Source organism: Pantoea sp. X-Soil-OKNW-556, assembly GCF_059730695.1.
Genome location: NZ_AP035992.1, coordinates 115343 through 230685 on the forward strand (window position 1 = coordinate 115343; position 115343 = coordinate 230685).

The 115343-nt window shown below is 52.3% G+C and carries 110 protein-coding genes and 1 pseudogene (1 of these 111 cut by a window edge); 36 read left to right on the plus strand and 75 right to left on the minus strand.

Going from position 1 to position 115343, the window contains the following annotated elements:
* Positions 1-37: 37 nt before the first annotated feature.
* Positions 38-1657 carry a phosphoenolpyruvate carboxykinase (ATP) gene (gene pckA / locus AC6I8T_RS24190; protein WP_497834602.1) on the minus strand — a complete coding sequence of 540 codons (1620 nt, stop codon included), beginning with the start codon at positions 1655-1657 and terminating at the stop codon, positions 38-40.
* 217 nt (positions 1658-1874) lie between these two features.
* Here pckA and AC6I8T_RS24195 point away from each other — a divergent pair, with 217 nt between their 5' ends.
* Positions 1875-2768, plus strand: a complete 894-nt coding sequence (locus AC6I8T_RS24195) for a LysR substrate-binding domain-containing protein (protein WP_021185381.1) — start codon at positions 1875-1877, stop codon at positions 2766-2768.
* On the opposite strand, the gene AC6I8T_RS24200 is transcribed toward AC6I8T_RS24195, so the two are convergent.
* From AC6I8T_RS24200 to AC6I8T_RS24220, 5 genes are all read right to left on the minus strand, one after another.
* On the minus strand, positions 2765-3523 hold the full coding sequence (locus AC6I8T_RS24200; protein ID WP_497834603.1) for a Fic/DOC family protein: 759 nt from the start codon (positions 3521-3523) through the stop codon (positions 2765-2767). The two genes, AC6I8T_RS24195 and AC6I8T_RS24200, sit on opposite strands and share 4 nt — an antisense overlap.
* Positions 3520-3783 (minus strand): hypothetical protein, encoded by a 264-nt coding sequence (locus AC6I8T_RS24205; RefSeq protein ID WP_497834604.1) that lies wholly within the window; start codon positions 3781-3783, stop codon positions 3520-3522. Before AC6I8T_RS24205 ends, AC6I8T_RS24200 begins: the two co-directional genes overlap by 4 nt.
* Before the next feature lie 128 nt (positions 3784-3911).
* The gene (locus AC6I8T_RS24210) at positions 3912-4787 is read right to left on the minus strand and encodes an MBL fold metallo-hydrolase (RefSeq protein WP_497834605.1); all 876 of its coding nucleotides are present in this window, start codon (positions 4785-4787) and stop codon (positions 3912-3914) included.
* A 26-nt stretch (positions 4788-4813) separates the two neighbouring features.
* The gene (locus AC6I8T_RS24215; RefSeq protein ID WP_497834606.1) at positions 4814-5803 is read right to left on the minus strand and encodes a zinc-dependent alcohol dehydrogenase family protein; all 990 of its coding nucleotides are present in this window, start codon (positions 5801-5803) and stop codon (positions 4814-4816) included.
* A gap of 85 nt (positions 5804-5888) precedes the next feature.
* The gene (locus tag AC6I8T_RS24220; RefSeq protein WP_497834607.1) at positions 5889-6806 is read right to left on the minus strand and encodes a LysR family transcriptional regulator; all 918 of its coding nucleotides are present in this window, start codon (positions 6804-6806) and stop codon (positions 5889-5891) included.
* A 131-nt stretch (positions 6807-6937) separates the two neighbouring features.
* Between AC6I8T_RS24220 and AC6I8T_RS24225 the strand changes: the two genes are divergently transcribed.
* Complete coding sequence (locus AC6I8T_RS24225; protein WP_036627057.1) at positions 6938-7150, plus strand: hypothetical protein; 213 nt, start codon at positions 6938-6940, stop codon at positions 7148-7150.
* A 60-nt stretch (positions 7151-7210) separates the two neighbouring features.
* Positions 7211-7417: a hypothetical protein gene (locus AC6I8T_RS24230; protein WP_021185387.1), complete on the plus strand. Its 207-nt coding sequence runs from the start codon at positions 7211-7213 to the stop codon at positions 7415-7417.
* Positions 7418-7463: 46 nt separating this feature from the next.
* On the opposite strand, the gene AC6I8T_RS24235 is transcribed toward AC6I8T_RS24230, so the two are convergent.
* The 4 genes from AC6I8T_RS24235 to AC6I8T_RS24250 form a co-directional block, all read right to left on the minus strand.
* Positions 7464-9392, minus strand: coding sequence for a hypothetical protein (locus tag AC6I8T_RS24235; protein WP_497834608.1), 1929 nt, complete (start codon positions 9390-9392; stop codon positions 7464-7466).
* 83 nt (positions 9393-9475) lie between these two features.
* Positions 9476-11407 carry a hypothetical protein gene (locus tag AC6I8T_RS24240; protein WP_497834609.1) on the minus strand — a complete coding sequence of 644 codons (1932 nt, stop codon included), beginning with the start codon at positions 11405-11407 and terminating at the stop codon, positions 9476-9478.
* Positions 11408-11630: 223 nt separating this feature from the next.
* The gene (locus AC6I8T_RS24245) at positions 11631-14831 is read right to left on the minus strand and encodes a hypothetical protein (RefSeq protein ID WP_497834610.1); all 3201 of its coding nucleotides are present in this window, start codon (positions 14829-14831) and stop codon (positions 11631-11633) included.
* 234 nt (positions 14832-15065) lie between these two features.
* A complete protein-coding gene (locus AC6I8T_RS24250; protein ID WP_036627069.1) occupies positions 15066-15218 on the minus strand; it encodes a Hok/Gef family protein in 153 nt (50 codons plus the stop codon).
* A 513-nt stretch (positions 15219-15731) separates the two neighbouring features.
* Between AC6I8T_RS24250 and AC6I8T_RS24255 the strand changes: the two genes are divergently transcribed.
* Together AC6I8T_RS24255 and AC6I8T_RS24260 are read left to right on the plus strand one after the other, a co-directional pair.
* Positions 15732-17345 (plus strand): dipeptide ABC transporter ATP-binding protein, encoded by a 1614-nt coding sequence (locus AC6I8T_RS24255; RefSeq protein ID WP_497834611.1) that lies wholly within the window; start codon positions 15732-15734, stop codon positions 17343-17345.
* A gap of 126 nt (positions 17346-17471) precedes the next feature.
* Positions 17472-18644, plus strand: a complete 1173-nt coding sequence (locus AC6I8T_RS24260; protein ID WP_497834612.1) for an RHS repeat-associated core domain-containing protein — start codon at positions 17472-17474, stop codon at positions 18642-18644.
* A 10-nt stretch (positions 18645-18654) separates the two neighbouring features.
* On the opposite strand, the gene AC6I8T_RS24265 is transcribed toward AC6I8T_RS24260, so the two are convergent.
* From AC6I8T_RS24265 to AC6I8T_RS24295, 7 genes are read right to left on the minus strand one after another with little or no spacing between them, the layout of a single operon-like run.
* A complete protein-coding gene (locus tag AC6I8T_RS24265) occupies positions 18655-19464 on the minus strand; it encodes a sulfurtransferase (protein WP_497834613.1) in 810 nt (269 codons plus the stop codon).
* Positions 19454-20425, minus strand: a complete 972-nt coding sequence (locus AC6I8T_RS24270) for an ornithine cyclodeaminase (RefSeq protein ID WP_497834614.1) — start codon at positions 20423-20425, stop codon at positions 19454-19456. Before AC6I8T_RS24270 ends, AC6I8T_RS24265 begins: the two co-directional genes overlap by 11 nt.
* A complete protein-coding gene (locus AC6I8T_RS24275) occupies positions 20426-21424 on the minus strand; it encodes a 1-aminocyclopropane-1-carboxylate deaminase/D-cysteine desulfhydrase (RefSeq protein ID WP_208726820.1) in 999 nt (332 codons plus the stop codon).
* Complete coding sequence (locus AC6I8T_RS24280; protein WP_497834615.1) at positions 21408-22835, minus strand: M20 family metallopeptidase; 1428 nt, start codon at positions 22833-22835, stop codon at positions 21408-21410. The genes AC6I8T_RS24275 and AC6I8T_RS24280 overlap by 17 nt, the downstream gene beginning before the upstream one ends.
* Entirely contained in the window at positions 22832-23746 is a 915-nt protein-coding gene (locus tag AC6I8T_RS24285; RefSeq protein ID WP_208726822.1) for an ABC transporter permease, read from the minus strand. The genes AC6I8T_RS24280 and AC6I8T_RS24285 overlap by 4 nt, the downstream gene beginning before the upstream one ends.
* A gap of 1 nt (position 23747) precedes the next feature.
* The gene (locus AC6I8T_RS24290; RefSeq protein WP_021185401.1) at positions 23748-24596 is read right to left on the minus strand and encodes an ABC transporter permease; all 849 of its coding nucleotides are present in this window, start codon (positions 24594-24596) and stop codon (positions 23748-23750) included.
* Positions 24593-26086, minus strand: coding sequence for an ABC transporter substrate-binding protein (locus AC6I8T_RS24295; protein WP_497834616.1), 1494 nt, complete (start codon positions 26084-26086; stop codon positions 24593-24595). The genes AC6I8T_RS24290 and AC6I8T_RS24295 overlap by 4 nt, the downstream gene beginning before the upstream one ends.
* A gap of 165 nt (positions 26087-26251) precedes the next feature.
* Here AC6I8T_RS24295 and AC6I8T_RS24300 point away from each other — a divergent pair, with 165 nt between their 5' ends.
* Positions 26252-26908: a GntR family transcriptional regulator gene (locus AC6I8T_RS24300; protein WP_497834617.1), complete on the plus strand. Its 657-nt coding sequence runs from the start codon at positions 26252-26254 to the stop codon at positions 26906-26908.
* A gap of 42 nt (positions 26909-26950) precedes the next feature.
* Here the strand turns inward: AC6I8T_RS24300 and AC6I8T_RS24305 are convergent, their stop codons facing one another.
* The 4 genes from AC6I8T_RS24305 to AC6I8T_RS24320 form a co-directional block, all read right to left on the minus strand.
* A complete protein-coding gene (locus AC6I8T_RS24305) occupies positions 26951-27214 on the minus strand; it encodes a Txe/YoeB family addiction module toxin (protein ID WP_497834618.1) in 264 nt (87 codons plus the stop codon).
* Complete coding sequence (locus AC6I8T_RS24310) at positions 27211-27456, minus strand: type II toxin-antitoxin system Phd/YefM family antitoxin (protein WP_208726827.1); 246 nt, start codon at positions 27454-27456, stop codon at positions 27211-27213. The genes AC6I8T_RS24305 and AC6I8T_RS24310 overlap by 4 nt, the downstream gene beginning before the upstream one ends.
* Before the next feature lie 69 nt (positions 27457-27525).
* The gene (locus AC6I8T_RS24315) at positions 27526-28821 is read right to left on the minus strand and encodes a glycoside hydrolase family 10-like protein (RefSeq protein WP_036627086.1); all 1296 of its coding nucleotides are present in this window, start codon (positions 28819-28821) and stop codon (positions 27526-27528) included.
* A gap of 212 nt (positions 28822-29033) precedes the next feature.
* Positions 29034-29567: a hypothetical protein gene (locus AC6I8T_RS24320; RefSeq protein WP_497834619.1), complete on the minus strand. Its 534-nt coding sequence runs from the start codon at positions 29565-29567 to the stop codon at positions 29034-29036.
* A gap of 339 nt (positions 29568-29906) precedes the next feature.
* Between AC6I8T_RS24320 and AC6I8T_RS24325 the strand changes: the two genes are divergently transcribed.
* Positions 29907-30215 carry a hypothetical protein gene (locus tag AC6I8T_RS24325; protein ID WP_021185406.1) on the plus strand — a complete coding sequence of 103 codons (309 nt, stop codon included), beginning with the start codon at positions 29907-29909 and terminating at the stop codon, positions 30213-30215.
* Here AC6I8T_RS24325 and AC6I8T_RS24330 read toward each other — a convergent pair.
* Both AC6I8T_RS24330 and AC6I8T_RS24335 read right to left on the minus strand, forming a co-directional pair.
* The gene (locus AC6I8T_RS24330; protein ID WP_497834620.1) at positions 30212-30871 is read right to left on the minus strand and encodes a DUF1345 domain-containing protein; all 660 of its coding nucleotides are present in this window, start codon (positions 30869-30871) and stop codon (positions 30212-30214) included. The genes AC6I8T_RS24325 and AC6I8T_RS24330 overlap by 4 nt on opposite strands.
* An 80-nt stretch (positions 30872-30951) precedes the next feature.
* Complete coding sequence (locus tag AC6I8T_RS24335; RefSeq protein WP_497831742.1) at positions 30952-32238, minus strand: methyl-accepting chemotaxis protein; 1287 nt, start codon at positions 32236-32238, stop codon at positions 30952-30954.
* A gap of 357 nt (positions 32239-32595) precedes the next feature.
* Between AC6I8T_RS24335 and AC6I8T_RS24340 the strand changes: the two genes are divergently transcribed.
* The 5 genes and pseudogenes from AC6I8T_RS24340 (at position 32596) to AC6I8T_RS24360 (ending at position 37953) form a co-directional block, all read left to right on the plus strand.
* Positions 32596-33141 (plus strand): hypothetical protein, encoded by a 546-nt coding sequence (locus AC6I8T_RS24340; RefSeq protein ID WP_497834621.1) that lies wholly within the window; start codon positions 32596-32598, stop codon positions 33139-33141.
* A gap of 201 nt (positions 33142-33342) precedes the next feature.
* Positions 33343-33636 carry a hypothetical protein gene (locus tag AC6I8T_RS24345; RefSeq protein WP_497834622.1) on the plus strand — a complete coding sequence of 98 codons (294 nt, stop codon included), beginning with the start codon at positions 33343-33345 and terminating at the stop codon, positions 33634-33636.
* A 328-nt stretch (positions 33637-33964) separates the two neighbouring features.
* Positions 33965-35362, plus strand: a complete 1398-nt coding sequence (locus AC6I8T_RS24350) for an ISNCY family transposase (protein ID WP_208725606.1) — start codon at positions 33965-33967, stop codon at positions 35360-35362.
* 199 nt (positions 35363-35561) lie between these two features.
* A pseudogene (locus AC6I8T_RS24355) lies at positions 35562-36270 on the plus strand (ISNCY family transposase); the annotation flags it as partial.
* Positions 36271-36780: 510 nt separating this feature from the next.
* Positions 36781-37953: a hypothetical protein gene (locus AC6I8T_RS24360; RefSeq protein WP_497834623.1), complete on the plus strand. Its 1173-nt coding sequence runs from the start codon at positions 36781-36783 to the stop codon at positions 37951-37953.
* Here AC6I8T_RS24360 and AC6I8T_RS24365 read toward each other — a convergent pair.
* Genes AC6I8T_RS24365 through AC6I8T_RS24395 form a run of 7 tightly spaced genes read right to left on the minus strand, consistent with a single transcriptional unit; the run spans position 37894 to position 44854 of the window.
* Positions 37894-38649, minus strand: a complete 756-nt coding sequence (locus AC6I8T_RS24365) for an SDR family NAD(P)-dependent oxidoreductase (protein ID WP_497834624.1) — start codon at positions 38647-38649, stop codon at positions 37894-37896. The genes AC6I8T_RS24360 and AC6I8T_RS24365 overlap by 60 nt on opposite strands.
* A complete protein-coding gene (locus tag AC6I8T_RS24370) occupies positions 38646-39611 on the minus strand; it encodes a zinc-dependent alcohol dehydrogenase (RefSeq protein ID WP_497834625.1) in 966 nt (321 codons plus the stop codon). Before AC6I8T_RS24370 ends, AC6I8T_RS24365 begins: the two co-directional genes overlap by 4 nt.
* A gap of 9 nt (positions 39612-39620) precedes the next feature.
* Positions 39621-40907, minus strand: a complete 1287-nt coding sequence (locus AC6I8T_RS24375; protein WP_497834626.1) for a hypothetical protein — start codon at positions 40905-40907, stop codon at positions 39621-39623.
* Positions 40897-42225, minus strand: coding sequence for a histidinol dehydrogenase (hisD, locus tag AC6I8T_RS24380; RefSeq protein ID WP_497834627.1), 1329 nt, complete (start codon positions 42223-42225; stop codon positions 40897-40899). The genes AC6I8T_RS24375 and hisD overlap by 11 nt, the downstream gene beginning before the upstream one ends.
* A gap of 15 nt (positions 42226-42240) precedes the next feature.
* Positions 42241-43002: an ABC transporter ATP-binding protein gene (locus AC6I8T_RS24385; protein WP_021185415.1), complete on the minus strand. Its 762-nt coding sequence runs from the start codon at positions 43000-43002 to the stop codon at positions 42241-42243.
* Positions 43002-43847 (minus strand): ABC transporter permease, encoded by an 846-nt coding sequence (locus AC6I8T_RS24390; RefSeq protein WP_208726837.1) that lies wholly within the window; start codon positions 43845-43847, stop codon positions 43002-43004. The genes AC6I8T_RS24385 and AC6I8T_RS24390 overlap by 1 nt, the downstream gene beginning before the upstream one ends.
* Before the next feature lie 17 nt (positions 43848-43864).
* A complete protein-coding gene (locus tag AC6I8T_RS24395) occupies positions 43865-44854 on the minus strand; it encodes an ABC transporter substrate-binding protein (protein WP_497834628.1) in 990 nt (329 codons plus the stop codon).
* A 623-nt stretch (positions 44855-45477) separates the two neighbouring features.
* Here AC6I8T_RS24395 and AC6I8T_RS24400 point away from each other — a divergent pair.
* Positions 45478-45582: a Hok/Gef family protein gene (locus tag AC6I8T_RS24400; RefSeq protein ID WP_497834629.1), complete on the plus strand. Its 105-nt coding sequence runs from the start codon at positions 45478-45480 to the stop codon at positions 45580-45582.
* Positions 45583-45984: 402 nt separating this feature from the next.
* Entirely contained in the window at positions 45985-46137 is a 153-nt protein-coding gene (locus AC6I8T_RS24405) for a Hok/Gef family protein (protein ID WP_497831752.1), read from the plus strand.
* Positions 46138-46276: 139 nt separating this feature from the next.
* Here AC6I8T_RS24405 and AC6I8T_RS24410 read toward each other — a convergent pair whose 3' ends face one another.
* Positions 46277-47011 carry a FadR/GntR family transcriptional regulator gene (locus AC6I8T_RS24410; protein WP_021185419.1) on the minus strand — a complete coding sequence of 245 codons (735 nt, stop codon included), beginning with the start codon at positions 47009-47011 and terminating at the stop codon, positions 46277-46279.
* A gap of 270 nt (positions 47012-47281) precedes the next feature.
* On the opposite strand from AC6I8T_RS24410, the gene AC6I8T_RS24415 reads away from it, so the two are divergent.
* From AC6I8T_RS24415 to AC6I8T_RS24445, 7 genes are read left to right on the plus strand one after another with little or no spacing between them, the layout of a single operon-like run.
* A complete protein-coding gene (locus tag AC6I8T_RS24415) occupies positions 47282-47809 on the plus strand; it encodes a RidA family protein (protein WP_497834630.1) in 528 nt (175 codons plus the stop codon).
* The gene (locus AC6I8T_RS24420) at positions 47793-48455 is read left to right on the plus strand and encodes an amino acid ABC transporter permease (RefSeq protein WP_497834631.1); all 663 of its coding nucleotides are present in this window, start codon (positions 47793-47795) and stop codon (positions 48453-48455) included. The genes AC6I8T_RS24415 and AC6I8T_RS24420 overlap by 17 nt, the downstream gene beginning before the upstream one ends.
* Positions 48456-48457: 2 nt before the next feature.
* On the plus strand, positions 48458-49114 hold the full coding sequence (locus AC6I8T_RS24425) for an amino acid ABC transporter permease (protein WP_021185422.1): 657 nt from the start codon (positions 48458-48460) through the stop codon (positions 49112-49114).
* Positions 49095-49823 (plus strand): amino acid ABC transporter ATP-binding protein, encoded by a 729-nt coding sequence (locus tag AC6I8T_RS24430; RefSeq protein ID WP_021185423.1) that lies wholly within the window; start codon positions 49095-49097, stop codon positions 49821-49823. Before AC6I8T_RS24425 ends, AC6I8T_RS24430 begins: the two co-directional genes overlap by 20 nt.
* Positions 49824-49841: 18 nt before the next feature.
* Positions 49842-50627, plus strand: a complete 786-nt coding sequence (locus AC6I8T_RS24435; RefSeq protein ID WP_497834632.1) for a transporter substrate-binding domain-containing protein — start codon at positions 49842-49844, stop codon at positions 50625-50627.
* A gap of 2 nt (positions 50628-50629) precedes the next feature.
* Positions 50630-51511: a succinylglutamate desuccinylase/aspartoacylase family protein gene (locus AC6I8T_RS24440; RefSeq protein ID WP_497834633.1), complete on the plus strand. Its 882-nt coding sequence runs from the start codon at positions 50630-50632 to the stop codon at positions 51509-51511.
* The gene (locus tag AC6I8T_RS24445; protein ID WP_497834634.1) at positions 51495-52436 is read left to right on the plus strand and encodes a threonine ammonia-lyase; all 942 of its coding nucleotides are present in this window, start codon (positions 51495-51497) and stop codon (positions 52434-52436) included. Before AC6I8T_RS24440 ends, AC6I8T_RS24445 begins: the two co-directional genes overlap by 17 nt.
* 164 nt (positions 52437-52600) lie before the next feature.
* Here the strand turns inward: AC6I8T_RS24445 and AC6I8T_RS24450 are convergent, their stop codons facing one another.
* Complete coding sequence (locus AC6I8T_RS24450; RefSeq protein WP_497834635.1) at positions 52601-52747, minus strand: Hok/Gef family protein; 147 nt, start codon at positions 52745-52747, stop codon at positions 52601-52603.
* A gap of 426 nt (positions 52748-53173) precedes the next feature.
* Here AC6I8T_RS24450 and AC6I8T_RS24455 point away from each other — a divergent pair, with 426 nt between their 5' ends.
* Together AC6I8T_RS24455 and AC6I8T_RS24460 are read left to right on the plus strand one after the other, a co-directional pair.
* Complete coding sequence (locus AC6I8T_RS24455) at positions 53174-53488, plus strand: helix-turn-helix domain-containing protein (protein WP_208726844.1); 315 nt, start codon at positions 53174-53176, stop codon at positions 53486-53488.
* The gene (locus AC6I8T_RS24460; protein WP_497834636.1) at positions 53485-54753 is read left to right on the plus strand and encodes a type II toxin-antitoxin system HipA family toxin; all 1269 of its coding nucleotides are present in this window, start codon (positions 53485-53487) and stop codon (positions 54751-54753) included. The genes AC6I8T_RS24455 and AC6I8T_RS24460 overlap by 4 nt, the downstream gene beginning before the upstream one ends.
* A 49-nt stretch (positions 54754-54802) precedes the next feature.
* Here AC6I8T_RS24460 and AC6I8T_RS24465 read toward each other — a convergent pair whose 3' ends face one another.
* Complete coding sequence (locus tag AC6I8T_RS24465; protein ID WP_208726846.1) at positions 54803-55450, minus strand: SDR family NAD(P)-dependent oxidoreductase; 648 nt, start codon at positions 55448-55450, stop codon at positions 54803-54805.
* 254 nt (positions 55451-55704) lie between these two features.
* On the opposite strand from AC6I8T_RS24465, the gene ompC reads away from it, so the two are divergent.
* A complete protein-coding gene (ompC, locus tag AC6I8T_RS24470; protein ID WP_021185429.1) occupies positions 55705-56832 on the plus strand; it encodes a porin OmpC in 1128 nt (375 codons plus the stop codon).
* 62 nt (positions 56833-56894) lie between these two features.
* Here ompC and AC6I8T_RS24475 read toward each other — a convergent pair whose 3' ends face one another.
* The 13 genes from AC6I8T_RS24475 to AC6I8T_RS24535 all read right to left on the minus strand — a co-directional run bounded on the left by AC6I8T_RS24475 (position 56895) and on the right by AC6I8T_RS24535 (position 69629).
* On the minus strand, positions 56895-57659 hold the full coding sequence (locus AC6I8T_RS24475) for an N-acetylmuramoyl-L-alanine amidase (protein ID WP_497834637.1): 765 nt from the start codon (positions 57657-57659) through the stop codon (positions 56895-56897).
* Positions 57660-57714: 55 nt separating this feature from the next.
* Positions 57715-58038, minus strand: coding sequence for a hypothetical protein (locus tag AC6I8T_RS24480; RefSeq protein WP_497834638.1), 324 nt, complete (start codon positions 58036-58038; stop codon positions 57715-57717).
* A gap of 208 nt (positions 58039-58246) precedes the next feature.
* Positions 58247-58462, minus strand: a complete 216-nt coding sequence (locus AC6I8T_RS24485; protein WP_208726847.1) for a YdgH/BhsA/McbA-like domain containing protein — start codon at positions 58460-58462, stop codon at positions 58247-58249.
* 111 nt (positions 58463-58573) lie between these two features.
* Positions 58574-59347, minus strand: coding sequence for a Fe(3+) dicitrate ABC transporter ATP-binding protein FecE (fecE, locus tag AC6I8T_RS24490; RefSeq protein ID WP_497834639.1), 774 nt, complete (start codon positions 59345-59347; stop codon positions 58574-58576).
* Positions 59348-60304, minus strand: a complete 957-nt coding sequence (fecD, locus tag AC6I8T_RS24495; RefSeq protein WP_497834640.1) for a Fe(3+) dicitrate ABC transporter permease subunit FecD — start codon at positions 60302-60304, stop codon at positions 59348-59350. It abuts the gene before it with no gap.
* On the minus strand, positions 60304-61269 hold the full coding sequence (fecC, locus tag AC6I8T_RS24500; protein WP_497834641.1) for an iron-dicitrate ABC transporter permease FecC: 966 nt from the start codon (positions 61267-61269) through the stop codon (positions 60304-60306). Before fecC ends, fecD begins: the two co-directional genes overlap by 1 nt.
* Positions 61266-62132 carry a Fe(3+) dicitrate ABC transporter substrate-binding protein gene (locus AC6I8T_RS24505; RefSeq protein WP_497834642.1) on the minus strand — a complete coding sequence of 289 codons (867 nt, stop codon included), beginning with the start codon at positions 62130-62132 and terminating at the stop codon, positions 61266-61268. The genes fecC and AC6I8T_RS24505 overlap by 4 nt, the downstream gene beginning before the upstream one ends.
* Positions 62133-62146: 14 nt before the next feature.
* Positions 62147-64450 carry a TonB-dependent Fe(3+) dicitrate receptor FecA gene (fecA, locus tag AC6I8T_RS24510; RefSeq protein WP_497834643.1) on the minus strand — a complete coding sequence of 768 codons (2304 nt, stop codon included), beginning with the start codon at positions 64448-64450 and terminating at the stop codon, positions 62147-62149.
* Positions 64451-64538: 88 nt separating this feature from the next.
* On the minus strand, positions 64539-65492 hold the full coding sequence (gene fecR, locus AC6I8T_RS24515; RefSeq protein WP_497834644.1) for a ferric citrate uptake sigma factor regulator FecR: 954 nt from the start codon (positions 65490-65492) through the stop codon (positions 64539-64541).
* Position 65493: 1 nt separating this feature from the next.
* Positions 65494-66015, minus strand: a complete 522-nt coding sequence (gene fecI, locus AC6I8T_RS24520) for a ferric citrate uptake sigma factor FecI (RefSeq protein ID WP_497834645.1) — start codon at positions 66013-66015, stop codon at positions 65494-65496.
* 168 nt (positions 66016-66183) lie between these two features.
* Positions 66184-67314 (minus strand): hypothetical protein, encoded by a 1131-nt coding sequence (locus AC6I8T_RS24525; RefSeq protein WP_497834646.1) that lies wholly within the window; start codon positions 67312-67314, stop codon positions 66184-66186.
* A 392-nt stretch (positions 67315-67706) separates the two neighbouring features.
* Complete coding sequence (locus tag AC6I8T_RS24530; RefSeq protein ID WP_497834647.1) at positions 67707-68423, minus strand: helix-turn-helix transcriptional regulator; 717 nt, start codon at positions 68421-68423, stop codon at positions 67707-67709.
* 126 nt (positions 68424-68549) lie between these two features.
* Positions 68550-69629: a LacI family DNA-binding transcriptional regulator gene (locus AC6I8T_RS24535; RefSeq protein WP_497834648.1), complete on the minus strand. Its 1080-nt coding sequence runs from the start codon at positions 69627-69629 to the stop codon at positions 68550-68552.
* Between the two features lie 198 nt (positions 69630-69827).
* On the opposite strand from AC6I8T_RS24535, the gene AC6I8T_RS24540 reads away from it, so the two are divergent.
* Genes AC6I8T_RS24540 through AC6I8T_RS24555 form a run of 4 tightly spaced genes read left to right on the plus strand, consistent with a single transcriptional unit; the run spans position 69828 to position 73343 of the window.
* Entirely contained in the window at positions 69828-70640 is an 813-nt protein-coding gene (locus AC6I8T_RS24540) for an ABC transporter substrate-binding protein (protein ID WP_021185442.1), read from the plus strand.
* 57 nt (positions 70641-70697) lie between these two features.
* On the plus strand, positions 70698-71501 hold the full coding sequence (locus AC6I8T_RS24545; RefSeq protein ID WP_208726859.1) for an amino acid ABC transporter permease: 804 nt from the start codon (positions 70698-70700) through the stop codon (positions 71499-71501).
* Positions 71494-72237: an amino acid ABC transporter ATP-binding protein gene (locus AC6I8T_RS24550; protein ID WP_497834649.1), complete on the plus strand. Its 744-nt coding sequence runs from the start codon at positions 71494-71496 to the stop codon at positions 72235-72237. Before AC6I8T_RS24545 ends, AC6I8T_RS24550 begins: the two co-directional genes overlap by 8 nt.
* Positions 72238-72251: 14 nt before the next feature.
* Positions 72252-73343 (plus strand): NAD(P)/FAD-dependent oxidoreductase, encoded by a 1092-nt coding sequence (locus AC6I8T_RS24555; RefSeq protein WP_497834650.1) that lies wholly within the window; start codon positions 72252-72254, stop codon positions 73341-73343.
* A gap of 52 nt (positions 73344-73395) precedes the next feature.
* On the opposite strand, the gene AC6I8T_RS24560 is transcribed toward AC6I8T_RS24555, so the two are convergent.
* Complete coding sequence (locus AC6I8T_RS24560; RefSeq protein WP_497834651.1) at positions 73396-74664, minus strand: hypothetical protein; 1269 nt, start codon at positions 74662-74664, stop codon at positions 73396-73398.
* A gap of 170 nt (positions 74665-74834) precedes the next feature.
* Here AC6I8T_RS24560 and AC6I8T_RS24565 point away from each other — a divergent pair, with 170 nt between their 5' ends.
* The 3 genes from AC6I8T_RS24565 to AC6I8T_RS24575 all read left to right on the plus strand — a co-directional run bounded on the left by AC6I8T_RS24565 (position 74835) and on the right by AC6I8T_RS24575 (position 76362).
* Positions 74835-75428 (plus strand): cupin, encoded by a 594-nt coding sequence (locus AC6I8T_RS24565; RefSeq protein WP_497834652.1) that lies wholly within the window; start codon positions 74835-74837, stop codon positions 75426-75428.
* A gap of 110 nt (positions 75429-75538) precedes the next feature.
* The gene (locus AC6I8T_RS24570; RefSeq protein WP_497834653.1) at positions 75539-75829 is read left to right on the plus strand and encodes a type II toxin-antitoxin system TacA family antitoxin; all 291 of its coding nucleotides are present in this window, start codon (positions 75539-75541) and stop codon (positions 75827-75829) included.
* Positions 75817-76362, plus strand: a complete 546-nt coding sequence (locus tag AC6I8T_RS24575; RefSeq protein WP_497834654.1) for a GNAT family N-acetyltransferase — start codon at positions 75817-75819, stop codon at positions 76360-76362. Before AC6I8T_RS24570 ends, AC6I8T_RS24575 begins: the two co-directional genes overlap by 13 nt.
* Here the strand turns inward: AC6I8T_RS24575 and AC6I8T_RS24580 are convergent.
* The 4 genes from AC6I8T_RS24580 to AC6I8T_RS24595 form a co-directional block, all read right to left on the minus strand.
* Entirely contained in the window at positions 76359-79535 is a 3177-nt protein-coding gene (locus AC6I8T_RS24580; RefSeq protein WP_497834655.1) for a CusA/CzcA family heavy metal efflux RND transporter, read from the minus strand. The genes AC6I8T_RS24575 and AC6I8T_RS24580 overlap by 4 nt on opposite strands.
* Positions 79528-80763, minus strand: coding sequence for an efflux RND transporter periplasmic adaptor subunit (locus AC6I8T_RS24585; protein ID WP_497834656.1), 1236 nt, complete (start codon positions 80761-80763; stop codon positions 79528-79530). The genes AC6I8T_RS24580 and AC6I8T_RS24585 overlap by 8 nt, the downstream gene beginning before the upstream one ends.
* A 75-nt stretch (positions 80764-80838) precedes the next feature.
* Positions 80839-81117 (minus strand): copper-binding protein, encoded by a 279-nt coding sequence (locus AC6I8T_RS24590; protein ID WP_235056606.1) that lies wholly within the window; start codon positions 81115-81117, stop codon positions 80839-80841.
* A 77-nt stretch (positions 81118-81194) separates the two neighbouring features.
* On the minus strand, positions 81195-82577 hold the full coding sequence (locus tag AC6I8T_RS24595; RefSeq protein ID WP_497834657.1) for a Cu(I)/Ag(I) efflux RND transporter outer membrane protein: 1383 nt from the start codon (positions 82575-82577) through the stop codon (positions 81195-81197).
* Between the two features lie 183 nt (positions 82578-82760).
* Between AC6I8T_RS24595 and AC6I8T_RS24600 the strand changes: the two genes are divergently transcribed.
* The 4 genes from AC6I8T_RS24600 (at position 82761) to AC6I8T_RS24615 (ending at position 86598) form a co-directional block, all read left to right on the plus strand.
* On the plus strand, positions 82761-83444 hold the full coding sequence (locus AC6I8T_RS24600) for a copper/silver response regulator transcription factor (protein ID WP_021185311.1): 684 nt from the start codon (positions 82761-82763) through the stop codon (positions 83442-83444).
* Positions 83434-84873, plus strand: coding sequence for a Cu(+)/Ag(+) sensor histidine kinase (locus AC6I8T_RS24605; RefSeq protein WP_497834658.1), 1440 nt, complete (start codon positions 83434-83436; stop codon positions 84871-84873). The genes AC6I8T_RS24600 and AC6I8T_RS24605 overlap by 11 nt, the downstream gene beginning before the upstream one ends.
* Before the next feature lie 368 nt (positions 84874-85241).
* Positions 85242-85643: an H-NS family histone-like protein gene (locus AC6I8T_RS24610; protein WP_497834659.1), complete on the plus strand. Its 402-nt coding sequence runs from the start codon at positions 85242-85244 to the stop codon at positions 85641-85643.
* Between the two features lie 178 nt (positions 85644-85821).
* Positions 85822-86598, plus strand: a complete 777-nt coding sequence (locus AC6I8T_RS24615; protein ID WP_497834660.1) for a TraX family protein — start codon at positions 85822-85824, stop codon at positions 86596-86598.
* On the opposite strand, the gene AC6I8T_RS24620 is transcribed toward AC6I8T_RS24615, so the two are convergent.
* Genes AC6I8T_RS24620 through AC6I8T_RS24640 form a run of 5 tightly spaced genes read right to left on the minus strand, consistent with a single transcriptional unit; the run spans position 86595 to position 91608 of the window.
* On the minus strand, positions 86595-87485 hold the full coding sequence (locus AC6I8T_RS24620) for a metallophosphoesterase (RefSeq protein WP_497834661.1): 891 nt from the start codon (positions 87483-87485) through the stop codon (positions 86595-86597). The two genes, AC6I8T_RS24615 and AC6I8T_RS24620, sit on opposite strands and share 4 nt — an antisense overlap.
* A gap of 12 nt (positions 87486-87497) precedes the next feature.
* Positions 87498-88292, minus strand: coding sequence for a carbohydrate ABC transporter permease (locus AC6I8T_RS24625; RefSeq protein WP_497833323.1), 795 nt, complete (start codon positions 88290-88292; stop codon positions 87498-87500).
* Positions 88289-89200, minus strand: a complete 912-nt coding sequence (locus AC6I8T_RS24630) for a carbohydrate ABC transporter permease (RefSeq protein ID WP_208726647.1) — start codon at positions 89198-89200, stop codon at positions 88289-88291. Before AC6I8T_RS24630 ends, AC6I8T_RS24625 begins: the two co-directional genes overlap by 4 nt.
* The gene (locus AC6I8T_RS24635) at positions 89200-90477 is read right to left on the minus strand and encodes an ABC transporter substrate-binding protein (RefSeq protein ID WP_497834662.1); all 1278 of its coding nucleotides are present in this window, start codon (positions 90475-90477) and stop codon (positions 89200-89202) included. The genes AC6I8T_RS24630 and AC6I8T_RS24635 overlap by 1 nt, the downstream gene beginning before the upstream one ends.
* A gap of 27 nt (positions 90478-90504) precedes the next feature.
* Positions 90505-91608 (minus strand): ABC transporter ATP-binding protein, encoded by a 1104-nt coding sequence (locus AC6I8T_RS24640; protein WP_497834663.1) that lies wholly within the window; start codon positions 91606-91608, stop codon positions 90505-90507.
* A gap of 351 nt (positions 91609-91959) precedes the next feature.
* Here AC6I8T_RS24640 and AC6I8T_RS24645 point away from each other — a divergent pair, with 351 nt between their 5' ends.
* Positions 91960-92220: a hypothetical protein gene (locus AC6I8T_RS24645; protein ID WP_021185320.1), complete on the plus strand. Its 261-nt coding sequence runs from the start codon at positions 91960-91962 to the stop codon at positions 92218-92220.
* A gap of 95 nt (positions 92221-92315) precedes the next feature.
* Here AC6I8T_RS24645 and AC6I8T_RS24650 read toward each other — a convergent pair whose 3' ends face one another.
* The 19 genes from AC6I8T_RS24650 to AC6I8T_RS24740 all read right to left on the minus strand — a co-directional run.
* Complete coding sequence (locus tag AC6I8T_RS24650; protein WP_497834664.1) at positions 92316-92762, minus strand: hypothetical protein; 447 nt, start codon at positions 92760-92762, stop codon at positions 92316-92318.
* A 116-nt stretch (positions 92763-92878) separates the two neighbouring features.
* Positions 92879-95221: a Fe(2+) transporter permease subunit FeoB gene (feoB, locus tag AC6I8T_RS24655; RefSeq protein ID WP_497834665.1), complete on the minus strand. Its 2343-nt coding sequence runs from the start codon at positions 95219-95221 to the stop codon at positions 92879-92881.
* Positions 95218-95445: a ferrous iron transporter A gene (feoA, locus tag AC6I8T_RS24660; RefSeq protein ID WP_021185324.1), complete on the minus strand. Its 228-nt coding sequence runs from the start codon at positions 95443-95445 to the stop codon at positions 95218-95220. Before feoA ends, feoB begins: the two co-directional genes overlap by 4 nt.
* 322 nt (positions 95446-95767) lie before the next feature.
* Positions 95768-97000 carry an RHS repeat domain-containing protein gene (locus tag AC6I8T_RS24665; RefSeq protein ID WP_497834666.1) on the minus strand — a complete coding sequence of 411 codons (1233 nt, stop codon included), beginning with the start codon at positions 96998-97000 and terminating at the stop codon, positions 95768-95770.
* Between the two features lie 100 nt (positions 97001-97100).
* Positions 97101-98318, minus strand: coding sequence for an RHS repeat-associated core domain-containing protein (locus AC6I8T_RS24670; protein WP_497834667.1), 1218 nt, complete (start codon positions 98316-98318; stop codon positions 97101-97103).
* Between the two features lie 164 nt (positions 98319-98482).
* Complete coding sequence (locus tag AC6I8T_RS24675) at positions 98483-100453, minus strand: hypothetical protein (RefSeq protein ID WP_497834668.1); 1971 nt, start codon at positions 100451-100453, stop codon at positions 98483-98485.
* Positions 100454-100490: 37 nt separating this feature from the next.
* Positions 100491-102116, minus strand: a complete 1626-nt coding sequence (locus AC6I8T_RS24680; RefSeq protein ID WP_497834669.1) for a hypothetical protein — start codon at positions 102114-102116, stop codon at positions 100491-100493.
* 87 nt (positions 102117-102203) lie between these two features.
* Positions 102204-103163, minus strand: coding sequence for an Rpn family recombination-promoting nuclease/putative transposase (locus AC6I8T_RS24685; protein WP_497834670.1), 960 nt, complete (start codon positions 103161-103163; stop codon positions 102204-102206).
* A gap of 142 nt (positions 103164-103305) precedes the next feature.
* Positions 103306-103779 carry a hypothetical protein gene (locus tag AC6I8T_RS24690; protein WP_497831579.1) on the minus strand — a complete coding sequence of 158 codons (474 nt, stop codon included), beginning with the start codon at positions 103777-103779 and terminating at the stop codon, positions 103306-103308.
* 94 nt (positions 103780-103873) lie between these two features.
* The gene (locus AC6I8T_RS24695) at positions 103874-106471 is read right to left on the minus strand and encodes a hypothetical protein (RefSeq protein WP_497834671.1); all 2598 of its coding nucleotides are present in this window, start codon (positions 106469-106471) and stop codon (positions 103874-103876) included.
* A gap of 13 nt (positions 106472-106484) precedes the next feature.
* Entirely contained in the window at positions 106485-108260 is a 1776-nt protein-coding gene (locus AC6I8T_RS24700; RefSeq protein WP_497834672.1) for a hypothetical protein, read from the minus strand.
* Positions 108261-108271: 11 nt separating this feature from the next.
* Entirely contained in the window at positions 108272-108700 is a 429-nt protein-coding gene (locus tag AC6I8T_RS24705) for a tetratricopeptide repeat protein (RefSeq protein ID WP_497834673.1), read from the minus strand.
* Between the two features lie 48 nt (positions 108701-108748).
* Positions 108749-109300 carry a hypothetical protein gene (locus AC6I8T_RS24710; protein WP_497834674.1) on the minus strand — a complete coding sequence of 184 codons (552 nt, stop codon included), beginning with the start codon at positions 109298-109300 and terminating at the stop codon, positions 108749-108751.
* 58 nt (positions 109301-109358) lie between these two features.
* A complete protein-coding gene (locus AC6I8T_RS24715; RefSeq protein WP_497834675.1) occupies positions 109359-111218 on the minus strand; it encodes a hypothetical protein in 1860 nt (619 codons plus the stop codon).
* A gap of 37 nt (positions 111219-111255) precedes the next feature.
* Positions 111256-112596 carry a hypothetical protein gene (locus tag AC6I8T_RS24720; RefSeq protein ID WP_497834676.1) on the minus strand — a complete coding sequence of 447 codons (1341 nt, stop codon included), beginning with the start codon at positions 112594-112596 and terminating at the stop codon, positions 111256-111258.
* Positions 112597-112622: 26 nt separating this feature from the next.
* On the minus strand, positions 112623-113708 hold the full coding sequence (locus AC6I8T_RS24725) for an EscU/YscU/HrcU family type III secretion system export apparatus switch protein (protein WP_497834677.1): 1086 nt from the start codon (positions 113706-113708) through the stop codon (positions 112623-112625).
* The gene (sctT, locus tag AC6I8T_RS24730; RefSeq protein WP_497834678.1) at positions 113705-114460 is read right to left on the minus strand and encodes a type III secretion system export apparatus subunit SctT; all 756 of its coding nucleotides are present in this window, start codon (positions 114458-114460) and stop codon (positions 113705-113707) included. Before sctT ends, AC6I8T_RS24725 begins: the two co-directional genes overlap by 4 nt.
* An 11-nt stretch (positions 114461-114471) precedes the next feature.
* A complete protein-coding gene (gene sctS, locus AC6I8T_RS24735; protein ID WP_497834679.1) occupies positions 114472-114729 on the minus strand; it encodes a type III secretion system export apparatus subunit SctS in 258 nt (85 codons plus the stop codon).
* A protein-coding gene (locus tag AC6I8T_RS24740) for an EscR/YscR/HrcR family type III secretion system export apparatus protein (RefSeq protein WP_497834741.1) crosses the window boundary here: on the minus strand, positions 114729-115343 show its 3' portion. 48 nt of this gene lie beyond the right edge of the window; the window shows 615 of its 663 coding nt (coding positions 49-663); its start codon lies off the right edge, out of view; the stop codon is at positions 114729-114731. Before AC6I8T_RS24740 ends, sctS begins: the two co-directional genes overlap by 1 nt.

The window sequence follows — 115343 nt, forward strand, 5'->3', positions numbered from 1 at the left end:
ACCCGCCAGTGCTTGCGTCCTGGCGGGTATCGTTCAACTACTCGACGCTCGGTCCCGCCAGTGCAATACGGGCACCTTCCGGGGTTTGCGCATATTGACTGAAGTTAGCAACAAACAGGCTCGCGAGTTTGTCTGCTGCATCGTGCCATTGTTCCGCGCTTGCCCAGCCGTTGCGTGGGTCAAGCTGGTGAGACTCCACCTCTGGCACAGTATCCGGGATCAGCAGGCCAAATACCGGCAGCGTGTTATCACCGAGAACGATACTGTCGTCCAGAATGCCACGAATAATATTGCGGGTATCTCGCAGAGAAAGTCGTTTACCTTCGCCATTCCAGCCGGTGTTGACCAACCAGGCTTCAGCACCGCTTTCCGCCATTTTCTCCGCCAGCACTTCCGCGTATTGCGTCGGATGCAACATCAGGAAGGCGGCACCATAGCAGGCAGAAAAGGTTGGGGTAGGTTGGGTAATACCACGTTCCGTCCCGGCCAGTTTAGAGGTAAAGCCAGACAGGAAGTGGTATTTCATCTGATCGGTCGTCAGTCGTGATACGGGCGGTAACACACCAAAACCGTCTGCCGCGAGGAAAATCACTTTGGATGGATTGCCCGCACGGGAAACCGGTTTAACGATGTTTTCAATATGTGCCAGCGGGTATGAAACACGGGTGTTCTCGGTTTTGCTGCCGTCGGCATAATCGACTGAACCATCTTCACGCACCACCACGTTTTCCAGTAGCGCATCGCGGCGAATAGCACGGTAAATCTCTGGCTCTGCCGCTTCACTCAGATTGATGGTTTTGGCATAGCAGCCGCCTTCAAAGTTAAAGACTCCTTCGTTATCCCAGCCATGCTCATCATCACCAATCAGCTCACGCAGCGGATCGGTGGAGAGGGTGGTCTTACCGGTGCCGGAAAGACCGAAGAACAACGCCACATCGCCCGCTTCGCCACGGTTGGCGGAACAATGCATAGAGGCGATACCGCGTTGCGGCAGAAAATAGTTCATCACCGAGAACAGGCCTTTCTTCATTTCGCCGCCGTACCAGGTGCCGCCAATCAGCTGCATCTTTTCGGTCAGGTTAAATGCGACGAAATTTTCAGAGTTGAGACCCTGTGTCTGCCAGTTCGGATTGGTGCATTTTGACCCATTCATCACAATAAAATCAGGTTCAAAATTTTCCAGTTCTTCCGCTAATGGCGGGATAAACATGTTTTTCACAAAGTGAGCCTGCCAGGCTACCTCGGTAATAAAGCGCACCGCCAGTCTTGAGTCATTGCTGGCACCACACCAGGCGTCCACCACGTAAAGTTGCTTGCCAGATAACTGGTTTGATACCAGATGACGCAGCTCAGCCCACACCGACGGGGAAAGTGGCTTGTTATCATTACGGCCAGTACCCGCATCAGACCACCAAACGGTATCTCTGGTTAGCTCATCACGGACAATATATTTGTCCTTCGGCGAGCGGCCGGTAAATTCACCGGTATCGACCGCGACCGCCCCGGAAGCAGTCATGATGCCGCGTTCATAGCCGTTAAGCGTTGCCGAGGTTTCATGTGCGATAAGCAGGTCATAATCGGGGTTGTAGATCACTTCGCTTACGCGGGTGATCCCTAAATCTGACAGGGCTGTTTTAATCTTCTCAGAGCTGGACATGTTATACCTGACTGATTGCTGGCTGAATAATGGGCTGCATAGCACTGCGGCCGATAGTTTGTTTGATAGTTAACTGAGCTGTTAATGAAATGGCGCAGTTCAGTTATGCAACTGTTCAGGATACTAGCACCAACATTCAGATGCATTGATTGCATAATTTCTATATGCCATGCATAATTTGCATGGCGACAAATAAGATTTTGTGAGAATCAGCGCGATGGTCAGTAATCTGGAAGTGAAGTGGTTTTATGATGTTATCGCTCTGGAAGAGACACGGAGCTTCACGTTAGCCGCTGAGAAGCGCAACATTTCCCAGTCTTCATTCAGCCGTCGTATTCAGTCGCTGGAATCAGCGATTGGCTTCGCCATTTTCGATCGCAGCGTTAATCCATTGCAGCTAACTCGCCAGGGTAAAAGTTTTGTCGGCTACGCGCGCAATATGCTGGATGATATGGATTACCAACTGAATCGGATCAAAGGACTGGACAATTTCCGTCAGAGTATCAAATTCGACGCCGCTCCCTCACTGTCGGTATTGTTGCTTCCGACGTTAATTGCCGGTTTTGCCGACAGCGCTGAAAGGATTCACTATGTTGAATCCATCAACGTGGATGAGGCGGTATATAACCTCAAAGAAGGGAAAAGCGACTTTATTCTCACCTTCTACAACGAAGAGTTTATGAATTACCCCTTTATCCACCACAAAATATTCGACTCATTTTTGCATCTGGTTTCACCCTGTGATGTCGACGGCAGACCGTTGTTTCGGCTCAACGACGGCGGGTTGCCATTGATGAAATATGCCAACGACAGCTATATGGGCCGTCAGGTGAATCAGGTGATCGATAAAATCCCTGACAATACCTTTACCCTCAGCTTCGTCTCCTCGATGAGTGAGTTGCTTAAACGTATGATTGTAAACGGACATGGGGTGGGGTGGTTGCCGCAATATTCGATTCAGCGTGAACTGCGTGAGGGCAAGCTGATGATTCTGGATGGCACCTTGTCGTTACCGATCTCGGCCTATGTGTATCGGTCGGGCGCGAGGCTGAATCTGGCAGCGGAACGTTTTTGGCAACATATTAAATCGCAGAATATCCGGGTAAATTAATCATTGTCGTATTTTTTTACACGATATGAGAAATATGACTCCTTTTCATATATTCGTTGTACTTCAGGATCATCCAGACTTTCATACGTCACATCATCCTTATCGAGGCCGTCTAATCCCTTTATTCCGCCAATCATTTTAGGCCAATCACTTCGGCTTGAAATTTCAACGATTAATGGATTCAGATATTTATCAAGATGGCCTTTGGCAGGCTCCGCTATTTCTTCACTAAGCGCACTTAGATATTCATCTTTGTTAGTCTTCCCCCAATCGATTGAGAAACCAGCCCGATATGAAAGTTCCATAAAAACAAGAAGTAATGTTCGCCCATTGCCATCGAGAAAGGGATGTGCGAAAGCTAATGCCCCCATCACTTCCCCTGGCTTATTTTTAAAACCATCTTGATTTGAAGCCAGGCGTAAAGCGTAATCAATTGCAGGTCGGATATAATGGGGGGGCTCGAAAGTGGTATGACGAGGATTTTCTGGCGAACCTTTAAAAACTGCCAGATGGGGAACTAATGCATTTCTATCTTTACCTGCCCAAGGGTAAAAACCAGAAAACAGGATCTCATGAACCTTCATTACGTCATCATAATCAATGACTTCGAGACTGGCCAGGTAATCCAGCGCATCCTCAATACTTGATTCAAAAGCCAGATGTTCTGATTCCTTAACTTCATTTGGATTTTTCAATCCTAACGAGTTCCGTAAGTAACCAGCAGTGTTGAAATCACCAAAAGGGTCGAATGTCATGCATTCAGATTCTTACCAGCATCTCTTTTTTCTCTGAGATAATCTGCCTGGATGGAAAGAATCTCCGATTTTGTGAGGACGCCTTTACGTTTTAAATTCACAAGCATCTGTTCCACAGTGTCCAGTTCGACGGTATCACCAGCAAGACGTGTTATCGCTACAGCCATTCTGCTGGTATCGTCGCGACCAGCAGAAACATGGTGAGCTGCTGCAAGGTTACGTACTTTATTTTCTACAGTTAAGTAAGCTGTTTTAGGCATGAGCAAGACCCTCTGGTATCTTGATAATTTTAACATGCCCCAGCTGGGCTGTCTTTAAAATTGGGCCATTTCGCCAATCCTTATGGAGATGTGATTGTAGCGGCGCGATGTAACGCGCCACCCACTCTTCACATCACCGGTGACCAGAGGTCATAGTTGAGTGCGAAGCTATTGCCCTCGCGTACCACCTTACCGGTAGTTGGCAAGTTAAAATGCATTCCGCTAACGGCAAGGTTGTCACTGGCGGCGCGATCCAGCAGTTGGCTGCGAACCTGCGCGGCAGCAGCGGGATCGCTGTCAAACGCGATGGTGACCTCAGGTTGTGTTACCTGGATATGCGGGAAATGCACAATATCACCCCAAATCAACAATGATGCTTTCTCATCGCCGAGCAGATAGCCGCTGTGTCCTGGTGTATGCCCAAACAGCGGTACGGTCTGAATGCCCGGTAAAATCGCTTCCTCGCGGAAAGGCACCAACTGTTGGTCGTAAGCGCTAAACGCATTACGCGCCAGCTCAAAATAGGGACGAAACCCATCCGGGGCGCTGGCCGCAATGGTTTCATCACGCCAGAACGCTAACTCCTTTTCATGCACAAACAGCTGCTGCACATTCCGAAATAGCGGCGTCTGCAAAGGCGCCGCGAGCCCGCCAATATGATCAGGATGTGCATGGGTCAGCAAAATGGTGTCAATCTGGAGTGGGTCGATCCCTGCTGCCGCCAGCGCCACCGGCAATCTGCCGCCCCAGCCTTTAATTCCGCCAGCACCGCTGTCGATCAGGATGGTACGCTGCGCGGTCTGAACCACATACACGTTGATGTTGATGCGCGGGGCGATCGGTGCACCGCGTCGCTGGAGTAACGCCTCGGCTTTTGAGCCATCAATGCCTGATAGCAACTCAAAGGAAACATCGAGATAGCCATCACTCAGCATGGTGACGAGCATATCGCCGACTTGTTTACGATTAATTGCCGGTGCCTGCCAGTTCGGTTGCATATTCATTCGGTACTCCCTGATTTCAGTGTTTTTCAGATAGTCACAACAATCTTGCCCACCTGGCCGTTCGCTTCCATATAGCGATGGGCTTCTGCAATCTCATCGAGACTGAAGGTTTTATCGATCAACGGTTGTAGCTTGCCGCTACGTAACCCCTCAAGCACGAAGGATTTTGCACGCGCCAGTCTTTCTGCATCAGTCGTGATTTCAAACAATTCATAGCCGCGCAGCGTGAGGTGTTTACCGAGAATATCAAATACCGGGACAACCATATCGCGACTGTCGAGTGCCCCATACTGGAAAAACATCCCCTGGGGTGCCATCACCTGAGTCAGTTTTGCCACATCCGGGCCACCGACAGGATCGAAAACGATGTGCGCCCCCTGTCCTGCGGTGGCCTGCTGGAGTTCCGCTACCATATCCTGCTCGGCGGTAGCGATCACCGCCGCCGCACCTGCCTTTAGCAACATCTCTCGTTTATCGCTGGTACGGGTCAGGGCGATCGGTTTCGCTCCGAGCATGTTGCAAATCTGGATTGCTGCCAGCCCGACGCTGCTGGATGCCGCACGAATAATGACGTTCTGGCCCGCCTGCACATTACCGAATTCCACCAGCGCACCATAGGCCGTGACATACATCATCCAACTGGCTGCTGCGGTGGCAAAAGTGAGATTCTCCGGGTGTTTTACCAGGGCGTGAACCGGGGCATTGACGACCTCGCCATACATACCATATTCGTTGAACATGAAAGAAGGTATGACGCTGACCGCATCACCTGGGTGAAATTCCGTGACGTTGTCACCAGTAGTCGTAACCACACCTGCGGCTTCATAGCCAAGGCGGGCCGGGAACACCGGATCAATAACGTACTGACCGTTGCGATACATGATCTCGGCGCGGTTCAGCCCAATCGCATGAACACGAATTTGCACCTCATCAGCAGTGGGAGCGGGGACCTGCTCATTAACGATTTCCAGCACCTCCGGTCCCCCGGTGCGGTTAAACCTGACAACTTTAGACATTTTCAGACCTCGTATTTAAGTGGCGTAGCCAATTACTCTACGGGGTGACTGACGTGGCAAAAATGGTTGTTCGGGAACTTCAGTGTTATTGGTTTGGTAACAATCCGCGTTGTTGGGTGAACAGTTCACTGAACCAGTCGATAAAGACGCGCACTTTGGGGGCAAGATGGCGTTTGTCCGGGTACATAATCGACACCGGTTTAGCAACGGAAGGATAATGCGGCAGTACGACCTTTAACGCCCCTGATGCGATATGCGGAGCCAGCGCGATACAACTGGCCTGGATGACTCCCAACCCCGCCAGCGCGCACGACAGCAAAATATCCGAGTTGTCTACCAACAGGTTGCTGGTGGGGCGATACGCGACTTCTTCACCCTCAACGATAAATCTCCACGCCATGACTTCGCGGCTATTTTCGCTGAAGAAATTCACCGCCTGATGTTGTGCCAGATCATCAAGCGTGTGCGGATCGCCGTGCTGTTGCAGGTAAGCCGGTGCGGCACAGGTCACCATCTTGATCTCACCCAGTCGTCTGGCGATAAAACTGGAATCCTGTAGTTCGCCAAGGCGAATCACACAATCGACGCCTTCGGCGATCAAGTCACTCCTTTTGTCTGACGATCCCAGTACCACCTCAATCTCAGGGTAGCGGCTGATGAAGTTCGGCAGATGGGGGATGAGCAGCGTGTGGGCCAGCGCGAGCGGGACATCCAGCCGGAGTCGACCATGAGGTGGTTGAGTGGCAGAGAAACTGGACATCATATCGTCCACATCGGTCAGCAGCAGCCTGGCGCGCTGATAGAACGCATCACCTTCGTCGGTGACGTTGAGTTTACGGGTGGTACGATGTAACAGCTTTACCCCTAGTTCAGCTTCCAACTGCTGAATCGCTTTACTCACCGCAGGCCGGTGTAATTGCAGGACATCGGCCGCTTTGGTGAAGCTGCCCAGCTCCACAACCTGGGTAAAGATCTGGATAAATTCGATCATATTGGCACGCATGATTTAGCCTGGTCCTTGTGCGCTCAGCATTTGTCGCAATCTGGTGTTCACTTTGCCTCACTTCACGTTTTTGTCAGCCAGGCGTTGGGTAAATTCTGGGTGAACCAGAATCTCTGATAAGGGTATGTAAAATGAAAAAAGTAACATTTAGCGCCCGTCCAAATCCAGCAGGGGTAACTAAAGCGATCCTTTCCGTGATGGCGGCAGAAGGTTGGGAATTACTCGATGCGCAACATGCAGCTGAACCAGGTGAGATTGGTCAGTTAGATGATGTGACGGCTGAAAGGCTGAGAAAAGCCATTGAGGATGCGGCGGGGGATAAAGTGAGAATCGAGGAAGAGTAAACTGATGCGGCTTTCTGTTATTCAGCGAAAGTCGCATCAACCTTCAAGGAGAACGAAACAATGGCAACCGTCACATGGGACATCACGTCCAATAAATTTCCTGTAGTGGTGATAAAAAAAGTGCGAGAAATTCTCGGCTGGGATATGGCAGTCACTAAGCATGCTGTAGATAGTGGCAAAATTGAGAACATTGACGAGGCGAAAGCGCACCAAATTGCCGATGTGCTTAAAGAAGAAGGGATAACAGATATAAAAATCTCTGATTGATCTCCGTCTCCTCTCCCTGACGACAGGTCAGGGAGAGGGCTGATCACTACGGCTTCACGCGATATTGCACGGTATAATCCGCATTGGCCGGTACCCACAGCATATTGCGGTAATAGCTGGCAGGGAAGCTCAGTTCATCACCATGCAACCTTTCACCGGCAGCAATCGGCAGATTCAACAGGTTAGCCTGCTGATTGATAAACCGCGCCAGATCGGCCGGCCATAAATACTGGCTGCCCCGTGTGACTTTAAACACCGGCAGTGGACGTTTGCTCCCATCCGGTTGCGTTACCGTCACGTCAATTTCGGTTCCGGGTGCCAAATCACGCTCTGCCGTAATACCGGGTTGTGCTGCATTCAGTTTCCACGCAGAGACGATCTCCGGCTGGGGTGTGACCTGTTGCTCCAGGTTAAAGCCTTCGTCTTTATAGCGGTTAAAAACCCAAATCTTATTACGATATACACTTGCCAGTGGGCGAATCACGCCATTCTCATCTTTTTCGCCAATGCGTAACAAATCGCTGTTTTTATTCACATGTTCCGCAAGGGCTAATGGCCAGTGATATTGATTCAGCATGGTGGTATTGGCGTTATCAATCGTGATTTCTCCTGTCTCACGAGGAGGGCAGTGATCACAGGCTTTTCCGGTTCCCCAGCCAAATGTGGTTGTTGACCCAGGTAAAGTGTATCCAGAGAGTGTTTTACCGGTGTCAGAATAATCCATCATAGAGGAGAGATCGTAATGGAATACTTTTCCTTCGACCCCAATAGATAATACGCGGTCTTGTACGGAAATATCAGCGTCTTCCAGCCGGTTATAATCATGGTGAAAGGAAAACAGTACATGGTTTAGCGCCCCGTTGGGCGGCAACAAAAATACGCGTAGCTCATTTGCCAAAAATGGTTGGTCCAGCACGTATGCCCAGCTGCTGGCCGCATCAAAGAGGATTTTTTTAATACCCGCATCCAGGCGAATCTGTTTAATCGTCTTACCTTCAGATTTAGTCACCCAATTCAGGGTGCCATTCTCATCCCAGGCATAGAAAATATCCCGTCCGGGTGGCAGGGCCAGGTCCTGAGCCGCACTCATCTCTTTCACCCATGCCAGCTCAAATGGCGAAGTACTGTTAAAAAGATTTAGTTTGAATAGTTTGTTCTTCGCCACACCAAAGACAGTTTTACCGTCATCCGAGGTGAGCGTAAGCGTTTTTTGCAAGGTTCCATCTGCCAGCGCAGGCGGCAATACAGCCTCACTGATAATGGTACCGCTGGTTAAGTCCACCACGTAGAAATGCGTGTCGCTTTGCAGATAGAGTTGGCGCTCATCACTGCTGATCACCTGAGCCAGCACGATACTGTCAAAGCGGATTTCATGCCAGTTCTTGCTGCTGCCATCAAGGGACGTTTGCGTCAGCCAGGAACGGTTACCATCCTTTCTGATGCCATATACCGCGTTATTTTTTTCAGAAACGCGTAAAGGCGTGGTAAATCCGCATTGGGTGATAGATTTATTCTGGCATTCGGTTCTTAACAATAACTCCGGTTGTTCACCTTGTGGAGAAAGTCGATAAATTTCCAGATCTTCATAAGTACCATCTGGAGCTGAAATCGAAGGTTGCTTGCCGTATTGATTCGCCAGGTACATATTGTTATCGAAACCTAACGTGGATGAACGGGACTGGATATGATGGCGATATCCTTCTGCGCTTGCCAGCGTTACTTTCTCTACCGGATTGTGACGCGAAGTTTTATACAGGCGATCACTGACCTCATTAAGGATGTAATTTGTTCCTTGTGGCGTGACAAAAATTCTGGAGATTCGGTCCTTGTCAGAAGTGAATATCTCCCATTTGTCTTTATAATGCGGTGGTTCAGCGGTGACGAAAGCCCATGCGTTTGAACCAAGGGTGAGGGAAGAAAGCAATAAAGTGTTGTAAAGCAAACTTGTTGGTGTGTGGAAAATCCTGGTTTTCATAATAAATAACATCCATTATTTATAGTTTATGCGAGGAAATATTTGTTTCAGCTGAAAAGTCGAACGGCGGAATCAAATAAGGGTTACGGTTTTATGCTATATTGCAGCGTATAACTCTCATTAGCTGGAACCCACAACATATTGCGATAATGGCTGGAGGGAAATGTCAACTCATCGCCACTCAGCCTTTCACCTGCGGCGATGGGCAGATCAAGTTGACTCGCCTGGCGATTGATAAATCGGGCGAGATCGGCGGGCCAGAAGTATTTGCTACTGCGCGAAACTGTAAACTCAGGCAGCGGGCGTTTGCTGCCGTTGGGCAGGGTCACGCTAAGTTCAATTTTGCTGCCGGGGGCCAGATTACGCTCCGCCGTGATACCGGGCTGTAGAGGATTCAGTTTCCATGAGGAGACTATTTCAGGTTGTGGTGTAACCTTGTTAGCCAGAATATATCGGTATTGCTTATAGAAATCTAATATCCATATTTTGTTGCGATACTCGCTCGCCATTGGTCGAATAATACCGTCCTCGTCCATTTCCCCAATGCGAATGAGATCACTATTTTTATTGACATTTTCTGCCAGGATCAATGGCCAGTGGTATTGATTCAGCAAGGTCGTATTGGCGTTATCAATAGTCACGGTGCCTGTTTCTTGTGGACACCACTGGCTACAATCTTCGCCGATCTCCCAACTAAACCTGGTGGTGGTGCCAGGTAAAGCATACCCTGCCAGATTGTTACCCCCGTCTGTATAATCCATCACACCACTTAAATCGAAATAATAGACTTTGCTTTCGACAGCGATGGATAAAATATTATTTTTTAAATTAATGTCTGAATCCATCAATGAGGCATAATCTGCACTGAATCTGAATACAGCATCGTGAATTGCCCCACTGGGTGATAACAGTGAAACGGTCAGTTGGGCACCAGGCAGTTTACGATACATCACATACGCCCAACCGCTCACAGGATCGAATTGCATTTTCCTGATTGTGTCACTCATGTCGCGTTTTTTTAAGGTATTCCCTTCTGTTTTGGTTACCCAGCGTAATTCACCTTTTGTATCCCAGGCATAAATTACATCCCGCTTTGGCGGCAGGGCGATGTCCTGAACTTCGGCTATTTCTTTGACCCACGCCAGTTCAAATGGGGATGTATCATTAAAAAGATTCAGCCTGAATAATTGGTTGCCCGTCGCGCCAAATGCCGTGCTCCCGTTGTCGCTCCTAAGAGAAAGGGGTGTTGCTGGCGGGGTTTCTGCCAGTGAGGGGGGCAATTCACCCTGAGCGGTAATGGTTCCGCTATCCAGATCAACAATATAGAAATGTGAATTGCTTTGCAGATAGAGTTGGTGGTCATCTGTACTGATGATCTGGCCCGTCACGACACTGTCAAATCGGATTTCGGGCCAACTTTTGTTACCGCCATCCAGTGCGGTTTGCGCGAGCCAGGAGTGATTTCCATCCCTTCTGATACTATAAATGGCGCCGTTCTTCTCCGACACCAGCAACGGAACGGTAAATTGGCAATCGCTTAATCCCGGATTCTGACAGTCGGACTGGCGTAATAACTCCAGTTGATCTCCCGCTGGTGTCAGGCGGAAAATCTCCAGCGACTTCATCTGTTCCGGCGCATCCTGAGAATAAGGGGCATAGGTCGAGTTTGGCAGATAGAGTTTATCATCGTAACCCAATGTCGCTTTATCGGCTCTGAGGGTTCTTTTGGATCCCGTCTCATCAGGAACCGTTATCTCTTGCACTGGTGAATTGCGTGAGACTTTATAAATAACTTTACTGTAATGATTGAGAATATAATCAACCCCGGTACGGGTGCTAAATTGGCGGGAAATTCGTTCATGATCAGATGTGGTAATTTCCCACTTCTCTTTATAAGGAAGCAGATTGCCTTCTATTACCGCTTGAGCTTCACCAAAACAGGTAAGTGAGGCTAACGCTAAGGTGCTGTAGATAAAGCCGGAAGAGAGTGGTGAGCGAAGCATCCTGGATTTCATATTGAATCCCTTTTTAAAAGGTAGATATGTGAGGCGCTGATGTTGTCGTGGAGATAAATATGATCTTTTTTTCGGAAAGGATTTTACCTCTGAGCGTTGCGTGTCAGCTTGATATTAGAGTGATTTATCGCTGAAATCAGCTTTATCAGAGTAGCGCTGCACGTTATCACGACTGTGCAAAACAGCGCGATAAATCGCGCTGTGACAGCAAAGCCCGGGGGAATTAAGGCGACTCTCCAAACAGTTGTATATACTTTTCACGGGATAAATTTCTTCTGACGGTTTCCAGATGCTGCCGTAAGAGATCCATGTCCATATTCGCCAACCATACTCTGGGCTTACACGCTAATTCATCAGCGACCATATGATGGAGCGTTTCTACCAGGAATGTTGTAAGACCATATTCCGCCAGCCCCTGACTGATGCTGATAAATAACGAGTCACTATTGGCAGGGACGTGACTATTTTGCCTATCCTGGCGGTTCAGTTCCCACCAGGGGGCGGTAAAATTCCCGATATGCATATCCTGGTTTGCTACCAGAGAAATCACCTTGTCATTAGCTGTGGGGGCAGTGTTCGGTTTGCGCAGTTTCATATTATTTTCTACACCGTATCGCCGGTCTGTAATGTCCAACACCACATCATTTGGAAATTCAACGCTGGCAACCAGCATGCGGAGCACCCATTCAACGTGTTGCTTATGAATGCCTCCTGGCTGGCGCAGTGTCCCTTCTGCCAGCAGGATCACATCATTTTCCGAAGGAAACCAGGGTGTTTCATCGATCACCATGTCTGGCTCGAGCTGTGGCAACTCCATCGGATCAGCGCCGACATAGAGTTGGGCGAGGTCGGAGGGGAGTGAGGGCAAATCATTAAGCCAGTCATCCCGGCGCGATGCTGAAGCACGTATGGAGGGTGGCGTCATGCAAATATCCTCGGGATAAGGTGTCACCAATGCGGGTAGCGATGATATGGCAGAGGAGGGCATCTGGAGGTGCTGCATGGGTTCGGGAGCGTGAACAATAATCTGCGGCGATGTCATGTGAATATCCCTGGGGTCAGGTGTTGCCAACGCAGGCGGTGGTGATAGGGCTTCCGGTTGCGGCTGGGCAAATGGTATCAGGAGAGGAGGATCGGTCATCGCCGGCGGTGGGGTAAAACCAACGTAGCCCACAGGGACAAGCGATGGCTGTTCAAAACCTGATGGTTCATACCATTCCTCCATACGGACTGTAACGGGAGCTGCCACGAAAGCAGTTGGTGTAGTGGGCGAGGTTGCGTGGCTTTGCGCAGCAGATAAACGTCTGTTAACCGCAATGGTCGTCGATCTTCTGGAGGTCGTGGCGGTGTTGATGACAGAACTGACAACCGTACTGGCTGATGTAGCGCGTCGCTTTTTGGCGCGTCTTACGACCGCTTTCGTCAACTTCGGCGCGAATTTATTGCCAAACAGCGCAGCAAAATCGTCACGGTCATTTTTGTCTGTGCGCATTGAAGTAACGCGATAACCGGTTACACGGGAAATTTCTGCGGCAGAGAGATCGGGACGGACTAAATGGAGATACAGCGAGTACTGGTAATCATCCCGACCATCGCGTGGGACGTTTTTTTCTGCCTCACGGGCTTCACGGGTCCATTCGAGATAGTCCTGCTCTGAGGAGATTGTCCAGGTGTCCAACTGCGTAATGGTACTTAATTGTTCGAGGGTTATGTCGTAGTCCTGATGACGTATGTGTAAAGCCCAATCCAGTGGATGCCGACCCTCCTGCGGATAAAGTATTTTCAGTGCTTCGGTATCATCGGTAAGCTTTTTAAATTGCCACAGGCCTCTGATGGTGGATAAGCTCACGCGGCTAAGCAGTGAGATATCAGTAAGCGTCAAATCCGGCATAGTTGGATCGAGGTTATAAGTCTGGAACAGGCGGATGGCGAACTCTTTCTCTGTTTCAGGTTTCTCACCATTGGGGCCGTGTTCGCGTCGCCGTTTTTCTTTTTGAAAGGCCTTCACACCCACCTCTGATAACTTCCAGAACAGGGGATGCTGCGCCAACTCTGTCTGAGTTACACCGGTCAGGGCGATCAGGTCGCGCGAGTTAAGGGAACGGTTTTCCCTCTTGTACTTCATCGCCTCTTCCAACGGCGTTATGCACTCGCTCACATCGGTCCTGTTTATAGCCAGAAGCGCTCTATTGCTCAGTATCTTGATAATCCCCCAGTTTTGTAGGGTGCGTTGAGTCCGATCCAGAATTCGGCATTTTTGTTGGTTGGAAAGGTTTAGGTGTCGGGAACGTTTATCAAACTCCAGTGCATACGCACGGGAAGATTCGAACGTGTTCTCAGGAAGCAGTGCATTCTTTATCGCGATCGCTTCAGCAGGGACAGTCGCGAAGCGCCCGGTGTAGCGTAACGTATCGGAAGCATATCCGGTGGTTTTTTGGATGACTCGGTAAGGTAAGCCCAGATCCAGCAAGCGATGCACCCATTGCTCTTCGAGTTCACCGTCTTTTTGTTTCAGCGCCTCCTCAATGCTTTCCTTACGACGAGAGAGTTTAGCCATTTGTGGCGGGGAATCATGGTGTTCGGGGTCTTTGCGTTTGATGGGGGGCGGAGCGATTGACTGCACAGCGAAGGTTGATGTGCCCGGTTCAGCAGCAACTGGCGGGTCTGCATCGGATGTGTCGCCGGTAACCCTGCCAATCAACTCGCCCAGCTTCACTTGCCGAATATATTCTTTGAGTTCCTGCTGGCTGTTGTGTGGCGCCTGCCTTAGCAGCACGGTTGCAAATGCATCTACTGTTGCGTCGGATAGTGCCTGGCCAGACATATTTGCGCCAAGCAAGTTCATGGCATGTTTCAGTAGGTTGTCCTGCAACAGACGAAAATGCGGAAAAGTGGCTTTGGCGATGTTCTCCAGAGTAACGACCATCTGCTCTTCCGCATCTTTCTTTGCCTGCATCTCTGGCGTCAACACAGCTGCCGGACGTCCCGTTCGCCTTATCCGTCTTGTAGGGATTGGCGACCAGGCATTGTTGATTCGATTTTCAATCACATCACGTTGGGTTCGCGTGATATTGGGCATATCATTGCGACGTGTGGGGGCCGTTGTATCCTTAAAAATCTGTTCCAGAAGGGCACCTGTACGGGGGAGAACCAGATGTTGCGTTCTTAGTATTGAGCCAGTCAGCTGAGGAGGTTGCGCAGAGGCAGCTAATGAGTGTGCCAGCGCAAAGTTTTGCGCGGGAGGTTGCACGTTAACGGTGGTGGGTTTAATGGATTGTGTGCCAGCAAAAGATGATGAGAGCGTGGCCTGAGTCATATGAAGGTTTGCGATGTGGAACGTTCCCGGTGTTATTTCTGTCCGATCATCCCGGCGTGCAACTGTATTTGGAGAAGGAAGGCTAACCGTGCCGTTGGCTGGATACATATAAGTCCCTTTATCGTGTTTTTGCTAACAATATTAAGTTAACAACTTAGTATGATGATGGGTTTCGCGGTTTTGCATCTTTATCACATCATGGGCAAAACACGGGGAATTATAGGTCAGTACCCGTCCGTTAAGGTATTGCGGCACCAGGGGAATGATGCGGAAAGAAGGGTGCCTGAGAGCCTGTGCTTTGCAACAACCGGAACGGCGGGGCGAACCCCGCCGCGATTGCTCTTACTTCCTGGATTCGTAAGCCAGTGAGACAGCAACCTCCATAACGCCGGTTCGGAATCGCACCTCACAGAGTTCCTTCCGGACGACCAACAAGACAGCCGTGGCCGTCACAAGGATAAGGGCGGTGATAATGATCACCGTCTGCTGTTTCATTGATACTCCTCCTTGTCTTTCGACAGGTAAGAGGCTACCTTTATGTTGCGAGCATGAAGGAGGCCTCAGGTTGATGGATATTAACCTGGGGCTTTTCTCTTTCTGCCGTCAGCGAAAGCAATGCTTAAGACAGAAAGTCTCAAGCACCCGCCGCGAGTCTACTTATTCCCTGTCACAGCTGCAATTAACAGAATGCGCGAAATTTCGACGATTTTTTACAAGAACTTATATTTTTTATCATTTAAATCAATATGATGAAAAAATATAAAATAATATAATTTATTTTGTCGAGAGAAGTTATTTGTGGGCAATTTCTCTGTATAAACCATCAGAAATGATTGTTACATCACAATTCGGTGATTAACCTCACAATAATGCCGATTTACTCGTTTTTATTCTTTTTTTCTGTCACGCGCTTATATTCATGACTTTGGGGTCATAACCTAACGTTCTTGTTAGCTTTTCTCTCAGGATATATCCTGTATTTTTCCGCTTTTACGGACCGATAGCCTTATGAATGCAACGACGCGCCTCCTGTCTGTGGAACACCTCAATCTGGCAACGGAAGACCAACGTCTGCTGGTGGACGATGTTTCGTTCCATCTCGATCAGCGGGAAATTGTGGCACTGGTAGGGGAGTCAGGCTCCGGTAAGACACTCACCTCGCTGGCATTGATGAATTTGCTACCGCCGGGCGTGCAACAAACCTCGGGTATCATCCGTTTTCAGGGAGAGGAACTGGATGCGAGGCGCACCGCCACATTACGCGGTTGCCGCATCGCGACGGTGTTTCAGGAACCCATGACCAGCATGAACCCTACGCTGCGTATTGGTGAGCAAATTGCCGAAGTACTGGTACGTCATCGGCAATTCAGCTGGAAACAGGCACAGCACGAAGCGGTGGCATTGCTGGATCGCGTCGGTATCGTCAACCCGGCACAGCGCGCGCGCCAGTATATCCACCAACTTTCAGGTGGCATGCGCCAGCGTGTGATGATTGCCAGCGCCATCAGTGGGCAACCGGATGTGTTGATCGCCGATGAGCCGACCACCGCGCTGGATGTCACCATTCAGGTACAAATCCTGTCATTGTTGCAGGAGTTGCAGCAGGAGATGGGGATGGGCATGTTGTTGATCACCCACGATCTCTCGGTGGTGGCGCGTTATGCGCATCGGGTATGCGTGATGCAACAAGGGAAGTTGGTTGAACAGGGGGATGTACTTAGCACCCTCGGGACGCCTGCGCATCCCTATACCCAAAAACTGATCAATGCTTCTTTATCACATCTCCCCCCCACTCCTCCGGTGCGGGAGCGTCAGACACCGTTGCTGACACTGCGCGACATCTGTAAAAGCTATTCAACGCCGGGACGCCTGCCGCTGATGCCGGGCAAGCGCCAGACGGTGCTGCATCCCACCAACCTGGAGATTCAGCCCGGAGAAATTGTTGGTCTGATTGGTGAATCTGGCTCAGGCAAAACCACCCTGGGCAGTGCAGCAATCGGCCTGATCGCCGCCGACAGCGGCGAGGTGTTATTTGAAGGGAAACCGTTGAAAGGTCGCCAGTTGAATAGCCTGCGTCGCCACAGCCAGATTATCTTCCAGGATCCCTACGCCAGTCTGAACCCGAAGATTACCGTGGGAGAACAGATTGCCGAGCCGTTACGTGTCTGGCAGCTACGGCACGGGGCGGCGATCAACGCGCGTGTTAATGAATTGCTGACGCTGGTGGGTTTAAAACCGGAACATGCAGATCGTTTACCCAGCGCCTTTTCGGGTGGACAGCGTCAGCGTATTGCGATTGCCCGTGCGTTGGCGATGGAACCCAAACTGCTGGTGGCGGATGAGGCGGTCGCCGCATTGGATCTGTCGGTGCGTGGGCAAATTCTGTCTTTGTTCAGCGAGTTGCGTGACAAACTTGGCTTGTCTGTGTTGTTTATCAGCCACGATCTCAGCGCGGTTCAGCAATTGTGCGATCGTGTCATTGTGATGTATCACGGCAGGATTGTGGAATCCGGCGCGACCGAGCAGGTGGTAAGGCAGCCTCAGCAGGAGTACACACGCCAGCTTCTGGCCGCCGCGCCGAATGTGCAACAGGCGCTTACGCAACGTGCCCTTTGTCCGTAGCGGCGCGATTTATCGCGCTATTTCGTGCACAAATCCGGAAAAACCTGCGCAATAAATCGCACCGTGACGGGTTTTTATAGATTGCCGGTGACATAGATTTTCCCTTTTTAATACAGGAGATAATGTATGTCACAATCCCATGAGTTTTACCGTTACGCTGCTCCCGGCGAGCGCCAGCTTAAGTACCATCACGGCACCCGGCAGCAGGTGCGTTACCTGCCTGGCGTGGAGCTGCGCAGCGGCGCGCAACAGCGTCTGCGGGTGGTCGTTGTCGGGAATAGCCATATCTATCAGACTGTCAGTGAGAAAATTGTGCATTTTAACCTCGCTGACAGGCTCGCGAGTCTGAGCGGCATAGTGGATGAAGAGGGCATGCTGGTCAGCCGCGAAACCTGGTATCCGTTTGGCGGCACCGCCAGTTGGTTAACCGGTGCGCAGGCTGGCGCGGCGCTTAAATTCCAGCGTTATGCAGGTAAAGAACGCGATGCCACCGGGTTGATTTTTTATAACTGGCGCTATTATGTGCCGTGGGCAATACGCTGGCTGAACAGCGATCCGGCAGGCACTGTGGACGGGTTGAATCTGTTTTGCATGGTGGGAAACAATCCCGTTACGCTGCGAGATCTGGATGGCAGGATGGCTAATGAAGAGCCACTGGATCTAAGGATCAATAAAGCGAAAGACCTTCCTCAGCAGTCTGTACCGGATGGCGTTCACCCGCCCATAGCCGTGCTCAATCTCACCTCTGACAGTTTACATCCACCGCCGCCTGCGCCTGTTGCGGCTTTGGTGACACTTGAGCCACCAAAGCCTGGTCCTTCATGCGATCCTGTGCCCACGCCGACGCAAAAAGCATTCGTAATACGGTGTCCAACCTGTAGCCAGGTTTTTAAATCCCCATACTTATATACAAAACATAAAAATCAGGAAAACAACACGCCCCTGATTTGCAGCCAATGCGGGATACACCTTTACCATGCTCGAGATATGGACAGCCATATGCACATACATAGCGAAGACAAACCCTACATTTGTCAGAACGATGGTTGCAGACGGGCCTATAAGAGAAGTTTTGAACTGGCTGTGCATATAAAAACGCATGATCCTGAAAAGACGTACATTTGCGAACTGTGCAATAAAATATATAAAAATGCAGCAACGTTAGCTTGTCACAGGTCGAGAATTCATAATAATAAAAATCGTTTTCATTGTGACCTTTGTCCGGCTTCATTTACGACAGAATATAAGCTGGCGACGCACAAATTAATTGCTCATCAGGACAGTTCGTTATTGAAATAAGCGCGTTGAATTACAAAATGGGCAGTTCATCATGTTCTGCCCATTCATGCCAGGAACCCACATAAATCGCCACTTGCGGATAACCCGCCAGTTTTAATGCCGCCAGCACGGTGGCGGCGCGTGCGCCGCGATGGCAGTAGACCTGCAACTGTGCACCCCGTGCCAAACCTGCCGCTTCAGCTCGCTGGGCGATTTCCGCAGCGGTACGAAAGCGGCCATTTTCCAGCACATCTTCCCAGAACAACAGGCGGGAATGAGGGATACGCCCGGCGCGATGGCAGCAATCGTGCACGAAGCTGCCATCAAATTCTGACGGACGCCGCGCGTCAACGTTGATCACCGTTTTGCCATCAGCGTTGATGACCTGATGACGGCTGCTGACCCAGCGGCTGTCCCAACTTACGACAGCGTGTTCTGAATTTTGTGTGACGGTGTAACTTAATCCCTTGCCGGGTTCCAGGTCGTCACCTGTCTCCCGCCAGGCATCCAATCCACCATCGAGAATCAATGCATCGTCCCGACCCAATAGCCATGCGAACCAGGCACCGCGCGGCGATCGCATCCCCACCTGCTGTTCAAAAAACACCGGTGTTGCGGCCGGATAGCGATCAAACAACGGTTGCAGCGCGGCGGCAGCGTCGGCTGCCATCGCCGCCAACCCGGCAGGGGTGCTGTCGGCGATAAAATAATCGTAAACGTTGCAGTGCTGCGCACCGGGCAACGTATTGGCCTGCCATTCGGCCACGTCACGCACATCAATCAATAAAAAATGTTCGCCGCGTGACTGTCTCAGCCGCAGCGCACTGGCCTTAATGATCATGCGTGACCCCATTAAATAATGTTTGCCAGTTTCCAGGCTGCTGCTGCTCGGCCGCTGTCAGCACGCGGGCGGCGAGGGCGATATCGAAAACGTTCAGCCCGAAGGAGGAGAAGTAGACGCTATCGGTAGCGTCGGGTCGCCAGCCATCTATCACCAGCGAGGTGAGATCGGCCGCGACTTCGTGCTCGGCGAATTCCCCCGCACGGAACATCTGGAACAAACTTTTGGCGCTGCGCTGGGCGAAATCGCCCCATGCATCCACCACCACCTGGCGGCTGGCTTTGATCGCGGCAAAGCTTACCTCGTGATAGCCTACCTGGATTATCAGGCGGCCCGCACGTACCGCAGGCGCATCGACAATGGGCTGCGTCGCGCTGGTACAGGTGATCACCGCGTCATACGGTTTTGCCAGTGCCGCGTCGAGATCGGGCTCGGGGGTGATGCCGTTAAGGCCTGACATATTTTCCGGCGTGCGATTCCACACGCCGATTTGCGACAGCGTCGGAAACAAGGTCTGCAACATACGCAGATGCGCCCGGGCGTGAAAACCGGCACCCAGCAGTAACACGCGTTTTACCGCACGGGGCGCGGCATATTGCAATGCCAGCGCGCTGACGGCAGCGGTACGCGCGGCAGTTAATGCGCCACTGGCAACCAGGCCGCGTGGCACGCCACTGGCGGCATCGTTGATCAGCGTTACCGCCAGGGCGGCAGGTAGCGCATCGGGTCGCTGCGGGCGGTGGGCGGTCCACTTGACGCCCGCAGCGTTAAAATGTCCGCCAACCCTGGCGGGAAGTGCATAGGCTTTGCCGAGCGGTGTCGCGAGGTCGATATGGTTTTCGGCAGGCATCTGCGTTTCACCGGCGCGCATTAGCGTGACAACGTCACGCACATCGGCCAGCGCTAATGCCGGATCGTCGCCGCCGAGCAGCGCCACCGTGGCTTCGTCCAGCACGCGCATTTATTGCTCCAGCAGCCGGTCGGCAAACGGATAGAGCGCGGGAGAACCACCGCAATGCACGAACGTCACGTTGGCACCTTGCGGAATACGCCCCTGTTTAACCAGCGATATCAGGCCGTGCATCGCTTTGCCGGTGTAGACCGGATCGAGCAACACGCCTTCCTGCTGCGCCAGTTGGTAAATGGCGTCGATACCGCCGGCTGATGGGATGCCGTAAGCTTCACCGACATAGCCATCTTCAATCCAGATATCGTCGGGTTGCCACTGTTGTGGCCATTGCAGCAAATCAGCACAATCCTGCGCCATGCCTGAAATACGCGGCTGGAACCAGTCGGCTTTGGCACTGACGCTGATGCCGATCACTTTTGTCTCAGGCCAGTAACGGCGCGTGCCAACGTGCAGTCCCGCGAGGGTACCGCCGGAACCGGTCGGTGCTACCACAAAATCCGGCACCGGGGCGGCGCGCTCAGCAAGCTGCGCGCTGATTTCCTCAACCGCACGTACATAACCCAGCGCGCCGAGCGGTGTGGCACCGCCCAGTGGGATGATCATCGGCTTCTCGCCGCGGGCGCTGGCCGCATCGGCGTGCGCCTGCATCGCCCCTTCGATCTGGGTGAAATAACCGTCCGGGTCGAGGAATTGCACCTCGGCTCCGAACAGCTTATCGAGCAGCAGGTTGCCCTGCCAACTGGCAGGCGGGTTGCCGCGCAGCACCAGCACCGGACGCATACCAAACTTACGCGCCGCCGCTGCTACCATACGGGCGTGGTTTGACTGATGTCCACCGGTGGTGATCACCACGTTGACGCCCGCCTGGCAGGCCTCTGCCATCAGGTACTCCAGCTTACGGACTTTGTTGCCGCCGCCGCCGAAGCCGCTGTAGTCATCACGTTTGATGGTGAGATTTATGCCTAATACCTCCCCAAGCCGCGGTAGCGGCTCCAGCGGCGTGGGGAAGAACCCCAACGGCACGCGTGTAAACTCATCGACTGTCTTCATTAAAATTACCTGTAATATTTTGTTTTAGTACTTCTCTGGTGTTTCCCTGGTGTGGCGCGACCCGACCAAAGGTCGAGTCAGAAAATGCGGTGAGCCACAGGCTCAGCGACTGCTGGAAGCGCTCCAGTCCAGTCAGGGTGACAAATTCGTTTACGGCGTGGGCGTTGCCGCCGTGCCCCAGGCCGCCAATTAAAAAAGCGGGGGCGATGGCAGCGAAGGCATACGCCGGGGCGCAACCCGGTGCCCACGGCCAGATTTGCGGCTGTGCGCCCAGCGTCTGATAGCTGGCGATCAGTTCATCGACGCCGCTGGCGTGACGACCAAAGCGAATTCCCGGATAGCGATCAACCAGTTCCAGCCGGGTGCCGGTCAAATCCGGCTGTTCAAGGCGCTGCTGCGCGGCTGCAATCATCGCATCCTGATCAAACGCGGGCGGGATACGGAAAGCCAGTTCGGCGCTGGCCCGGAACGGGATCACGCCACGACCACCGACCGGATCGCTGTGCAACTCGGCCAGCGTCAGCACGGCGCTGCCGAGCAAGGTTTGCAAACAAGTGACCGCGTCACCGGTAATCATCAGACGCTGGCTGCGGCGGAAGCGCAGCTCATCATCGATGCTGAACGACTGCGCCAGCGTTGCCAGCAGCGCGTTAGCCTCGGCATCCGGCGCGATGTAGCCCAGTACACCGCTGTCAGCGGCGGGGGCGATGGCGTCCAGCGCCTGCACCAGACGCCAGGCGGGATTGGCTATCCATCCGGCGTTACTGGCGTGAATGGCGGAGGAAGGGCCACCCCAGTCGCCGCCGTTGACGCTTAAGCGTCCGGTGGCGAGGCCGGTAAAGCCGAGATAGACGCGAGGTGCGCCGCCGCCATATTCGCACAGCGACGGAAACAGTACCGCCTCAGCCGGTGCCACCGGACAGGGCTGTTGCGCGAGGTAACGCCGCAGCGTGCCGCTGCCGATTTCCTCTTCGCCTTCCAGCAAGATTTCGAGGTTGACCGCCAGTTGGTCGTTCTGCAACAACTCCCGCAGCACAATCAACATCCCCGCCACCGGACCTTTGTTGTTCTCTGCACCGCGTCCGACGAACACATCGCCCAAATCGTCCCAGTGGCAGACGCCACCGACAAAGGGCGGCACATCCCAGCCCGCGTCATCCGCAGGCATCACGTCGTACATGTTGTACAGCACCACGGTTTTGCTGGCACCGGTATCAATACGGACATGCACCACCGGCGGCTTGTCGGCTGCCTGGCTGGCAACCGGATAAATCACGCGGGCGTTCAGGTGCGTCACCATCCAGGATTCGAGCCACGCGGCCAGGCCGTGTTGCGCGTCAAGCTGTCCCGACACGCTTGGCCAGCGTGTCAGTTCACTCAGCAGTTCCAGGGTGGCGTCGAGTCGGTTCACAGGCGGATCCTCGGGTTCAGCACCAGATACAACAGGTCGATCAGCAGATTAATCACCACAAACACCAGCGCGGCCAGCAGGACGATCGCCTGTACCAGCGGGAAGTCGCGGTTTTGAATCGCCTGAATCGCCAGGCGACCAATACCCGGCCAGGCAAAGATAATTTCTGTCACCAGCGCGCCGCCGAGCAGCGAAGCGAAGTACATACCCTGCACCGTCACCACCGGGATCAACGCATTACGCAGGCCATGTCGCACCACGATGCGCCACTGACTCAACCCTTTGGCACGCGCGGTGCGGATGTAATCCTGTTGCAGCACTTCGAGCAGGCTGGCACGCGTCAGACGTGCCACTGCGCTCATATAAAAGGCACCGAGGCTGACGGCGGGCATAATCAGCGCAGTGAAACTGCCGTAGCCACTGGAGGGCAGCCATTGCAGATGCAGGCTGAAAAATAAAATCATCAGCAGTCCGAGCCAGAACACCGGGATGGCCTGACCACTGAAGGCCACCAGGCGGCAGATCAGATCCCAAAAACTGTGCGGGCGCAGCGCGCTGATGATGCCGAGCAGCAGGCCGAGCAGGGAACTCCACACCAGCGCGCTGACGGCCAGTAACGCCGTCGCAGGCAGACGTTCACCGATTAATGCCAGCACCGGCTGGCTGTAGCGCAACGATTCACCAAAATCGCCCTGCAACACGCCACTCAGGTAGTGGCCGTACTGCCACAACAGTGGGCGGTCAAAGCCCATGCTGTGACGAAAGGTATCAATCTCCTGCTGGCTGGATCCGGGGGGCATCATCAGCGCAGCCGGGTCGCCGGTCAGGTGCAGGCTGAAGAAAATCAGCAGCGATACGCCGAATAACACCAACACCGATTGTCCGAGGCGATTGAGTAAAATGTTCAGCATATTAATCCAGCCTCGTATGGGTGCGGCGCAGCAGGGCGTCGCCCAGCAGGTTGCAGCCAATCACCAGCGCGGCGATCACCAGACCGGGATACAGCACCAGCCACTGTGCCAGCAACATATACGAACGACCTTCACCGATCAGATTGCCGAGGGTGGGCGTCGGCGGCTGAATGCCCATGCCGAGAAAACCCACTGAGGCTTCCAGCACAATCAGACGCGGAATATCCAGTGTCAGCAGCACCACCAACGGGGTGAGCAGATTAGGCAGGATATGACGCAACAAAATACGCAGTGGCGAGAACCCCATCGCTTTCACCGCCTGGATGTATTCCAGCTCGCGAATTTCCAGCGTTTTGGCACGCGCCACGCGGGCGTAGATCGCCCAACTGGTCACCCCCATGATGACGATAATGTTGGTGGTGGACGTTCCCATCAACGCAATCACCAGCAGGATCAGCAGGATAAAGGGCACCGCCAGTTGGATATCGATCAGGCGCATAATCAGGGCATCAACCCAACCACCGGCATAACCGGCAATCATGCCAAGCGCCACGCCGACCACCGCACCAATCGCGGCGGCCAGCACCACCACCAACAGCGACAGGCGCGTACCGGCGAGGATGCGCGAGAGCAGGTCGCGGCCCAGTTGATCGGTGCCGAGCAAATGGCCGCCAGTGCCTGGCGGCAGGAACATCTCGGTTAACTGGTTGGTTAACGGGTCCGGCAATGGCAGCCACGGAGACAGCAACGCCGCCACGATCACCACCAGCAGCAGCGCGCTGCCGATGATGGCATCACCGTAAAAAATACGGCGTGGCCGACGTTGTAAGGCTGCTGCCGGGTTAATCATTTCAGCCTCAGATCAAACAGCGGGATACGGGCATCGACACGGCCTTTAAAGGTCAGTGCGTCGCTGTGCGCATACAGCGTGTCTTCGCGATACAACGGGATCAGCGGCTGCTGTTCAGCAACGCGTTGCTGAATCTGTTGCAGCAGCACTTTACGTTTCGCGGCATCCACCGTCTGGCGGCTCTGATCCAGCAACTTATCCATTTCAGGATCGTTCACCGTCGAGTAGGGTTCGCCGCTGTGCAGTATCGGGAACAGGGCGGCATCGGCGTCCAGTGTCTGGGTCGATCCCCACGCCAGCATATACATCGGGGCTTGCTTCTGCGCCGCGACCTGCTGGGTATAAACCGACCATTCAGGCACTTCGAGCTGGGCTTTGACGCCGATCGCTGCCAGATCCTGCACGATCGCCTGGGCGACATCCGCGCTGGCGATATAACGGCGTGGTGCCTGGAAGCGCAGAGTAAAACCATTCGGATATCCGGCCTGCGTCAGCAGGGTTTTAGCTTTGGCGACATCCTGGGTGGTGGCGGGAACCGCCAGATAACCGAAATCATTGGCTCCCGCCATAGTACCGGTCGGCGTGCCGTAGCCATGCAGCAACTGCTGGGTATACGCCTGACGATTCAGCGCCAGCGACAGTGCCTGACGTACACGCACGTCGTTCAACGGTTTTTCGTTGTTTTTCAGACCGAGATAGATGGTTAACCCACCGCCTTTAACCTGCTCCAGCGCAACGCCAGGGCGATTTTTCAGCGCGGGCACCAGATCGGCAGGCACGCTTTCCACCAGTTGGACTTCACCGGTCAGCAATGAGGTGATACGGGCGGTGGCCTCCGGGATCGGACGCCAGGTGACGCGGTCAATGGCAGGTTTGCCACGCCAGTAAGCGTCATTGGCGACCATCACCACTTTTTCGTCCGGGATAAAGGTGTCCAGCTTGTAAGCACCGCTGCCAATCGGTTTGCGCGCAAATTCGCTGGCACCCACTTTTTTCACATAAGCGGGCGGGACAATATAGGTCGGATACCGGCTCATGCGGGTTGGCAGCAGCGGATCCGGACCGTTAGTATGGATCAACAGTTGATAGTCGTTGACTACCTCGACCGATTTAATGGTGCGGATGTAGGAGATGGTCGGTGCGTGGTTGGCGGGGTCAAGAATGCGGTCAATGGAGAATTTTACCGCCTCGGCATTGACCGGCTCGCCATCGGTGAAATTCACCCCTTTGCGCAGGTTAAATTGCCAGGTGGTGTCATTGATGGCTTTCCAGTCGGTCGCCAGGCCCGGTTGCAGCGACATATCATCGGCGCGACGTACCAGGGTATCGAAAATATTATCCACCAGCGTGGCGGCTTCTTTGAGAAAGCCGGGATCCATAGCCGTGGCTGATGCGGGTTGGGCGATGGTCAACTCTGCCGCCTGCAAACTGGCGGGTAACAGGGCAAAAAGCAATGCGGTGGTAGCAAACTTCACTGCAGGTAGTCTCATAAACTTCATCCCAAAATGCATTCGGTAACGTAGTGAAAAGAGTGTTGCTGTGTTGATCGTGCTTCGCTTGTTTTGTAATACATGATATATCCTATAGCGGGACGTTTTGGCAACAAAACATTTAAACTTCTTACCATTTGCACAATCCGGGAAAGGAAAAAACGCATGATTGAGATGGAAAAAGCACAGCGACTTAGCCTGACTGCCCAGGTAGAAGCCACGCTGCGTAGCGCCCTGATTGTCGGTAAGCTCAAGCCCGGTGCGCGCCTGGTAACGCGTGATCTGGCGGCCCAGCTAGGTACCAGCATCACCCCGGTACGCGAGGCGTTACTGCGTTTGGTTTCGGCTGGTGCACTCAATGCTACTCCGGCAGCAGCGTTTTTGGTGCCGGAAATGACACTGGCGCGATATCAGGAGATCACTCTGATACGTAAGCAACTGGAAGGGTTAGCGGTGCGGATGGCGACACCGAATATCACGAAAAAACAACTTTCTGAGCTTAAAAAATTGTGCGATCGCTTTATGCAGGCCAAGTTGAGTGGGGAAGTTGAAGCTGCGTTGGAGGCCAATCGTGCTTTCCGCTTTACCCTGTATGGGTATGCAAAAATGCCCACGTTGTTGCTGCTGATTGAACAACTGTGGGTGCAGATTGGGCCTTGCCTGAATTATCTCTATCCGCAATCGATGGAAATGGCCAAAGGACATAATTACGATCACCTGCTGGAGGCGTTGCAGACCAAAGATGTGGTGCTGGCGGAGCAGGTGGTGATGAAGGCGATTGATGACGGCGCGGCGATTTTGCTGAGGACGTATTTTGTTTGATGATTTTCTGGGGCGTGATAAATCGCGCCGCTACAAAAAAAGTTAAAACTCGTAACGGAACCGACACGCAACTATCGTGATTTCGCCATCACTGACGCTGTAAACCAGACGATGCTCCCGGTTTATACGACGTGAATAAAGGGCAGGGTTTTTGTAATGCCTTAACCGTTCAGGTTTACCAATACCCTGCAACGGATTCTCATGAGTGGCTTTGATCAGCTCTCTGACGCGTTCAAACAACTTTGGATCATTCTCTTTCCAGTAGTTGTAATCTTCGGCACCACGTTTGGTGAATAAAGTTTTCAAACGTCGATTTCAACCAGATCGCCCTTGTCCAACTCGTCAAGCGAGGCATTCAGATGTGCGGCATTAGCAGGATTGCTGAACAGATACAGCGTTTCTATCATGGCGTCATATTCTTCTGCATCAATCATCACCACATCTGGTGCATCGCGACGTAAAATGCGCACGGGTTCGGCATTATCAGACACGCGCTGCATTGTATCCGCGAAATGGTTGCGTGCTTCCGTAAACGTTAGTGTATGCATGATGGTCGCTCTTTAATGAATGTGGCCTGGTATGATCATAAATATGTACGTATATAAGTACAAGAAAACTTAACTCCCCCAGCGGCTACGCAGATAATTCACCGCCTGCTGCGTTTGCGGCTGATTAAGGTAGTTTTCTCTGAACAGAATCGTGCCGCTGATTTGCGGCAGTGATTCATTTAAATCCAGCTGTTTTTTCAACTCCGGCACACCGCCGTTGACCGTCCAGTCAGGTTCACTCTTTGAGGGTTCACCCACTTTATACAATGCCACGCCGATATAGAGGCGGGTATGTGTCGGTTTCACCACATTCGCCCACCAGTTTGCCAGCACATCATAGCGCGCCGCCTGACGTGAGAACGGCCAGTAAATTTGCGGGGCAATATAATCCAGCAAGCCCATTTGTACCCACTGACGGGTGTCGGCAAAAGCCTCATCATAAGCTGCCGCACCTCGGGTATCGGAACCGGAGGGATCATGCGACAGGTTGCGCCATACGCCAGCCGGGCTGACGCCAAACTCGACACTGGGTTTCAGCTGTTTAATGGTGCGAGACACCTGCTCGATCAACAATTGCGTATTGTGACGTCGCCAGTCGGCTTTGGACGCAAATCCCTGACCATATTGGCGGAACGTCTGGCTATCATTCAGGGCAGATCCCGGAGATTCCGCGTAAAAATAATCATCAAACTGCACCCCATCGACCGGATAATGGCTAACCACTTCCGCCACAATACTGGTGATCCAGTCGCGTGCCGCGGGTATGCCAGGGTCAAGCACAAAGCGATCGCCGGCAGTACGGATCCAGTCACGATGCAACACAAACACACTGGCAGGATGAAGCGACAGGGTGGCGTTCAGTTCAGCCACGGTGGATGGCTTGGTGTTGACTGAGACGCGATAGGGGTTAAACCAGGCGTGCACTTTCATGCCACGCTTATGCGCTTCGTCCAGAATAAATTGCAGCGGATCATAACCAGGGTCGGCACCGATCTTACCGGTCAGCATATCGGACCAGGGCAAAATTTTAGAAGGCCACAGCGCAGTACCATCCGGTTTTACCTGGAAAAATACGGTGTTGATACCCAGGCTCTTTAACTTATCCAGTTTTTCGGTGAGCGCTTTTTGCTGCTGGCTGATGCGGCTGGCGGCACTGCTGGCATTCACCGACGCGACCGGCGGCCAGTCAAGGCGTGAAACGGTTGCCAACCAGACGCCGCGCATCGGTTGCTGATCGGTTACCGGTTTCGTCGGTAAAGGGGGCTGCGCAACGGTCGGTAGCGGGGTGACCAGTGATTTTGGCGGTTGTGACGTGCAGCCAGCAACTGCCAAAGCGACCGCGACAAGCCAGCCACTCCTTTTCAGCGAGAGGGTGATGATAAGCTCCGGTTATTCTGATGATCCTGTAAAAAGGACATTTTCTGAGTTAGGCGATCAAAGTCAAGCCGGGCGCAATGCTTTTCGTACATGGACAAATTCCGCACAGTTTTATACCCACTTTGTACAGGCTGAGGCATGAGCAGGAGGTGGAGTTACCGGCATGCCGGTAACTCTTTTGTATATTACGATGTGAGTTATTAACCATAAGCCAGAGTAGTCACGGTGCGTTTATCAAATTTTGTTATTTTTCCTGGATTAGGGTCGTTATCAGATATTTTATGCAGAACGCTGATTTCTGTACCATCAGTGCCATCCCATTCGATGACAAATTCATATTTTATCGCATTCACGAATAACTCTTGATCTGTTTGCGGCATATTGGACGCAAAGCCAATTTTTAATTTATGCTCAGGATCAAGTGGAAGGGGTTTATCCCCATTCGTCGGGTCATTCAAATGCAGATTCTCCTGTGCTTTTTTCTCACTGTTATAAAATCTTGCAAAAAAAGGATTGTTAAACCAGTTGGCGAAATTGGCATTCCCTCTATCGACTTCTTCATTTCCGGTATAAATTTGACAGGAGATATTACAAAAGGTCTTTTTTGTTGGTGTGACAAAAACCCCCTGGGCTTCATGGATAAATGCCAGATAATTTATAGAGTTAGGGTTGTCATTGACTCTTTGTAATTCCAGTACAAATCTTAATGTGCATATTACAGTGTCCTGACTCATATTTCTTACCTCTCAATTCAATGCATTGGTTTTGGCTCATCGACTGTCGGAGTCGGTAGGGACGCTTGCAACCCGGATCGAGATTGCAGGAAGGATTCTAGCCACGCTCTGTGAGTAATACATGCGAAGCGCGGAAAAAGCTGACTGACATCAACTGATGTCTATTTTATTGTATTTAATGGATAATCAGGTATTCATCAAAAAAACATCATAATTAAATACAAGTGGGAACAATGGCTGGTGGTTTTACATTTGGCAACCAATTAAAATACTTCTACATGAGGCGGCGGCAACGAGACGAAATGTAGTCCATCAACGACAAGATTAAGGACAAATACGATGAGCGATAAAAAAATGATTTCAATCGATCAATTCAATCCTGAGGAGCGGTTGGCGGTTGACGAGGTGCTAAGGGGATTGGTGCAAAAGTATCGCCAGCGCACCGGTAAGGAACCGGACGTAAAAAAAGAGAAGGAATTCACCGCCGAGGCACGACAGCAAATCATGGCGCTGAAGCAGGCGAAAGAGAAAGCGCTGGCAGAGAAAGCGAAAAAGAAACCGTTGAAAAAGAAAAAACCGGAGTCGCAGGCGGCCAGTGAGGTCAGTGACTTCAACTGGTCGGCCTCGGTGATGAAAGGGCGACGTTAACTCAACAATCCCGCGCCAACATTCACCGACAATCCAAGAATCGCCAGATTAAAGACAAACGAAATCACCGACTGAAGCAGCGCAATCTGGCGAATGTCGGTGGTGCCGGTAGCCACATCGGCGGTTTGTGCTGCCACGGCGATGGTGAAGGAGAAATAGAGAAAATCCCAGTATCCCGGATTGTCCGGTTTCTCCGGAAAGATCATCGGAGTGACCTTATGACTTCGGTGCAAATAGTGATGATGGGCGTAATGCAGGGCGAACGATGTTGGTAACAAAGCCCATGAAACCACCAGGGTGCTGGCCGTCAGCAGCAGATGTAACACGCGAGGCGTGCCGGTAAGATGTTTTAACGAGGGCAGCTCGATAAGGATAGCCATCAGACTGACCAGACAACCCAGCGTCACCAGGCTTAGCACCAATGTCGCGCTCTCATCCTGTTGTCTGGCGATCTGCGGAATATCTTTCACGTCGGTACGAAGCATGCGTAGCCAGACGAGGATCAAATACAGCCACGCCAGTACATTCCAGCCGATCAACAACCGTTGCAGATAACCCAGTTGGGCAGGAAGCAATAAAAAGCACAGTATCCCGGCGGCAATAGAAACCAGAAAACGCAATCGGGTGCGTAGGTGAGTTCGGAAAGAAAAATCCATTGTTATTTTTGCCCGACAAAATAAGCGTATAGATTAACTATAGGCGTGGAGGGCAGCGTAATGTCCCTCCACGCCGACAATCACACATCCAGCCGATGAATTACATTTACAAACTCGTGCACACCGCGATTAATCTCTCGCAGGCTGCGTGACAAATCGCTGATTTTATCCTGTTCCGACACCACAAAATGTTTAACCTCATCCAGTTGGTGATACATCTGCTGGATCAGCCGTGCATTTTCCTCTACGACCTCGGTGATTTTATGTGTGGCGGTAGCGGTAGAAGCCGCCAGTCGCCGCACCTCGCCTGCGACAACGCTAAATCCACGTCCGGCCTCTCCCGCTCTGGCCGATTCGATGGCGGCATTCAGCGCCAGGATATTGGTTTGTGAGGCAATCAGGTTAATGGAGGCGACCACTTCGCTGATACTTTTCGCTGACGCGCTCAATTGTGCGCCGATCTCAGTGGCGGCGTTAACCTGCACCGACACCAGTCCGGAATTACGGACAGTCTCTTCAAGTACCTCGTTGGCGTTATGGGTAATTTGTGATGTCTGTTCTGAAGTGGTTACTGCGATGTCTGCCACCCGTTTTGCTGCCTCGACGCGAGCGGTGATATCCGAGGCGATTTTGATCACCTTGTAGACCTTGCCGTCAGCGTCGAATACCGGGTTGTAGCTGGCTTCAAGCCAGATGCGTTCACCACTGGCGGTTTTACGTTCAAAGCGACCGACAAAGTGCTGACCCTTGGCGATTTTCTGCCAGAAGTCCGGATTTTCACGGTAAAAATTGTCATAGCAGAACAAACGGTGATGTTTGCCGATAATCTCCGGCAGTGTATAACCCATATGCGTAAGGAAATTGTCGTTAGCCGTGAGAATATGGCCGTCGGGAGTGAATTCAATCACGGCCATAGAGCGGTCCAGCGCCGTGATTACCGCTTCTTTTTGCTCCAGTTCCTGGTGCCGCGCGGTGATATCGCTTGCCACTTTAATCACCTTGTACACCTTGCCTTTATCATCGCTGACCGGAAAATAAGTGGCGCTGAGATAAAATCGCTGATGCTGATGGTTAAAGCGTTCGAAAATACCGGTTACTGACTCACCTGAGGCGAGCCTCTGCCAGAAGTGGCGATATTCCGCCGTGTGGGTGTAAGCAGGGCTACAGAAAATCCGGTGATGTTTGCCCTGGATTTCTCCCAGGTTGTAGCCGGTAACATCGAGAAACTGCTGGTTGGCGCTGAGTATTTCGCCATCGGGCAAAAACTCAATCCATGCCACATGTTGTTTGATCGCCTCAATATCCTTCGCAATGCCACCATCTCTGGAAAAATGCAAAAAAGAGCCCGACTTTTTAACACCAAACATAAGACACCCCAGGAGGTTATCGTTATCCCGATTAATAAATCGCGAGCCGAATCTGACGGCTGCGCATGATTTTCCCTGCCGGACACTTGATCATCCGCCTGACATGGCGAAAGAGGGGTCTCTGCTGCGCAAAGTGCGCAGGCCGGGATGTGTTGATCGTCCTTTGTCTGGTGTTGTGTAAACGAACTGAGAGTAAACTGAAAACATCGTCCCACATTTCAGTATCGGCAGAAAACACAGAAACTTCATGAAAATTTTAGAGGCATTGGTGGTGATAAGTATTGATTATAGTGAAAGTTCTTACTTTTCTGGCTGAGGGAGAACCAGTCAATTTTAATCCAGACAGGGATGCTGACCATGAACACAATTACCCGTTCGCTCACGCAACTTCATCATCTGACACAGGAGATAACGAGAGATCATAAGCTGAGTTATAAAAATATTTCAAGAATGCACAAGGTTATCACTTCAATTGCTAACTCTCGTGCGTCCATGTCGTCATCAGAGTCAAATAAAATCAATGAGGAATTGCAATATTCATTTTTTAAGGCCAAAAATACTTTATTCCACAGTGCTTCGCATAAAAAATCTGATAAGAATGAAAGACTAAACAAGATTGCCGCTAAGATTGAGATGAGTGATTGCACTAAAGAATTCATATCCAGTAAGGCGAAAATATTATCGGAAGGGATTGAGGAACAAAATAAATTAAATAAAGTTATAAACGAATCAATGCGTAACAGCTTATATATCGTCGATGACGCAATAAACATGCTAAGAAAGCATAAAAAGAAAGCGCTGGTAATTGTTGAGAAAAACATGGGATTAAAGGCAAAAAACTCACAAGAAAGAAAAGAGTTGATTTCCCTTGTTAAGTTAAATATCGAACAATATAGTGGGTAGATATCAGAGTATATTTCTGAAAATGGTAAAAATATCACTACCTTTGCAAACAATAGTAATGCACCTCAATTTGCCACTGCATTTAAATTCCTTAAGCGGATCTTTATTGGAGATCAATTTTCCACTTTAACACTTTACAAGCAATCAAGAATTTTTATTCATGAAGTTTCACATCTTTTCGGCAGTAATGATTTTTGGTATGTGCATGATTACTCTGGTGTGTATAAGGAAGGCAGAGAAGAGGTGCAATACTTATCCGAAATGTCGAGTGAGATTTCAAAAAGCCTCAATATCGCTCACATCAATAAAAATCGGGAGATGGATTTTATTAAAGCTTCTGGAGAGAAAAGCCTGGAAGATGCCGTTAGTAAATTTCATACGGACGTCGATTTCAAGAAAGCTGTCACAATTAATAATGCTGATACAATATCAATATTAGCAATGGAGTTGCATTACGCTTTTTTAACTTTTTCGGATAATGCTGCTGGTACATGAAGTGACAGGACTTGCAAAAAAATAGTGTCGTTACGTAAATTCTGAGAGAAACGCAGGGGGATTGGGCGGGAGATTTTGCGTAGTGCTGCCAGGTGTGTTCTGGTTATTCCGTAGCGGCGCGATTTATCGCGCATCATCCAGCAGTGGTGACGTAAAACCTGCGCGATAAATCGCGCCGCTACGGGAGAGGTGGTATTTCGGGATTAACGGGATATCGTATTTAACATAATCATGATTATGCGAAATCAATGTATAGAAGCAAAGCTGACTTAGCCGTTATGAGCTAAACTAACCTGGCCGCTTCGGGCTACCTGCTGAGGAACCTGATATGGCGGCTTCTGGTGCGGAGTTTTTTACGATGAACGAAGTTAACCGGCTTAAAATGATCCAGGACGTTATTGACCGGCGGCTCACTACCCGTCTTGCCGCAGAACGCCTCGGGATCTCCGACAGACACTGCCGCCGCCTGCTTCAGCGTTACCGCGAAGACGGCCCGCTCGGCATGGCTGACCGGCGGCGCGGCAAGCCCAGCAACTATCAGCTGCCTGAAGGCCTTGCTGAACATGCCATCCAGATCATCCGCGAACGTTATGCCGACTTCGGTCCGACGCTGGCCTGCGAAAAACTGGCCGAGCTTCACGGCGTGGTGTTATCCAAAGAGACAGTGCGTAAGCTGATGATACTTTCCGGTCTCTGGATCCCCCGCAGACTGCGTGCACCGAAGATCCAGCAGCCACGCTGCCGACGCGCCTGTGTCGGCGAACTGATACAGATCGACGGCTGTGACCACCGCTGGTTTGAAAACCGTGGCCCGGCCTGCACGCTGCTGGTTTACGTCGATGACGCGACCAGCCGCCTGATGCAGCTCCATTTTGTGAAATCAGAGTCCACGTTTACCTATTTTGAAGCCACACGCGGCTATCTGGAGCAGCACGGCAAGCCGCTGGCGTTTTACAGTGATAAAGCCAGTATCTTCCGCATTAACAACAAAAACGCGGCCGGCGGTAAGGGACAGACTCAGTTCGGACGTGCAATGAACGAACTCAACATCACCGGCATCTGCGCCAACACCAGCTCAGCCAAAGGACGCGTGGAACGCGCCCATCTGACATTGCAGGATCGCCTCGTTAAAGAGCTGCGTCTGCGCGGCATCAGCACGCCGGATGCGGCCAATGCCTTCGCAGATGAGTTCATGGCCGATTACAACCTCCGCTTTGCGAAGGCTCCCCGGCATGATTTTGACGTTCACCGGCCTCTCGATGCAGACGACGATCTTGAGGCGATTTTTACCTGGCGTGAGCCGCGCAAGGTCTCAAAATCGCTGACGGTACGTTACGATAAGATGCTCTGTCTGCTTGAAGATAATGAGCAGAGCCGCCGTGTCATCGGTAAATATCTGGACTCCTGGCAGTATCCGGACGGTCACGTCGAACTCAGAAGTAACGGAACGGTACTTCCCTACTCTGCTTACGATCGCCTGTCTGAAGTTGACCAGGGGGCCATCATTGATAATAAGCGGCTGGGTCACGCGCTGGCGGTGGCTAAGCTGATGCAGGATAAGCGCGATAACACGCGCTCACAGGCACTTCCTGCCGGAACAGGCCCGGGCCGGAGGGTCGGGAAGAAAGACCCGAACAAAAAACGGCAGCGGGCAATAAACGAAGATGATTTACTGGAAGCCGTGAATGATTTACAGACGCGCGGTAAAGAGATATTTGGCGGTTAAACCCTGTGTTTAACCTGAACAACGGACAACTCAGCTTGGCCTGAACCCGGTCATCTGTGCTTAGGTTCAACACAATGTTGTTACTCCAAAGCGCTAATGTCGTACGGGGAGATGCGGATGGGAGATGCGGATGTCGTCCCTGAACTAACCTTAGATCTCCTCAGACTCAGCTCAGGATGCAGACTTTATGTTGGTGACCATGACAGATAAAGATCTTTACCGGCTCGGCATCATTCAGCGCGTTCACGACCACACTCTTCTGCAGCGTGAAGCAGCACGCCTTCTCGAACTCACGGTTCGTCAGGTGCAGCGTGTTCTGCGGCGTTACCGTGAACACGGTGCGGCGTCGATTGTCTCTGCCCGCCGCGGACGTCCCGGCAACAACCGCATTCCCGAAGATTTACGATGCGCCGCTCTGCAACTCATCCGGCAACACTACGCGGATTTTGGGCCAACGCTGGCCACCGAGAAGCTGCTTGAACGACACGGTATTCCGGTTTCCGTTGAGACTGTCCGCAACTGGATGATCTCAGACGGACTCTGGCGGCCGCATTCACGGCGTCAGGCTCACATTTATCAGCCACGACACCGGCGCGACTGTCTCGGCGAAGTGCTGCCTGCTCGTGTACGTTGACGATGCCACCGGCCGCCTGATGCACCTGCGCTTCTGCGATTCGGAGTCAGCATTCGATTATATGACAGCAACGCGGGAGTATATTGATTTGCATGGAAAACCCGTCGCATTCTACAGCGACAGGCACGCCGTTTTCAGGGTTAACGGTACGGACGCACGCCGCAGCGGTACCACACAGTTTGGCCGTGCACTGCGCGACCTCAGCATAGAGCTCATCTGCGCCAACAGCAGCCAGGCCAAAGGCCGCGTGGAGCGCGCCAACCAGACGCTGCAGATTTCATCACTATTCCTAATAATAAATACGCACATCTGGAAAATGTATCCTTCATTATTCCATTTGAGTCATTATCGTTTCTTAATAAGTCGCTTTATCGGTTTTCACATCCTGTGAAATTACATTACCGCAGCCAGATCACTGACGTAGCACATCAATAAAAAGCGAGTAAACAGCATCTAAGCTGCCGGTGAGAATTTTAGATTTTAGGTTAGAAGTCTTCCCAGGTATATATTGATGATTTAGTTATTAACGAATATTTATCAATAAGATATGTGCTATTAATCATAAAAAAATCGAGAGAGCCAAGGCATTAATCATAAATGGTTACTTTTTTCCAGGGAAAATTAAGCTTGTGTGTCACTGTGAAATTTTCACTGATGACGCGGGTGAAATAGAAATGGGGTTATGTCACCTATTATCATAATAAGTTTTTTATATGACACGAACGTTAAATTAACCCTACTTTAACAATACACACTTATCTCGATCATAAGAATGGATGTCATAATGTCTGTGGTCACATGTTCCCGTAGCTCTCATGCCTCTGTTGTTTTCTCAGCGACCGACAATAATGCTTCTAAATTGCGTTCATTGACCTTCGTGGCCAATACCGCAGACGCCCAATATTCTGGTGCCAGGATTACACGGCAACGATCGTATTCATCTCCGGCCCAAATCAGCGGTTCATTAACCGAGTCGCAAGCTAGCGGAGGCAAGGACTTTATTGTTATTGATATACCAGAACAGGAAACTGAACTGCCCGCTGTTCAGTCTTCTCATCTGTTAAGCAATATCGGTAATGTTGCCGCACGTAGCCTGGCCTCGGTTGCGGTGTCTACCGGGGTGCGTGAAGTGGTCAGACGCGTGGTGCTCCCGGCGGTGGCACCTGCCACGCTCAGCGCATTGGCGGTTGGCTGCGGTACGGTATCTCTGGTAATGCAGGGCGGAGCTCTGGCCTGGGATTGTTATCAGGGAAGACAGACCACACAAAACGTTTGCGCGCGTGTGGGAAGCATCCTGTTGGCAGGCGGCTCGATGATTGGGTTGGTATGCAGCGGCGGATTGTCCCTGGCGGCGGCACCCTTAATCTCTGCCGTGGTGGTGTATGTCCCGATCCGGGATTTCATTCAATATTTTCTGCCACTGCGTGACAATGTCACTTCAGAGGTGGATTTTCGCGCTGTTCTCAGCGCAGCGGCAGCGTATGCCGTCAACCAAACGGCCGTCAGTCTGGGGATGATAAAGTTTGCCGATGTGCTGGAACCGCTGCTTGGCCCGGTCACGGCTAATATCGCTGCCGTGACCAGCCTGAATTTTCTCGGCGAAACCGCAGAAGAGTTAATCACCCGCCACATCAAAGCCTGGTACGCTGGCGAGCCAGACCTGCGGATAGATTTGCATCCACGTTGCGCCGAGGAGGTTACCTGGCAAAGCGTATGCGACACCTTTACCGATCCGGTCGCTGGCCGGGCCTCATTATTCACGGCAGGTTTTGCTAACTCCTTTGCCATCCCCGGCGGTGACCTGGCAGCCAGTGGCGCTGTTGGCCTGACGCTGGGGGTGGGTTTTCCGCTGTTCACCTATAGCGCCGATCATCCAACCCCGTCGACTCCTGTGGTGTCAAATCGCCGCGAGATAACCACCATCGACATAGATTACCTGTCCGGTGAGATACTTTGACGCATCGGAGCAGAGGAAAATGGCGGTGCCAACCAAATCATCCAGTTCACCAAAGCGGCCAAGCGGGATTTTTTGCAGCATCGCGGTGCACCAGACGCTGTCTTCATAGAATTCGGCGGTCAGATCGGTGCTGAAATAACCTGGCCCGAGGCCATTTACCCGAATCCCCTGCCCGGCCCACTCCGTTGCCAGCGTGCGGGTTAACCCCGCCAGCCCCGATTTCGAGGCACCATAGGCGGCCGCTCCGGGCACACCGACTTCGCTGGTCAGCGAACAGAGATTAAGGATCGCCCCGCCGCGCCCCACCATACCGCGTGCGGCAGCCTGAGCGACGAAAAACGCGCCTTTCAGGTTGGTATCCATGATGCGTTGCCACAGCGCTTCATCGACGTCGAGCGACGGGCACAGTTGCTCAGTCCCGGCGTTGTTGATCACCACATCAAACGGCGGCAGGCGGGCAAAAAAATCGCGGATCGCCTGTGGTTGTGAGACATCCAGCGGCCAGGCTTCGGCTTGTGGATCGATCTGACGCAGCGCGATCAGCGCGTTATCCAGCGTGGCCGCATCGCGCCCACACAACGTGACCTGTGCGCCCGCCTGCGCCAGACCCGACGCCAGCGCAAAGCCTATGCCGCGTGAGCTGCCTGTCACCAGCGCGCGTTTTCCCTGGAGCGAGAATCGTTCTAATCCTTTCATGGGGTGATCACCGTTTTTAACCAGGGGCTGCGACCAGCAATCAAATGTGGGTAGATGTCCGGCACGTCATCAAGGCCGATGGCAGGCGCGACCAGCGTCGCCAGTTTATCCGCCAACTGTGGCAGCAAGGCCAGCGCCTGACGTTGTTCATCACGAAACACGCTACACCCCACCAGGATGATTTCCCGCTCCACCAGGCGGTTCATATCGAAATCCGCTGAATGGTGGAATAACCCCACCAGCGCAACCCGTCCCCCGCTGCTGATCTCTTCCACCAGCTGGCTTAATACCGCATTGATCCCGGTGGCCTCCACGGCAAAATCAAACGGGCCGGGTGGCTGCAACGGAATCAGGTTTGCCAGCCGCTGGAAACGCTCGGTGTTCGGCTCAACCAGTTGCACCTGGCAATGCGCCACCTCGTGCAGCAGCAAGGCGACCAGCCCGCCGATGGTGCCCCCCCCGGCGACCCGCACCCGCGCCCCAGGCGCAAGCTGCAACTGGTTCACCACCCGCAGCGCCACGCCCAGCGGTTCGCTGAGCACTGCAATCTGCGGCGGTAAATCGTCTGTCACCCGAAGCAATCCGCGCGCCGGTAACAAGGTTTGCTCGGCGAAGCCGCCATCGCACACTTCCCCGACAAAGCCCAGCTTCTCGCACAGGTTGAAGTGCTGCCGGGCACAGGCCGGGCACTCACCGCACCAGACGCGGGAGTCTGCCACGACCCGATCGCCCGGACGAAAATCGCTGACGTCCGGGGCGCAAGCCATCACCTCGCCCATCAACTCATGGCCCGGTGTCACCGGCAGATGGGCAAACCATTTGCCGGTACGGTAGTTATGTAAATCGGAACCACAAATTCCCGCTGCCAGCACACGGATCTGCACCTGACCTGGCGCCAGCGTGGGGGCAGGAACCTCCGCCACGCTCAACTGCTCAATGCCTGCTAACCGCACAGCTTTCATGCCGTCTCCTTACACCAGTTGATTGATCCAGCGATTGAAATCATCATCCCCTTCACTCCCCAGCATCACCGCCAGCGCCAGTCCCAGCGAGGAGGTCAACGGCGTATGCCCGCTGCCGCCGCCAGCCCGCAGGTCCAGTACCAGCGTCGGACAACAAAACATCGCCAGCCGCACCACCCGCTGCCAGTTACCCGGTAACCAGCCTTTCTCACGCAACCTCGCCAGCAGCGGCCGCCAGTAGTTCTCCCCTTTGCTGTCAAGGAACGCAGCACGCAACGGCGTCAGTTGCCAGTTGTGGCTGACATGCAACGTATCGCCACGGCGTGCCACCGTGGCCTGATAGCGCCCGTCGGCTTGCCCGGGTTCATACAACCACAGCGGATGGGCAAAGATGTTATGGAAGGTGGCTTTCACCTCCGCCAGCAATGCCGGAATATGGCTGCCGGCGAAGGCGGGATCGAAACTGACCAACCGCGGTTGGTCGCCCTGGGTGTCATACCAGACATTGGCGTTGTGCGCATCGCCATGCGCCACGACCACACCATGCTGCGCCAACGCTGCCGGGGCCAGCAGTTGCCCGGCTTCGAGAAACAACTGACGCAGGCTGTGAGCGTAGCGCACCCCGTTGATCTCCCACTGCAACTGGCTGAGGGTTTGCCATGACAGCGTCTCGCCCGCGAGGATAAATTCTTTATCGACGTAAAAACGCTGCCCGCGCCCGCCCAGTCCGGCCGGTGCATCCGGTGAAATCAACCGGTGCCAGAACAGCTGATGGATGGGTTCCGCCACTACCTCATCTACGCTGCCACGTTGCAGCGTGGGCAGGGTTTTTTGCAGAATATCGCGGTCAGCGTGTTGCTGTGCCGTGATCACCGCCGCCTGCAACGCAGGATCGTCCCCCGCCTCAATTTCCCGACAGACATCCGCCAGTCGCCGATCGTTACGCAGGGTGTAGAGCAAAATCTGTCGTCCCGGCTCACCGCAGGCGTAGCAGGGGACATCCACCGCGAAACCATGCTCGCGCAGCAATTCGGCACGGTAGTACTCTTCAATGGTGTGTTCTTCGCTCTCTTCATGGTGATACTTGAAAAACAGGCGGCGACTGCCATCAAGGGTAACGTGGCCGTTCAGCGAATTGAGGCTGTATTGATCGCGGTTGATCGCCACATCACTGGCCGTCCCCCCCGTGACCTCACTGATCAACTGGGTGAGTTTCTGTTGCGCCCCCTGCCAGTCACCCGCGCGCGCCAGGGTACGCGCCTGCGCGGCCAACGGTTGCCGTGGTTCAGCGGTCATCCTTCTCTCCCATCAGCGTTTTACGCAGGTCGGACACCGCCAGTGCATGACCGGGGAATCCTTCATACAGCGCGAAGCGATGGGCTTTGGTTGCCAGTGCATCGTAACCCGCCGAAGTAACATAGCCGACCGAAACACGTTTCATATAATCAAACACCGACAGTGGCCCGGCGGTTTTCGCTGCACCGTTGGTGGGTAACACCGCATTCGGGCCGAGTACAAAGTTACCGAGGGTTATCGGGGTGTGCTGTCCAAGCAGGATTTCTCCGGCGTTACGAATCTGCGGCATGACCGCCAGCGGTTCACGCGCCAGAATCTCCAGGTGCTCCGGCGCGTACTGATTAACGAATTCAACCGCAGTGGCGAAGTCTTTGGTCAGCACCACGCCGCCATGTGTGCCGCACAGCACCGCCTGGGAAAACTCCGCGCGTTTCTCGCTCTGCTGCGCCCAGTAGCCGGGCAGCGCGGCAATCGCCTCTTCCGCCACGCGGCGGCTCGAGGTGACCAGATACGCCGAAGAATCCGGGCCATGTTCGGATTCAATCAGCAAATCTAACGCGGCCAGCGCGCCATCGACGCTGCCATCCGCCAGAATGATGCTCTCGCTGGGACCAGCCGGGACGCCGGGATCAATCAGATGTGTCAGTTGACGTTTCGCCGCCACCACCCACGGGCTGCCGGGGCCGACAATTTTCAGGCACTTTGGCACGCTCTCCGTACCATACGCCACGGCCGCTACGCCCTGTGCGCCGCCGCATTTATAAATTTCGGTGATGCCAACCAGTTTTGCTGCGACCAGCGTGGCGTCATCCACTTTGCCATCTGGTCCCGGTGGCGTGATCACCACCGGACGCGGTACTCCCGCTACCACCGCCGGGATGGTGGTCATAATCAGCACGCTGGGAAACGAGCCTTTCCCCCGTGGCACGTAGCAGGCGACGGCATCGATCGGGACGTGGCGATCGCCCGCAAACACGCCTGGCTGCATCTCCTTCAGCCACATCTCTTCCGGTTTTTGCGCCTCATGAAACTTACGCACGTTCTCCACCGAGAAACGAATCGACTCGATAACCTCCGGGTCCATTCGGGCAAAGGCGGCATCAAACTCTTCAGGCTCAGCGCGAATCGAGAAATGTTGCGGTTGCACCCCATCAAATTCACGCGCGAAGCGGATTAGCGCCGCATCCCCTTCGTTTTTTACCGCCTCGATAATCGGCGTGACGCGCGCAGCAAAGAACGAGAGATCAGACTCGGTGCGTTTAAAAAGCGCCTCCGGCAGGGTGTCGGCCTGGGTTAAATCGTGAAAAGTTACGGACATCGTGGTTTCCTTAAGTCAGTGGGTCGCGAGGGGCTGACGAATGCGTGACAACACCCGGTGCTGCAAATCAATGAACTCGGGATCGCGGCTCATTTCTTCGTGTCGTGGTCGGGGGAGATTCACCGGGAAGGTGCTGTCGATCACGCCCTGTCCCATAACCACGATGCGATCGGAGAGCCACACCGCTTCTTCAATGTCATGGGTAACAAACATCACCGTCAGGCGATGTTTTTCCCAGATTTCAATCAGTAACTGCTGCATCTGATGGCGGGTCATGGCATCCAGCGCGCCAAAGGGTTCGTCCATCAGCAGAATTTTCGGGCGATACGACAGTGCGCGCGCAATCGCCACACGTTGTTTCATGCCACCGGAAAGTTCACCCGGCCAGCGGTCACCGGCATTCTCCAGCCGAACCAGTTCGAGATGTTGCTGGGCAATCTCACGGCATTGCTTTGCCGGGGTGCCTGCCGCCTTCAGGGCAAACTCAATGTTTTGCCGCGCGGTTAACCACGGCAGCAAGGTGTAGGATTGAAACACCACGCCGCGATCCAATCCCGGCCCGGTGATGGATCGCCCATCCACCAGCACGTCACCGCCTTCGAACTCCTCTAACCCGGCGGCAATCGACAACAGGGTGCTTTTGCCACAGCCGGATGCGCCGACAATCGAGACAAATTCGTTATCATTCAGGGTTAAATCAATCCCATGCAGCACCCGCCGTTGGGTTTTGCCCAGTGGGAAACTTTTTTCCAGTTTGGATAAGGTCAGCGTGGCCATCAGGAGCGCCTCCGGTTGTAGCGGAATAACACGCGTTCAGCCGCGCGCATCAGTTGGTCGGTGATCAGGCCCAACAATCCCAGCAGCAGGATGTAGCCGATAATGGTGTCGGTCTGGAAGTAGCGCTGGGACACCACGATGCGGTAGCCGAGGCCAGAGGTGGAAGCCACCAGCTCTGCCAGCACCAGCCAGGTCCATGCCCAGCCCAGACTGATACGCAGCGCATCCCAGATAGCGGGCAAGGCGGCGGGTAACACAATGCGCAGCAGGATTTTGCGATCGGGCATACCCAGGGTGCGCCCCAGACCAATAAAATCTACCGGTACGCGTTTCACCGCATCCATCATCATCAGCACCTGCTGGAAAAAGGTGCCGATCCAGATCACCAAAAACTTCTGCACATCGTCGGTGCCGGTCCACAAAATGGTCAGCGGTACAAACGCCACCACCGGCATATAGCGGATGAAATCCACCAGCGGTTCGAAAATGGCTTTGAACAGGCCATAACACCCGGCCAGCACACCGATCACAATCGACATCAACGAGGAGATCACAAAAGCAATGGCGATGCGATAAAGGCTGCTCTGCACATCGCTCCATAAGGTGCCGTCACCGGCTAAGCGCACCATGCGTTGCCAGACCTGATCAAGGCCCGGCAGAAAGATCGCCGGGATCGTGCCGTTACGGGTTGCCAGCCACCAACTGATCAGCAACAGCGCAAACACCGCGACGGCGATGCTGAGAAACTGCCCCCGTGAGGGGGCGCGACCAATGGTGAGCAGCGACCAGCGACGCCGCCGTGCATGAGAGGGACGGTTGACGGCGTCCAGTTTTAAAGAACTCATTACGCCTCCGGGGAGGATTACTGTGCGTTAACGAAGCTGGCGTCAATCACCTGCGCGGGTGTTACCGGTTGGCTGATAATCCCGGCTTCGGTTGCCGCTTTCAGGACATGCGGGAAGGTGGTGGTACTGTATTCGCCGCCCAGTACCGCCTTGTTCTCCGCCAGGGTGTAATATTTCACGCCATCAAACGCGGTGTTGAGATCCTCGACGCTGGCGCCTACCGCTTTAGCAATAATGGCGCGATCCGCCGGGGTGTTGGCCTGATAATGCGCCACGGCAGCATCCCAGGTTTTAATCAGGGCGGCAATCTGGCCGGGTTTCTTTTTGATCACGTCATCACGTACCACCAGCACGTCGCTGATTAACCCCGGGTCAGATGCACCGCTGTAGAGCATCTTCAGGCTGGGATCCCCCTTCATCGCTACCGAAAGATAAGGTTCGTAGGTCACCGCGACCGGGACGCGTTTAGCGATCAACGCGCTCCCGGCAGACGACGCCGGCATCGGCACCGGTTTGATATCGCTGTACTTCAGACCCGCCTTGGCCAGCGCGCTGCGCAGCAAAATGTCGCTGGTGGTGCCTTCTTCATAGGCGACCTGCTTCCCTTTCAGGTCTTTTAACGACGTGACATCTTTGGAAACCAGCATTGCATCGGCGGTCTGACTGCGGTCCAGTAACAGGACCACTTTGACCGGTAACCCGGCGGAGATCATGCCCATGGCGGTGTGTGTGGCAATGTTGGCGGCATCAATCTGACCACTCGCCAGCGCGGCGTTAATATCTTTATCTTCCGCGAAGTTAATCACCTCAACGTTGTCTAATCCCTGCTGCTTATACAGGTTGTGTGCGGTGGCCACATGCCATTGGCCGTAACCCAGCCAGGGTTCAATCCCCATCTTTAACGTGCCTGCTTCCGGTGCCGGTGCGGCCAGGCTACTGGCAGACGCGATCAAACCAAAACAACAGGCCGCCGCAAGGGTCGTTTTCAACGTACGCAGAGATAGCATGCTGATTTCCTTCTGGTAAAAAGTTAAGAGTGATTGTTGTCAGAGCATGTATATACAACTGCAAGCAAATTAAGTGCCAGGATTACAGCCCGCTACAGCAGGACCAACGCGAGATGTTGCACAAAAGTTGCGCACCAAAGGAGAGCATTGCACAGTTTTCAGTCAGCGCAAACAGGTTCGCTGGCAATGTTAGTGATCGCGCAGGGATTCCGTCATGGTCGGAAGGATTTTGATTTTGCAGATAATGATGAAATGAACAGACAGATTCTCATCTCTGATGCGAGGCAAATCACAAACTGCGCATGCAATAATAAAAACCCTGGTTTTATTATAAATTTAACTTATTGATTTAAAATAATATTTTATTTTTATTTTGTATTTTTACGATAAACCGTTACTTGTTCGCGGAATTGATGTTTAACAGGTAAAAAACGTATTATCGCGGCGGGTGCTTGAGGCTTTCTGCCTTAAGCATGCAGTTGCTGACGGCGGAAAGAGAAAAGCCCCAGGAAGATTATCCATCAACCTGAGGCTGCCCTTGATGCCCAGATAACATCAAGGTAGCCTCTTACGCGCCGTAAGGCAAGGAGGTACAGGCATGAAACAGGAAAGTCTTCATCATTGTGATCCTTATCATTCTGGTGACGCAGAAGAATCTTTGCGAGATTCGATTGCGAACCGGAGTCGCGGAGGTCGCTGTTTCAATGGCATGTAGCACTCTGAAGTAAGATGTCACCACGGCGGGGCTCGCCCCGCCGTTTTGTTGTTGTCAGGCAAGGCACTCAGGCACCCTTCTTCATTCTCTCCTGATGGAGATCCCACTCACATTTCTCATATGAAGCCTAAAAAAAGTGACCGTTTATTAATTAATTTGTCATTGATTTTTATAAAAATATCACAGGATATCTTGTAAAAATGAGGGCGATGTTATGCATTCGGGTAATTGATGTGCTGGCAGGGAATAAGTAGACTCGCGGCGGGTGCCTGGGGCTTTCTGCCTTATGCATGCCATTGCTGACGGCAGAAAGAGAAAAGCCCCAGGTGACTGTAAATCAACCTGAGGCCTCATCTTTATGCCTGAACAACATAAAGGTAGCCTCTTACATGCCGTAAGGCAAGAGGTAACAACCATGAAGCAGCATACGACGATAATGTTTGTCACCCTGCTGATACTGGCGGTGACAGCCGTCATCCTGGTCTCGCGTAAGGATCTCTGTGAAATACGGTATCGCACCGCAGTAACGGAGGTTGCTGTTTCGCTGGCGTGTGAAACCTCGAAGTAAGGGCCACAACGGCGGGGTTCGCCCCGCCGTTCCGGTTGTTGTCAGGCAAAGGCCTTCAGGCACCCTTCTTACCCTCCGGTAGCGGCGCGATTTATCGCGCAATTACCGGAGAGTTGTCGGAAAAACAGCGCGATTGCAGTTACCCATAAACACTTAATGACGCCAAAATCCGGGTAAAGTAGTCATCCGCCCGTTTCTGGGCCAATTTACCATCGCGTGCCTCCAGAGCTTCCACCAACGGCGTCAGCTCCCGCAACGTTTGCTCGCGCACGATGTCGCTCACCGCCGAATGCAACGAATGTTGGCCGTCATACTGCACCGCGCGACGGTCGGCAATCACGTTATCGAAGATCTGAATCAGGAAGCGGTTACGCGTTGCGGCAAACATCGCCTGATGCACCGCGTAAATATGTTCTTTATATTGCAGCCACTCCTGCGTTTCACGAATGCCCTGCAAATGGTGGCGCATTTTGGCAAAGTCTTCTTCGGTCGCACGGGCAGTGACCAGCGTCATCATCATCGGCTCGAACAGCAGGCGTCCTTCGAGGATCTCGCTGTAAGTCGGCACTTCTTTGTGCCAGGCGGCCACCGGGCGGTCGGTGTCGCTCAACTGTTGGTTCAGGTTTTCCGACAGGTACGAGCCGCTACCCACCTTACGCGTGACTAATCCCTGCGTCGACATCATCGCCAACACGTTGCGAATGGTGCTGCGTGAGGTCGCAAAGCGGCGCGCCAGCTCACGCTCGTTGGGTAATTTATCCCCCGCTTTTAAATCCCCCTCACGGATGGCCTGCATAATTGAGCGGTACACGCTCACGGCGGCGGTTTTATCGTGGCCGACAATGCGTTGGGAGATGTCATCAGTGCTGTTCATCCGGCGACTCCTGGAGAATATCCTTAAATGGCTGACCAATTTGGTCAGCTGGCGGCGATTATAGCCTGAGTTCGCCACCTCCGCGAGTGGCGAAATCAGCAAATTTATGCTGTCAGATCCTTTACTTATTAGGGTGACAGCCGGATATCCGGTCTTAACGTGACCCCACTCACAACCCGGTCATACAAATTGCTTATTGGTTAACCATTATGGTTGACCAATAAAAACCAGCGTGGTCATAATGCCGAAAAAATCCATACAGGGCAAAAAATGAACACCTCCGTCGCAACGCCATTATCCCCCACTGATTGCCGCTTGAGCGATCATTTGCACACGCTGGGCATTGAACTTCCCCCGGTGCCGACACCGGTCGCCAATTTTGTCACCTGGCGGGTATTTGGCAACTTTCTTTATCTCTCCGGCCAGGGGCCGCTTGAAGCCAATGGACATCTGCATACCGGCAAAGTGGGCGATGAAGTGAGCGTGGAGGATGCGTATCAGCACGCACGCCTGACCGGTCTTAATCTGTTGGCCGTCGCCCGTCAGGCCACTGGCGATCTCGGTACGATTAAAAGCGTGGTCAAGTTGCTGGGTTGGGTCAACGCGCAGGATAGCTTTCAGCAACATCCGCAGGTGATTAACGGCTGTTCCGATCTGTTTGTCGAGGTGTTTGGCGAGCAGATTGGGCGCGGGGCACGTTCTGCCATCGGCGCAGGATCGCTGCCGCAGAACCAGACGGTCGAAATCGAAGCCATTCTCGAACTTGAGGAGGCGGTTGCCGATGGATTACGTGTTTGATTTTGCCTCGCTGCTGCCGTACCGCGATGTACTGGCAAAGGGGCTGATAGAAACCGCCCTCTATGCCCTGCTGTCGATCCTGTTTGGGTTGAGTATCGGTGCGGTCTGTGCGTTGACGCTGGTGTATGCCCGCACCGCCTGGCGGCGACTGGTGCGCGGTTATGTGGAGTTTTTTCGCAATACACCATCGCTGGTGCAACTGTTTTTGATTTACTTCGGCCTGCCCAGTCTCGGCTTGCATCTCTCGCCGCCGGTCGCCGGGATCATCGCCCTGTCGCTGTATTGCGGCGCCTATATGACGGAGATCCTGCGCGCCGGGCTGATTTCGCTGCCACGCGGTTTAAGCGAGGCCGGTGAAGCGCTTGGACTATCAAAACGCCAGATCATCACCCATGTACTGACGCTACCGGCGATGCAGAACGTGTTCCCGGCGCTCGCCAGCCAGATGGTGCTGACGCTGATCGGCACCAGCCTGATTTCGCAAATTGGCGTGGAAGAGATCTTCCACAGCGGCAGCTTTGTTGACTCACGTACCTTTCGCAGCTTTGAAATCTATCTGCTGATTTGCGGCCTCTACTTCTTCGCCGTCAGCCTGATGAAAGTGTTGCTGCGCATGGTGTGGTATCGCTTTCAGGCACGGAGGTAACCATGCGCGGTCTTTCTTTACATGATGTCTGGATGATCGTCAGCGCCCTGCGCTGGACGTTGTTGCTGGCGCTCTGCACCTTTGCCTGTGGCGCGGTGATCGGGCTGCTGGTGGCGATGGCACGCACTTCCCATCAGCGCGGCTTGCGGGCCGTGGCCTGGTTTTATGTCGAACTGATCCAGGGCATTCCGCTGCTTGGCATGTTGTTCCTGCTGTTCTTCGGGATGCCGGTGTTTCTCGGTATAGACGTCAGCTCGTTTACCGCTGCGCTGGTCGCCTTCTCGCTCTCTGCCGGAGCCTTTCTCGGCGAGATCTGGCGCGGCAGCATTGTGGCGGTGCCGCAAGGACAATGGGAAGCCTCGTTGTCGTTGGGGATCTCGCGGCTGCAAATGCTGCGTACCGTGATCCTGCCGCAGGCGTTGCGCCTGTCGCTGCCACCGACCGTGGGTTTCTCCGTTCAACTGATCAAAAACACCTCACTGGCAGCGCTGGTGGGCTTTGTGGAGCTGACCCGATCCGGGCAGATTGTCAGCGGCTCAACCCTGCAACCGCTGCTGATTTATCTGCTGGTGGCGCTCTGTTATTTCGCGCTGTGCTTTCCGCTGGCGCGTCTCTCCCTTCACCTGGAGGCACGTTTCCATGTCGCTGGTCGTCATTAATGCCGTAAAGAAAAGTTTCGGACCTAACGAGGTGCTGCGTGGCATCACCACCACCGTCGATCGCGGCGATATCGTCACCATTATCGGCAAAAGTGGATCGGGAAAAAGTACGCTGCTGCGTTGCATTAACGGGCTGGAGAAACCGGACAGCGGCAGCATTCACGTCGGCGGCCTGCCAGTGGGAGGGTCCCCCGCCGAGTTACAGAAGCTGCGCCAGAATGTCGGCATGGTGTTTCAGAGCTTCAACCTGTTTCCCCATCTGACGGCCGCAGAGAACGTGACGCTGGCACCGTTGCTGACCCGCCGCATCACCAAAGCCGAAGCGCCCGCGTTGGCAAAACGCCTGCTGGAACAAGTCGGGCTGGGGCAGAAACGTGATGCCTTTCCCTCGTCGCTGTCTGGCGGTCAGCAGCAGCGCGTGGCCATCGCCCGCGCGCTGGCGATGTCACCGGAAGTGATGTTGTTTGATGAAGCCACCTCGGCACTCGATCCGGAATTGGTGGGCGAGGTGCTGCGGGTGATGGAAGACCTGGCAAAAGAAGGCATGACGATGATTGCGGTGACCCATGAGATGGCGTTTGCCCGCAAGGTATCCAGCAAAGTGATTTTTATGCATCAGGGCGAGGTATGGGAGAGTGGCCCGCCTGCCGAGGTGTTTGGTGCTCCCCGCACCCCGGAATTACAACGCTTTGTACAAACCCCCGTTTAACGACACCGGAGAACAGACATGAAAACAATCGGTAAAACCCTGGCGCTGGTGGCGCTGTGTACCCTGCCGTTACTGGCGCAGGCCAACTCGCTCGATGACATCAAATCCCGTGGCGTACTGCGCGTGGCAACCACCGTGGATGCCGCACCCTGGGGCTTCACCGATGCCGCAGGCAAACCCACCGGGCTGGATGTGGAGCTGGCGCAGAAACTGGCCGACAACATGGGGGTGAAGCTCCAGCTGCAACAAGTTACCGGCGCTAACCGTATTCCTTATCTGATGTCACGCAAGGTCGATGTGCTGATCGCCGCGCTCGGCTCCAGCCCGGAACGCGCCAAACTGGTGAACTTCTCGGAACCCTATGCGGCGGTATATCTCGGCGTGTATGGCGGTAGCGATGTGAAAAAAGTCACCAAACTGAGCGAGCTCGGCAATGCCACCATCGCGGTGCCAAAAGGCTCAACCCCGGATTTGACCCTCAGCGATCAGTACCCGCAGGGTAACTATCTGCGTCTGGAAGACACCGCGTCGGCGGTCAGCGCCTTTTTAGCCGGTCAGGCACCGATGTTCGCTGAAAATAACCTGATTGCGCAGAAAGTCGCAGAGGAAAATCCGGCGAAGCATATCGAGCTGAAATACCTGCTGCGTAAAAGCCCTGCTTACATCGCGATACGTCCTGGTCAGCCGGAGCTGATGACCGCCATCAACCAGTTTATCGATAAAAGCACCCAGGACGGCGAGCTGCCTGCGCTGCGCCAGAAATGGTTTAACGATGCGCAAAACGACCTGAAAACGGAGCAGTAACCATGTCGACAGTGTTTAGCGAGATCGATTTTAACCGTCAGGGTAAGCAGGTGGGCTTTGCGCATTTGCCACTGTCGGCGCATACCGACGCCTGGGGGACTATCGCCATGCCGCTGGCGGTGATCGCCAACGGTAACGGGCCGACGGTGTTGATTACCGGCGGGATCCACGGTGACGAGTATGAAGGGCCGATTATTATCAATGAACTGATCCGCGATCTGACGCCGGATCAGCTTCAGGGCCGCCTGATCCTGCTGCCCTGCGCCAATACCCCGGCGGTGCGCGCTTCGATGCGTGTCAGCCCGCTTGATAACAAAAATCTGGCGCGCGTCTTTCCCGGTAACCCGTGGGGCACGCCGACCGAACAGATCGCCGCCTGGATCCACGATGCCCTCTTCCCACTGTGCGATTTCTACCTTGATCTGCACAGCGGCGGCAGCTCGCTGTTTATAGAAGAGAGTGCACAGGTGGTAGTCACCGAGGAACTCAGCCCGCAGGTACGTGAGCAAAGCGAAGCCATGGCGCGCGCTTTTGCCGCCACGCTGACGGTGGTCACCAACAATATGGGTGATCCGCGCACCAGTTGTGGCGCAGCGGCAAACCTCGGCTTACCGGCAATTGCGGCGGAGATGGGCTGGAACGGCAGTGTGTCACCGCGCGGGGTGAAGCGTACCCGTGCCGCAGTCGCGCGGGTGCTGAATCATTTGGGCCTGATCGCCACGGAAACAGTCCCCGCCGAGGCATCGCAACAGGTGTTTATCCCGGCAGGGGGAAATTTGCTGTCGCCGGGCAGATTTATTCACAACGCACTTTTGGTGCCACCGCGCAGGGCAACAGCCTCGCGGTGCTGGTACAGGATGTTAAGTGATGATCGAGGATATTAACGTTAACGACTATCTGGCCGCGCTGGAACGGGTGCGTCCCTGGGTACGTAAAACGCCGCTGGTGGAGGCCGCCCCGTGGCAGCCTGTGCCGGGAATTGAACTGCGCCTGAAGGCGGAATGTTCGCAAGTGACCGGATCCTTTAAGGCACGCGGCGCATTCAATCGCGTGCTTAATCTGCCACAACAGGTTCGTCAGCAGGGACTGGCGACCGCTTCGGGTGGTAACTTTGGTGCCGCAGTCGCTTATGTCGGCCAGCAGTTAGCACTGCCTGCTGACGTGTTTGTGATGAACACCAGCACCGAGCTGACACGTCAGCGCATCGAAAGCTACGGGGCCAAACTGACGGTAGAAGGCGATTTCTGGGATCAGAGCTGGGATGCGGCGGGTGCACGTATTCAGGAAACCGGCGGTGCCCTGCTCCATCCCTACGCTGACCGCGATGTGATTATTGGTCAGGGCACAATAGCACTGGAAATCCTCGAACAATGGCCCGAGGTCGAGACGCTGGTGGTGTCAATCGGTGGTGGCGGTTTGATTGCCGGTGTGGCGCAGGCGGCGAAGCTGTTGAAACCGGGCATTCGTATTATCGGCGTCGAGGCGGCAGGTTGCCCGATGATGTGGACCAGTCGCCAACAGCAGCAAATCGTCAAACTGGAGCAGGTGAAAACCATTGTGCCGATCCTCGCTGCCCGCTCAACCGAAGCGATTAACTTTGCGCTGGTGGAACAGTACGTTGATGAGATCGTGCTGGTGCCGGAAGATCAGGTCGAGGCATCGGCGCGTGAAGTCTGGGCAGCAACCGGCCTGGCGATTGAATTGGGGGCCGCAACAGCGGTGGCTGCGGTGACGCGTCAGCTGTTTAGCCTCAAACCGGATGAGAAAATTGCTGTGGTACTGTGTGGCAGTGGCACGAATGGAATTTAAGAGGTTTAATTAAAACTCTTACTGAGTTAAAAAATCAATAAGGGATGAATATAAAGCCCTTAAGATGTTTCACGTATTTGTAGCGGCGCGAGTTGAGAAGGGTGCCTGAAGGCTTTTGCCTGACAACAACCGAAACGGCGGGGCGAACCCCGCCGATGTGGCCCTTACTTCAAGATTTCACAAGCCAGTGAAACAGCCACCTCCGTTTCCAGGGTGCGATACCGTATTTCACAGAGATCCTTGCGCGAGACCAGGATGACGGCTGCCACCGCCAGTATCGGCAGAGTGAAAAACATTATCTGCTGTTTCATGGTTGTGTTTCCTCTTGCCTTGCGGCATGTAAGAGGCTACCTTTATGTTGTTGAGGCATAAAGATGAGACCTCAGGTTGATTTACAATCACCTGGGGTTTTTTTCTTTCTGCCGTCAGCAAATGCATGCTTAAGGCAGAAAGCCCCAAGCACCCGCCGCGATAATACTTTTTCTGCATGTTAAGCATCAATTCCGCGAACAAGTAACAATTCATCGTAAAAACTCAAAATAGCATTTAAATCTATTTAAAAATCAATGGATTAAATAATCCATTTCTGAGATTTTTTTTACAACACTTCTCTGTTTTGTGATTTATCTCCCATTCGAAGTATGGTCACGATAAATCGCTAAACATGACAACCGTGTTATAATAAAGGCCATAAAATCACCCCTTATGCATAAAATTTGGCATCAGGAGCTTTATATATGTCCCTTAACCTCTACTCTGAAGCCCGATTGCTGTCTGAATTAGGGCAGCGGTTGAAAGATCACCGCCTGCGCCGCAATCTGCTGCAAAAGGATCTGGCGGCGAAAGCCGGGATCTCGGTTTCCGCCCTGAAGAACCTCGAAAACGACGGTAAAGCCACGCTGGAAAATTTTATGAAAGTGGTGTTTGCCCTGCGACTGGAAAAAGAGCTGACCGGGCTGTTTACTCCACCGGCGCTGAGTATCGCGCAGGTTGAAGCCCTGAAGCAGCCTGGCCGACAACGTGCGACCCAACGTAAGGGGAAAGGCCAATGATCAAGAACTATCCCCCCCTTCAGCGACTGGAAATTATCTACCAGGGCTGGGGTGAACACTTCCCACTGGGCATTCTGGCGGCAGGCAGGGATCGCGGCCAGTGGTTGTTTGAATACTCGCCCAAGGGTATCGAACGCGACCTTGAATTGTCACCGCTGCTGCATCCGCCGGTCAGCACCACTTATGCCGACTTTGAACGACATCAGGAGGGTATTCCCGGTTTTATTGCCGACTCATTACCCGATGGCTGGGGTCGGTTACTGATGGATCGTCTGTTACGGCGTAATAATATCGAACCAGCGGCCTTGTCGGTGTTGGATCGACTGGCAATGTTAGGTGATAACACGATGGGTGCCCTCACCTATCGACCGCTGCTCGATATGCCCGAGCAGGACAACCCGCATCAGCATATTGATGACCTGATCGTCCTGGCCGGGCAGATCCAGATTGAAGTCGCCGGCCAGGACTCAGAGGTACTGCCAGAACTGGTGAGGCTGGGTGGTTCACCACACGGCGCGCGTCCCAAGGTACTGGTAGAGTTCGATGCCGCAACTGGCCGTATTGCCGCACAACCCTTCGCGGGTAGCCATCCCTGGCTGATAAAGTTCCCCGCGGCTCAGGAAGGGGTATGGGTGTGTGCGCTGGAAGAGGTGTATGCCCGACTGGCACGGCAGGCTGGCATCAATTTTCCTGACAGCCGCTGGTTTGATTTGGGTAACGGTTTATCTGCTTTCGGGGTGAAACGTTTTGATCGCCAGGCAGGCATGCGTGTGCCAGTGCTGAGTATGGCGGGAGCATTGCAGGCTGACTTCCGCCTCCCCTGTCTCGACTACAGCGATATCTTGCAGGCAACGGGAATGATCACCCGTTCAAGGGTGGAACGGGAAATCCAGGCACGCCGGATGGTTTTCAATGTTCTGATGAACAACCAGGATGATCACGCTAAAAACTTCGCTTTTATCCTGAATCAGCAAGATGAGTGGCAGGTTTCCCCCGCCTACGATCTGACCTTACAAATGGGGCCGGGCGGCCAGCATCAGACGTCGGTGGCGGGTTATGGCCGCGATATCAGCCGCAAAGCCTTATTAAAAGCGGCGGCATCCGCAGATATCGCGGGCAAGACGCTGAATCGTATCATTGAAGAGGTGAGCGACGTGGCAGCGATGTTTGTGCAAACGGCGCAGGCGTTGGGCGATGCAATCCCGGCCAGCGTGATTAAAGCCACTGCGGATAAAATCCACGCCAATATCAGCGCGCTGGATTAATAATGAACACTTCCCGACTTAGCATAAAATAATAACGCACGCCGAGTGATTAACAGATCACCATGCGAGTCGGGGTTATTTCACTCGAAATACATTCTGCCATCGAATAAGCCGCCCAGTTATTTTTTCCTGTCACAGAGGCAACATAATCTTCTGGGTTGAAATTAATTACAGATGTTTCGATGCCAAATGTGGAAAGATCATGCGTCAGTGATGAAAAAAGACTCTCCACTCCCTTACTGATAGCATAATTTACTGCCCTGTCTGTCGGCGATTTTTTATCATGGGCAGAGGATACCAGGATGAGCCTGCCCTCATTTTTATATCGGAAGTACGGAATAATTTCACGTATCAGCAAGATCGGATTGGTTAATCCGAAGCTGACGGAGGATATAATTTCATCAGCTGACATATCCTCCACCGATTTTGTTAATAAGGTGTTGTCGCACAATATCACCCCATCGACACTGGAAAAATCGTCAATAACAGACTGAAGATATGAGGCGATTCCCCGGCTATCGTTTCGAGCGATCTCCACCCCAACAAATTGGTTTGGGAACCGGGACGTCAGGTCGGCAACTTTAATATAATCTTCAACAATAGCAGAGACATAGCATCCATTCTGCAATAACTGCACAACAATTTCTTTACCCAGCCCGGACTCCGCGCCAGTAACGATCCATTTCATCTTTTTCATCTGTCACATTGCCATCATCACACCCGGCATTGGTGTGGACTTATTAGACTAATAACACAACTGCGGGCGGTTTTAATTTATCAAACTGTGCTAAACCGTGATCAACTGCACATCAATAGAACTATTTTACCTAATTGTGCGGATTTTACTTACATAGATTTACTGAGCAGAAAATGAATGTTACATACCATCACTGCGGAAATAAGTTCCCGCATTACTAAATATTACAAGCAGTGGTTTTTTCGAGGAATAAAATGAGCAAGCACATTAAAAAGCTATCCTTAGTGGTGGCAGGCCTGATCATGGCCAACGCATCACATGCAGCAGAAGTTTATAACAAAGATGGTAACAAATTAGATATTAACGGCATGGTAGTGGGTGAAAATTATATCACCAACGATCAAAGCCAGAATGGTGACCAATCGTACATGCGTTTTGGTTTCCGTGGTGAAACGCAAATTACTGACCAGCTGACCGGTTACGGATTCTGGCAGGCGCAGTGGAATTTGAATCAGGCGGAAAACGAATCCGACTCGATGTATACCCGTAAAGGTTTCGCCGGTGTTAAATATGGCGACTACGGTTCGTTCGATTACGGTCGTAACTCTGGCGTGATGTACGATGCTCTGAGCTACACCGATATGCAGCCTGAGTTCGACGGCATGACCTATAACTCAGACACCTTCCTGTTCAACCGTGGCAATGGTATGGCGACCTATCGCAACACCAACTTCTTCGGTCTGGTGGATGGACTGAAGTTCGCGCTGCAATATCAGGGCAAAAACGACGGCGGCGGCGAGCCGGGCGTGCGTGATGTGCTGCGTCAGAATGGTGACGGTTACGGCATGTCAGCATCTTATGACATTGGCGCAGGCTTCAGTCTGGCCGGTGCGTTCATGAGTGCCGACCGTACCAACGAGCAAAACAGCGTGACCAGCGGCATTATGGGCCACGGTACCCGCGCAGAAGCCTACACCACGGCGTTGAAATACGATGCGAACAACATCTACCTGGCCTTTATGTACACCAAAGCCTACAACGCCTCACGTTTCGGCTCCAGCTCAGGCGGTGCTTACGGTTATGCCAACCAGTCTGACCTGTTCGAAGCCTATGCGGGCTACACCTTCGACTTCGGTCTGGTGCCGTTTGTGGGATATAACCAGACCCGTGCCAAAGACCTTGGTGCTTCCGGCGATGGCAACACCTATGGCAGCCAGGATCTGGTTAAATTTATCGACATCGGTGCGACCTATAATTTCAACAAGAACATGAACGCTTATGTTGATTACAAGATCAACCTGATCGACAGCAGCGAGTTCACTGAATCCGCCGGGATCAGCACCGACGATGTGGTGGCCGTGGGCCTTGTTTATCAGTTCTGATGCATTAATGCTTTACTGATAATAAAATCCGGGAACATGGCGTTTCCGGATTTTTTTGAATCTCATGGAAAGTATTTGTCTACCAAGGCATACAGGATAGCGGCAGTTTCCGCATCAACGATTCCTTGATAATTTTTCTGACGAAAGTGAAGCTGGAATGCCCGAATCAGATTGCGGTAGCCACTATCTGACACTGCCATCGTAGTGTCATAGCCATATTTACTCAGTTTGGCAATGATGTCTGCTTTGGCCGGAAGCGCACTCAAGAACTGCGTCTGGTAACGTAATTGCGTCGCATCATCGTACCATGCGCCAATACCGGCATCATAAAGCGCTTTCCACGGGAATACGGCCCCCGGATCGCTTTTTCTCTCGGGTGAAATGTCACTGTGCCCAATAATATGGGTAGGGACTATATCGGGATAACGCAGGAGGATATTCGCGGCAAGTTGCTTAATCGCTTCGGTCTGCACGGGATTATAAGGTGGGAATATCTGTACGCCATTATTATCCTGCGCTAAATTAACAATTTCAATGCCTATTGAAGTATCATTTAAATTACTGCGCCCTGCCCATGTACTGACTCCGGCATGCCATGCACGTTCATTTTCATCGACCAGATTAAAAATACGCATATCCTTAAAGCCCGCAGCAATATAGCTTTTATCCAGGGGATCAGGGACGAGATAATGCGCACTGACGGAAGAACCGGTCAGGGCGTTGATTGACGCTTTAAAATCAATGGCTGTGTAATGAAAAACCAGGAAGCGAACCCGCCGGTTAAACCCTTTGACCGAGCGATAACTATTATAATCAATCTGGTACATAAACAATGCCTCTCTTAGCGATGAAATCCACGTTTAGCCGGATAAGATCGACAACTTATCGCACTTTGCTGGCCTTGCCGCCAGGCTCTGTACCGGACTTAGAAAGAATCTCAAATTCTTCTCCCTGCATGTGCATGACTTCACCTGAGGAGAAGGTTAATAACCCCCTGACCTTCCCTTTGAAATAAGTCTTGTTCTCCTCGGGGTTGCTTTCCTGATGCTCAGCAGAGATGTCTATTTTTGTCGCTACAGGCACATCAAAAGAGGCTACTGATTTTCCATGACTCATGACATATATCGTCGCTGGCAGCGTATTCGCCAGTGTTGGCTGGCTAAATAAAACCAAAGCCATGATTATTGATTTTTTATAAATCTTCATCACATTATCCTTCACGTAAAGAAAACGCCACTAGGGTATTGTCTTTTATCATCCGTTTCAGGATTTAAATGTAAATTCACGATTAAATACAATAAACTTACGATATCAGGCAGGATTTATTTGATATTTTCCTGAAAAAAAGAATTTCATGACTTTTTTGCAAAAAAAAAGCCGCCTGATAAGGCGGCCTTGTTGGTACTACGTTTTATTATTTGTACAACTCTGCGGTCATATGAACGCGGTTATTGGTGTTGGCTTCAGTAATTTTGTACTGATCACCATGCTGTGCTGCCTGAGCGGCGATTTGCGCTTCAGCACCGTCCAGGGTATCGGCGGTGACAGAAACGCTCTGCGCGAAGCTGGCAAATGACATCATAGAAAAAGCGGCGACAGCGGCGATTGACATTGCTTTGATGGTTTTCATGGTCTTATTCCTTCATTTGTTTGTGTGGAAGGCAGTGTGCCTTCGATGGAGGTTATAATAACCATAGTTATCGTTTCGATATTGATAATTAGTGCGGTTATCGTGATCATGCTAATTATCATGATGGACGCACATTAACGCGCCGCTGAGAGGTTCGGGCACCACTGCTACATCTACCTGGAACACACGCTTGAGGAGTCCAGGCTGGAGTACCTGCGCCGGCGTTCCCTGGGTGACCAGCGCACCTTGTGCCAACAGCACCAACTGGTCGCAATAGCGGCTGGCCTGATTCAGGTCATGCAGCACCGTGACCACCGTTTTGCCCTGTGCCTTTAATTCTCCCATCAGTTTCATCAGTTCGATCTGATGATTGATATCCAGCCAGGTGGTTGGCTCATCCAGCAGCACAATTGGCGTATCTTGCGCTAACAACATCGCCAGGAACACCCGCTGGCGTTGCCCACCGGATAAATCGCTGACCCGCTGCGGCGCCAGATGATCCACCCCCATCCGCTCCATCGCGACCTGCACCTGCGCCTTATCCTGTGCCGATAACCGCCCCCATAACGGCAACCAGGGATGGCGACCATAAGCCACTAACTCGGCTACGCTAACCCCTTCTGGCGTCAGATGCTGTTGTGGCAGCAATGCCAGATACCGTGCCAGTTGCCGCGCGGAAAAGCGCGCCAGGTGTTGATCCCCAATCAACACCTGGCCCTGGCTGGGGATCAACAAACGCGCCAGCGATTTTAATAATGTCGACTTACCACAGCCATTCGGCCCCAGCAGCGCAGTGACTTGCCCGACGGCAAAGCTGACACTGACATCCTGCAAAACGCGCTTGCCCGCGTAGCCCGCAGTCAGATTCTCAACCCTCAGTTGCATCTATCGTGTCCTGATTAACAGCCAGAAGAACCACGGAGCGCCGATTAATGCGGTGATCACACCGGCTGGCAGCTCCATCGGTGGCGACAGGGTGCGTGCCAGCACATCGGCCAGCAGCAACACCAGTGCGCCCAGTAACGCGGAAAACGGCAGCAGGCGGGCATGGCGTCCCCCTACCAGACGGCGCACCAGATGCGGCACCACCAGGCTGATAAAGCTGATCGGTCCACACACCGCGACTGCCAGCGCCGCCAGTGCGACGCCAACCAGCAACACGCCGCATTGAAAAAGGTGTAACGACACGCCAAGGGTCGCCGCACGCTCATCCCCCAGCGCCAGCAGGTCGAGATCGCGGCAGAACGCCAGACTCATCAGCAGCAACACCGGCAACGGTAACGCCAGCAGCACCATCTGCCAGTCGCGCCCCCACAGGCTGCCGGTCAGCCACAGTAGCGCGGTGTTGACATCCTGTGGCCGTGATAACAACAGATAATCGGTGACGCTGGCAAAGCAGGCGGCAAGCGCCACCCCCACCACCGCCAGCCGCAGCGGCGAGGCAGTGCCGGTCAGCCAGTGCAGCATGACCAGCGCAGCGCAGCCACCGGCAAACGCTATCAGCGGTAGCCACACCAGCGGTAAGGCGGGCAACAACAGCAGCGCCAGTAAAGACGCGAGACTGGCGGCATGGTTGACGCCAAGAATATCCGGTGAGGCCAGCGGATTACGGATGATGCCCTGGACCAGCACGCCGGAAACCGCCAGCGCCGCTCCCACCAGCAACGCCAGTACCACACGAGGCAGACGGTACTCCATCACCACGAAATGCGCCTCGCTGCTCACTTGCCAGGCGCTCCACAGCGTTGACCAGGCGAATGACTGCACGCCGAGCTTCAGGCTGACCACCGCGCTGATCGTCAGCAACAGCAACAACAGCGGCAACAGATAGCGTGTCGACATCAGCGTTGCCTCCTTGCCAGCCAGACAAAACCGGGCGCACCGACCAGCGCCAGCACCACTCCGGCGGGGAGTTCACCGGGCCATGCCAGCCCGCGCGCCACGATATCTGCCGTCAACAGCAACGTGGCCCCCAATACCATTGCCATCGGTAGCATGACGCGCAGATCGTACCCGATCCACGCGCGCGCCAGATGTGGCACCAGCAAGCCAATAAACCCCAGCGGTCCTGCCACGCTGACGCAAGCGCCGACCAACAGCAGCAGCGCGATACTCAACCCACCGCGTACCACGCCAATATTGATGCCGAGGCTGTGCGCCGCGCTGTCCCCCATAGCCAGCACGTTGAGCGCACGCGTCTGGGTCAATACCAGCGGGATAATCACCACCATCACCGGTAACAATTGCCACACCTCCTGCCAGCGCGCATGACCAATTCCCCCGGCTAACCAGGTCAGAATGCCGTAGGCATGATCTTCCGCCAGCAGCAACACAATGCGGGTCATTGCCATACAGAAAGCCGATAACGCGATACCAGCGAGGATCAACCGCTGCCGTTCGCGTGTGCCTGCCGCCAGGGTGACGCACAGCCAGCTAAGTGCGCCGCCGCAGGCAGCAATCAACGCCAGTGGATAGCCCTCCAGCTTCACCGGTGCAAAGGCCGACACCAGGGCGATGGCTAACGCCGCGCCGCTGTTGATCCCTAACACCGACGGCGAGGCCAGCGGATTATGGGTCAGCGCCTGTAACAATCCCCCCGCCAGTGCCAGCGCCGCACCCAACAGCACCGCCACCAGCGCACGCGGCAAGCGCAGATTGAACACCAACGCCTCACCGATGCTGCCAGGCTGCCCCGGCCACAACGCATGCAGTGCCGACTGCGGTGCAATCGGCACGGACGAGAAGCTGGTCAGACTAAACCAGAAGGCGCAGAGCAGCAGCACCAGGCTCAGGATCCAACGGGTCATGGCGCAAATAAGGTGACGGCGTCACGCGCAATTTTTTCCGCGGCGAACAAGCCACGCATCCGCGCCCAACTGTTGCTGTCGACGGTACGCACATGATGCTGCTGCGCCGCGCTCAACATCCCCCACAGCGGATCGGCTTCCCAGCGCTTCACAATACTTTCCTGGCGATAGTGCGCCACCAGCAGCCAGTCCGGGTTCTGGGCCAGCAGGTTTTCGAGACCCATCGGCGTCATCGCCGCGCCATTAATCGGATCCGGTACCGTCAGCCCCAGCGCAGCCAGCACACCGCCGGTGTAGCTGTCCCGCGAATGCAGCGTGAACTGATTTTCCCGCGACGTGCCGAACAGCACCCGCGCTCCCTGTGGTAACAGTTTGGCTGCCTCAACGATACGTTGCCGATGCAACGCCAGGCGTTTTCCCATCTCGGCTTTTTTACCCACCACCTCGCCAATGATGGCGGCGGATTGCAGATTTTCTGCGTATGTTTCATTGCGCGACTGAAGCAACAACACCGGGGCGATACGCTGCAACGCGGTGTAAATTCCGCTGTGACGGCTGCTGTCGGCGATAATCAAATCCGGGTGCAGGCTGCTGATGGCCTCCAGGCTGGGCTGCCCGCGCAGCCCGACCGATTGCCAGGGTTGGAGGTGCTCACGCACCTCCGGCAGCAAACGTTGCGGATCGTTATCATCGGCAATTCCCACCGGACTGATATTCACCGCCGCCAACGCATCCGCAAACGACAGTTCCAGCACCACAATCCGTTGCGGTGTCTGGTTGAGGGTAAAGGTACCGTGCTGATCCTGCACCGTCACCGCGCTGGCCTGTCCCATCAACGCCAGCAGCAATAAAAGAACCCGCATGGAGACGTCTCCCGTCAGAATTTCAGTGAACCTTGCAGATAGAAGGTGCGAGGCTGACCGGCATAAATGCCTTTGTTGTTGTCGTCATAGGAACGGGTGAAATATGCCTGATCAAACAGGTTCTTCACCCCGACCGCGAGGTTAAGGTTGGCAAGGCTGGGACCGAAAGCATAATTGGCGCGCGCGCCCCACAGCATAAAGCCAGGGATGCGGCCGGTGCTGCCATCAGCGCTTTCCTGCACGGTGTTGGCGTTATCGGCAAACTGGCTCGACTGGAATTCGCTGTTGATGTTGAAGGTCCAGTTACCTGGTTGGTAATCCACGCCGAAGGTGCCTTTCTGACGCGGAGAGAACGGCACCTGGTTGCCATAGGTGTCGCCTTTTTCGCGGATCTCGGCATTGACGTACGCGTAGCTGGCGTAAACCGACACGTCTTCCAGCGCGGGCGTCAATTCACCGAGGTTGTAACGTACCTGGCTTTCCAGACCGGTATGACGCGTCTTACCGCGCGCGGTAACGGTGTCGTTAGTCTGGTTGGAGTCATACTGGTTGTTGAAATTAATCAGGAACAGGCCAACTTCTGCCGTCAGCGCACCATCGTCATAACGGGTGCCCACTTCCCAGGTACGGGCTTTTTCCGGCTCGACGCTGCCACTTTCCACCGCTTTACCGATCTGGCTGTACTGAACGGTGCCGAAAGATCCTTCGGTGTTGGCATACAGGTTCCAGCTGTCGGTGAGGTGGTACAGCACGTTCAGCGCAGGCAGCGGCGCGTTGTAACTCACGTCCTGACGCGTACCTTTGATCGCGTTGCTCTGGAAGGATTCAATATGTTCAAAACGTATTCCCGGCGTGATGGTCCAGTTACCGACATCGATGCGGTCATCCAGATACCAGGCATGAGCCTCGGTGCCGGAACGGGTATCACGATCGTAAGGACTGGCGGTGGACGGCAGCTCGCCGCTGGCGGTGGGCACGTAGTAACGCATCTCATGGCCGGATTCACTGACATAACGGTAGCCCACACCCACTTCGTGCGCCGTCGGACCCAGGTTAAAGCTCTGGCTATAGCGTGGTTCGATGCCGCGCACCCAATACTCACGCGGTGACAACGTCACGCGAGTCCCTTGTTCCAGATAGCCGCTGCGCAGCGTATGGGTGTAGAAGCCGAGGATATTGAATTTATGCTGCGCATCGGGCTGGAACTGATAGCCGAGGCTGGCGAGCTGGCGACGGCCCCAGAAGCGATCGACCGGACGGGTGGACTGCCAGCGGTCGGCGTCGTAAGCGGCACGGCTCAGGCCGCCCGGCATATCTGCCTCACCGTCGTAATATTGCAGCAGGCTGGTGAAGGTGTGCACATCGTTAGGTTTGTACTGACTTTTCAGCATCACATCATCAATGCGGGTGGCGCTGTGTTCCCGCCAGTCGCTGCCGCGCGTCCCGGAGTAGAGAATTGCGCTACCAAACCCGTTATCGGCGGTGCCCCCGACCAGCAGGTTATGCGTCTCTTTCGGGTTGTTTTGTGACGAGGTCGGGCTAAGCTGCCCTTCCACACCGGCTTCGATACCAAAATCCGCCGGGATTGCCCGCGTCACAAAGTTGACCACGCCACCGACGCTCTGCGGTCCGTAACGCACCGCACCGCCGCCGCGCACCACATCCACTGCATCCATATTGCCGAGCGAAACCGGTGCCAGCGACAGTTGCGGCTGACCATAAGGCGCAAACGGCACCGGGATACCATCCATCAGCACCGTTGAACGACTGGCAAGACGCGGGTTCAGACCGCGAATACCGAAATTCAGCGCCAGGTCATGGCTGCCGGTGCCGTTGTTTTCCGGTGCATTGACACCGGGAATGCGGTTGAGCACCTCGCGCATGGTGGTGGCACCGTTTTTCGCGAACTCTGCGCGACGGATAACATCACGCGCGCCCGGATGTTCAAACACGTCGCTTTCGCGTGCTTCACCCAGCCAGTCACCCACCACCGTCAGGCTCTGTTCATGGGGACGTTGCTTTACCGTCCACAGGTTACCGCCCAACGGACTGGCTTCGAGCTGTGAATCGGCCAGCAGGGCCGCCAGGCCATCCTGCACCGAATAGTCGCCCTGCAAGCCCGCGCTGTGCTTGTCGCGTGCCAGGGTGGCATCCAGCGACAGCGTAATACCCGCCGCAGAGGCGAACTGGTTTAATGCGCTGTCCAACGGGCCGGCAGCAATGTTGTACGGATGGGTGGCCGGTGTGGCCGCCATCACCATTCCCGAGGTAAAAAGTAATGCAGGAAGCAGGTGCAAAGCAGGACGAGAAACAGTCATAACCTCTCCAAAATTTATGATTTTTTGTGGTCTTCAGAGATAAGTCGTATGACGCAGGCAAAAGGGACAATGACGGGACAAAAAAAATTTATCGCCGCGTGACCCGCACCCAATAACGGGTGATGCGATGCAGGACAACAGGCAGGGTTTGCTCCAGCGCCAGTAGCGCCTGGTCGCTGTTCAGCAACGGAAAAGTACCGGTGACGCGTAACTGCGCTGCATCCGCATCGCAACGCAGCATGCCCTGACGGTAACGCGCCAGTTGGTCGATCACTTCCCCCAAAGGACGATCGCTCACGCTGAGCCAGCCGTTAATCCACGCCGGGGCGCGTTCGACGTCGCGGGTCAGTGCACCGAAGCGATCGGCGGTGAAGTGCAGACTTTGCCCCTGCTGTACGGTGAGGGATTGTGTTGCATCATGGTTGAGGCGCACCGCCACCGCATGTTGTGAAACGTGCAGCATCGTGCTGTCGGGCTGTTGCTGCACGCTGAAGGCCGTACCCAGCGCCGTCATCTGCCCCTGACGGGTATAGACCCGCAGCGGACGCTGTGCCGCATCCTTGCCCGTGGTGATGGCCAGGGTGCCCTCAATCAGATCGATCCGCCGTTCCTGGGCCAAAAAACTGACATTTACTGCTGAGGCGGTGTCGAGCGTCAGCAGGCTGCCATCGTCCAGCGGGTAGTGACGGATCTCACCCCGTGCGGTGCGATAATCCGCACGTAATCCGGCGGCATACTCGCTGCGCCACAACGGCCATCCGGCACCCACGCCGACCGCCAGCAGCAACCCCTTAAGCACATGACGCCGCGTTATCTGCGAATCACGCAGTGCTTTGCTGGCCACCTCGCCCGGCATGCCCTGCATTTGTTGACGCAGATTTTCCACCTGCTGCCACGCCCATTGGTTATCCTGATTCGCATCCACCCAGCGCTGCCATTTCAGTTCCTGCTGAGGACTGACGCGTTCACCGCTGAGCACGGCGTACCAGTGCGACGCGCTGCGCAGCGCCTCCCGTTGTGAGCTGGAGAGCGGAGCCGTCACGTCACAACCCCTGCTCGAGACGAAACAGCAGGCAATGCTCGGTGGCTTTCGCCATATATTTCTTTACCGAACTGACTGACACGGCAAGCTGCACGGCAATATCGGCATAGGTGAGGTTATCCAACTGGGACAGCAGAAATGCCTGACGCGCCTTGTGACCCAGTCCATCCAGCATTCGATCCAGTAATTGCAGGGTTTCCAGCTGGCTTTGTTGTACTTCCGGTGAGGGGGCGACCGCTTCAGGGAGCTGGCTGAGTAATTCCAGATACGCGTTTTCCAGCGCGTTACGGCGGAAGCGATCCACCATCACACGTTTGGCGAGCGTACAGAGAAACGATTTGGCATCACGAATATCAGACAGATGATGCCCGGACATCACCCGTAGAAACGTATCCTGAGCGACATCATCCGCATCAAAAGCCGAACGCAACTTGCCCGTCAGCCAGTGCTTCAGCCAGCGGTGATTGGTGGCGTAGAACAGCGCGAGAGAAGGCGCAGCGGGCGATTCAGCAGCAGGCAACATGATGTCAAAGTATGTCAAAAGGTGAAAAGTGTAATGATACTAGCTGCGAATGGTTCTCATTACAACTATGGATGATTTTACCGGACTGCAACGTGAGGTTGCCAGGCCTGGTAGCAGCGCGATTTAAGCTGCGAGAAAAGAGCGTGATAAATCGCGCCGCTACCAAGGCTATTTGAAATACAACGGTGCTCTGACCCGAGGCTTATAAAAGTTATTGTTATAGATCTTTTCAGCCCGTTGCGTGGCAGCGTCATCACAATACTTATCCTTTGGCCCCCCATTATCACAGCGGAAGAATTTTTCATTATGAAATGCGTCCATATATTGCTCTGCTATGGGCGAGACTTCACAATCCATACCTCCTGATTTGGGAATTTCATCATTGGCGAAGATAAGTGCTCTGTTGATTTCAAAATTAGTGTCTTTGTGTCCCGCCACAAGAGCCTCCAGGTTTTCATAGGCGCCACGCGTATTATCTGCGAGATATTGAACCTTGGTGAACTTGTTACAATCGTCAGCGAGATGATCAATCCCTTCATTAATATCCCATATTTTTCCTTGTCGACCCTCCAGTTTTTCTATGTCGCTATCGACATTATTTCCGTGCATACGAAGGATTTTTACGGAAATAGCTGAGTAGGTCGTATTCTGCTTCTCAACAATTTCAATGAAACTTTCGGTATCCATTTTTTCACTTTTCAGATTGGCAATATCATTGCTGACATTCCCCCCAAGGCACTCAGAAGAAACCCCCGTTGATACCGGTTTCCCTGTAACAATTTTCATTTCTTTGATTTCATTATTGATATTATTACACTCATCTCGCCCCCTGGTACGTGCATGATGGATAAGGTGTTTGGCCTTACGATTAAAGTAAGCGATGTCATCCGAGCAATCCTTGAGAGCCTGTGCTGCGGCACGTTTTGTTGCATAAGGGCTGCAATCATTAGAGACAGCAAACAGGCTGATCCCACGTTTGTTTCGCTGCGGCGTGATGCCCGGCGTCTGCCCGACAGGTGAAGCGCCAGCCACCACCGCGACCGTTTGAACCACAAGCAAGCCCAAAAAAACATCCTTCAACGTAAGGGATTTACCGTTCCACTGCGGCGCGCGTAAATTAACACCCTGGTGATTTTCGTCCCGAATTTTCACAACATAATCCTGACTTTTTGGCACCTCCATATTGTTAGTAAATTTCTTAATTTTTTGGGGTAAATGCGTTTTATTCTTATTGTTTACCTTATTGTGGAAGAGGCCGGTGGTTTGGATCAATGAAGCATTGAAATTTAAATTTGGCATAGTTAAATAGTCGCATCGTTGTTATCGCTGCTGGCATGATGTTTTTAATTATGAAAAAATGCTGAATTCTTGTTAAGATGGAATATTTTTACTTGTATTGTTAAAGTTGTGAAAAATAAAGTAAGGCTTTCTCGAACACGTAAGTAACAACCTTAAAAACAACCCCTTATTAATAAATTAAGCCCAGGCATTAATACTTGCCATGATGATATTTATTTACTTTGCGTTATATCAATAAAATGAACGTCGACATATAAAAATCATCATGGCGACGCTGACAGGAGGCAGTTACAGGGGGAGTTCTCAGGCGGATTTTCTGTGTTGCGATTAGCTTGTTTAATGTATTGATGTCATCATTTAAATCACAGACAACGTAACAGCGAGCAACTCCCTTAAAGAGCATGAATTAACTTCAGATCACTGGCAATTTTTATAGCATGCCTGGCATTTTTAGCATTCAACTTGTTAACAATTTTCGCCATATGAAATTTAACTGTATATTCTGTAATATTTGTCAGGCCGGAAATTTCTTTGTATGTTCTTCCCATAGAAGAGTAGTAAAGGATTTCATTCTCTCTATTCGTAAGATTAAAATCAATCAACCTATTAAAGTCCTGGTAGGAGCATAACAGTCTTTGATGTAGCTTGTTAAATAAAAACAGCTGCCGCTCCATGTTTGGCATGTTCCTTTTGACTGTCGGGCTGGAAGATAAATTATATATTGAAAAGAGAACCAAATTATTTTGGTAATCATGAATAATAGCTGTTTGCCCATTCATAACGTTATATTCTCTTGCCTCATGCATCATCTGTGATTCCCGCGAGCCTTGTATTGAGTCTGGTTGCGTTGAGAGTGTTATCTTTTCATCCCAACAAAAACCCTCTATTCTTGACAAAGACATTTGCACAACAGGGTCAGAGAGTTGATGAAGATTTTTCAAATACGTTTCAAACCAATCAGGATGGTTGTTTATGATTTGAATATCATTAAGGTTTCTTTTATTGATTATAAAGTAACCATATTTCACTCCCTCTCCATTCTGCAAGGCATCTTCTAAACTTAACTTTACCTCCTGGTTTATCTCATCATTAGCAAAAAAATAAGACATTAGTTCTTCCCTCTCCTGAATAATTTCAACACACGAGCTTCCATCTCAGAAATACGAAGAACTAATAGCCCAGGAAAAGAGAAATGGGTAATAAACAGGAGAAAAAATGCGAGAGAAATCGAAAAATTAGCGCGACAGTCTACGTGGAGCGCCTATTGACTGACGTTCAATCAGCTCCGCACTGAACGTGGGTAAGGGTTCCAGCATCTCGCCACGAATTTCCGCGATCAACCGGCGCGCGGCTTCGCGCCCCATTTCGTATACCGGCTGTGCCACCACGGTGAGTGGCGGGGAGATAATTTCGCTCCAGGGGAAGTTGTCATACATAACAAACGACAGGTGCTCCGGGATGCGCAAGCCACGCCGTGTCAGCTCGCGCAGCAGCGACATCGCCACCACGCTATCGGAGGCGATCAGTGCGGTGGGTGGACGTGGGCGTTGCCACAGGCGCGCTACGATCTGCTGGATCTGTTCGTCACTCCCGGCATTCACCTGCACCATGCCGGGATCGTAGGGATGTCCGGCAGCCGCAAACGCGCGCATCATGCCATCAACGCGTTGTGCTACCGGGGTCAAACCAAAGTCGCTGAGTTGCTGAAAATCGTGCTCAAGCGTCATGCTGGTGACATACACCACCTCACGGTGTCCCGCCGCAATCAATTGGTGAGTGGCCTGTTGCGCAACGGCGGTAAAATCACAGCATATCGCCTCCACATCCATACCGATAACCGCGCGATCAAATAATTTGAGCGCCCGCCCTTCCGCCTGTACCTGCATCAGATGGCCGTTTTTCTCCCGTTCTGAGCAGCACGGTGTGACGATGATGCCATCCACCTGTTTTTCCAGCATCACCCGGACCGCATCCTGTTCCGCCTGCCATTTTTCATCGCTGTTACTTAACAGCAACTGATAACCGGCCTGACGGGTCACATCCGCCATACCCCGCAGCGCCACACCAAAGTGCGGGTTTTCAATATCCCCGACGATCACCCCGATAGTGTTGGAACGGCCGGTGTTCATGCTGCGCGCCAGCTCATTGGGGCGATAACCCAGGGCGGCAGCCGCATGGTTAACCCGAATCTGAACCTCTTCGCTCACCGCACCATAGCCCCCCAGCGCCCGTGCCGCCTGCGCTTTGGAAACGTTGGCCTCCCGCGCGACATCTGCCACGGTTGGCGCTTTAGAACGCACTTTTTGCTTGGTCATAATTAATTCGAATCACAGGTTGAGGTCAGGATCATTGACGCTGAAAAACGGGTGTGCTTAAACTCATTGTAACTCCTTGAGACCGGTCTCACAATCACTGTGTCTCGCGGAGTCACCTGCGTTGAGACCGGTCTCAAAAACATTACAGCATACCGGCTCAACAGTCTCTGATGTTTAACCTGCAAAAACGGACGAGCTATGAAATCGCATAAATCCCTGCACGCGCTGTTCGGCGCGGCCATCGCCTTGTGTTCGCTTTCCTTTACCACCGTTGCTGTAAGTCAGGACAATCCTTACGGCCTGCTCTCTCCCGGCCATCTGCGCGTCGCCAGCGTTGGCGACTCCAAACCCTATACCTTCACCGACGCCAGCGGCCAGTTCACCGGCTTTGATGTGGAGTTTTTCAAAAATGTCGCCCACCGCATGGGTATCGATCAGGTGGATTTTGTCGGTCAGGATTTCTCCGCCATTCTGCCTGCGGTGGCGAATGGCCAGTTTGATGCTGGCGTCGCCGCCATCGGGATCACCCCGGCGCGCGAAAAAACCGTCGATTTCTCCACCGGCTATCTCGCCGGTTATTTGACGGTGCTGACGCGCAGTGACAGCGGCGTTAAGGATGTCGCCAGCCTGGCGAAACATCGCCTTGGCGTGATTCAAGGGACATTGCAGGAAAGCTATGCGGTGCAGCACTTCACCCAGACGGACATCGTCCGTTTCCCGGATAACAACACCGCCGTCTCCGCGCTGAATAACGGCACGCTGGATGCGGTGTTCCTTGATTATGAAGCGGCGAAAAGTTATGCCGAGCGCTTCAAACTGGTCTCTGCCGCCGATATCCCCTCGTTCAATGCGCCTGCGGGCGTCGCCATTGCCAAAGACAAACCGGCGTTCAAAGCGGCGCTGGACAAAGCCATCAAAGCCGCCATGCAGGATGGCACCTGGAAACAGCTGTATCAGAAGTGGTTTCCCGGCTCGCCCATGCCAAAACAGTATCTGCCTGACGGCCAGTAGATCACGCTTTCAACCGGTGATGGGCTTGCTCATCACCCGCCATGAAGGGAGACGCCGATGGACGTCCTGACAATTCTTTCCCGTACCTTCTTTGATATTCCGTCGATGATGGAGGTGTTGCCGCAGTTGCTGGCGACCGGCCTGGTCAACACCCTGATTATCTCGCTGGCGGCCACCCTGCTCGGCACATTGCTGGGACTGCTGCTGGCGCTGCTGGGGATCTCCCCGTCACGCTGGGTGCGCCTGCCCGCACGGATGTATACCGACCTGTTTCGCGGCCTGCCGTCGATTCTCACTATTTTGCTGATCGGTCAGGGATTAGCGCGCTTCAGTTATCAACTGTTTGGCCCGTCGCCCTACCCGCTGGGCATTTTCGCCCTCAGCCTGATTGCCAGCGCCTATATGGGGGAGATCTTCCGGGCCGGGATTCAGAGCGTAGAACGCGGCCAGATGGAAGCCTGTCGTGCACTCGGTATGAGTTATAGCCGGGCGATGCGGCTGGTGGTGATCCCACAGGGGATCCGCCGTGTGCTGCCCGCCATCGTTAACCAGTTTATCGCCATCATTAAAGATTCCTCGCTGGTGTATCTGCTCGGGTTGATGACCAACCAGCGCGAACTGTTTCGTGTCGGCCAGGACGCTGCGGTGCTGACCGGCAACCTGTCGCCGCTGATGCTGGCTGGGTTGTTCTATCTGATCATCACCGTACCGCTGACGCATATGGTGAACTACGTCGATGTGCGTTATCGCACCGGACGCCGTCGCCGCAGCGCGCCACAAAGCGGTCTGAAGGAAGTGGAGGAAGTGCAGAAACCCACGAATAACGCGCTGTTCAGCAGCCTGGGAGGTAATCATGACTGAGGCAAGCTGGAAAGGTGCCAGCCTGGAGTTGCGTAATTTGTCACTGGCTTATGGTCCGATTGAGGTGTTGCGTCGGGTATCCCTGACAGTGGCTCCCGGCACCACCACCTGCATCATCGGGCCGTCCGGTTCCGGTAAGTCCACCCTGCTGCGCGGCATCAACCGACTACACGAGCCACAATCCGGCGATGTGTTGCTGGCCGGACGCTCGGTGTTGCGTGACAAACCCGATGCCCTGCGCCTGCGGATTGGCATGGTGTTTCAACATTTCAACCTGTTTCCCGATCATAGCGCGCTGGAAAACGTGGCGCTGGCCCCGTGGAAAGTGAAAGGTTTGCCAAAATCCCAGGCGATCGCCATCGCCCGCCAGCGCCTGGACGAAGTGGGACTGGGCCAGCGTGCCGATCATCATCCGCGCGATCTGTCTGGCGGTCAGCAACAGCGTGTGGCCATCGCCAGAGCGCTGGCGATGGACCCGGAAGTGATGCTGTTTGATGAAGCTACGTCGGCACTGGATCCCGAGCTGGTGAAAGGTGTGTTGACCCTGATGGCGGATTTGTGTCGGCGCGGCATGACGATGGTGGTGGTGACGCATGAGATGGGGTTTGCGCGCAAAGTCGCCGATCAGGTGGTGTTTATGGACGAAGGCGAGATTATCGAAGCGGGCAGCCCGGCAGCGCTGTTTGATAACCCGCAGTCGCCGCGTCTGCAACGTTTTCTTTCTGAAGTGCTGTGAACAAGGAATCCAACATGGCGGTAAAAAAAGTGGTGGTAATGGGTGGCGGCGTGCTGGGCGTGTCCAGTGCACTGCAACTGGCGCAACGCGGCATCGCGGTGACGCTGGTGACTGAGGCTGCGTTATGTTCCGGCGCATCGGGGCGTTCGTTGTCGTGGCTCAACTCGGCAGGCGAACGATCAACGGCCTATCATGCGCTGCGTATGGCGGGTATCGACCGCTACCGCACGCTGTTTGCCCAAGATCCGACGCGGAACTGGTTGCGCTTTGACGGCGCGGTGTTCTGGACCACGGGAGATGGCACGGCTCTCCGGGCGCGACATGCGTATGAAAAAGCGCACGGCTATGACTCACATCTTGTTAGCTGTGAAGATCTGCCACAAATCAAACCCGATGCATTTAGCGGAGAAGCGATTATTAATCCGGGCGAGGGTTGGGTCAGTTTACCCGACCTGATGACTTATCTGGCGGATAAGCTCCGGGGACTGGGTGGCGAGATTATCGAGGGAGCCGGACCGGCTCAGGTGGTTACCCGCGAAGGCCGTGCCTGCGGTGTGCGTTGGCAAGGGGGTGAGTTAGCGGCGGATGCGGTGCTGGTGGCCTGCGGTCCCGCCACGCCTGATGTGGTGGCCCCGCTGGGTGTACAGATCCCCAATGGTTCGCCACTCTCGATGTTGGTGATCACCCAACCTGCGGGGCAAAAATTAACCGCAGTGTTGAACACGCCGCGCGTGGCGGTACGTCCCGATCCCGGCAACCGGCTGGCACTGGATCATGACTGGTATGAACACGACATCCAGCCACTTACCACCGGTGGATTTACTATCGATGAAAAGGTGGTGCAGCAACTGGTGGGTGAAGCGAAAAAACTCCTGCCAGACGGCGCGGATTTGCAGGCGCAAAGCTGGAAGATCGGTTACAAACCGATTCCCGGCGACGGTGAACCGGTGCTGGGCGAGTTGCAAAAGGTGCCGGGTTGTTTTGTCGCCTTTACCCATTCCGGGGCGACACTGGCATTGATCGTCGGGGAGCTGCTGGCGGAAGAGATCATGAGCGGCGAACAGCACCCTATGCTGGCAGAGTTCCGACCGGAACGTTTTGGCTGATTGATGGTGCCATGCGCCACTGCCCGTTGGCAGCGCGGGGTGGCGCGTCATGTTATCCTTCCCGGTCAAGCAAGAATTGCCGGGCAAAATCTTTACTACGCTGCAAGGCCTCAGCCGCTGGGGTGTGGACCATCTGTCCCGAGACAAAATCAAAGGTAGCCATAACAGGTACGTTTTCCACCATCAATGGTTTCAATGGGGTTGTGGGATCAGCGAACCAGCAGAATTGCGTCTTCATCTCTGTGGCTAATGTTTGAACAGGCAATGAAGGGGGGATCGTAGGGCATCTGTCAGGGGCTGTTTCAGGAATTTGCTCTAAAGAAGGGTTTGGATTGCATTCAGATAAAGGACCGGAATTAACCGTTGGTTCGCGGACAGGCTCATCCTTTTTCAGAATGGCAGTGTGGTGATCATAAAGTGCAAATTCTATCCCTGATTGCGTGGCATACAGTGAAATCAGGCTACATGTCATATCGTGACGGCCATCACGCAAAAGGAGTTTTTGTAACTGTTCAACGGTTATTTCTGACGGGCAACCACTGTTTCTCAGGCGGAAATTGAAATCAAGAGAGTTTACTCTTTCATCGCTGAATAACGCCTTCTTTTCCTTGTACCACTGTTCCGTCTTTTTGGGGATAACTGTGTTGGCGATCATATGACTAAGCTCAATATCCGTCCATGTCATACTTTCTTTCAGATTTCTCAATGCAAATCTCAATTGTTCTTTGGATAGATTCAAGGCCGAAAATTGAGGATTTAATTGCATCAACACCAGTTTAGTTAAATCACAAAGTATCATTTTATATGTTGTGAGAAGGGATTTTATGCCTGCAATTTGCGCCTTATTTGCAGGTTCCCACATGTCCATCTCTTGCTGCATCCGTTGAGTTAATGCATTCCGTACCGTCGTCTCGGATACACCAGATGTGATTATTTTATCCAGAACCTCTCGCATTTTACTTTGCTTTAAGACTTCTATCGCATTGAAACTAAAAGGGGATAGAAGTTCAATGACGATATCTACTCGGTGCAATTTTTCACCCTTTTGAATTCTCTTTTCAATATTATCCCACCGCGCAGGAACAATTTTTTTAATTTTCTTCAGCAGGTTATCAGTAATCATTTTATACTGGTTTCGGTAGTTATCTGATTTTACCCAATTGTAACAATTACTTTTCCCGGTGTTTTGTTGCTTAGTATTGCTGTGAAGCGTTCCGTCGGTGTTTATACTCCTTTTTATGGGGCGGGTACCTTCCTGTTTCGTCTGAGTATGAGGTTTTATGAAAAGATGAACATCCGCGCTTCCATAGTTAACTTCCATATCGATTTCCTTTCATTTTACATTGATAGAATTTCTCTCAGGTTAATTTTAAGATGAAACCTTCACCTTTGGTAACTTTATTCCTTCTGTCACACATGCCACGCGGTCACATCACATTTGTATTAAGCTTAAATTGTGATCAATGTCTCACTTAGAGTCAGGAGGAAGAGATGAATGGTTTATCACGTCGTCACTTTATGGGGGTGTTATCGGGTCTGACGTTGAGTGCGCCTGTGCTGTTGAACCGCTATGCCAGCGCTGTGCCTGCGCCAGACAACGTCAAACTGCTGCGCTTAGAACGCAACAACTGGGTGCCAAATAACCCCCATTTGCCGGTTATTTTCTATCAAAGCGTGTTGCCGCCTGCACCCGCCATGACCACCCCCACCGAAAGTTTGTTTGAGAATAACGACTGGCCGCCACAGTGGGTCGCGTCCATTTTCGGCTTTCATCATTATCACAGCACCGCCCATGAAGTGCTGGGGTGCGTCAGTGGCCATGCGAAAGTGATACTGGGGGGACCAGGAGGAGAAGTGATCTCGATGACGGCAGGTGATGTCGCCCTGCTCCCCGCCGGCACCGGACATTGTAATCAGGGCAGCAGCGAGGATTTCCAGGTGGTGGGTGCCTATCCGCCCCATCAACAATGGGATATTTGCCGCACGGCACCGACCCCAGAGATGCTGCAACGTATCAGCCAGTTACCGTTCCCGGAGAGCGATCCGGTTAGCGGACGTCATGGTCCCCTGACCCATAGCTGGTAACGGGGGGTAATATCCATATCGTCACCGGGTGTTGAAAAATTCACCACAGGGTTTTACAATCGTTGTACGGGACTATCCCGTACATACTCTTCAATAACAGGTACAAAATCATGGTAGCCGTGACCAGGAAGGAGCGCCTCGAATTCCGTGTGAGCGCAGACATGAAGGCAGATATAGAAACCGCTGCTCAGCTCGTCAGGGTCAGTGCATCTCAGTTCATCGCTGAGTCGGCGTATGAAAGGGCGAGAAACGTGATACAAGAACATAGTCGAATCAAACTCACGGATGAATCATGGAATGCAGTGAGAGATGCGCTGGATAATCCTCCTGCGCCAAATAAACGCTTTATTGATGCAGTTGAACGCATGAAAAAGGACTCAAGCTGGGAATGGGAAGACTAAAGAAAGGAATTCATCCGTACAAGCTTAGTGAAAGTTATCACACCGAAAGTTTTAACTGTGGTCGTCCTGAATTAAACGATTTTTTAGTCAACCACCTGAGACGCCAGCAGCAAAACCACCTGCTGCGCGCCTATACGCTTCAATCCGATGAAGCCGTGCCACAGATTATGGGATATTACACATTGTCTGGTGGTTCCTTTGCCAAAGCGGGAATGAGCAACGTACAACGTAAACAGGTGCCTTATCGGGACGCCCCCTGTATCCTTTTGGGGCGACTTGCTATCGATAATCGCCTGAAGGGCAAAGGCTTTGGTTCGATGATGGTGGCTGATGCCGCTCGCCGAGTGTACGCAGCAGGGCAAAGTGTTGGCGTATTTGCTCTGACTGTTGAAGCGAAAGATGAAGATGCCGCAGATTTTTATACCCGTCTGGGATTCAGGCGGCTTACTACACCCGATAACCGCCTGATTCTTTTCTACCCGACAACAGCGTTACATTCGCTTATTGAACTGTACCCACCGCTTATAACTTAACCCCGCGATAAATCGCGTCGCGACGACAGATGTACCGATAACCGCTGCCGACGCAGCCAGATCAGTTTATAAGCCGCAGGGATGATAAACAGCGACAACAGCGGCGCGGTGATCATGCCGCCGATCATTGGCGCAGCGATACGGCTCATCACCTCCGATCCCGCCCCACTCCCCCACAGAATTGGCAGCAGGCCCGCAATGATCACCGCAACCGTCATCGCTTTAGGCCGCACACGCAGCACCGCCCCCTGATACAACGCCTGATCCAGCCCTTGTTGCGTGAAGGTGGTCGGGTGAGCCAGCGCAGGATCCGCCTCAATGGCGTGGCGCAGATACATCAACATCACCACGCCAAATTCCGCCGCCACCCCGGCCAGCGCAATAAACCCGGTGCCGGTCGCCACCGACAGATGGAATCCCTGCCACCAGAGAAACCAAATGCCGCCCACCAGTGCGAAAGGCAGGCTCATCAGGATCAGCAGAGCTTCATCAACGCGGCGAAATGCCAGATACAGCAGGATAAAGATAATCATCACCGTCATCGGCACCATCAGTTTCAGTTTCTTGTTGGCATGTTCCAGTAACTCAAACTGACCGGAGAAGGTGACGCTGGTGCCTGGCTTCAGCGTGACCTGCCCGGCAATCGCGGTTTTCAGATCCTCCACCACGGAGACCATGTCACGGCCACGGGCATCAATGTAGATCCAACTGGCGGGTCGGGCATTCTCGGTTTTCAACATGGTGGGGCCAGTAACCACCCGGACATCCGCCACGTCGCCCAGGGTGATTTGTTGTTTCATCGGGGTGAGGATCGGTAACTGCCGTAGCGCTGCCGGGCTATCGCGGTAACCTTGCGGGTAGCGCATGTTAATCGGATAACGCGCCACGCCTTCCACCGTTTCACCCACCGTGGTGCCACCAATCGCTGAAGAGACAAATAACTGTACATCGCCCACCGTCATGCCATAACGTGCCGCTTTTTCCCGATTGATATCCACATCAATGTAACGCCCGCCTTGCAGACGTTCCGCCAGGGCTGACACCACGCCGGGCACGGTTTTTGCCACCGCTTCAATACGCTGCGCGCTGTCATCGATATCCGCAAGCGACGTGCCGGACACCTTGATGCCTATCGGGCTTTTAATCCCGGTGGAGAGCATATCGATGCGATTGCGAATCGGCGGCACCCACAGGTTTGCCAGGCCTGGCAGGCGCACCCTGGCGTCCAGTTCATCAATAATTTTGTCGAGGGTCATGCCTGGCCGCCACTCGCTTTCCGGTTTCAGTTGAATCGTGGTTTCCACCATCTCCAGCGGTGCCGCATCGGTGGCGGTTTCCGCTTTACCGGTTTTGCCAAAAACCGAGGCTACTTCGGGTACGGTTTTGATCAGTTTATCGGTAGTCTGCAACAACGCCGCCGCCTGTCCCGGTGACACGCCCGGCAAGGTCGAAGGCATATAGAGCAGATCTCCTTCGTTAATTTTTGGCAGGAATTCACCACCCACCTGACTTAGCGGCCACCACACGGTCAGGATTGACAACGCGGCCGCCGCTAACGTCAGCTTCGGCCAGTGCAGCACCTTCAGCAGCAGCGGGTGATACATTTTGATCAATACCCGGTTAAGCGGGTTGCGGGTTTCCGCCGGTATTTTGCCTCTGATCCACAGCCCCATCAGAATCGGGATCACGATAATCGCCAGCGCCGCCGCGCCAGCCATCGCATAGGTTTTGGTAAACGCCAGCGGGCCAAACAGCCGCCCTTCCTGGCCTTCAAGGGTGAAAATCGGGATAAACGACAAGGTAATAATCAGCAGGCTGATAAACAACGCCGGTCCAACTTCGACGGAGGCATCGGTAATCACCTTCCAGCGACTTGCGCTGTCGATGGGCGTGTCCGGGTGCTGATGTTGCCACTCTTCAAGCCGTTTGTGGGCGTTTTCAATCATCACAATCGCCGCATCCACCATCGCCCCCACCGCAATGGCGATACCGCCCAGCGACATGATGTTGGCATTCAACCCCTGGAAATGCATCACGATAAAGGCGATACACAACCCGAGCGGCAACGAGATAATCGCCACCAGCGCCGAGCGCACATGCCACAGGAACAACGCGCACACCAGCGCCACCACCAGAAATTCCTCCAGCAACTTGTGGCTCAGGTTATCGATGGCACGATCGATCAACTGGCTGCGGTCATAGGTGGTCACCACCTCAACCCCGGCGGGCAGGCTGTGTTTCAGGGTGGCGAGCTTTTCGCGCACTGCACCAATCACCTCGCGCGCGTTTTTGCCGGAGCGCAGGATAATCACTCCGCCAGCCACTTCGCCTTCACCGTTAAGTTCAGCGATACCTCGCCGCATTTCCGGTCCAGTCTGTACCCGCGCCACCTCACCCAGCGTAACCGGCACCCCGTTGGCGGTAGTTTTCAATACGATATGATTGAAGTCGTCCAGGGTTTTCAGGTAGCCACTGGCCCGCACCATATATTCCGCTTCGGCGATTTCCACCGAGGAACCGCCCGCTTCCTGATTGGAGGCTTCAATCGCCGATTTAACTTCCGCCAGGCTGATACCGTATTGCGCCAGTTGCACCGGGTTGACCTGGATCTGGTACTGCTTCACCACCCCGCCCACCGAGGCAACCTCCGCCACATCCGGAATGGTTTTCAGTTCATACTTCAGGAACCAATCCTGCAAGGAACGCAACTCGGCCAGATCGTGCTTACCGCTGTGATCCACCAGCGCATACTCATAAATCCAGCCGACACCAGTGGCGTCCGGGCCGATCTCGGAACTGACGCCAGCCGGTAATTTTCCCTGCACCTGGTTCAGGTACTCCAGCACCCGGGATCGCGCCCAGTAGAGGTCGGTACCGTCAGCAAAAATCACATAAACATACGAGTCGCCAAACTGTGAAAAACCGCGCACCGTTTTCGCGCCCGGCACGGACAGCATGGTGGTGGTGAGCGGATAAGTGACCTGGTTTTCCACAATCTGCGGTGCCTGGCCGGGATAGCTGGTTTTGATGATCACCTGCACATCAGAAAGATCGGGCAAGGCATCAACCGGGGTGTTGATGATAGTCCAGCCGCCCCAGAGGCTGAGAAACACCACGCCCATCATCACCAGAAAGCGGTTGGCGACCGAACGTCGGATAATCCATTCAATCATGGTCGTGCTCCGCCTGACGCATCCGCGCCAGCGCTCCGCTGATATTGGCTTCCGAGTCAATCAGGAAGAGTCCGTTGGCCACAATGGATTCCCCTTCCTGCAACCCGTCAGCAATGCCGGTTTGTTGCGATGTGGCCTGCAACACGCGAATGGCTTTCGGCAGAAAGCGCCCCGCGTGATCTACGGTAATCACGCGCTGTTCATCACCGGTATCGATCACCGCCTGGGACGGGATCAGCAACATCTCGTCGCTTTGGCTTTGCAGTTGCAAAAACGCATTCATGCCGGGTTTCAGCAATTCATCACGGTTATCCACTTGCAGGCGCACCTGAAGCGTGCGCGTGGTCTGATCCACACTCGGCAAAAGGGTCCATTTTTCGATCCTGAACGAGTGGTTCGGATACGCCGGCACCGACACGGCAAACCGGGAATGGTCGTTCAGCAATCCGGCGACCGCTTCCGGCACCGCCGCGCTGATCCATACCGGGTCCATGCCCTGAATCTGTGCGACCACCTTGTCTTTCGAAATGTTCATGCCGCTGCGCAGATCAAAGGCGGTAATCACGCCATCAATCGGCGCTTTAATGGTGAAACGGGTCTGAATGCTGCGCGAGGTGCGTAAACGCTGGATATCTTCTTCCGGCATTCCCGCCAGACGCAAACGCTCCAGAATTCCTTTCACCTGGGTTGTCGAACCACCGCTACTGGACAACAACAAATATTCGCTCTGCGCCGTGACCCATTCAGGAATGGTAATATCGATCAGCGGTGTGCCTTTTGGCACCTTATCGCCAAGGGTGAGCGGGTATACCTTCTCCACAAACCCATCGGCGCGCGCCTGAACAATCACAAACTGATAATCGTTAAAACTGACGTTGGCCGGAAGGGTGCGGCTATATTGCAGGCGACCTTTGCTGACTTGTACCGTCTTCATGCCAAGGTTCTGCACCTGCACCGGATCAATACGGATACCGTTGCTGTTTGCCGCGTCGCCCTCATCGGCGTATTTCGGCACCAGGTCCATATCCATAAAGGGAGACTTACCCGGCTTGTCGAATTTCGTATCGGGTTTCATCGGGTCATACCAGAATAAAACTTTGCGCTCTGCTGTGGGAGAAACGGCTTTTTCGCTGGTGGTAAAATAAGGGAAAGCTGCAACAGCAATCAGCCCGCCGATTATCAAACTACCGAGAGCCACAGCAGCATATTTATAGGTTAACGATGCCATGATGTGATTATTCCGTTGTCCGTAGCGGTGCGATATTTAAACCCCGCGCGATAAATCGCGCCGCTACGGAGGGTGTTATCCAATATTGATGCTCTGCAACAGCGAAATATTCCCCTGCTGAATAAACGAGAAGCTGACCGGGCTACCCACCTTTAAGGCATTGATGCTGTCGTCCTGAGTGATAAAGGTAAAGCGCATGGTCATGGCAGGCCAGCCGAGTGCCGGGATCTCTTCATGAGCGATGGTGATTTTTTTATTCGCCAGATCAATCTGTTTGACCACGCCGCTGGCGTTAATAACCTGCTGCGCTATGGCGGCGTGTTGCTCGCTCGCCTGCACACCGGGCAGCAACATTAACGGGAAAAAACTGAATAAAGCAACGTTAATAAACTTACGCATAATATTGACTCCTGATGATATGAATTAAAAAGTCATTCTGTCCAGCCGCCGCCCAGGGCGTTAAACAGGTTGATTTCATTTACCTGGCGGGAATATTGCAAATCCAGCAGGGTTTGTCGGGTGGAAAATAACGAACGTTGTGCATCCAGCACCTCGATATAACTCACTGCTCCGCTGGAATATAATCCACGCGCCCGTCGCAAAGTTATTTCCAGCGAGGACAGGTAGCGCTGCTGCGCCGCCATTTGTTTTTCGAGGCTGTCGCGCAATGCCAGGGCATCGGCCACTTGCTTAAACGCGGTTTGAATTTTTTGCTGGTAATTCACCACCGATTGTTGCTGACGCACATCCGCAACGGCCAGGTTGGCCTGATTACGTCCGGCGTTAAAAATCGGCACCTCAATTTTCGGGATAAAATTCCACATCCCACTGCCAGCGGAGAACAGATTGGTCAAATCCGTACTGCTGGTGGAAAGCTCGCTGGTCAGGCTAATCGACGGGTAAAATGCCGCTCTGGCCGCGCCGATATTGGCGTTAGCCGCCATCAACTGGTGTTCAGCTTCCATCAGATCCGGGCGCTGGCGCAGGATCTCGGAGGAAAGATGCGCAGGAAGCGTTACCGGATGAAGTTCGGTTGTGCCGGGCGGCATGGCTGGCAGGTTTTGTCCACTGCCCAACACCAGTTGCAACGCCGTCTTCGCCTGCGCCAGTTGTCCTTCACGCGCAGCCATCTCCGCCCTGGTGCTTTCAATCAAACCACGCGCCTGCTCCACTGCCAGGACGCTGCTACTCCCGGTCATCAGCTGTTGTTCAACTAACGCGTAAGATTGCTGATAATTTTGCAGCGTCTCGCGCGCGATATTCAGTTGTTCGTCAGCCAGTTGCAGGCTGAAATAATTCTGAGCAACGGTGGCTACCAACAGGATATGAACCGCACGCTGCGCTTCCTGGCTGGCAAGGAAGTTTTGCCGATCGGCTTCGCTGAGGTTTTTCAGCTTACCGAACAAATCCAGCTCAAAACTCAGGTCAATCCCGGCCTGATATTGCCTTTCCGTGACGCCGTCACCTTTTATGCCTCCGCTGTAACTCGCCTGCGATGCGCCATTCAGCTGCGGGTAGCGATCGGCATCGGTGATCCGATACTGCGCGCGCGCCTCCTGCACTTTCAGGGTCGCCATGCGCAGATCGCGGTTATTACGCAGCGCTTCATCAATCAAACGCTGAATCTGCGGGTCAGCAAAAAAGGTGTGCCAACCGCTATCCTGATAACCACGGGTCTGCGGCACCAGGCTGTTGCCTGACAGCGAAAATTGTTGCGGGATCGGCAGTTCAGGTGCCTGATACTCTGGTGCCAGCGAGACACAGCCTGCCAGTAACAAGGTCGCGGCCACAACGGTCAGTTTCAATTTGTCCATGATGTTTTCATCCGCCGCGCCGCGACGAATACCTGCAAGATATAATGGCGGCCACTGTAACCGGGTGACTCTGTTGGCAGGGTGACAGGTGAATGACAAAGCTGTCATTTTCAGATGAAGTCGTTGATATCGCCCTTTGGCCGCTTAGAATGACATTCGATGAGTCGGGAGCGCGGTGAGAAGATGAAAATACTGATTGTCGAAGATGAAGTGAAAACCGGGGAATATCTCAGCAAGGGGCTGACCGAGGCAGGTTTTGTGGTGGATCGCAGCGACAACGGCCTCACCGGTTATCATCTGGCGATGACTGCCGATTACGACCTGATCGTACTCGATATTATGCTGCCGGACGTGAACGGCTGGGACATTGTGCGCATGCTGCGTGCCGCCAATAAAGGCATGCCGATTCTGTTGCTGACCGCGCTCGGTACCATTGAGCATCGGGTGAAGGGGCTGGAGTTGGGGGCTGATGATTATCTGGTGAAACCTTTTGCCTTCGCCGAATTACTGGCACGGGTCAGAACCCTGCTGCGGCGCGGCGCTAACATCATTCCTGAAAGCCAGTTCCAGGTGGCCGACCTCACGCTGGATCTGGTTTCCCGTAAGGTATACCGGGGCAGTAACCGCATCACTCTCACCAGCAAGGAGTTCACATTGCTGGAGTTTTTTATTCGCCATCGTGGCGAAGTGCTGCCGCGCTCGCTGATTGCCTCGCAGGTATGGGATATGAATTTTGACAGCGATACCAATGCTATCGATGTCGCGGTCAAGCGGTTGCGAGCGAAGATCGATAACGATTTTACCCCGAAACTGATCCAGACCGTGCGCGGTGTTGGCTATGTCCTTGAGGTGCCCGATGAGGATTAACCGCTTGCGCCGCCCGCTGTCGCTTGAGTTTCGACTGACCTTTTTTATCAGCCTCACCACCATCATCGCCTTTGCCGCCTCGGCCTGGATTATGTTGCATTCGGTGCAGCATCATTTCGCCGAACAGGACGACAACAATCTGCGCCAAATCAGCACGACCCTGTCCACCATCCTCAATAATCCGGACGAATCGGAACAACAGAAAGTCGAGAAAATCAGCATCATTCTGAACAGCTATCGCTATATTTCGGTGTTGTTGCTCACCCCGAAAAATCAGGTTCTGTTCCGCTCGCCAGATGGCCCGGAGTTGATGCCGGTGGTGCACGATCCCGCATTTCGTCAAAAGCTGGCGTCCGGCGAGGTTTTTCTCTGGTCGGATGGTATGGCTGCACACCCGATGCGCAGCGCCAGCTATCGGATTATCGCTACATCGATTGCGTCGGGTAATGACCGGTTGTTGATTGCGCTGTCGATCGATTTTCATCTGCACTATCTCGATGCGCTGAAACATAATTTGCTGATTATCGCTTCGCTTATCAGCCTGCTGATCATCTTTATTGTGCTGTTTGCGGTGCACCGCGGTTATCAGCCACTGCGTAATGTCAGCGGGCGGATTAAGAACATCACCTCAAAAAATCTCGATGTCCGGCTGGAGCCGAAAAGCGTGCCGATTGAGCTGGAGCAGCTGGTGATCTCCTTCAACCATATGATCGCGCGTATTGAAGATGTGTTCACGCGTCAGGCCAATTTCTCCGCCGATATCGCCCATGAAATCAGAACCCCGATCACCAATTTAGTCACCCAGACGGAGATTGCGTTAAGCCAGCCACGCAGCGTGAAGGAGCTGGAGGATGTGCTTTACTCCAGCCTTGAGGAGTACAACCGCATGGCAAAAATGGTCAGCGACATGCTGTTCCTCGCCCAGGCAGATAATAATCAGCTGATGCCAGAACGTATCGCCCTGGACCTGCGTAGCGAAGTCATACGGGTGTTTGAGTTTTTTGAGGCCTGGGCAGAAGAACGCGAGGTGCGCTTAACGCTGGAAGGGGGAAGCGCCGTGGTGGAGGGTGACCCGTTGATGCTGCGCCGGGTGATCAATAATCTGCTTTCCAACGCCATTCGCCATACGCCTGCCGGTCAAGCCGTTACCGTCAAGCTCCAGCCGCGCGGGAATCAGGTGGAGATGGTGGTTGCCAACCCTGGCGTTCCGATTGCGCCAGAGCATTTGCCACGACTTTTTGACCGTTTCTACCGCGTTGATCCTTCACGCCAACGAAAAGGCGAAGGCAGCGGTATCGGTCTGGCGATTGTAAAATCGATTGTCACCGCCCATCAGGGGGAAATCAGCGTGGTGTCCGATGCCGTTATCACCCGATTTACTTTACTGCTGCCGGGAATTAACGTTAAAAATGCGCCGTCGCGGCTTTAATAATTCATCCCTGACAAATCACAAGTTCCTAATAAAGAAACACGATTCTTCTGGCAAAACAACCCATTCTGATCCGACCGCACATTTTGTATGTCTGTCACAAAAAATAAATAAATAATTCCCTTAATACCGGAGCAAATGTTGTCATTCTTACCAGGTTGGCTTTAGAATCGCTTCATCACTTGCCGTTCAATGCACAGAAAAAGTTATAAGTACCGTGCAATCTGCTTTATTCTAAGCCAGAGTTGTGCTGTACTTCTCTGCACAGAAATGTAAGGGTCAGATGTTCTACCTATAATTGCGCAGTACAAAATCAAACAAAGCTTAATTTATTCGTTCAATGACACAGAATTTTTTGGGAGAAGTCCATGAGTGATTCACTTAAGGCGTTTAATAATATTCGTACCCTGCGTGCTCAGGCGCGTGAAGTTCATCTGGCAGAACTGGAAGAGATGCTGGAGAAGTTCACTATTGTGGTTGCCGAGCGTCGTGAAGAGAACCATGCAGAAGAAACAGCGGTACGTGCGAAGGCAGAAAAGCTGGCTAAATACCGTGAATTGTTGCTGGGCGATGGCATCGATCCCACCGAATTATTAGGTGCATTGCAGGCCGCCGGCAAACAGCGTACCAAGCGCGCTCCGCGTCCGGCGAAGTATAAATATACCGATGAAGACGGGCAGGAAAAAAACTGGACCGGTCAGGGCCGCACACCTGCGGTGATTAAAGCGGCGATTGCCAGCGGTAAATCGCTTAATGATTTCTTAATCTAAATCCTGTACTGAACGTAGCGGCGCGATTTATCGTGCTCTTTTTTGCTAACGCACCTTGCGCGATAAATTGCGCCGCTACGGAATGTGCCAGAAGTTATTCGGATTATTACCGGCTTTACTCGCGAGGATGCGCATTGTAATGTTTGGGTTAAAACATAATAATAGTCGGTGACTTTCTATGCATGCTTTGCTGACATCGCTAAGATTCCCCTCACCTTTTGACCAGGTTAAATCATTTAGCCCATTTCAGGCCGATATCATTAAAACCATTGCCTTGATGGCGATGCTGGCTGATCACATCAATACCATTTTATTAAATAGTCACAACGCCCTTCTTACGGCTCTTGGTCATAGCGCTTTTCCTTTATTTACCCTTATCTGGGCCGCCAACCTGCCCGATGATGCTGCACGACTGCGTCAGCGCGCCAAACGGCTATGGATGTGGGCGATCGCCACCCAACCGCTGTTCTGGCTGGCTTTTATGATGAAAGGTCAGTCATGGCTGGCACTTAACATCCTGTTCGCCTATGCCGGTTGTACGCAACTGCTGAGCTGGTTTGCACGATGGGGTGTCAATGGTGCGATGGCTGGGCTGGCGGTGCTTCTGCTGCTGGCATGGCCGTTGACACCTGCCAGCTATGGCATTCCCGGCATCGTATTTTGTTTGCTGTGTATGGCCGCCAGATGCATCAGTGCTGTCGCGGAAAGTCGTTTGTTTCTGCTGCTGGTGTGTGCGGCGTTGACATGGCTAAGTTTGCCCGGTCACGGCTATCAAGACACCCTGGTTTACGATTTACTGCCAGGGCTGGTACTCCCACTGCTGATTATTGCCGCAGTCGCTGCGCTGCCGCATATCTCGGTGGCTCGCCTCTGGCCCCGACGTTTTTTCTATCATGCCTATGCCGGACATCTCACCCTGCTTGGCGTGCTGGCGGTAATGCCGGTGCGCCTTTAGCGGCTGATTTCACCACCATATCCGGTTACCTTCAGTACATCTCCGATCATTTCCACCACGGCAAATGGCGCGGCCTCTGCGCCATCCAACAGCCCTTGCAGGGTAAAAAATTCAGTATCGCCGATACGCGCATAGCCGCCGCGATGATCATGTCCCGCAAAACAGGCACGTACCCGGTAACGGCAAAATAGCGCCGCCAATTGGGGACCATTCCACAGGATATGCGTGGTATGCGGTGCCAGCGGGTAATGACCCAATACGATCACCCGCTCATCGCTCGCCTGCGCCTGCTGCAACTGCTGTTCTATCCATTGCCACTGCTGGCTGCCTACCGCGCCATTCCACGGTTGTGCCTGCGGCTGCTGGTTTGTCACCAGTTCTGCCAGCATTGCTTCAGCCTGCTGACGTTCGGCACCGCTGCAATACAGACTGATATCGTTACCGTCATACACCACAAAACGCCAGCCTGGCAGGCGGAAGCTGTAATAACTTTTTGGCAGCGGAACATCGGCCAGACGGTCAACCAGGCTCAGGGCATCATGGTTACCCATCACCACCGCATGCGGGTGTTGCAGGCGCTGATAAATCGGCAGCAGCGCGGCATAATCTTCCCAGTGACGGTCAACCAGATCCCCAAGCGTCACGACAAAATCCAGCGGCTGCTGGTTCAGTTGCCCGATGATCGGCGGTAACTTGTGTAATGCATGGCGGTAGTAGCGGTTTTTCTCATGATCCGCCTCGATATCGGCGTACTGTGGGTCCGCCATCAGGCCAAAGCGTAAAGCCGGATTGAGTAAACCAGGGCGTAAAGTCGGTAATTGATAAAACTGACTGACATCGCCCAATAAGCTGCGCTGCTGTGCGGTTAACGGCTGAACAAATGACATGAAGATCGCTCCTTAACGAATACCGGCACGCATAAATGACTGAATAAATTGACGCTGGAACAGGAAAAACAGCAGCAACAGCGGCAAGGTGGTCATCAGGGTGGCGGCTCCAATTAATGCCCACTGCACCCCCTGCTCCGGGGCGGAAAACAGTTGCAGCCCTACCGTTAATGGTCGTACCTGCACGGAATCGGTAATCACCAGCGGCCAGAGAAAATCATTCCAGTGAAAACTGATCGACACCAGCGCAAAAGCCACGTAAATCGGTTTCGCCAGCGGTATATAGATTTTGCGCAGGATATAAAAACGGCTGGCCCCTTCGATAATTGCCGCCTCTTCCAGCACCAGCGGAATACTTTTGAACGCCTGACGCAGCAGGAATATCGCAAAGGCCGAAGCAAAATAGGGCAGCGCAATGCCGGTCAGGCTATCGCGTAATCCAAGCGCGCCAATCGTTTTGTAATTATTCAGGATCAGCACATCGGGGCTGATCATTAATTGCAGTAGGATCAGCGCAAACAATACGCCGGAATATTTCATGCGAAAGCGCACTAACGCGTAAGCCGCCATAGTAGCTAAAACCAACTGCACGACCACGATCATCACAACCAGCAAGCTGGTGTTAATAAAATAACGCCCGAATGGCGCGGCATGCCAGGCGTTGACGAAGTTTTGTAGCGTCAGTGGCGCAAACAGCGAAAAACTGCCCTGCTCCGCCGCCGGATGGATCGCCACCCACAATGCCACCAGAATGGGTAGAAACCACAGCAGCGCCGCCAGCCAAATCACCAGGTTGAGCAATCTCATTGATAATGCGCTCGCTTATCCAGCAGGTTAAATTTAATCAGGGCAATGCTGGCCAGGATAACCAGCAATACCACCGTCATCGCGGCAGCAGCGGGCATATCCCAGTAGCTGAATGCGGTGCGATAAATATAGAACAGCAACAGACTGCTGCTGTTATCCGGACCACCATTGGTCATGGCAATCACCTGATCAACGATACGGAAAGCGTTCATCGAGGCATTGATCAGCACAAAGAGCGTGGTGGGCATCAGTAGCGGCCACTGCACGCGCCGGAAGAAATAACTGCGCGATGCGCCTTCTATGGTGGCCGCTTCACTCAGGCGTGGATCGATTTGCTGCAACGCCGCGAGGTAGAAAATCATAAAAAAACCCGCCTCACGCCACACCGACACCGCCATCAGACAATACAGGGCACTCCCCGGCTCCCCCAGCCAGTTGACGGCGGGTAACGAAAACAGCGCCAACAGTTTGTTCAGCAAGCCGAGCTGCGGCGTGTAGAAAAACAGCCACAGATTGGCGATGGCGATCATTGGCAACAGCGACGGAATAAAGAAGGCTGCACGTACCAGCGCGTTACCCCGCAGATGGCGGTTCACCGCCAGCGCCATCATCAATGACAGTGCTACCGCCAGCGGAATAGTGATCAGCGCATACAGCAGGTTATTCCACAGCGAACGAATAAATACATCGTCATCCAGCAACGCCAGATAGTTATCCAGCCCGACAAAGCGGGCCGGATGACCATTGCGTGCGGCACTGAACACGCTCTCCCACAGCGTCGCCAGCGCCGGATAATGGGTAAACAGCAGCAAAAAGCCCAGCGCCGGTAATATCAGCAAGTAGCCATACAGTTGAAGTGACCAGAACCGGGGGCGGCTGACCGCCACTGTTGGGAGGAGCGTGCTCATTATTGATACGCTTTTAACAGACGGTCGGCCTGTTTCTGCGCTGATTCCAGCGCCTCAGCCGGTGTTTTTGTCTGCGTCACCGCCGCCTCGATCGCGTGGTTCAGCGCTTCCTGGATCTGCACGCTGTTATAGGTCGAGAGTTCCGGCTGCGCGTACTTAAGCTGTTCGCGAGCGACCAGCGCCTGCGGCACATCCTTAACATAATCTTTCATCACACTGGTATCCCAGGCGGCGGGCGACGTGGCAACGTAGCCGGTGGCGATACTCCAGCGAGCCGCTTGTTCCGGTGCAGACACCCAGCGAATAAATTCCATCGCGGCTTTTTGCTGTTGCGGTGAGGCATTTTTAAACACGTAGAGGTTGCCGCCCCCTGTCGGACTGCCACGCTGGGTTTTCTCCGGCAACATTGCCACACCGAACGGAAACTTCGCGTTTTCACGCACCACAGTCAGATTGCCGGTGGTGGTGACCATCATCGCGGTTTTGCCGCTGATAAAATCCTGCGGCGTGGTGCCCCAGGCGATGGCGCCTTGCGGTGACACGTTTTCTTTCTGTCCGAGATCGGTCAACCATTGCAACGTGGCAATATTGCCGGGGGTATTGAAATGCACCGCCGTGCCCTTACCGTTATCCAGACGACCGCCGTTAGTGGCAGACAAACCCTGGAAGTTCCAGTAGCCGTTGGGCGTTGACGGGATCTCAATCCCCCACTGGCTGACGCCGTTGTTATCTTTGATCACCAGCTTCTTGCCGAAATCGACTACCTGCTGCCAGGTGGCTGGCGGCGTATTGGCGTCCAGTCCGGCTTTTGCAAACGCTTGTTTATTCCAGTACATCACCACCGTGGAGCGCTGGAACGGGATCCCCCAGACTTTACCGTCGATACGACGTAGAAAGGCTGGATAGAATCCGTCGATCCATTGCTTTCCTTCTGCATCATTCGCCAGATCGCTGGCGGCAACGATAGCGCCAGCATCAATCAACGAATACGCCTCAATATCGCCAATTACCGCCATCTGTGGCGCATTGCCGCCGCGAAAAGCGGTGAGCGCTTTGGTGACGGTGGTGGCGTAATCCCCGGTATAAACCGGCTGAATGCTGACTTCCGGGTGCACTTTTTCAAAGTCGGCCACCAGGGCATCTACGGTGTGGCTTACCTTTCCCCCCACCGCAATCGGGTAGTACATCTGCAATGTAACCGGTTCGGCGGCCAGTGCTGCTGAGGATGCGCAAAGTAATAAAGCTGAAGCGAGGCGTATGTGACGAAGTGCAGACATGATTTTTCCCTGATCGAAAGATGAAGGTTAAACAGCGTATTTTTTTTCGCATGAAAAGCGCGTTTGCTCAGCCAGCCAACGGCGCTTTCCGCTGTGACTGGCAAACAAATATTGTTGCGAGGGAGACCATTGCAGCCCGACCAGACTGCCTTCCTCAAAGCGTTGCATGCCAGGCACCTTGACGGTGAGCGCGTCTGCGACGTTCGCCAGTGCACACACCAGCAGGGTGTCGGCACCCATATATTCGTAGCTGATGACGTGGGCGGTCAGTTGTGCGCTATTCGGCTCGACCAGGGTGATATCTTCCGCTCGTAATCCCAGACTCAACGCGGATTCATCAGGATCGATCACGATCGGTGCCACCATGCGGCTGAGATAGTGCGCACTGCCCCGACAATGCAGCGGCAGAATATTCATCGGCGGGGCACCAATAAATTGTGCAGCGAAAATGCTGGCAGGATTGTTGTAGAGGTCGTCTGGCGTGGCGTGCTGCTCGATGCGGCCGTCATTCAGCAAAATGATGCTGTCGGCCATGCTCATGGCTTCGGTCTGATCGTGGGTAACGTATAACATGGTCAGACCGAGTTTCTTCTGCAAGGCACGGATCTCACGCCGCATACTCTGGCGTAGTTTCGCGTCCAGATTCGACAGCGGTTCGTCCATCAGACACAGACGGTGTCTGGCGATCACCGCTCTGCCGAGCGCCACACGCTGCTGCTGACCGCCAGAGAGTTGAGAGGGTTGGCGATCCAACAGTTTCTCCAACTCCATCAGCTTGCTGACTTCAGCCAGACGCGCGGCAAACGTCTGTTTATCCTCGCCACGCGCTTTCAGACCGAACAACAGGTTTTCGCGCACGCTGAGGTGGGGAAACAGGGCATAGGACTGGAACACCATCGAGAGTTGGCGCTGTGACGGCGGCAGATGACTCATCGCATTGTCGCGACAGTAAATTTCACCCTGATCGGCGTTTTCCAGCCCGGCAATGGTGCGCAGTAAGGTTGATTTACCGCAGCCGGACGGTCCCAGCAGTGCGACAAAAGTCCCTTCTTCCGCGGTAAAACTGATGTCGTTCAGGGCAACTTTATCGCCCCAGGCTTTGGTGATGTGTTGAAGAGAAAGGTAGCTCATGCGCCCTCTGGCCCGGAATCAGAATGGCGGTAACTTAGCTGGGGAGAGTGAAGGAATTATTTAAGTTGAGTGACGTTTAGATGATGGCAGGGTGATCCGGGTGCCGCATTAACACAAATTTATTGTCCGAACGATAACCCGCACTGTCATAAAATTTGACCCATATAAATTTCGTATAACATTATTCTGAAAATGTTGTTTCAGCTGATTATTCCATATCATAACTTTCAATGGGTTGTATCATCTTGTAACGAAACGTAATAAGCGCTCTTCCGAAAAAAATACAAAATAATTACACTTTTTCGGACCGGTAAGAGATGCTGCCTTCCCGATCACACAGAGATAATAACAATGAAAAACACCTACTACATCAGCATCTCCAAAACCAATGATAATCATATCCTGCATAACGCTACCTGCCGAATTTATGCGGAAAATAAAGAGGATATGATTCTGATTGGTCGTTACGAGCAACTTGTGATTGCACTGGGCGTTTCTCGCAATAACTTCAGAAAAGTTACACCCTGCCCGCAATGCGTCCTGAAACGTCGGTTGTATAACTTTTCACGACCACGGCAGGAACCTGTCCCGGTGCGCCATTTCCCGGATTAATTACCGGGCATGGCTGACAATCGTAGCGGTGCGATTTATCGCGTGATGATGCTAAAACGCGCGATAAATCGCGCCGCTACATGCCAGAGTTTTCCTCAATTGCCCCGCGTTTCCCGCCGCCAGGCATAGCTACAGGCCATAATCGCCAGCACTAACACCGACGCTTTGACCAGCCATTCGGCGGTTATCACGCGCCTGAGCATACTGAAATAACCTTCTGCATAAAGCGGCACATGGGCGATTTTCAATGCAAAAATATAGAGGACACCCAGGACGACAAGCTTACCGATAAACCAGCCAACCGCCGGGACAAGCAGCCAGAGTTTGCGGTTGGCAATACGATTCCTCAGGCAAACGAAGCACAGCAGCGGTATCATTGCCGGGATTATCTGGATGCTGTTCACCGCAATCAGTTGCACCCACGGCACGCCGAATTGTTGACGCATCTGCCACGACATGGCGATATCAACAGGTAACGTGCAATACAGCAGCAAAAAACAGACAACGCCCCATACCAGGGCAGCCCTTAACGCATTATTCATCCTGGTTCCCCTCACGAGATATGTTGCGTTTATCGAACAATGCATAACAGTAAAGTTATTTACCGCCATGAAATCTGATATTTTTCTGAGAGTTACCAAGAATTTTCTTTGAGCAATTAGGTTTTTGCTACGCGGTGATCAGCCTGATTATTACAACACCCGTGACACCCCCCACATTCCGCGGTCGTGTTCTGTGGTGCGAACGTAAAATGATGCGACGTCATGCGTCTACCCAGGCGACGCATCACCATCAGGATGACACCATTCAGTGCGATCACGCTGACCACGCAAAGCGAACTGAAGCCTGGATGTGCAGCAAAACTCACGCTTTGATAAAACAGGGTAGCCAGCGACCAGGCAATGTTTAATCCCCAGAAGAAGGAGAACAGCATCCAGTTGCGCCCTGCTTCACGGGCAATCGCCCCCATCACTGAGACGCAAGGCACGTAAAGCAGCACAAAGATCAGATAGCTGTAGGCGGCGAATCCATTACCAAATTTCGCACTCATCGCGCCCATCTGGCCGGCATCCATCACACCATCGCCTTTACTGGCCTCGATGGGGTTTGACAGGGCGCTTAAGCTGAACGCCGCCGTCAGGCCATCGCGGGTTTGTGTCAGTGCGTCTTTAATTTCACTTAGCAGATTAAATTCGCGCGGGTCGAATTTCCCACTCTGAATATCTTCCCCGGTATAGAGGCTGTTCAGCGTCCCTACCACCACTTCTTTTGCCATGATGCCAGTGACCAGCCCAACCGTGGCCTGCCAGTTATCTTGCGTGACGCCAATGGGTAGTAAGACTGGGGTAATCACTTTGCTGGCAGCAGCCAACGCGGAGTCATTGATGTTATCGACCGTTCGGCCAGTTAATGAAAAACTACTCAACACGCCAATCAACATGCTGACCAGGATAATGACCCTGCCCGCCCGTACGATAAACATTTTCAGCCGTTGCCAGGTTTGCAAGAGCAGGCTTTTAAGATGGGGTCGGTGGTAAACCGGCAGTTCCATAATAAACGGCGAAGCCTCACCCCGTAGCAACGTGTGCTTTAACACCAGGCCGGTGCCAATCGCTACCACCATACCCAGTACATACAACGAGAAGACCAGGCTGGCACTGTGCGTATCAAAAAAGGCAGCAGCAAATACGGCAAAAATTGCCAGACGCGCGCCACAAGACATAAAGGGGGCAATCAAGACCGTAATCAAACGTTCACGCGTGGTATCCAGGGTACGAGCGCCCATGACGGCGGGCACATTACAGCCAAAACCGACAATCAACGGCACAAAGGATTTGCCGGGTAGCCCCAGCGATTGCATCAGACGGTCCATCACAAAGGCGGCGCGCGCCATATAGCCGGAATCCTCCAGGAACGACAGGAAAAGATACATCAGACCAATTTGTGGGATGATCGGCAGCACCGTGTTGATCCCGGCTCCGATGCCCTGAGCCAGAAAGGTTGTCAACCAGTCCGGGAAATGCCAGCTGTAACCCAGCCATTGCGCGCCATGAATAAACAACGCCACCGAACCGGCATCAAAGATAGGTTGTAGCGCAGCGCCAATATTGATCGACAACACAAACATCAAATACATCACGGCGAGAAACACCGGAATGCCCGCCCAGCGGTGAAGAAGGATATTGTCGAGTCGCTCGGTAAAATGACTCGGGGTACTGTGATGAATATTGCTGACGGCTGCGCATAGTCCGTTGATGGCACGGTAGCGTGCATCGGCGATTGACATTGCGGGATCATCGCCTGCCTGTCGGGTGAGGTCAGCAAGGTGTGGCACCAGCGCCGGACAAAGCGACTGGCTATTGATATCGCCCTCCAGCAACTGCAATGCCAGCCAGAATTGTTTTTCTGCTGGAATATCAGGCGGCATCCTGGCACATAAGCGCGGGATAACCGCATCGATCGCCGCCGGATAAATGACCTGCCTGACTGGCTGATGAGCAGGTTCGCTGTCAATCACCGCCTTCAGTTGGGCTATGCCTGCACCACGCGTCGAGGTGAGCGAAACCACCGGACAACCCAGTCGTTGTGATAGTGCGGCAATATCGATATCAATATGCTGGCTGGCGGCAATATCCTGCATATTCAGTGCAATAATGCAGGGCACGCCCAGTTCCAGCAGTTGGAAAGTGAGAAACAGATTGCTTTCGAGGTTGGATGCATCAACGACGTTAATCACCAGGTCAGCGTCATCATTAAACAGATACCGGCAGGCGATGCTTTCATCAATCGAGCTATCGGCAGAGAGGGTGGTCAGCGAACGCGTTCCCGGCAGGTCAATCAGACGGACATCCGCCTGCGCGGTGAAAAACTGCCCCTCTTTGCGTTCCACCGTGACACCCGCCCAGTTTCCCACACGTTGGCGTGCGCCGGTCAGCTGGTTAAATAAAGTTGTTTTGCCGGTGTTGGGATTGCCGATCAGTCCGATGGTGAGTTGTTTCATGACACCACTTCCTCAAGCAACAGCGAGGCCAGGTCACTCTGTCGTACCGCCAGGCTAACGCGACGGGTGCGAATTTGCACCGGATCCCCCAGCGGAGCAACTCGGATAACCTCAATCAGCGATCCAGGTAACATCCCCATGGTTAACAACTTCTGCCGCCAGTGCGGGTTTATCGCGGGTTGGTAACCCGCAATGCGCCAGGTGGTTTGCGTTTTTATCTGCATATCATCAGCCAGTCCGGTAATCAGGAACGGCGATTATATAAATGATAAGCATTCCACTTTTTTGATCTGAGACGTGATCAGAGTGGGGAACAGGGTTTTAATTTCAATAAAAGGTTAATGGCGGGCGGATTTGCGGGGATTTCCAGGTTTTCATCAGTCTATTGCCAGGCTGACGAGTACCCCAGGTGTCTGACGGGATGTCCTATAGATGCAAAAAAGGATGTTGTAATTATTATCAAAACAGCATCACCAACGCTTTGGTAAAACTAAGAACGGGTCACGCAGCAGCGCCTTAAATAACGCTGCTGCGGAAATAATGCCGCTAATGTTTTCTGCTATGTGCCCCCAAACCGGAATAACTGACAAACGACCTGCCGCAGTCTTTGCAAATTATATCCACTTTTTTGTGTGTTTCTTTGTGCATGGGAAGTTCGGTTTCAGAATAAAAAAACGCAGGACACCCCTCAATATCGCAACGATATATTGGTGCCAGATTATGAGATTGCAGGTGCTGATAATAGGTGGCAAAGCTATCAAAAACTCGACTGCATAAGGGGTTCATACACATGAAATTATTCATCCCATGATATGCCATATGGAATGCAAGGAATACATTATCATAAACGACCTGGCTGCATCCCTCGATGGGGCAGGAAAATATGTCCTTCTGATGTCCATTTTTCAAATGCATATGCAGTCCCTTGGTCTTTGTAAATTCACGGGGGCAAAATTTACATCGATAATTCTCAAGGGCGGAGGTGCTACAAGACGGTCCTGACGCAAATGAAACGTCCCCCACAGTCGCGGGTGGATTTACCGCAGGTGCCAACTGCCCGGTAAAGAGGGCGTCTGTCGATATCGCTTGCCACAGGTCGTGCTCTTCGTTGGCAAGATGGAGCGCAGAAGGTGGGGAAACAGAACGTTCTGCATAGTCTTGTTTCTGACCGGCGATAAGATTCAGTTCGTTATCTGTTCCTGTGACTCTCAGCCAATGGTTGAGGTCCTTTTCCACCTCCGAAAACAGATCATCCATCATCCTGCCATCAAGGTCACGCTGCGTGACGGGATTATTACCCACCATGCAGAACAGATTTAACCCGTTCACGGTGCCTGCCGGATCACAGTTGTGCCAGCGCAGCAGCCACGGCACATAATAACGCCAGCCGTAGAAAATCAGCCCGCTAATATCGCGTTCTTTGCCCGCATAACGCTGGAACTTGAGGGTGGCCCCTGCCTGCCCCCCGGTTAACCAACTGGCGGTGCCGCCAAATGGATACCAGCTTTCCTGGCTCACGAGGTTACCACACGCATCCACCGCGCCGCACACGCTGTTAAGGCGATCGCAGAGGTTGAAATGCGTGTAGGTTTGGCTTCCCTGCCGATAAGTGCGGCTGTGTCCCAGTGCCATTGTTAGCAGGAGCTGCTGACCGGTGCTGGTGCGGAGCTCCAGCCCCGCCAGGTAACGCGCCTGATGCTGCCGGGTGCCGGTTTGCAGCTGCTTAAGAATTCGTGCTCCGGGCGCGGCGTAGCGATAAAGCTCATGGTGCTGTGACATACATCCTCCTCGGTTTGAGCATGAAAATGTATGTCACCACGGATCTATTAAAAACCTGAGCCATATTTCCAGCGTGTGCTTCAGCTACGCATCCGACATACTACGACGCTTGCCCTCCCGCACCACCGTTTTTCTTATGGTATCTATTAATATGTTGGATAAGCGCACGTTTATTTACCGGAAATTTATCGCAATGCGGACAGGGTAACTTTTGCGTTTCAGGAGAGTGCAATGAATTGATATGATTGCGCAAATAATCTTTTCTGACAAACCCCATTCCACAGCCAGCGATTTCACACAGGTATTTTCTTTTATTACTGTGGACGGTATTCATATGACGACTAAGATCGGATTTTCTGGAAAAAAGCGCTTCACAGATAGAGCACTGATTATTCTTCGTACCGGTATGAGCATTTAAATGGTCATAAAAATTTATTTTATGTGCGAACTCCTTCTCACATCCCGCAATGTGACATTTCAACAGGATACCAGGTCTATGCTTGTTTCGTTGATGTGATTCGAGCAAATTAATTAAGTCGAACCTTTTATGGCAAATTTGGCAAAAACAGTCGATTTTTCTTGCGTCAGTACTGGGTCCGGGCAGGGGTAACGCCGGAATGAGCGGTGGTGTTTCATCCACCGCAACCAACAGGATACACTGGGATGTAGATGGCCGGGACGGATCTCCCCCGGTCACACCTGGCTGACCGCCGATACTGTTAAGGTCGGAACCTATTTTTCCTCTGTCCTCAAATTCATTGAGAACCTTTCCCACATCCTCAAGGGGATTTTCGTACATCCTACCATCGCGGTCACACAGCGTGGCCGGATTATTACCCACCATGCGAAACAGATTTAACCCGTCCACCGTGCCTGCCGGATCGTTGCTGAGCCAACGCATCAGCCACGGCACATAATAACGCCAGCCGTAAAAAATCAGCCCGCTGGTATCGCGTTCTTTGCCAGCATAGCGCTGGAACTTGAGGGTGGCCCCTGCCTGCGCACCGGTTAACCAGCTTGCCGTGCCGCCAAACGGGTACCAGTTTTCCAGGCTGATTAGCTGTCCATATTCATTCATCACACCTTTGACGCTCTCAAGTCGATCGCAGAGATTGAAGTGGATGACATTCTGGCCTCCCTGCCGGTAAATGCGGCTGTCCCCTGCCACCATTACCAACAGACGTTGTTGCGAGATGTCGGTGCGGATCTCCAGCCCCGCCAGGTAACGCACCTGCTGCTGGTGCGTGCCGGTTCGCTGGTGTTTCATACTGCGTGTGCCCGGCATAGCGTAGCGATAGCATTCAAGATTTATTGTCATACGTGACTCCTGGGTTAAAAGGAGCCAACTTAAGTCATCACACATCTATAAAAACGCTCCGCCAGCGCCGCTACGGAACCCGACGAGAAAGGTACAAAATACACTCTCATCACTTCACTCAATTATTGATCCGCCGCCCGGTTAAACCAGGCGGCGGAAGTTATTTAAGGTACATAACGACAGTTATCGGCGATTTCAGCTACCTGACTGCTCACCGGCAAAACAATGCTCAGCTCGCGGTCGCCACTTCGCCATAAACGATTGCGAAAGCCGCTGTAGAGTTGGCGGAAGCTACTGCTGGCGTCATCAATTTTTTCACCGGCGCTTACCCAAAAGAAGTTTTGATTGATAAAGTCGGCAAGGTATTTCGGCCACAGATAACGCTGACCGCTCAGGGCGTTCACCTCAAAAATTTTACTCTGCTGCGTGTCACTTCCGGCCTTTGTCATCGTTACCGTCACGCGACTCCCGGCAGGTAAATCACCGTAGGAGCACAGGGCGGAACCCTGGGGATTAAGTTGCCAGCGTTGTTGAGTGCTGAGATCGAGCGGTAAGAAGGTAAATTCTACCGGGGTCTGCTGCCCGATGGGTTGGAAAACCCAATTGCGGTAGCTGCTCGCCAACGGCGCGTTAACCGGGGTCTCACCCACACGCAGCGAGGCAGAAAGCGTATTGATCGCCGTCGCCAGCTGTTGCGGCCAGCGGTATTTAGAAAGCTGACCTTCAGTATCATCGCGCGGATCAAGGGCGATTTGATGGGTAACCGGTTTACCGTCCTGTTGTTCTGTCCATTGCACCACCACGCCCTGCCGATAGTGATCTTCTGTCAGCCAGTTTTGATGCAGTTGCTGCACCTTTTTCCACTGCGTCACATCCGGTGCCCCGATTTTGTAGCGATAGAGTTGATTACCTGAAGCGCTGTACAAATTATCTCCAATGACAGCCGGCGTCCCACTCACTCCGGCCTGGAGATATTTGCGCTGCTGTTTGCCATCGGGAGAAAAGGCTAACACCCCTGCGCCTTCCGGGCCGCTAAAACTGCGATAAGCCCAACCCGCCTCATCGAACACCATATCATCGACAAATTTTGTCCCAGCGGGCGGCACTACGGTGAACTGTAAAACCCCGTTGGTGCGTTCAAAAACATACATCGCATTGCTGTATCCGGCATAAGCACGCTGCTGATGTGAGGTGATAAAGAACCAGGCATTATCAATTAACCCACATCCCGGTGTTTCAGCCGTCCACAGAAGCGCGGCGTCGGTTTGTCCGGCGACCGCTTGTTGCAAGTCGATTTTGGCAATGCGGCATTGGTTGATGTTTTGTCCGTAAGCAACCTGCTGATTATCTTCCACCAGGCTAACGGCCCGTCCACCAGAAAACCAGGCCGCTCCACGGTTTATCCTCTCCTCCGGGTGATTAACGGCGCGCACCGAACGAAAATTATCAGCGTGGCTCCCACCCTGGGATAAGAGATGCGCCTCACCTGTGGCATCGGTCACATACAGGCTGCTGTTGATATTCAGCTCCACAGCTTGCGTCCAGCGATAGCTATCCGGTGGTGTACCGCTATCTTTCGCCACCAACAACGTATTATTTTCGCCACCGGTGCGCATACTGACATAAAATTGTGTGAAGTCCGGATTAAAAACAAACGACTTTAAGGTATATCCGTCGCCATCTCCGTCAGATGGAAAATTAAATACTTCTTCAGGTATCTGATCGGGCGTGGGAGTTAATTTATAAATTGATGAGATAAGCTGTTTATCATCTACCGTCGCCAATACCGGCAGATAAAGTTCGCCTTGTGATCCCGTTGGTAAATGATTGTGGTAGTAAAACCTTTTAGCTCTCGCCGCCGAACCCTTTATCCATTCATTACTGAGGGTTAAAGTGCCGTTCTCCAGCACGGCATAGCTGCTACAACCCTCTCTGTTATCCGGGCAGTTTTGGTCTTTTTCATACACAATATAACTGCGGTCGGGTCCGGCCATATAAACACCCTGAATATTCCCCGGCAGTCGTTCTACTGCTTCCGGTAATATCTCCTCTGCGAAAGCGGAAGTGGATAGCATGGTAGCCAGCACAACGGCCATTTTACTTAGACGTGGGTGTAGGTATTGAAATGATTTCATTGTTTGAATTTCCCTATATTTATTAAAGTTACCGCAACTACAACCCCGGACAGCTACCCTGCTGATAGCTGAAACCGGAATATTTATTGTAATTAAGTCCCTGGTAGTCATCGTTCAGGTTTTTCAACCACAATCGATTGCGAAATTTGCTAAACAGCGGTACCAGTTCATTATTGATAAATGCACCTGCGCCAATGTAATTTCGCACCGGGCTGCGATTAATGGCTCGAGCAAGATCGTAAGACCAGCGAGAATGATTATGGGTATGTAATGCAGTCAGTGGAAAATATTCATTACCACCCAGACGCTTCTCCAGTTTCAGGCAGACGCGATCGCTCAGCGCCTCGCCTTCTGCCAGCGTGATCGCGGTGAAGTCTGCCACCGGATTGCTGAACCATGCCAGTGTCTGTATCGGGGCGCTGCGATCCGCAAGTGGGGCAGAGAGCGACGCTGTCCAGCCACGCGCCTGCAACTCCGTCGGCAGCCACAGATGGTTACGATAACTGCTGGCCAACGGCAGAATATGACGATTCTTCTCCCTTTCTCCTGCCTGGAGAAAAGCCTGCTGCGCATTAATTTTTTCCGCGACCCGCAACGGCCAGAATCCGGGATAACCGGCGGATTTATCAGCACTGTCCAACAGGATGTCACCTTGCTGGCGGATGCGGTGCAATTGGTCTCGCACTTCCCAGCGCACCTGATAGAGATCGGCGCTGGCGGCAAGCGGCTCGCCTTCGATGATCTCCTCCAACTGCGTCCAGCGCTTATCCAGTGCCATATCCGCTTCAGCCAAATGAAACAGGATCAACTCGCCACTGACCAGCGCATATAGCCGTCGTTGATGCATAACCAAAGATTGCAGTTTGCCAACACCGGCTTTGCGAAAAATAATGTCGCGTTTTTGTGTCTGCGGATCAAAACGCCAGATGCCCCACTCTCGCCCGCTATCTGCGGCATTAATCGCCGCGGTGCTGCGATAATAACTATACCCCTCACCCGTAATAGGATCGTAAACCGGTGGGGAAACCACGACATTGACACTGTTATGGGTCAACCGGGTCAGCGGGAATTCCGCAACCGCCTCACTATCACGGCTTTCCGAGCTCCCGATGTTATCGCGTTGGGCAATGGTTAGAGTTTGCTTTTGCCGGGTTGCGATATCGATCGCCTCAAGCGTGCCGTGGTGTTCACTCTCCATGCTGCGTGCAGTGACGATGTACAGCGTCGTACCATCGTCATCCAGCCAACTGCTGAGCGGGATGTGCCCGGTCGCGCTTTGATAAATTAAGCTGGCGGTAACCGGTTGTTCTGCCGTTTTAAGTTCATAAATCAGGCTGTGATTCTGACTGCTGAGTGGCAACCAGAGAAGCCCGTTCGCGCCAAAAATAACCGCCTGTGGACAATCCAGCAGCGTATCGACGGCGAAAATCTCGCCGCGTATCTCGCGGGTCAAATCCGCACTGAGGATGCGATACCCCAGCGCGCCATTAATCAGCGGTGAGAAGGTATAAATATCACCTTGTGGCGCAACCGCCATACGACATATATCATCCCCGAGTAGCGATCGGGGACGGGAGAACTCGACGGCAAAGGCCGCTTCAGATAAGGTTAACCAACTGAAGATAAATAATAAAAAGGCTACCAGACGACGGGTCATATTCATTGCGGTTTTCAATCCATGTTGAAGGTCCAACCTGGTGAAAAAAGGGAGAAGACGAGGATTTATCGTTGTTATTTTACTGTCGCTGAATCAGGGCGTTTGTTTTTGCATCCGCGCCTGAGTCAACCACTCTTCCGAAAGTCCGGTCATTTTCATCACCGTGGTTTTGTCCATGCCGTTCTGCAACATGGTGGTGGCGATACACAATGCAGCGTCCAGTCGTCCCTGCTCGACACCTTTCGCGATACCCAGCCGAATACCGCGTTCTTCGCCCAGTTTCAGGCCTTCAAGATGCCCTTTATGTTCAAATTGCTGCGCAATGTTCAAAAAAATCTCCTCATGCTGGGGTAGATGGCTGGCCAGCGCCAGCAGGAACGCTTCCGGTTCCCCGGCATCGCCGGTTTGTAGCATCCAACGGATCAGGACATGCAACTGATCGCGCGTCATATAGTTGATGGTCAACAGCGTTATCAACTGTGGCATCAACGCGGTGAGTTCCCGGGTATAGATATGTTTCAGTAGCAGCTCCAGTGTCGCCATACGGCGATGGTTCATAATCACGTTGTCCGGCAAGGACAGCACATCGGCCAACGGGAAATCATGGGTGTAAAACTGCTGCGCCAGCGCGGGATCGGGGAAAAGGTCGATCCAGTTGAGTGGTGACGACTGTGCTTTGTCCTGACAAAACAGCAGCGGCATCACCAACGGTAGCTGGCCGGCCCCTGAATGCAGATGTTTTTGCATCACGGTAATTGCGGCCTGCATCAGCCAGAAGGCGACATGTTGATTGGGCGTCCTACGCGGGTGCTGTAACAGGCAATAAATGTAGGCATCGCCACTCCATGTTTTTACGGAATACAACACTTCGCTGTAATCACTCAGCAGCGTCGCCTCGATATAGCGCCCCGGCACAACCCGCAGGGAACTGAGGTCACATTTTTCTAACAGGGACACAGGCAGGTGAAATTGCAGAAAATCCCGTGCGGTACCAGGATGAGTGAAAAAGGTTTTAAACAGTACATCATAGGAAACAGGGGTACTTTTTTTCATCAAAACGGAACTCTATAAGAAAAAAATCAAGGGCCGTTCAGACCTGATGCCATTCAGTAAAGGCACATTGCGTTGTGCAGATTTGCGATCTCCCATTAACGCTTAACTGACAAAAGCCAGGCCGTTCAGCCCCATCATGTTATTACCAGGAAGGAGGATAGGAGAGACAAATTGGTACTGGCGAGGTGGTGTGTTCACCACCATATTCCGCAACAAAATAATCTACCAGTGGCTTTTCGTTAGCAGAATAAATAAAGAAGCACATCACCACATTATCATCGACAATATCATAAGGCTTCAGATGAGAATGGTCGCCGTAATGATGGGCAAAACCCACTTTATCTCCTTTTTCATCAGTATAACAGGGACGGCGTTTGGCCATTTCACGGTTGCCTTTCCAGATCAGGCGAGTGCCAGAGCGGGTACTAAAACGAATACTGTCTTTCAACTGAGAATGATGTGGGAATACCACCTCCCCCCGTTTGTTTTCAAATTTCATTTTCACCACTACCGGACCATGATGTACCCCATCAGGGATAATAAATTTTACGGCGGTGTCCCTCTCATCTGCCAATTCCATAGAGAATTCGGTCAGATGATATTTATCATCAGTCATACCCCCTCCACATTTTTTAGGGTCGATAACAGAAAGAATGCGCCACCAGTGATGGCGCAAAGGTAGATATTTAATATAAAAATAGAAGGAAAACTTACAAATGGCTGTGCAAACTTCCGCGCATCTTCTTCTGGCTTTGCTCGTTATTTTTTCCCATATTATCAAGTTCTTCCTGTATTTTACGTGCTTGTTCCGCTCTCGCTTCATCGCTGCGCAAGGAGCTGGCCTGTGTCTCTTTAGCCGTGTCACTCTTAATCACGCTAATTTTGGCTTTTTCAACTGCACTTACCATTGCCAGCGCGGTGCTCACCTGGGAAAGATGACCGAACGCATTCGCTACTGTCTGGAATAACACCATCGAGACAGTATCCAGATACTTCGCCCTGGAGTCAGCCTTGGCTTTAAGGTCCTGCTCTACGGCGATATTCTCCTTAATGGTGGTACGGGCCTGTTGTAGATTCCTGACCGTTTTACTAACTGCACCCATAAAGGGACCTTTCAGCGCATTGAATCTATTCAAAATACCGATAAGATGAGGTTTATACATACTCACATCATTACTATCCATTGCAAGCCTGAGTTGTTTCGCAAACTCATTTTTAAGCAGCTCCGCTTCGTTTCTGAATACTCTGACATCGTGTAAATTATCTCTTATCTCCTGTGCATTCCTTTCTGGTAAGTCTTTTAATCGTTTATTTTTTGTCAACTCAAACAACGCGTCTTCAGCAACAAGGAAAGAGTCAGTTTTTCGCTCCATTTGTTTGGCGATATCTTCCAACCGACAAATCGATGTGGAGAGGTTAGCTTTCTCATCGTTATTAATAGTTTCAAATTCAGGTGGAGCAAAATGTAAATGATGGATTTGTCCAGCTCGGAGTAAATGCGTGCTGACCTGAGCTTTGCTCTTCAACAATATTCCCCAGTTTTCTTTCAAATGGCCCTCATTATTAAAAACCCTTGAGGCAAAGTGTTTGAATTCGGCATTTACGCCCCCCTGAAGACCGTGAACATTCTGCAACATGTCATAGGTTGCTTTGGTACTCGTGCCAAAAAGTTCGAAGCCGTCAACTTTTTCTCGCTTCGCAGGTGGGCATGGCGGTTCTGGTGGAGGGGGGGGTGGCAGTGGAACGTTTTTCCAGTCTATGCGGTTCTGCGCTTCGGTTTCTGTTGTTACGGCAACAGAGGGGGTTGTGGAAGTGGCTACAGTTTCCGCATCCTCAGGGATCACCGCGTAACCATCATCTGACGATGAATACAATCTTTTCACTTCTGTTTGAACTGGCTGCTGTCCCGGCAGTGGTAAAGTGCTTGCAACCAATTCTTCCGATACTGCAATCGGAGTTTGGTTTTTCCTGTCCTGAGCCGGACTCGGCTGGGGAGTCTTAACTTCATTAACAGCGACCGTTGCGGGTTCGGATTCGGCAGGTTTTATGCTCTTATTTACGCCAACTGCTGGGGCGCTTAAGGGGACCAATAGCAAATCGTTATACTCGACCTTGGTTTCTGTTGCCGGTTTTTGTTCCAGATTATTTTTTTGGATCTTAGCCACAGCAGAAGGCGCGATGGTATGTTCATGTTCAACTTTGGCGTTATCAACCTGGTTGTGAGATTTATTCACTGCCTTAACAAATTGTGTACTGCCTTTCATCTCCTTAACAAGGTCAAAATGTTGTTTTGTCTGTGCTCGACTTGAACCCATCAACGTAAATCGATCATTAAAGGGCATATCTTCTATTTTCATATCGACCGATGCCGACGTACTTTTGCTGGTGCCACTGATAAACAGCGCTCGGGGGGGAACAGCGCGCCCCCCTTCAGGTAACGGCTGAGCTATTTGCGGTGTGACTTTGGGGAGATCTTCATATTGAGGCATCTCAGTTTTGGTTTTTTTATAGACCAAAGCATGATGATATTTTTGTTGCTCCATCTCAGTACGCGCAACATCAGGTTTCAATGTCGCTGGCTCCGGTGTTTCTTTCACTTTAGTGCTATCGAACTTAATCCTTTTATTCTTCCAGAGACGCTCATTATTAATATTTAATTTATTTTCTATATGCCCATAGGCATCAATATTTTTCTGATGTTGATGGGCTTTCAAATGGAATTTGCTGGCACGAATGCTACTTACTGCGCCAGTGGACGTTGCCACCGAGGAAACCACCGCATTAGAAATCCCGCCTCCCAGGTCCTTACCTGCTTCTTTATATTGTTGCTCACTGGTGAAATGCTGCAGATTCTGTGAGGTCTGTGCAAGGAGTTTAATTCCTTCCTTTTTTAGCTGCTCGTCAAGAACTTGTGTTTCAGCCCGTTCGGTCTGTACATCCATCAGGTTAATTGTAAGCTGGTCTGTGGTGATATGCAGCGTTGCAGCCGGTGCGCCGTCTTTTCCGTCTTTTGCTGCTGAGCGACGCTTGCTATCACCCGCTGACTGCGCCAGGTTCTCCAGCGGATTCGCCTTGAGGAAAGCCTTGACGACGGCCAGTTGTTCTTGCGTCAGCTCAGCTAACTGTGGTGTCGCCAGGGTTGGAGTTCGCAGATCATGAATATCAACTAATATTGTCCGTTCCAGTTCGCTCACCTGCAGCGACTTGAGGTTGAGTGATGTGGATAATTGTCTACTATTCTCCGTGGCTGATTCGATATTTGATATTAATGGTAAAGCACGATGAGGTGATTGAATGAGTAAACTCATATATTGATATCCTTTAATGACGTGCAGCAATGTTCATTGTCAGCTTAATATTGCGCTGATTGATGTCGTGAACCAGTTCACTGATGAGTTCAACAAATTCTTTTGCTGTTTTGGTGGATTGATCTATTCCCTTTGGCATATTTTTCATCATTTGGTAGAGCAGATCCTGCCAGAATTCAACCTGCTTGATTTCCGCCTGGCTATCACCCAGTGCCCGCTTGGTTTTAACCTGTTGGAACAGATAACCAAACTGCACCAGTTGCAGGCTTTGCGTTGCCACACCGGCCCCTCCCTGGACTAATGAACTGCGTTTCTGTACCCATTGCAGGGGTTTCGCGAGTTTGGAGGCGTCAGGCACGCCGGGCAATTTCTTCAGGCAAGGCATTTTCTCGGTGAAAAAGCCCGCCAGGCGTTGGCCAAACTTGCTGGTTGAGAATTTTGAAATCCCTTTTGAGACGAGAATACTGGCAACCAGGACAATAATTTGTGCCAGCGCATTGGCGACATGCTCCACCCAATCGCCAGATGCCCCCAACAGTTTCATCACCTCAGCCAGCCCCTTCCCGATACCTTCCGCAATTTTTCCGGTCAGGCTGAAACCGGCGACCTCTTCCAGTACCACCTCCACAAGGGTAAACAGCAGCGAAAACAAGATTGCGCCTGCCCCCGCAGTTAAGGCGCTTACCAACAATCCAACCAAGGTCATGACAATGCGTGTCAACCACTTAAAGATGGTGCCTCTGCGTTCGGCGGATTGTTGTTGCTGTCGCGCTTTATCCTGCAATTCAGCATTATCTTTGAGTCGTTTTCTCGCCGTCTCAAGCATCACTGCCTGCATAGCATCGCTGCCATGTTTTTCGATTTCGATTTTGAGCGTGCTCATAGAGATTTTGAGTCCACGCAAATTCAGCAACATACGCTCAAGATCATAAGTGGTGCCTCCGGCCGGAAACGCGAGTTCTGGCTGCTCTGCACTTTGTGGCGTGACGGTCGGTTCAATGCTGTTTCGTTTTATGGCTGTCGGGTTTTGCAATAACACGCTAATCACCGCATCGAGGGCTTCATCCTGGACTGATTGCCATAACTCGCCCATCTCGTCTGCCAGCAACACCACATCGTTTGCCAGTTGTTGCAGCGTCGCCACATCAGGTTTTTCATCCACAAGCGAGGAGTCCGACTGCTGTAGTGACATGCTCGGTAACGAGGTGGCTGTCTGTCGTGTGGCGTGCAGGGGTTGTGGCGTCTCATTACACATCGGTGCAGTGGAGGTTATGAGCGTCGTTGGCAGTTTGGCTTTATTTGCCAGCAGAGTGGCGTCTGCTCGGGTAACGGGTGCCTGATTAAACCCGGCTTTTTTCATTGCCGCCGTCAGCGACAGCGTGCTGCCAGTGCCGCGTTCTTGCTGGTTGATGATATCGTGCTGTGTCTGTGCCAGCAGTTGCGCTCGTTGTTGCTCCAGCTTTTGCACCATCTCACGATTCGCCGGCGACACCATGACATCAGAAGACTTTAGCGCAAACCATTTGACGTTCAGCAGTAACGCTTTTTTGTGATATTCATCGCCAAGCTGCTCGTTGCGCGCAGATTTTTGCTGCTGCGCTTTTCGCATGGCAATCAGTTCGTTCAACAGCACTTCAATTTCGTCAAGGAGTATATTTTTATTGCTGTGAAGCGTGAGTCGCTGCCGCTGCTCTCGTTCAGCCCGCTGTTCATCACGCGCTTTATTAGTTTGTTGGGAATTAAAATGATACTGATAAATGTTGCGATAACTTGCTATGGATGCCGTCATGGCGTTTTCCTTTAATGTTCAACGTCCGGGGAACTATCCAGGGCGCTGAGATATCCCTGTGCGGTGAGTTTTAATTGTGCATCGTTGGTAGAGGCATACACTTCTTCAAAGCACTCACGCGCCTGCACGTTTTTCTTAATCATTAAATGGCAGTACCCTAATTGCAATAAAGGCCGATAGTCATTATCCGCCAGCGCTGCCGCTGTCATATAGACCTCAATAGCACGGTGATACTGTTTTTTTAGTTGATGCGTTGCAGCCAGGCCCATCTGATAATCTTTGTTTAAAGGGCGTAGTAAACATAGATATTGAAATAGTACATTCGCTTCTTCCAACTTAGAGCGTTGATAGAGATTCCAGGCACAACTGTAAAGATTATCCAGCGTTTCCTGATCACAGGCTTGTTCAGTGCTTTCGCTCAATATTTGTGTTTCTTCCATTGGGGTTCTCCATTTTACAAATTTTTTCGTCGCATAACAGGACAGCATTCAGGCAACGATACTATTAATGGATTTTTGCAGACGGGATTTACAGGAAATATCAGGATTTGCCATTTTCCCAATAAGTGAAACCAGTTTATCCTGAAATTTATTTGAGAAATCACCGAGATTATCAACCTGGTGTTTCATCCCGGTCAATACACCCAGCAGTTGATCATGAATGTCCGCAAACGGATTGATGATAACTTCATGTTTATCTTTTAGCGTGAAAGACATACCAGAACGATTAAGAATAGCGCTAACTTGTTCCATGCTCATATTAGCTGGAAGTTTCACTGTGTGTTGCTGTGCTTCCACCATACGCATGACTTCGGCATAGACACCATGCCAGTCTGACCGAAAGGAAACAAAACCAGAAAGATAATGAAGTTTGCTAATCAAATCGGCATTCTCACTATGCGCAAGCAAAAAATCTTTTTGATAGCCCGATAGCCATAATTCAAAATAAAGGTCATGCATAAATTGTTCTTCGGGTGTTCTTACTGCCTGTTTTTCATATTCGCTAAGGCGAACGCGAAAAGCCGCCTGAAATGTCGTCACAATGGAATTCCTTATGAAGTAAGATTCATGCAATACCCACCAATGAGGATAGATTGGGCTATCGAATCATTTTTGCCAGATCCGCTAACAAAGTTTCCGCAGTTTTCAGTAAGTTACTTAATGCTTCTTTAGTGTCATTAAATAATGACTTAGCGGATTCAGCTTTGGTATTCACTTTCTTAATGATGATATCGAACTGCGTTTGCGCCTGGGTTAAAGTGCTATTAAACTGTGTAACTTGTTCAGGCGTGACCAGATAATCGTCTGACCAGACATTGCTCTGGAGTCCTTTCACCGCTTCTTTCATCATATTTGTGATGTCCATACCCAAATCTACCATTGCCACGGTACCGATGACTTCCGTCACGTTAATTCCTGTTCCTTCGAGTAGATTTTGTAAATCAGTGGAGTTAACATTACCGAGAACTAACGCCATCTGTTGTTCTAATGCGGAAATATCATCCAGCATTGTCAACAATCTATCAGTGTCCGTAATGTCAAAACGATGCTTGCCATCACCCGGATTCACGCCGCCGGATTTTCTTAAAATCTCCGAGTAGAGTTTATTAAAATCATTTATTTTGGATTGCCAGGAGGTAATAAGGGCGATGAGAGATTTGTAGAAGTTGAGATTGCTTTTATCAATGGAATCAAAAGCAGGAAGCATTCCATCTAACCAACCACTTAACGTACTGTCATCCGATTCAGGCACTGCCGCCTCAGGGTAGTAACTGTTGATTGCAGCAATTTGCTGCCTGAGGTTAGTTGTGTTTAAATACTCAGTTCCATACTGGCTACTTAACTTAATACTCAAAATAGCGCGAGACATCTCTCCTGACTGTACATACTGCATTGCGTCTTTCAACCATATCGATATCGAAGTAAGTTTGGAAACTTGCAATCCACTAAGATAAATCCGACCCGAAAATTCATTCACTCCAAATCCAATACCAGCCTTAGTCAGCAAATTTTTCATCTCTTCTGATGTCATTCCTTCCGGCACATTGAGGTAAATATTGTCGCCGTAGACTTCAAATTTGCTTTTGATATATTCCAGGCAGCTTGCCATTCGCTTATAAAGGACACCTAATTTCTCTTGCTCCTCTGAATTCAACTTGCCGCTTGAATTAATGTCCTTATACAGCGCATTGATATCATCAATAATATTTTGTATCGACGACAGGGTCGCCAGTAAAAGCGACAAATCATGCCAGAGTTGCTCTTCTGGCGTCATCTTATCCTGGCCAATAGTTGTGATATCGTCTGTATAGGTAGTTGCCCCAGTACTTTTCGCTTGCGTAGTTGACTCTGAAGTTTCCGTCGGGGCCGCACGTTGTAGCGGGTTAGTTTCACTCTCTGTCGCATCCTGCTCGGCAACCTCAGCAGTCAATGGCGCACTACGTGTATGCGGTACAGTTTCCTGCGCCAATGTTGTGATAAATGGCGAAAGCATCGTCTGTTGCTTATGCATCACTTTCTTCACCGCCGCCGAAACAGATTGTGATTGGCCGGCATCGACCGCCTTTGTTTCTGCCTCGTCCAACTCGGCTTGCGCTGCCAGCAATTTTGCCAGTTGCTGCACCAGACCTTTAATTTCCTGTTGCACCTGCTGGTTGGTTGCCTCATAAGATGCCAACTTACTCAGTTGTATTGCATTACTTAACGCAAGTTTTCGTTTGGCTAATTCGTCCTGTATTTGCTGGCGCTGGTCAGCATTCTGCAACAGGGTTTTGCGGTTTTTCTGCCATTTTTCCAGAAAAGAATCGATATCTTCCGCCATCTCTTTAGAGGAAACGCGCGAGGGTTTATTGTCACGCACTTCCCGCTCTTTTACTTTCTCCTCGCGCTCTTTATTATCCTGCGGAATGTTAAAGTGTGGCTGGTAAACATTACGATAACCTGTGTAGAGTGAAGTCATGTATAATTTCCTGTTGTTTTCGTTAGTGTGATTTTCTTTACCTGAACATTTTCGCCAGCACTGACAATAAACTTCCCGCTGTTTTAATCAGTTGGCTTAAGACATTCTTGGTGCTGCTAAAGGACGCGATTTTTTTAATGACACGCTCGAAATGCGCCATCATATTATTGAGATTCGAGAGCTGTTCGGGCGTCATCATACCCTGTCGCTCTTGCGCGGTTTGTAGAGTAATAAAACATCCCAGCATGGCATCTTTCAGCATATTGGCGACATCGCTACCAATATTAATTAATGCTATGGAACCCACCAGATCACCTGAGTTAATCCCGATATCTTCGAGTAGATGCGTCAGATCGGTTTCCGTCACTCCTCCAAGCATCGCTGCCATATGATCTTTAATGGCGGCGATATCTTGCAGTACAGTGAGCATGGCACCGATACTACTGATATCAAATCGCTGCGTATCGTTCTGCGGCGTCAGACTACTGAGTGCGATTAACAGCCCAACATATTGCGTATTAAAATATGTGACCTTATTTTCCCAACGTTGAATTAATTCCATCAATGACTTATAAAAGCTCATTTTGCTGTTTTCAGCTGCGTCACAGCTCTGGCGTCGTTCGGACTTATCGGACATGTCATCATGCTCGCGTCGGACTTCCGCTCCAGGATGGAGCATCTTAATAAATGCATCCATTCTTCTTTGAATACTTCCAAGTTTTTTTAATGTGATAGAAAATAACTGTTGATATTCACGTTGTAAGCTAGCTTCAATTAGTTGCATCACCTCAACCAATTCTGTCCGAGCTTCAAACAACTTTTCCATCCCACCGCTGATGGCTTCATGGGTGGGGGTGCTATTAATGACGTCACTTACGCTGTAATACGTCTCGCCAAATTTTACGATGGGAGAAGTTTTAGCCAGTTGGCGCATCAACGCTTTTTGTTCTGCTGGAGTCAGGATCAGCGCACCACTCTCTCTGGCTTTGCTTTCTATCTGCTCCAGTTCAGTCTCCAAATCCAGTAACTGAACAATCCGTTGCGTGATGCCATGATTCTCTTTACGTACTAACTCACCTGATGAATCAAAAAATGCCAGCTGATCTTCCAGCATTTTCTTATTCAACTCAGATCGATGAGTATAAATTAACTCCAGAAAAAACTCGCACAGCGCAGGTTGCTCGCACAGTTTCCTTCGGTTTTGCTGCATCTGAAGAATTAAGTCATCAATGTCGTCTAAAACCGCCAGAAGACTTTCATCAGTGGATTTATCGACCTCGGTAATTTCCTGTTCGGTCGTTTTCTCTGGTTGATTATGGCTGTCGATTAGGGACTTATACTGCGGCTGAAAGGGATAAGATCTTGAGATATTGCTCATGCCAATTCCTTTTCCACCCCCCGATATTACGTTTTCGGCAGGTTATCCGTTTCACTCTCTGCCCCATCCAGAACGATGTACTGCTTTTCCACTTCTTCCAGCCAACGCAGTGCCGTCAGTAGTGCGTCAAACCAGCGCCAGTGCAAAAACGTATACGGTTTCACCGTTTTGAACATCTCTCTGACCAGCTTTTTATCGCGATAAATGGGTTTACCGATTTCGCTGGCGTAGTGCAGCACGGCTTGCGCCGCAGCACCACTTTGCACCAGCGAAACAAAAGGATAAGGTGATAACGTCAGGTTGAAATAGATACCTATGGCAATATGGGTGGGGTTGGCCAGTAATACTTGTGAATCACGGACATTCTTTTTGATGTCCTCATTTAATATCTCCTGATGCAGCTCACGCCGTTTATTTTTAATTTCCGGCTTTCCATTCTGCTCGCTGTTCTCCTTTTTTACCTCCTGGCGAGTCATCATTAATTCTTTAATGTAGTGAAAATATTCCAGCAGAAAATCAAGAATTGCAATTAACCCACAAGTCAATAACACCGCCAGCAATGTGGTCAGAAACGCCGTTTCACATAAGGCGATGATGGTCCTTAATGTCGTGGCATTTACCCCTGACAGCAGCGAACGCAGCACCGCATAATATCCCAGCCAACTCACCACAGCGATGGCGGCAACATATAACAGTGATTTCAGCGTATTAAAGAACGTGCGTAGGGAAAAAATACGTTTGAATCCCGCTATCGGGTCCATACGTTTGAAATCAATTTTCAGCGACTGGGTCGCGATAGCAAAACGACTTTGCAGCAGCGAGGGAACAATCGACGATACCAGCGTGACGACCAGCAGCACCAACGTTGGCTCCACCAACACCATCATCAGAGCAAGGAACCAGTCATGGGGATTAATATGATTGACCGTGGGCAACGTATTCAGCAGAAAATGCAGCGTCTCGTCCAGGCCGTTAAAAAAATAAAACAGATAAGTCATCACCACCACCAGATTGATGGTGGTGGTGACATCACGGCTTTTCAGTACCTGCCCACGTTTCGCGGCATCACGCTTTTTTTTCGGCGTCGGCAGTTCGGTTTTACTCTGATTCATCGTAGGTAAAAATAATGCCGCAACGGCATAAATTCATCAATCAACTGCTGAAAAGTGGTATGAAACACCGGATTATAAAATAGCAGCAGCACAGCAAAAGCGATCAGGCTTTTCAGTGATAATGACAACATAAAAGGGTTAAGTTGCGGCGTGTAGCGATACAGCACCGCCAGTATCATGTCAGTCAGAAACAGGGTAATCAGCACCGGCGATACCAATATGATGCCTTTAAGAATTGACAGGTCCAGTAACGTAATAAAGCTGGCGATCTTCATTAATGAGAAATCTACTGGCTGGCCGGGAGGAAACAATGCATAACTTTCCAGTAGCAGATTGCACAGATGAATAAACCCATTACCCGCCACAAAAACCACGCAACAGTAGAAATTGAACCAACTGGCCAGCGTAGATGAATCCACACCGCTATTGGGATCAAAGGTGCTACTGATGGTTGCCCCACGCTGGTTATCAATAAATTGCCCGGCCACATTGGCAACCCAGAACGGTAAGCCGATCGGAAATGCGATCAGTAAACCGAGGGTCACTTCTGTTAATGCCGTGCGCACCAGATGATGTTCAATGCCAGGCAAAGCCGGTTGAATATGTGGGATAAATGCCAAACCCAGCATCACGATCAAACAGCTTTTAATCATGCTATGCGTGAGCCAGTTACCCTGAAACAGCGGAATCACCAGGAACATCGGCAATACCCGAATATAAAACACCGCCAGCGCATAGAGTCCTTCCAGCATTTTATTACCTGTTAACTACGGCTGATTAAGGTGAATAATTCGTTGGCATAATTCATTATTACCTGTGCCATCCAACCTGACAGTTGAAACAAGCATATCGATACGGCAATCAGCTTGATGCCAAAAGATAAGGTTTGTTCCTGAATTTGCGTTACGGTCTGAATCACCGCAACCAGTAACCCCACCAACGTGGCAACAATCACCGGCCACGCGGAGAGTACAAGGATCAACCAGATGGCTTTATTACTGACATAACCGATTTCACCCATCACAACTCCAGATATTTGGTCAGCGTGCCCTGCACCACTTTCGCCCAGCCATCGACGGCAACGAATAACACCAATTTAATCGGTAACGATATGGTGACCGGACTCATCATCATCATGCCGAGCGCCAGCAGAATGTTGGATACCAAAATATCGATAACGATAAAAGGCAAGTAGATATAGAAGCCAATTTCAAACGCATCTTTAATTTCGGTCAACGCATAAGCTGGCAACAGCGCGAACACCGATGGTTCAGGCGGATCCTGGTAACCTTCTGCCATCTGAGGTGCGTCTTTATCTCGTTTCTGCCAGATGGTTGTGAAATAGCTGGTCAGCGCCGGGTCAGCAAATTTGGTCAAATAAGCACGATAGCTTTGCGTGCCCTCATTCATCAGCCCCTGCATCGAGGCGGGATCGCTGTAACTGACGGGATGTTCATCGAGCCAGGCGATAATCGGCTTCACAACCGGCACCATGACAAACAGCGTGAGAATCAATGCCAGACCATTGAGTGTCAGGTTGCTGGGTATCTGCTGAATGCCTAATGCATTGCGTACCAAGGCAAAAACAATACTGAATTTAATAAAACAGGTACCACCGGCGATCAGAAATGGCAG

Coding starts and splice junctions, on each gene's coding strand:
- AC6I8T_RS24285 (WP_208726822.1), bottom strand. CDS start 23,746: ATGCTGAACATTTTACTCAATCGCCTCGGACAATCGGTGTTGGTGTTA.
- AC6I8T_RS24260 (WP_497834612.1), top strand. CDS start 17,472: ATGTCACAATCCCATGAGTTTTACCGTTACGCTGCTCCCGGCGAGCGC.
- AC6I8T_RS24535 (WP_497834648.1), bottom strand. CDS start 69,629: ATGACCAAGCAAAAAGTGCGTTCTAAAGCGCCAACCGTGGCAGATGTC.
- AC6I8T_RS24335 (WP_497831742.1), bottom strand. CDS start 32,238: ATGTTTGGTGTTAAAAAGTCGGGCTCTTTTTTGCATTTTTCCAGAGAT.
- AC6I8T_RS24605 (WP_497834658.1), top strand. CDS start 83,434: ATGAGGATTAACCGCTTGCGCCGCCCGCTGTCGCTTGAGTTTCGACTG.
- AC6I8T_RS24365 (WP_497834624.1), bottom strand. CDS start 38,649: ATGAAAGGATTAGAACGATTCTCGCTCCAGGGAAAACGCGCGCTGGTG.
- AC6I8T_RS24370 (WP_497834625.1), bottom strand. CDS start 39,611: ATGAAAGCTGTGCGGTTAGCAGGCATTGAGCAGTTGAGCGTGGCGGAG.
- AC6I8T_RS24695 (WP_497834671.1), bottom strand. CDS start 106,471: ATGAGTTTACTCATTCAATCACCTCATCGTGCTTTACCATTAATATCA.
- AC6I8T_RS24320 (WP_497834619.1), bottom strand. CDS start 29,567: ATGAGTCAGGACACTGTAATATGCACATTAAGATTTGTACTGGAATTA.
- AC6I8T_RS24590 (WP_235056606.1), bottom strand. CDS start 81,117: ATGTTGCTGCCCGGTGTGCAGGCGAGCGAGCAACACGCCGCCATAGCG.
- AC6I8T_RS24300 (WP_497834617.1), top strand. CDS start 26,252: ATGATTGAGATGGAAAAAGCACAGCGACTTAGCCTGACTGCCCAGGTA.
- AC6I8T_RS24390 (WP_208726837.1), bottom strand. CDS start 43,847: ATGAGTTCTTTAAAACTGGACGCCGTCAACCGTCCCTCTCATGCACGG.
- AC6I8T_RS24270 (WP_497834614.1), bottom strand. CDS start 20,425: ATGCGCGTGCTGGACGAAGCCACGGTGGCGCTGCTCGGCGGCGACGAT.
- AC6I8T_RS24245 (WP_497834610.1), bottom strand. CDS start 14,831: ATGTATCCAGCCAACGGCACGGTTAGCCTTCCTTCTCCAAATACAGTT.
- feoA (WP_021185324.1), bottom strand. CDS start 95,445: ATGCAGATAAAAACGCAAACCACCTGGCGCATTGCGGGTTACCAACCC.
- AC6I8T_RS24420 (WP_497834631.1), top strand. CDS start 47,793: ATGGATTACGTGTTTGATTTTGCCTCGCTGCTGCCGTACCGCGATGTA.
- AC6I8T_RS24505 (WP_497834642.1), bottom strand. CDS start 62,132: ATGCGGGTTCTTTTATTGCTGCTGGCGTTGATGGGACAGGCCAGCGCG.
- AC6I8T_RS24235 (WP_497834608.1), bottom strand. CDS start 9,392: ATGAAAACCAGGATTTTCCACACACCAACAAGTTTGCTTTACAACACT.
- AC6I8T_RS24540 (WP_021185442.1), top strand. CDS start 69,828: ATGAAATCGCATAAATCCCTGCACGCGCTGTTCGGCGCGGCCATCGCC.
- AC6I8T_RS24640 (WP_497834663.1), bottom strand. CDS start 91,608: ATGAGCTACCTTTCTCTTCAACACATCACCAAAGCCTGGGGCGATAAA.
- AC6I8T_RS24485 (WP_208726847.1), bottom strand. CDS start 58,462: ATGAAAACCATCAAAGCAATGTCAATCGCCGCTGTCGCCGCTTTTTCT.
- AC6I8T_RS24530 (WP_497834647.1), bottom strand. CDS start 68,423: ATGTCTTATTTTTTTGCTAATGATGAGATAAACCAGGAGGTAAAGTTA.
- AC6I8T_RS24570 (WP_497834653.1), top strand. CDS start 75,539: ATGGTAGCCGTGACCAGGAAGGAGCGCCTCGAATTCCGTGTGAGCGCA.
- AC6I8T_RS24455 (WP_208726844.1), top strand. CDS start 53,174: ATGTCCCTTAACCTCTACTCTGAAGCCCGATTGCTGTCTGAATTAGGG.
- AC6I8T_RS24415 (WP_497834630.1), top strand. CDS start 47,282: ATGAACACCTCCGTCGCAACGCCATTATCCCCCACTGATTGCCGCTTG.
- AC6I8T_RS24460 (WP_497834636.1), top strand. CDS start 53,485: ATGATCAAGAACTATCCCCCCCTTCAGCGACTGGAAATTATCTACCAG.
- AC6I8T_RS24465 (WP_208726846.1), bottom strand. CDS start 55,450: ATGAAAAAGATGAAATGGATCGTTACTGGCGCGGAGTCCGGGCTGGGT.
- sctT (WP_497834678.1), bottom strand. CDS start 114,460: ATGCTGGAAGGACTCTATGCGCTGGCGGTGTTTTATATTCGGGTATTG.
- AC6I8T_RS24340 (WP_497834621.1), top strand. CDS start 32,596: ATGAACACAATTACCCGTTCGCTCACGCAACTTCATCATCTGACACAG.
- fecE (WP_497834639.1), bottom strand. CDS start 59,347: ATGCAACTGAGGGTTGAGAATCTGACTGCGGGCTACGCGGGCAAGCGC.
- AC6I8T_RS24650 (WP_497834664.1), bottom strand. CDS start 92,762: ATGAATAATGCGTTAAGGGCTGCCCTGGTATGGGGCGTTGTCTGTTTT.
- AC6I8T_RS24200 (WP_497834603.1), bottom strand. CDS start 3,523: ATGACATTCGACCCTTTTGGTGATTTCAACACTGCTGGTTACTTACGG.
- AC6I8T_RS24395 (WP_497834628.1), bottom strand. CDS start 44,854: ATGCTATCTCTGCGTACGTTGAAAACGACCCTTGCGGCGGCCTGTTGT.
- AC6I8T_RS24350 (WP_208725606.1), top strand. CDS start 33,965: ATGGCGGCTTCTGGTGCGGAGTTTTTTACGATGAACGAAGTTAACCGG.
- AC6I8T_RS24445 (WP_497834634.1), top strand. CDS start 51,495: ATGATCGAGGATATTAACGTTAACGACTATCTGGCCGCGCTGGAACGG.
- fecA (WP_497834643.1), bottom strand. CDS start 64,450: ATGACTGTTTCTCGTCCTGCTTTGCACCTGCTTCCTGCATTACTTTTT.
- hisD (WP_497834627.1), bottom strand. CDS start 42,225: ATGTCCGTAACTTTTCACGATTTAACCCAGGCCGACACCCTGCCGGAG.
- AC6I8T_RS24215 (WP_497834606.1), bottom strand. CDS start 5,803: ATGTCTAAAGTTGTCAGGTTTAACCGCACCGGGGGACCGGAGGTGCTG.
- AC6I8T_RS24360 (WP_497834623.1), top strand. CDS start 36,781: ATGTCTGTGGTCACATGTTCCCGTAGCTCTCATGCCTCTGTTGTTTTC.
- AC6I8T_RS24480 (WP_497834638.1), bottom strand. CDS start 58,038: ATGAAGATTTATAAAAAATCAATAATCATGGCTTTGGTTTTATTTAGC.
- AC6I8T_RS24610 (WP_497834659.1), top strand. CDS start 85,242: ATGAGTGATTCACTTAAGGCGTTTAATAATATTCGTACCCTGCGTGCT.
- AC6I8T_RS24680 (WP_497834669.1), bottom strand. CDS start 102,116: ATGAATATGACCCGTCGTCTGGTAGCCTTTTTATTATTTATCTTCAGT.
- AC6I8T_RS24330 (WP_497834620.1), bottom strand. CDS start 30,871: ATGGATTTTTCTTTCCGAACTCACCTACGCACCCGATTGCGTTTTCTG.
- AC6I8T_RS24585 (WP_497834656.1), bottom strand. CDS start 80,763: ATGGCATCGTTAACCTATAAATATGCTGCTGTGGCTCTCGGTAGTTTG.
- AC6I8T_RS24560 (WP_497834651.1), bottom strand. CDS start 74,664: ATGGAAGTTAACTATGGAAGCGCGGATGTTCATCTTTTCATAAAACCT.
- AC6I8T_RS24475 (WP_497834637.1), bottom strand. CDS start 57,659: ATGTACCAGATTGATTATAATAGTTATCGCTCGGTCAAAGGGTTTAAC.
- AC6I8T_RS24550 (WP_497834649.1), top strand. CDS start 71,494: ATGACTGAGGCAAGCTGGAAAGGTGCCAGCCTGGAGTTGCGTAATTTG.
- AC6I8T_RS24385 (WP_021185415.1), bottom strand. CDS start 43,002: ATGGCCACGCTGACCTTATCCAAACTGGAAAAAAGTTTCCCACTGGGC.
- pckA (WP_497834602.1), bottom strand. CDS start 1,657: ATGTCCAGCTCTGAGAAGATTAAAACAGCCCTGTCAGATTTAGGGATC.
- AC6I8T_RS24555 (WP_497834650.1), top strand. CDS start 72,252: ATGGCGGTAAAAAAAGTGGTGGTAATGGGTGGCGGCGTGCTGGGCGTG.
- AC6I8T_RS24675 (WP_497834668.1), bottom strand. CDS start 100,453: ATGAAATCATTTCAATACCTACACCCACGTCTAAGTAAAATGGCCGTT.
- AC6I8T_RS24250 (WP_036627069.1), bottom strand. CDS start 15,218: ATGAAACAGCAGACGGTGATCATTATCACCGCCCTTATCCTTGTGACG.
- AC6I8T_RS24615 (WP_497834660.1), top strand. CDS start 85,822: ATGCATGCTTTGCTGACATCGCTAAGATTCCCCTCACCTTTTGACCAG.
- AC6I8T_RS24240 (WP_497834609.1), bottom strand. CDS start 11,407: ATGAAATCCAGGATGCTTCGCTCACCACTCTCTTCCGGCTTTATCTAC.
- fecI (WP_497834645.1), bottom strand. CDS start 66,015: ATGTTGCCTGCTGCTGAATCGCCCGCTGCGCCTTCTCTCGCGCTGTTC.
- AC6I8T_RS24295 (WP_497834616.1), bottom strand. CDS start 26,086: ATGAGACTACCTGCAGTGAAGTTTGCTACCACCGCATTGCTTTTTGCC.
- AC6I8T_RS24195 (WP_021185381.1), top strand. CDS start 1,875: ATGGTCAGTAATCTGGAAGTGAAGTGGTTTTATGATGTTATCGCTCTG.
- AC6I8T_RS24685 (WP_497834670.1), bottom strand. CDS start 103,163: ATGAAAAAAAGTACCCCTGTTTCCTATGATGTACTGTTTAAAACCTTT.
- AC6I8T_RS24225 (WP_036627057.1), top strand. CDS start 6,938: ATGAAAAAAGTAACATTTAGCGCCCGTCCAAATCCAGCAGGGGTAACT.
- feoB (WP_497834665.1), bottom strand. CDS start 95,221: ATGAAACAACTCACCATCGGACTGATCGGCAATCCCAACACCGGCAAA.
- AC6I8T_RS24600 (WP_021185311.1), top strand. CDS start 82,761: ATGAAAATACTGATTGTCGAAGATGAAGTGAAAACCGGGGAATATCTC.
- AC6I8T_RS24435 (WP_497834632.1), top strand. CDS start 49,842: ATGAAAACAATCGGTAAAACCCTGGCGCTGGTGGCGCTGTGTACCCTG.
- AC6I8T_RS24725 (WP_497834677.1), bottom strand. CDS start 113,708: ATGAATCAGAGTAAAACCGAACTGCCGACGCCGAAAAAAAAGCGTGAT.
- AC6I8T_RS24670 (WP_497834667.1), bottom strand. CDS start 98,318: ATGACAATAAATCTTGAATGCTATCGCTACGCTATGCCGGGCACACGC.
- AC6I8T_RS24220 (WP_497834607.1), bottom strand. CDS start 6,806: ATGCGTGCCAATATGATCGAATTTATCCAGATCTTTACCCAGGTTGTG.
- AC6I8T_RS24575 (WP_497834654.1), top strand. CDS start 75,817: ATGGGAAGACTAAAGAAAGGAATTCATCCGTACAAGCTTAGTGAAAGT.
- AC6I8T_RS24375 (WP_497834626.1), bottom strand. CDS start 40,907: ATGACCGCTGAACCACGGCAACCGTTGGCCGCGCAGGCGCGTACCCTG.
- AC6I8T_RS24255 (WP_497834611.1), top strand. CDS start 15,732: ATGAATGCAACGACGCGCCTCCTGTCTGTGGAACACCTCAATCTGGCA.
- fecC (WP_497834641.1), bottom strand. CDS start 61,269: ATGACCCGTTGGATCCTGAGCCTGGTGCTGCTGCTCTGCGCCTTCTGG.
- AC6I8T_RS24705 (WP_497834673.1), bottom strand. CDS start 108,700: ATGGAAGAAACACAAATATTGAGCGAAAGCACTGAACAAGCCTGTGAT.
- AC6I8T_RS24210 (WP_497834605.1), bottom strand. CDS start 4,787: ATGAATATGCAACCGAACTGGCAGGCACCGGCAATTAATCGTAAACAA.
- AC6I8T_RS24665 (WP_497834666.1), bottom strand. CDS start 97,000: ATGTCACAGCACCATGAGCTTTATCGCTACGCCGCGCCCGGAGCACGA.
- AC6I8T_RS24635 (WP_497834662.1), bottom strand. CDS start 90,477: ATGTCTGCACTTCGTCACATACGCCTCGCTTCAGCTTTATTACTTTGC.
- AC6I8T_RS24720 (WP_497834676.1), bottom strand. CDS start 112,596: ATGAGCAATATCTCAAGATCTTATCCCTTTCAGCCGCAGTATAAGTCC.
- AC6I8T_RS24440 (WP_497834633.1), top strand. CDS start 50,630: ATGTCGACAGTGTTTAGCGAGATCGATTTTAACCGTCAGGGTAAGCAG.
- fecD (WP_497834640.1), bottom strand. CDS start 60,304: ATGTCGACACGCTATCTGTTGCCGCTGTTGTTGCTGTTGCTGACGATC.
- AC6I8T_RS24620 (WP_497834661.1), bottom strand. CDS start 87,485: ATGTCATTTGTTCAGCCGTTAACCGCACAGCAGCGCAGCTTATTGGGC.
- AC6I8T_RS24630 (WP_208726647.1), bottom strand. CDS start 89,200: ATGAGCACGCTCCTCCCAACAGTGGCGGTCAGCCGCCCCCGGTTCTGG.
- sctS (WP_497834679.1), bottom strand. CDS start 114,729: ATGGGTGAAATCGGTTATGTCAGTAATAAAGCCATCTGGTTGATCCTT.
- AC6I8T_RS24265 (WP_497834613.1), bottom strand. CDS start 19,464: ATGATCATTAAGGCCAGTGCGCTGCGGCTGAGACAGTCACGCGGCGAA.
- AC6I8T_RS24290 (WP_021185401.1), bottom strand. CDS start 24,596: ATGATTAACCCGGCAGCAGCCTTACAACGTCGGCCACGCCGTATTTTT.
- AC6I8T_RS24645 (WP_021185320.1), top strand. CDS start 91,960: ATGAAAAACACCTACTACATCAGCATCTCCAAAACCAATGATAATCAT.
- AC6I8T_RS24715 (WP_497834675.1), bottom strand. CDS start 111,218: ATGACTTCACTCTACACAGGTTATCGTAATGTTTACCAGCCACACTTT.
- AC6I8T_RS24625 (WP_497833323.1), bottom strand. CDS start 88,292: ATGAGATTGCTCAACCTGGTGATTTGGCTGGCGGCGCTGCTGTGGTTT.
- AC6I8T_RS24425 (WP_021185422.1), top strand. CDS start 48,458: ATGCGCGGTCTTTCTTTACATGATGTCTGGATGATCGTCAGCGCCCTG.
- AC6I8T_RS24595 (WP_497834657.1), bottom strand. CDS start 82,577: ATGGACAAATTGAAACTGACCGTTGTGGCCGCGACCTTGTTACTGGCA.
- AC6I8T_RS24565 (WP_497834652.1), top strand. CDS start 74,835: ATGAATGGTTTATCACGTCGTCACTTTATGGGGGTGTTATCGGGTCTG.
- AC6I8T_RS24525 (WP_497834646.1), bottom strand. CDS start 67,314: ATGCCAAATTTAAATTTCAATGCTTCATTGATCCAAACCACCGGCCTC.
- AC6I8T_RS24545 (WP_208726859.1), top strand. CDS start 70,698: ATGGACGTCCTGACAATTCTTTCCCGTACCTTCTTTGATATTCCGTCG.
- ompC (WP_021185429.1), top strand. CDS start 55,705: ATGAGCAAGCACATTAAAAAGCTATCCTTAGTGGTGGCAGGCCTGATC.
- AC6I8T_RS24205 (WP_497834604.1), bottom strand. CDS start 3,783: ATGCCTAAAACAGCTTACTTAACTGTAGAAAATAAAGTACGTAACCTT.
- AC6I8T_RS24580 (WP_497834655.1), bottom strand. CDS start 79,535: ATGATTGAATGGATTATCCGACGTTCGGTCGCCAACCGCTTTCTGGTG.
- AC6I8T_RS24700 (WP_497834672.1), bottom strand. CDS start 108,260: ATGACGGCATCCATAGCAAGTTATCGCAACATTTATCAGTATCATTTT.
- AC6I8T_RS24275 (WP_208726820.1), bottom strand. CDS start 21,424: ATGAAGACAGTCGATGAGTTTACACGCGTGCCGTTGGGGTTCTTCCCC.
- AC6I8T_RS24430 (WP_021185423.1), top strand. CDS start 49,095: ATGTCGCTGGTCGTCATTAATGCCGTAAAGAAAAGTTTCGGACCTAAC.
- AC6I8T_RS24690 (WP_497831579.1), bottom strand. CDS start 103,779: ATGACTGATGATAAATATCATCTGACCGAATTCTCTATGGAATTGGCA.
- AC6I8T_RS24405 (WP_497831752.1), top strand. CDS start 45,985: ATGAAGCAGCATACGACGATAATGTTTGTCACCCTGCTGATACTGGCG.
- AC6I8T_RS24230 (WP_021185387.1), top strand. CDS start 7,211: ATGGCAACCGTCACATGGGACATCACGTCCAATAAATTTCCTGTAGTG.
- AC6I8T_RS24325 (WP_021185406.1), top strand. CDS start 29,907: ATGAGCGATAAAAAAATGATTTCAATCGATCAATTCAATCCTGAGGAG.
- AC6I8T_RS24450 (WP_497834635.1), bottom strand. CDS start 52,747: ATGAAACAGCAGATAATGTTTTTCACTCTGCCGATACTGGCGGTGGCA.
- AC6I8T_RS24410 (WP_021185419.1), bottom strand. CDS start 47,011: ATGAACAGCACTGATGACATCTCCCAACGCATTGTCGGCCACGATAAA.
- AC6I8T_RS24310 (WP_208726827.1), bottom strand. CDS start 27,456: ATGCATACACTAACGTTTACGGAAGCACGCAACCATTTCGCGGATACA.